This is a genomic window from Proteiniclasticum ruminis (genome assembly GCF_900115135.1).
GTDB classification, from domain to species: domain Bacteria; phylum Bacillota; class Clostridia; order Clostridiales; family Clostridiaceae; genus Proteiniclasticum; species Proteiniclasticum ruminis_A.
The window spans coordinates 115,344-230,686 of sequence record NZ_FOVK01000001.1; the positions used below are offsets into that span (position 1 = coordinate 115,344).

103 protein-coding genes, 1 tRNA gene, 1 pseudogene and 1 riboswitch (2 of these 106 cut by a window edge) are annotated in these 115,343 nt (G+C 44.3%); of the genes and pseudogenes, 75 read left to right on the forward strand and 30 right to left on the reverse strand.

Features of this window, described 5'->3' with window-relative positions; genetic code table 11:
* The 3 genes from BM243_RS00550 to BM243_RS00560 form a co-directional block, all read left to right on the forward strand.
* Positions 1–2,170 carry the 3' portion of a heavy metal translocating P-type ATPase gene (locus BM243_RS00550; protein WP_074908926.1) on the forward strand. 110 nt of this gene lie to the left of the window's left edge, so the window shows 2,170 of its 2,280 coding nt (coding positions 111–2,280); its start codon lies beyond the left edge, outside the window; it ends in the stop codon at positions 2,168–2,170.
* Positions 2,171–2,237: 67 nt separating this feature from the next.
* Positions 2,238–2,468, forward strand: coding sequence for a heavy-metal-associated domain-containing protein (locus tag BM243_RS15525; RefSeq protein WP_074908929.1), 231 nt, complete (start codon positions 2,238–2,240; stop codon positions 2,466–2,468).
* Between the two features lie 13 nt (positions 2,469–2,481).
* A complete protein-coding gene (locus tag BM243_RS00560; protein WP_074908932.1) occupies positions 2,482–2,745 on the forward strand; it encodes a metal-sensing transcriptional repressor in 264 nt (87 codons plus the stop codon).
* Between the two features lie 80 nt (positions 2,746–2,825).
* On the opposite strand, the gene BM243_RS00565 is transcribed toward BM243_RS00560, so the two are convergent.
* Positions 2,826–4,058: an aminopeptidase gene (locus tag BM243_RS00565; protein WP_074908935.1), complete on the reverse strand. Its 1,233-nt coding sequence runs from the start codon at positions 4,056–4,058 to the stop codon at positions 2,826–2,828.
* Between the two features lie 239 nt (positions 4,059–4,297).
* Here BM243_RS00565 and BM243_RS00570 point away from each other — a divergent pair, with 239 nt between their 5' ends.
* The 30 genes from BM243_RS00570 to BM243_RS00715 all read left to right on the forward strand — a co-directional run bounded on the left by BM243_RS00570 (position 4,298) and on the right by BM243_RS00715 (position 34,875).
* Positions 4,298–4,864 (forward strand): HDIG domain-containing metalloprotein, encoded by a 567-nt coding sequence (locus tag BM243_RS00570; protein ID WP_074908938.1) that lies wholly within the window; start codon positions 4,298–4,300, stop codon positions 4,862–4,864.
* Between the two features lie 41 nt (positions 4,865–4,905).
* Positions 4,906–5,388, forward strand: coding sequence for a flavodoxin family protein (locus tag BM243_RS00575; protein WP_074908941.1), 483 nt, complete (start codon positions 4,906–4,908; stop codon positions 5,386–5,388).
* A gap of 414 nt (positions 5,389–5,802) precedes the next feature.
* The gene (locus BM243_RS00580) at positions 5,803–7,521 is read left to right on the forward strand and encodes an AMP-binding protein (RefSeq protein ID WP_074908943.1); all 1,719 of its coding nucleotides are present in this window, start codon (positions 5,803–5,805) and stop codon (positions 7,519–7,521) included.
* Positions 7,502–7,732, forward strand: coding sequence for an acyl carrier protein (locus BM243_RS00585; protein WP_074908946.1), 231 nt, complete (start codon positions 7,502–7,504; stop codon positions 7,730–7,732). Before BM243_RS00580 ends, BM243_RS00585 begins: the two co-directional genes overlap by 20 nt.
* Positions 7,729–8,301 (forward strand): 4'-phosphopantetheinyl transferase family protein, encoded by a 573-nt coding sequence (locus BM243_RS00590; protein ID WP_074908949.1) that lies wholly within the window; start codon positions 7,729–7,731, stop codon positions 8,299–8,301. Before BM243_RS00585 ends, BM243_RS00590 begins: the two co-directional genes overlap by 4 nt.
* 14 nt (positions 8,302–8,315) lie before the next feature.
* Positions 8,316–9,020: an ABC transporter ATP-binding protein gene (locus tag BM243_RS00595; RefSeq protein ID WP_074908952.1), complete on the forward strand. Its 705-nt coding sequence runs from the start codon at positions 8,316–8,318 to the stop codon at positions 9,018–9,020.
* A gap of 2 nt (positions 9,021–9,022) precedes the next feature.
* Positions 9,023–12,253: an ABC transporter permease gene (locus BM243_RS00600; protein WP_083422520.1), complete on the forward strand. Its 3,231-nt coding sequence runs from the start codon at positions 9,023–9,025 to the stop codon at positions 12,251–12,253.
* Positions 12,254–12,270: 17 nt separating this feature from the next.
* The gene (locus tag BM243_RS00605; RefSeq protein WP_074908958.1) at positions 12,271–13,644 is read left to right on the forward strand and encodes a condensation domain-containing protein; all 1,374 of its coding nucleotides are present in this window, start codon (positions 12,271–12,273) and stop codon (positions 13,642–13,644) included.
* Positions 13,645–13,841: 197 nt separating this feature from the next.
* Positions 13,842–15,476 carry a hydroxylamine reductase gene (gene hcp, locus BM243_RS00610; protein WP_074908961.1) on the forward strand — a complete coding sequence of 545 codons (1,635 nt, stop codon included), beginning with the start codon at positions 13,842–13,844 and terminating at the stop codon, positions 15,474–15,476.
* Between the two features lie 198 nt (positions 15,477–15,674).
* Entirely contained in the window at positions 15,675–16,571 is an 897-nt protein-coding gene (locus BM243_RS00615; protein WP_074908964.1) for a phosphotransferase family protein, read from the forward strand.
* Positions 16,572–16,599: 28 nt separating this feature from the next.
* Positions 16,600–18,624, forward strand: a complete 2,025-nt coding sequence (locus BM243_RS00620) for a penicillin-binding transpeptidase domain-containing protein (protein ID WP_177213427.1) — start codon at positions 16,600–16,602, stop codon at positions 18,622–18,624.
* Between the two features lie 668 nt (positions 18,625–19,292).
* Positions 19,293–20,069: a CAP domain-containing protein gene (locus BM243_RS00625; protein ID WP_177213428.1), complete on the forward strand. Its 777-nt coding sequence runs from the start codon at positions 19,293–19,295 to the stop codon at positions 20,067–20,069.
* A gap of 138 nt (positions 20,070–20,207) precedes the next feature.
* The gene (locus tag BM243_RS00630) at positions 20,208–20,912 is read left to right on the forward strand and encodes a hypothetical protein (RefSeq protein WP_074908973.1); all 705 of its coding nucleotides are present in this window, start codon (positions 20,208–20,210) and stop codon (positions 20,910–20,912) included.
* Positions 20,913–21,030: 118 nt separating this feature from the next.
* Positions 21,031–21,792: a MerR family transcriptional regulator gene (locus tag BM243_RS00635; RefSeq protein WP_074908976.1), complete on the forward strand. Its 762-nt coding sequence runs from the start codon at positions 21,031–21,033 to the stop codon at positions 21,790–21,792.
* An 88-nt stretch (positions 21,793–21,880) separates the two neighbouring features.
* Positions 21,881–22,150 carry a hypothetical protein gene (locus BM243_RS00640; protein ID WP_074908979.1) on the forward strand — a complete coding sequence of 90 codons (270 nt, stop codon included), beginning with the start codon at positions 21,881–21,883 and terminating at the stop codon, positions 22,148–22,150.
* A gap of 194 nt (positions 22,151–22,344) precedes the next feature.
* Complete coding sequence (locus BM243_RS00645; RefSeq protein WP_074908982.1) at positions 22,345–22,734, forward strand: YbaN family protein; 390 nt, start codon at positions 22,345–22,347, stop codon at positions 22,732–22,734.
* A gap of 99 nt (positions 22,735–22,833) precedes the next feature.
* Entirely contained in the window at positions 22,834–24,129 is a 1,296-nt protein-coding gene (locus tag BM243_RS00650) for an O-antigen ligase family protein (protein WP_074908984.1), read from the forward strand.
* Positions 24,130–24,420: 291 nt separating this feature from the next.
* Positions 24,421–25,392: a beta-ketoacyl-ACP synthase III gene (locus BM243_RS00655; RefSeq protein WP_074908987.1), complete on the forward strand. Its 972-nt coding sequence runs from the start codon at positions 24,421–24,423 to the stop codon at positions 25,390–25,392.
* A gap of 43 nt (positions 25,393–25,435) precedes the next feature.
* Positions 25,436–25,660 (forward strand): acyl carrier protein, encoded by a 225-nt coding sequence (gene acpP / locus BM243_RS00660; RefSeq protein WP_031575663.1) that lies wholly within the window; start codon positions 25,436–25,438, stop codon positions 25,658–25,660.
* 12 nt (positions 25,661–25,672) lie between these two features.
* Positions 25,673–26,596 carry an enoyl-[acyl-carrier-protein] reductase FabK gene (fabK, locus tag BM243_RS00665; protein WP_074908990.1) on the forward strand — a complete coding sequence of 308 codons (924 nt, stop codon included), beginning with the start codon at positions 25,673–25,675 and terminating at the stop codon, positions 26,594–26,596.
* A 16-nt stretch (positions 26,597–26,612) separates the two neighbouring features.
* Positions 26,613–27,533 carry an ACP S-malonyltransferase gene (locus BM243_RS00670; protein ID WP_074908992.1) on the forward strand — a complete coding sequence of 307 codons (921 nt, stop codon included), beginning with the start codon at positions 26,613–26,615 and terminating at the stop codon, positions 27,531–27,533.
* Entirely contained in the window at positions 27,533–28,267 is a 735-nt protein-coding gene (fabG, locus tag BM243_RS00675; protein ID WP_431602431.1) for a 3-oxoacyl-[acyl-carrier-protein] reductase, read from the forward strand. The genes BM243_RS00670 and fabG overlap by 1 nt, the downstream gene beginning before the upstream one ends.
* 13 nt (positions 28,268–28,280) lie before the next feature.
* Positions 28,281–29,507 carry a beta-ketoacyl-ACP synthase II gene (gene fabF / locus BM243_RS00680; protein WP_074908999.1) on the forward strand — a complete coding sequence of 409 codons (1,227 nt, stop codon included), beginning with the start codon at positions 28,281–28,283 and terminating at the stop codon, positions 29,505–29,507.
* Entirely contained in the window at positions 29,508–29,981 is a 474-nt protein-coding gene (gene accB / locus BM243_RS00685; protein WP_074909002.1) for an acetyl-CoA carboxylase biotin carboxyl carrier protein, read from the forward strand.
* Positions 29,982–29,988: 7 nt separating this feature from the next.
* The gene (gene fabZ, locus BM243_RS00690; protein ID WP_074910864.1) at positions 29,989–30,408 is read left to right on the forward strand and encodes a 3-hydroxyacyl-ACP dehydratase FabZ; all 420 of its coding nucleotides are present in this window, start codon (positions 29,989–29,991) and stop codon (positions 30,406–30,408) included.
* A gap of 9 nt (positions 30,409–30,417) precedes the next feature.
* Positions 30,418–31,773, forward strand: coding sequence for an acetyl-CoA carboxylase biotin carboxylase subunit (gene accC / locus BM243_RS00695; RefSeq protein WP_431602427.1), 1,356 nt, complete (start codon positions 30,418–30,420; stop codon positions 31,771–31,773).
* The gene (gene accD, locus BM243_RS00700) at positions 31,760–32,641 is read left to right on the forward strand and encodes an acetyl-CoA carboxylase, carboxyltransferase subunit beta (RefSeq protein WP_074909008.1); all 882 of its coding nucleotides are present in this window, start codon (positions 31,760–31,762) and stop codon (positions 32,639–32,641) included. Before accC ends, accD begins: the two co-directional genes overlap by 14 nt.
* Complete coding sequence (accA, locus tag BM243_RS00705) at positions 32,638–33,435, forward strand: carboxyltransferase subunit alpha (protein ID WP_074909011.1); 798 nt, start codon at positions 32,638–32,640, stop codon at positions 33,433–33,435. Before accD ends, accA begins: the two co-directional genes overlap by 4 nt.
* A gap of 125 nt (positions 33,436–33,560) precedes the next feature.
* Positions 33,561–33,890 (forward strand): PadR family transcriptional regulator, encoded by a 330-nt coding sequence (locus BM243_RS00710; RefSeq protein WP_083422521.1) that lies wholly within the window; start codon positions 33,561–33,563, stop codon positions 33,888–33,890.
* Position 33,891: 1 nt separating this feature from the next.
* On the forward strand, positions 33,892–34,875 hold the full coding sequence (locus tag BM243_RS00715) for a permease prefix domain 1-containing protein (RefSeq protein WP_074909014.1): 984 nt from the start codon (positions 33,892–33,894) through the stop codon (positions 34,873–34,875).
* Between the two features lie 70 nt (positions 34,876–34,945).
* Here the strand turns inward: BM243_RS00715 and BM243_RS00720 are convergent, their stop codons facing one another.
* Together BM243_RS00720 and BM243_RS00725 are read right to left on the reverse strand one after the other, a co-directional pair.
* Positions 34,946–36,583, reverse strand: a complete 1,638-nt coding sequence (locus tag BM243_RS00720) for a M20/M25/M40 family metallo-hydrolase (protein WP_074909017.1) — start codon at positions 36,581–36,583, stop codon at positions 34,946–34,948.
* Between the two features lie 184 nt (positions 36,584–36,767).
* The gene (locus tag BM243_RS00725; protein WP_074909019.1) at positions 36,768–37,703 is read right to left on the reverse strand and encodes a DUF4349 domain-containing protein; all 936 of its coding nucleotides are present in this window, start codon (positions 37,701–37,703) and stop codon (positions 36,768–36,770) included.
* Between the two features lie 161 nt (positions 37,704–37,864).
* Between BM243_RS00725 and BM243_RS00730 the strand changes: the two genes are divergently transcribed.
* Positions 37,865–43,573, forward strand: a complete 5,709-nt coding sequence (locus BM243_RS00730) for a DUF4011 domain-containing protein (RefSeq protein ID WP_074909022.1) — start codon at positions 37,865–37,867, stop codon at positions 43,571–43,573.
* Positions 43,574–43,606: 33 nt separating this feature from the next.
* Here BM243_RS00730 and BM243_RS00735 read toward each other — a convergent pair whose 3' ends face one another.
* The 3 genes from BM243_RS00735 to scfA all read right to left on the reverse strand — a co-directional run bounded on the left by BM243_RS00735 (position 43,607) and on the right by scfA (position 46,684).
* The gene (locus tag BM243_RS00735; RefSeq protein ID WP_074909025.1) at positions 43,607–45,034 is read right to left on the reverse strand and encodes an aminotransferase class I/II-fold pyridoxal phosphate-dependent enzyme; all 1,428 of its coding nucleotides are present in this window, start codon (positions 45,032–45,034) and stop codon (positions 43,607–43,609) included.
* A complete protein-coding gene (gene scfB / locus BM243_RS00740) occupies positions 45,035–46,444 on the reverse strand; it encodes a thioether cross-link-forming SCIFF peptide maturase (protein WP_074909028.1) in 1,410 nt (469 codons plus the stop codon).
* A gap of 90 nt (positions 46,445–46,534) precedes the next feature.
* Positions 46,535–46,684, reverse strand: a complete 150-nt coding sequence (gene scfA, locus BM243_RS00745) for a six-cysteine ranthipeptide SCIFF (RefSeq protein WP_074909031.1) — start codon at positions 46,682–46,684, stop codon at positions 46,535–46,537.
* A 240-nt stretch (positions 46,685–46,924) separates the two neighbouring features.
* Between scfA and BM243_RS00750 the strand changes: the two genes are divergently transcribed.
* From BM243_RS00750 to BM243_RS00775, 6 genes are all read left to right on the forward strand, one after another.
* Complete coding sequence (locus BM243_RS00750) at positions 46,925–47,575, forward strand: GDSL-type esterase/lipase family protein (protein ID WP_074909036.1); 651 nt, start codon at positions 46,925–46,927, stop codon at positions 47,573–47,575.
* A 4-nt stretch (positions 47,576–47,579) separates the two neighbouring features.
* Positions 47,580–48,347 carry an IclR family transcriptional regulator gene (locus BM243_RS00755; protein ID WP_074909040.1) on the forward strand — a complete coding sequence of 256 codons (768 nt, stop codon included), beginning with the start codon at positions 47,580–47,582 and terminating at the stop codon, positions 48,345–48,347.
* Positions 48,348–48,458: 111 nt separating this feature from the next.
* Positions 48,459–49,103 (forward strand): bifunctional 2-keto-4-hydroxyglutarate aldolase/2-keto-3-deoxy-6-phosphogluconate aldolase, encoded by a 645-nt coding sequence (locus tag BM243_RS00760; RefSeq protein ID WP_074909044.1) that lies wholly within the window; start codon positions 48,459–48,461, stop codon positions 49,101–49,103.
* Between the two features lie 20 nt (positions 49,104–49,123).
* A complete protein-coding gene (locus tag BM243_RS00765; protein ID WP_074909048.1) occupies positions 49,124–50,146 on the forward strand; it encodes a sugar kinase in 1,023 nt (340 codons plus the stop codon).
* Between the two features lie 3 nt (positions 50,147–50,149).
* Positions 50,150–51,097, forward strand: a complete 948-nt coding sequence (locus tag BM243_RS00770) for a sugar kinase (protein WP_074909051.1) — start codon at positions 50,150–50,152, stop codon at positions 51,095–51,097.
* A 162-nt stretch (positions 51,098–51,259) separates the two neighbouring features.
* Positions 51,260–52,114 (forward strand): GNAT family N-acetyltransferase, encoded by an 855-nt coding sequence (locus BM243_RS00775; protein WP_074909054.1) that lies wholly within the window; start codon positions 51,260–51,262, stop codon positions 52,112–52,114.
* A 34-nt stretch (positions 52,115–52,148) separates the two neighbouring features.
* Here the strand turns inward: BM243_RS00775 and BM243_RS00780 are convergent, their stop codons facing one another.
* Positions 52,149–52,667, reverse strand: a complete 519-nt coding sequence (locus BM243_RS00780; protein WP_074910868.1) for a GNAT family N-acetyltransferase — start codon at positions 52,665–52,667, stop codon at positions 52,149–52,151.
* Positions 52,668–52,856: 189 nt separating this feature from the next.
* Between BM243_RS00780 and BM243_RS00785 the strand changes: the two genes are divergently transcribed.
* From BM243_RS00785 to nifJ, 3 genes are all read left to right on the forward strand, one after another.
* Positions 52,857–53,918, forward strand: a complete 1,062-nt coding sequence (locus BM243_RS00785) for an undecaprenyldiphospho-muramoylpentapeptide beta-N-acetylglucosaminyltransferase (protein WP_074909057.1) — start codon at positions 52,857–52,859, stop codon at positions 53,916–53,918.
* A gap of 198 nt (positions 53,919–54,116) precedes the next feature.
* Positions 54,117–55,688, forward strand: coding sequence for an MBL fold metallo-hydrolase RNA specificity domain-containing protein (locus tag BM243_RS00790; protein WP_074909060.1), 1,572 nt, complete (start codon positions 54,117–54,119; stop codon positions 55,686–55,688).
* A 208-nt stretch (positions 55,689–55,896) separates the two neighbouring features.
* On the forward strand, positions 55,897–59,433 hold the full coding sequence (gene nifJ / locus BM243_RS00795) for a pyruvate:ferredoxin (flavodoxin) oxidoreductase (protein ID WP_074909063.1): 3,537 nt from the start codon (positions 55,897–55,899) through the stop codon (positions 59,431–59,433).
* 65 nt (positions 59,434–59,498) lie between these two features.
* On the opposite strand, the gene BM243_RS00800 is transcribed toward nifJ, so the two are convergent.
* From BM243_RS00800 to BM243_RS00810, 3 genes are all read right to left on the reverse strand, one after another.
* Positions 59,499–59,762 carry a hypothetical protein gene (locus BM243_RS00800; protein WP_031575728.1) on the reverse strand — a complete coding sequence of 88 codons (264 nt, stop codon included), beginning with the start codon at positions 59,760–59,762 and terminating at the stop codon, positions 59,499–59,501.
* A 31-nt stretch (positions 59,763–59,793) separates the two neighbouring features.
* Positions 59,794–61,038 (reverse strand): Y-family DNA polymerase, encoded by a 1,245-nt coding sequence (locus BM243_RS00805; protein WP_074909066.1) that lies wholly within the window; start codon positions 61,036–61,038, stop codon positions 59,794–59,796.
* 160 nt (positions 61,039–61,198) lie between these two features.
* Positions 61,199–62,155: an alpha/beta hydrolase gene (locus BM243_RS00810; protein ID WP_074909069.1), complete on the reverse strand. Its 957-nt coding sequence runs from the start codon at positions 62,153–62,155 to the stop codon at positions 61,199–61,201.
* A gap of 252 nt (positions 62,156–62,407) precedes the next feature.
* On the opposite strand from BM243_RS00810, the gene BM243_RS00815 reads away from it, so the two are divergent.
* The gene (locus BM243_RS00815) at positions 62,408–63,940 is read left to right on the forward strand and encodes a DUF4352 domain-containing protein (protein ID WP_074909072.1); all 1,533 of its coding nucleotides are present in this window, start codon (positions 62,408–62,410) and stop codon (positions 63,938–63,940) included.
* A gap of 70 nt (positions 63,941–64,010) precedes the next feature.
* Here the strand turns inward: BM243_RS00815 and BM243_RS00820 are convergent, their stop codons facing one another.
* Positions 64,011–64,589, reverse strand: coding sequence for an ECF transporter S component (locus BM243_RS00820; protein ID WP_074909075.1), 579 nt, complete (start codon positions 64,587–64,589; stop codon positions 64,011–64,013).
* Positions 64,590–64,938: 349 nt separating this feature from the next.
* Between BM243_RS00820 and BM243_RS00825 the strand changes: the two genes are divergently transcribed.
* From BM243_RS00825 to BM243_RS00835, 3 genes are all read left to right on the forward strand, one after another.
* Positions 64,939–66,306, forward strand: a complete 1,368-nt coding sequence (locus BM243_RS00825) for an FAD-dependent oxidoreductase (protein ID WP_177213429.1) — start codon at positions 64,939–64,941, stop codon at positions 66,304–66,306.
* Positions 66,307–67,716 (forward strand): aldehyde dehydrogenase family protein, encoded by a 1,410-nt coding sequence (locus tag BM243_RS00830; protein ID WP_074909080.1) that lies wholly within the window; start codon positions 66,307–66,309, stop codon positions 67,714–67,716. It abuts the gene before it with no gap.
* Between the two features lie 95 nt (positions 67,717–67,811).
* A complete protein-coding gene (locus BM243_RS00835) occupies positions 67,812–69,902 on the forward strand; it encodes a RecQ family ATP-dependent DNA helicase (protein ID WP_278335432.1) in 2,091 nt (696 codons plus the stop codon).
* A gap of 32 nt (positions 69,903–69,934) precedes the next feature.
* On the opposite strand, the gene BM243_RS00840 is transcribed toward BM243_RS00835, so the two are convergent.
* Positions 69,935–70,609 (reverse strand): winged helix-turn-helix domain-containing protein, encoded by a 675-nt coding sequence (locus BM243_RS00840; protein WP_074909085.1) that lies wholly within the window; start codon positions 70,607–70,609, stop codon positions 69,935–69,937.
* A gap of 192 nt (positions 70,610–70,801) precedes the next feature.
* Here BM243_RS00840 and BM243_RS15160 point away from each other — a divergent pair, with 192 nt between their 5' ends.
* A complete protein-coding gene (locus BM243_RS15160) occupies positions 70,802–70,969 on the forward strand; it encodes a hypothetical protein (protein ID WP_155953252.1) in 168 nt (55 codons plus the stop codon).
* A 110-nt stretch (positions 70,970–71,079) separates the two neighbouring features.
* On the opposite strand, the gene BM243_RS00845 is transcribed toward BM243_RS15160, so the two are convergent.
* The 5 genes from BM243_RS00845 to BM243_RS00865 form a co-directional block, all read right to left on the reverse strand.
* Complete coding sequence (locus BM243_RS00845; protein WP_074909088.1) at positions 71,080–71,895, reverse strand: aminotransferase class IV; 816 nt, start codon at positions 71,893–71,895, stop codon at positions 71,080–71,082.
* A gap of 3 nt (positions 71,896–71,898) precedes the next feature.
* The gene (locus BM243_RS00850; RefSeq protein WP_074909091.1) at positions 71,899–72,531 is read right to left on the reverse strand and encodes an HAD-IB family hydrolase; all 633 of its coding nucleotides are present in this window, start codon (positions 72,529–72,531) and stop codon (positions 71,899–71,901) included.
* Positions 72,532–72,599: 68 nt separating this feature from the next.
* Positions 72,600–72,983 (reverse strand): DUF1292 domain-containing protein, encoded by a 384-nt coding sequence (locus BM243_RS00855; protein ID WP_074909094.1) that lies wholly within the window; start codon positions 72,981–72,983, stop codon positions 72,600–72,602.
* Between the two features lie 67 nt (positions 72,984–73,050).
* Positions 73,051–74,688 (reverse strand): putative manganese-dependent inorganic diphosphatase, encoded by a 1,638-nt coding sequence (locus BM243_RS00860; protein ID WP_074909098.1) that lies wholly within the window; start codon positions 74,686–74,688, stop codon positions 73,051–73,053.
* Positions 74,689–74,787: 99 nt separating this feature from the next.
* Positions 74,788–75,192, reverse strand: a complete 405-nt coding sequence (locus BM243_RS00865) for a hypothetical protein (protein WP_074909101.1) — start codon at positions 75,190–75,192, stop codon at positions 74,788–74,790.
* Positions 75,193–75,472: 280 nt separating this feature from the next.
* Here BM243_RS00865 and deoC point away from each other — a divergent pair, with 280 nt between their 5' ends.
* A complete protein-coding gene (gene deoC, locus BM243_RS00870) occupies positions 75,473–76,126 on the forward strand; it encodes a deoxyribose-phosphate aldolase (protein WP_074909105.1) in 654 nt (217 codons plus the stop codon).
* A 42-nt stretch (positions 76,127–76,168) separates the two neighbouring features.
* Positions 76,169–76,501: a hypothetical protein gene (locus BM243_RS00875; RefSeq protein WP_074909108.1), complete on the forward strand. Its 333-nt coding sequence runs from the start codon at positions 76,169–76,171 to the stop codon at positions 76,499–76,501.
* 50 nt (positions 76,502–76,551) lie between these two features.
* Here BM243_RS00875 and BM243_RS00880 read toward each other — a convergent pair whose 3' ends face one another.
* Positions 76,552–76,848, reverse strand: a complete 297-nt coding sequence (locus tag BM243_RS00880) for a hypothetical protein (RefSeq protein WP_074909112.1) — start codon at positions 76,846–76,848, stop codon at positions 76,552–76,554.
* Between the two features lie 165 nt (positions 76,849–77,013).
* On the opposite strand from BM243_RS00880, the gene BM243_RS00885 reads away from it, so the two are divergent.
* From BM243_RS00885 to BM243_RS00905, 5 genes are all read left to right on the forward strand, one after another.
* Positions 77,014–77,475 (forward strand): hypothetical protein, encoded by a 462-nt coding sequence (locus BM243_RS00885; protein ID WP_074909115.1) that lies wholly within the window; start codon positions 77,014–77,016, stop codon positions 77,473–77,475.
* Between the two features lie 130 nt (positions 77,476–77,605).
* Positions 77,606–78,142, forward strand: coding sequence for a ribosome hibernation-promoting factor, HPF/YfiA family (gene hpf / locus BM243_RS00890; RefSeq protein ID WP_074909118.1), 537 nt, complete (start codon positions 77,606–77,608; stop codon positions 78,140–78,142).
* Positions 78,143–78,412: 270 nt separating this feature from the next.
* Positions 78,413–80,914: a preprotein translocase subunit SecA gene (gene secA, locus BM243_RS00895; RefSeq protein ID WP_074909120.1), complete on the forward strand. Its 2,502-nt coding sequence runs from the start codon at positions 78,413–78,415 to the stop codon at positions 80,912–80,914.
* Positions 80,915–80,986: 72 nt separating this feature from the next.
* Positions 80,987–82,106, forward strand: a protein-coding gene (prfB, locus tag BM243_RS00900) for a peptide chain release factor 2 (RefSeq protein WP_242943490.1) whose coding sequence is annotated in 2 segments (ribosomal slippage) — positions 80,987–81,064 and positions 81,066–82,106 — 1,119 coding nt in all. Because the reading frame shifts where the segments join, the coding sequence is not laid out codon by codon here.
* Between the two features lie 10 nt (positions 82,107–82,116).
* Positions 82,117–84,285 carry a Tex family protein gene (locus tag BM243_RS00905; protein WP_074909125.1) on the forward strand — a complete coding sequence of 723 codons (2,169 nt, stop codon included), beginning with the start codon at positions 82,117–82,119 and terminating at the stop codon, positions 84,283–84,285.
* 44 nt (positions 84,286–84,329) lie between these two features.
* Here BM243_RS00905 and BM243_RS00910 read toward each other — a convergent pair whose 3' ends face one another.
* Positions 84,330–84,623 (reverse strand): hypothetical protein, encoded by a 294-nt coding sequence (locus BM243_RS00910; protein WP_074909128.1) that lies wholly within the window; start codon positions 84,621–84,623, stop codon positions 84,330–84,332.
* Between the two features lie 136 nt (positions 84,624–84,759).
* Positions 84,760–84,874, forward strand: a riboswitch (FMN riboswitch).
* 104 nt (positions 84,875–84,978) lie between these two features.
* Between BM243_RS00910 and BM243_RS00915 the strand changes: the two genes are divergently transcribed.
* On the forward strand, positions 84,979–85,575 hold the full coding sequence (locus BM243_RS00915) for an ECF transporter S component (RefSeq protein WP_074909131.1): 597 nt from the start codon (positions 84,979–84,981) through the stop codon (positions 85,573–85,575).
* Positions 85,576–85,650: 75 nt separating this feature from the next.
* On the opposite strand, the gene rimI is transcribed toward BM243_RS00915, so the two are convergent.
* From rimI to BM243_RS00940, 5 genes are all read right to left on the reverse strand, one after another.
* A complete protein-coding gene (gene rimI / locus BM243_RS00920; protein WP_074909134.1) occupies positions 85,651–86,091 on the reverse strand; it encodes a ribosomal protein S18-alanine N-acetyltransferase in 441 nt (146 codons plus the stop codon).
* The gene (gene tsaB, locus BM243_RS00925; protein WP_074909137.1) at positions 86,091–86,798 is read right to left on the reverse strand and encodes a tRNA (adenosine(37)-N6)-threonylcarbamoyltransferase complex dimerization subunit type 1 TsaB; all 708 of its coding nucleotides are present in this window, start codon (positions 86,796–86,798) and stop codon (positions 86,091–86,093) included. Before tsaB ends, rimI begins: the two co-directional genes overlap by 1 nt.
* Positions 86,795–87,256 carry a tRNA (adenosine(37)-N6)-threonylcarbamoyltransferase complex ATPase subunit type 1 TsaE gene (gene tsaE / locus BM243_RS00930; protein ID WP_074909140.1) on the reverse strand — a complete coding sequence of 154 codons (462 nt, stop codon included), beginning with the start codon at positions 87,254–87,256 and terminating at the stop codon, positions 86,795–86,797. Before tsaE ends, tsaB begins: the two co-directional genes overlap by 4 nt.
* Positions 87,257–87,377: 121 nt before the next feature.
* Positions 87,378–87,872, reverse strand: a complete 495-nt coding sequence (locus tag BM243_RS00935; protein ID WP_074909142.1) for a GNAT family N-acetyltransferase — start codon at positions 87,870–87,872, stop codon at positions 87,378–87,380.
* Positions 87,873–88,235: 363 nt separating this feature from the next.
* Positions 88,236–88,309 (reverse strand) — tRNA-Trp (locus BM243_RS00940).
* 393 nt (positions 88,310–88,702) lie between these two features.
* Here BM243_RS00940 and yqeC point away from each other — a divergent pair.
* The 3 genes from yqeC (at position 88,703) to BM243_RS00955 (ending at position 90,726) form a co-directional block, all read left to right on the forward strand.
* The gene (gene yqeC, locus BM243_RS00945; RefSeq protein ID WP_074909145.1) at positions 88,703–89,437 is read left to right on the forward strand and encodes a selenium cofactor biosynthesis protein YqeC; all 735 of its coding nucleotides are present in this window, start codon (positions 88,703–88,705) and stop codon (positions 89,435–89,437) included.
* Positions 89,438–89,452: 15 nt separating this feature from the next.
* The gene (locus BM243_RS00950) at positions 89,453–90,196 is read left to right on the forward strand and encodes a metallophosphoesterase family protein (protein WP_074909147.1); all 744 of its coding nucleotides are present in this window, start codon (positions 89,453–89,455) and stop codon (positions 90,194–90,196) included.
* A gap of 77 nt (positions 90,197–90,273) precedes the next feature.
* The gene (locus tag BM243_RS00955; RefSeq protein WP_074909151.1) at positions 90,274–90,726 is read left to right on the forward strand and encodes a MarR family winged helix-turn-helix transcriptional regulator; all 453 of its coding nucleotides are present in this window, start codon (positions 90,274–90,276) and stop codon (positions 90,724–90,726) included.
* A 48-nt stretch (positions 90,727–90,774) separates the two neighbouring features.
* Here the strand turns inward: BM243_RS00955 and BM243_RS00960 are convergent, their stop codons facing one another.
* Together BM243_RS00960 and BM243_RS00965 are read right to left on the reverse strand one after the other, a co-directional pair.
* The gene (locus tag BM243_RS00960; RefSeq protein ID WP_074909154.1) at positions 90,775–92,211 is read right to left on the reverse strand and encodes a sensor histidine kinase; all 1,437 of its coding nucleotides are present in this window, start codon (positions 92,209–92,211) and stop codon (positions 90,775–90,777) included.
* The gene (locus tag BM243_RS00965; protein WP_074909157.1) at positions 92,212–92,901 is read right to left on the reverse strand and encodes a response regulator transcription factor; all 690 of its coding nucleotides are present in this window, start codon (positions 92,899–92,901) and stop codon (positions 92,212–92,214) included. It abuts the gene before it with no gap.
* Positions 92,902–93,195: 294 nt separating this feature from the next.
* Between BM243_RS00965 and BM243_RS00970 the strand changes: the two genes are divergently transcribed.
* From BM243_RS00970 to BM243_RS15165, 3 genes are all read left to right on the forward strand, one after another.
* A complete protein-coding gene (locus BM243_RS00970; RefSeq protein ID WP_074909160.1) occupies positions 93,196–94,536 on the forward strand; it encodes a C40 family peptidase in 1,341 nt (446 codons plus the stop codon).
* Positions 94,537–94,613: 77 nt separating this feature from the next.
* Entirely contained in the window at positions 94,614–95,744 is a 1,131-nt protein-coding gene (locus tag BM243_RS00975) for a YcjF family protein (protein WP_074909164.1), read from the forward strand.
* Between the two features lie 60 nt (positions 95,745–95,804).
* A complete protein-coding gene (locus BM243_RS15165; RefSeq protein WP_177213430.1) occupies positions 95,805–95,966 on the forward strand; it encodes a hypothetical protein in 162 nt (53 codons plus the stop codon).
* 35 nt (positions 95,967–96,001) lie between these two features.
* Here BM243_RS15165 and BM243_RS00980 read toward each other — a convergent pair whose 3' ends face one another.
* Together BM243_RS00980 and BM243_RS00985 are read right to left on the reverse strand one after the other, a co-directional pair.
* Positions 96,002–96,493: a deoxycytidylate deaminase gene (locus BM243_RS00980; RefSeq protein WP_074909167.1), complete on the reverse strand. Its 492-nt coding sequence runs from the start codon at positions 96,491–96,493 to the stop codon at positions 96,002–96,004.
* Complete coding sequence (locus BM243_RS00985) at positions 96,486–96,944, reverse strand: GNAT family N-acetyltransferase (RefSeq protein ID WP_074909170.1); 459 nt, start codon at positions 96,942–96,944, stop codon at positions 96,486–96,488. The genes BM243_RS00980 and BM243_RS00985 overlap by 8 nt, the downstream gene beginning before the upstream one ends.
* Positions 96,945–97,152: 208 nt before the next feature.
* On the opposite strand from BM243_RS00985, the gene BM243_RS00990 reads away from it, so the two are divergent.
* The gene (locus BM243_RS00990) at positions 97,153–98,607 is read left to right on the forward strand and encodes a hypothetical protein (protein ID WP_074909172.1); all 1,455 of its coding nucleotides are present in this window, start codon (positions 97,153–97,155) and stop codon (positions 98,605–98,607) included.
* 327 nt (positions 98,608–98,934) lie between these two features.
* Complete coding sequence (locus tag BM243_RS00995; RefSeq protein ID WP_074909175.1) at positions 98,935–100,287, forward strand: sodium-dependent transporter; 1,353 nt, start codon at positions 98,935–98,937, stop codon at positions 100,285–100,287.
* Positions 100,288–100,355: 68 nt separating this feature from the next.
* Here BM243_RS00995 and BM243_RS01000 read toward each other — a convergent pair whose 3' ends face one another.
* Positions 100,356–101,855 carry a Ppx/GppA family phosphatase gene (locus BM243_RS01000; protein ID WP_074909178.1) on the reverse strand — a complete coding sequence of 500 codons (1,500 nt, stop codon included), beginning with the start codon at positions 101,853–101,855 and terminating at the stop codon, positions 100,356–100,358.
* A gap of 214 nt (positions 101,856–102,069) precedes the next feature.
* On the opposite strand from BM243_RS01000, the pseudogene ppk1 reads away from it, so the two are divergent.
* A pseudogene (ppk1, locus tag BM243_RS01005) lies at positions 102,070–104,190 on the forward strand (polyphosphate kinase 1); the annotation flags it as partial.
* Between the two features lie 14 nt (positions 104,191–104,204).
* On the forward strand, positions 104,205–104,870 hold the full coding sequence (locus BM243_RS01010; RefSeq protein WP_074909184.1) for a hypothetical protein: 666 nt from the start codon (positions 104,205–104,207) through the stop codon (positions 104,868–104,870).
* Positions 104,871–104,912: 42 nt separating this feature from the next.
* On the opposite strand, the gene BM243_RS01015 is transcribed toward BM243_RS01010, so the two are convergent.
* Entirely contained in the window at positions 104,913–105,647 is a 735-nt protein-coding gene (locus tag BM243_RS01015; RefSeq protein WP_074909187.1) for a glycerophosphodiester phosphodiesterase family protein, read from the reverse strand.
* Positions 105,648–105,772: 125 nt separating this feature from the next.
* On the opposite strand from BM243_RS01015, the gene BM243_RS01020 reads away from it, so the two are divergent.
* The 9 genes from BM243_RS01020 to radC form a co-directional block, all read left to right on the forward strand.
* Entirely contained in the window at positions 105,773–106,861 is a 1,089-nt protein-coding gene (locus BM243_RS01020) for a metallophosphoesterase family protein (RefSeq protein WP_074909190.1), read from the forward strand.
* Positions 106,858–109,371 (forward strand): ATP-binding protein, encoded by a 2,514-nt coding sequence (locus tag BM243_RS01025; protein ID WP_074909193.1) that lies wholly within the window; start codon positions 106,858–106,860, stop codon positions 109,369–109,371. The genes BM243_RS01020 and BM243_RS01025 overlap by 4 nt, the downstream gene beginning before the upstream one ends.
* Positions 109,372–109,474: 103 nt before the next feature.
* Positions 109,475–109,894, forward strand: a complete 420-nt coding sequence (locus BM243_RS01030; RefSeq protein WP_074909196.1) for a CBS domain-containing protein — start codon at positions 109,475–109,477, stop codon at positions 109,892–109,894.
* Positions 109,895–110,023: 129 nt separating this feature from the next.
* Positions 110,024–111,172: a 30S ribosomal protein S1 gene (rpsA, locus tag BM243_RS01035; RefSeq protein WP_074910869.1), complete on the forward strand. Its 1,149-nt coding sequence runs from the start codon at positions 110,024–110,026 to the stop codon at positions 111,170–111,172.
* Positions 111,173–112,615 (forward strand): aminoacyl-histidine dipeptidase, encoded by a 1,443-nt coding sequence (locus BM243_RS01040; RefSeq protein WP_074909199.1) that lies wholly within the window; start codon positions 111,173–111,175, stop codon positions 112,613–112,615.
* Between the two features lie 21 nt (positions 112,616–112,636).
* Positions 112,637–113,458: a sulfurtransferase gene (locus BM243_RS01045; protein WP_074909202.1), complete on the forward strand. Its 822-nt coding sequence runs from the start codon at positions 112,637–112,639 to the stop codon at positions 113,456–113,458.
* 1 nt (position 113,459) lies between these two features.
* Complete coding sequence (locus tag BM243_RS01050) at positions 113,460–114,374, forward strand: FUSC family protein (protein WP_074909205.1); 915 nt, start codon at positions 113,460–113,462, stop codon at positions 114,372–114,374.
* Positions 114,375–114,606: 232 nt separating this feature from the next.
* Complete coding sequence (locus BM243_RS01055) at positions 114,607–115,182, forward strand: Maf family protein (RefSeq protein ID WP_074909208.1); 576 nt, start codon at positions 114,607–114,609, stop codon at positions 115,180–115,182.
* Positions 115,183–115,210: 28 nt separating this feature from the next.
* Positions 115,211–115,343, forward strand: partial view of a RadC family protein gene (gene radC, locus BM243_RS01060; RefSeq protein ID WP_074909210.1) — the start only. The gene runs 548 nt beyond the window's last position; 133 of the gene's 681 nt are visible here — the first part of the coding sequence; the start codon lies at positions 115,211–115,213; its stop codon lies off the right edge, out of view.

Genomic DNA, 115,343 nt, shown 5'->3' on the forward strand with positions numbered 1-115,343 from the left:
GACCAATACCATGAGTGTGCTGCTGGATGAAGGTGTTCAGGAGACAGAAGTCATTGAGGCGGTAAAAAAAGCAGGATATGGTGCGGCCGTACACACCAAGCGGGGAGAGAAAACCGCTGTATCATCGGCAAATCCCATTGAAGACGAACTGAAGGAAATGAAAATGAGGGTCATTGTGTCCTTTATTTTCCTCATTCCTCTTTTATATGTGGCTATGGGTGAGATGATCGGCATGCCTATGCCTTCCTGGCTCACCGGCGTGGAGAATGCCATTACCTTCGCTTTCCTGCAGATGCTTCTTTCTCTTCCAATCATCTATGTGAACAGAAAATACTACATCGTAGGGTTTAAAGCACTGAAGCTGAAAGCACCCAACATGGACTCTCTCATTGCCATCGGTTCAGCTGCTGCGTTTATCTATGGCATCTATGCCATCTTCAGAACAGGGTATGGACTGGGACATGGGGAAACCCACATTGTCCATCAGTTCCTGCATGAACTGTACTTTGAAAGCGGTGCTACCATCCTCGCGCTGATCACCTTAGGAAAGTTCCTGGAAGCAAGATCCAAAGGAAAGACCTCAGAAGCCATCAGCAAGCTCATGGATCTGGCCCCAAAGACAGCGCTTCTTTTCCGGGACGGAATGGAAGTGGAAGTGCCCATTGATCAAGTGTCCATTGGAGATGTTGTCATCGTAAAACCCGGAAACAGCATCCCTGTGGATGGGGTCATTCTGGAGGGTGCCTCTTCTGTAGACCAGAGCGCACTGACAGGAGAGAGCATTCCTGTAGAGAAGAACGTGGGAGACAAAGTCATCGCTGCCACCATCAACAAGACCGGATATTTCAGGTTCAGAGCGGAAAAGGTAGGGGATGACACCACGTTGGCACAGATCATTCAGCTGGTGGAAGACGCCAATGCCACCAAGGCTCCCATTGCAAAGCTTGCTGACAAAATCAGTGGAGTCTTTGTGCCTACGGTCATCGGTATCTCCATCATTACTTTCCTGGTCTGGTATTTCCTGGGATATGGATTTGAATTTTCCTTATCTCTCGCCATCACGGTTCTTGTAATCTCCTGTCCATGCGCCCTGGGTCTTGCGACTCCTGTGGCCATCATGGTGGGAACAGGACAAGGGGCTCAGAACGGAATTCTTGTGAAATCCGCAGAAGCTCTGGAGACCATGCACTCCATCAACACGGTGGTGCTGGATAAGACCGGTACCATCACGGAAGGAAAACCAGTGGTCACGGACATCATCACCAAAGGAGACATCGGGGAAGAGGAGCTTCTTCTCATCGCTGCCTCCATCGAAAAGCCGTCAGAACATCCACTGGCTGAAGCCATCGTCGAGAAAGCCAAAGAAAAATCCATGACACTGAAGCAAGTGGACAAGTTTAGTTCTGTTTCCGGTATGGGCATCGCCGCCTTTGTCGACGGACTTCCTTATATTGCAGGAAACCTGGCACTGATGAAGGAAGAGGATATCTACGTAGGCGCTTTCCAGGAAGATGCAGACAGATTGGCCAGCGAAGGAAAGACCCCGCTCTTTTTCGGAAACCGCGAAAAGGTCCTTGGCATCATTGCTGTAGCCGATGTGGTGAAGAAAAACAGTAAACAGGCCATCGACCTCTTCAAGAAAATGGGCATTGACGTGGTAATGCTCACTGGAGACAATAAGAGAACCGCCGAAGCCATCAGAAATCAGCTGGGCATTGATAAGGTCATTGCTGAAGTGCTGCCCCAGGATAAGGAGCGGGAAGTGCGCCTCATTCAGGAAAGCGGTCATAGAGTTGCCATGATCGGGGACGGCATCAATGATGCGCCAGCCCTGTCAAGAGCAGATGTGGGCGTCGCCATCGGCGCGGGAACAGACATCGCCATTGAGTCCGCTGATATTGTGCTCATCAAGAACGATCTTCTGGATGCAGTGACCGCAGTGCAGCTCAGCAGATCCACCATCAAGAACATCAAGGAAAATCTCTTCTGGGCATTCTTCTATAATGTGCTGGGGATTCCGCTGGCTGCGGGCGTGTTCTACTTGTCCCTTGGCTGGAAGCTGACCCCGATGTTTGCAGCTGCCGCCATGAGTTTAAGCTCTGTGTTTGTCGTAAGTAACGCGCTCAGGCTGAAGTTCTTTAAACCGGTTCATGCGGATGCTGTGAAGTAACACTACACACGATCCGTTCAGAATATATGAAAACAACAATACTAGTGATAAAAAAGGAGAAAAGCAAATGAAAAGAGTACTGGAAATCGAAGGAATGCACTGCATGGGATGCGTAAGACGAGCAACGGAGGCTCTAGAAGGTCTGGATGGAATCAACACAGCAAGAGTGGACCTCAACGAAAAGAGCGCTGTGGTGGATATGGAGACTGAAGTGTCAGAAGATCTCTTGAGAGCTGCCCTGAAGAATGTAGCACTGGAACTGGTGGCAGTAAAAGAAAAGAAGAGTATCTTTGGATAGGAGGGGAGAGTAGATGCAGTCAGATAAAGAGCGGATTACACGGCTTCTCAAAACAGCCAAGGGTCAGCTGGAAGGCCTTCTGAAAATGGTGGAAGAAGACAGGTATTGCATCGACATTTCAAACCAGCTCATGGCGACCCAGGCCATCTTAAAAAAGGTCAATGCCGAGATTCTTCATGACCATATCCATCACTGTGTTCACGGGGCTTTTGGCACCGAAGAACAGGAAGAGAAGATCAGTGAGATCATGCTGATCATGGACAAGCTCACCAAATAAAAAGCCGAAAGAAAAGACTGGACCTTCAGGCAGTAACGCCTGATAGGGACCAGTCTTTTTTTGTCTCATTTTTCTTCTGTCTAGATGACCCAGTTTCCGTTTCTGAAGAGCGCAACGGCTTCTCCATTTTTTCTGTAGGCGGTGATGTCCAGTTCAGGACCACCCACCATGAAATCCACATGGATCAGACTGAAGTTCGCACCTTTTTTGTCCAGTTCTTCCTGGCTCATGGAAGTGCCGTTTTTGATGGCGTACCCATAGGCTCTGCCTAGCGCAAAATGCACGGAAGCATTCTCATCAAAGAGGGTATTGTTGAAGAGAATTTTTGTGTTGGAGATGGGGGAGTCATCCTGCACCAGAGCGATTTCACCAAGTCTCACAGCGCCTTCATCATTCTTCATGAGATTGTCCAGGGTTTCATATCCTTTTTCTGCATAAAAGTCCACCACTTTACCGTCTTTAAAGGTGAATCCGAATCCATCCACCAGATTTCCGTTGACACTAAGAGGCTTTGTGGCCTTCAGTGTTCCATTGACCTTGTACGCGTGGGGTGTAGTGAAGACTTCTTCCGTTGGGATGTTGGCCATGTAGGGCACCCCTTCATTGGAATCGTTGCTTCCACCGATCCAGTTGTGGTCCTCGGCCAGGTACACTTCCAGATCTGTTCCTGGACCCACAAGGTGAACCCTCTCAAAATCTGCCTCATTGAGGAAGTTTTCGTATTTCTTCAGATTGCTGTTGTGGATTTCCCAGGACTTTACTGGATCTTCATGATCCAGACGCGTTGCTTTGATGATGTAGTCCCAAAGCTTTTCTACTGCTGCATCCTCTGTATCCTCCGGGAATACGGTCTTTGCCCATCCTGCAGAAGGAACCGCCACAATGACCCACTTGGTGATGCCTGTCATTCTGTACTTCATCACAGGAGCCACGGCCTGGCTGGCGATCTTCTGGCTGGTCTTCACCTTTTCAGGATCCGCATCTTTCAGAAGCTCTGGATTGGGTGAAATCACAAAGACGTGATGATAGTTGTCCTCATAGATGTCTCTTGTGTTTGTGACCTTCCAGGAAGGATACTCCTCAAAGACATAATCCTTTCCGTACTGATACCGCATAAGAGCGAACTCATCATCGTTCAGCACCAGCTCCACGTGCTTTGCGCCAGAAAGATAGGCTTCCTTGGCGATGAGTCTTGACAGTGGGAGACCGTCGGTGGATGTGGTGATGATGAGGCCTTCTTTTTCTTTCAGGTTGATGCCCACCTCTACAGCGAGTTTGGCGTATTTTTCCAAATAAGGGGTAAGATCTTTCATAATATCCTCCTTGAATCATGAATCTATTGTTTCCAATGGTTAGATTTTAACATATTGAAACGTTCTTTCAAAGATTCAAATGAGAAGTTCAAAAATAACATGAAATAATTGAAAATATGCTGAATACACCATCACATTGTAAATGTTTACAACGGAATACTGTGAAAATTCACAAAGATGACTTATACTAAACCTAAGGGTACGTTATGATAATAACAAAAAGTGTAAATTGAAAGGGAATGAACATGAAAAAAACGAGAGAAGAAGCACTCCTTTTGCTGGAGTCCTATAATGAAAGCCCTACCCTCAGAAGGCATGCCTTTGCGGTGGAGGCGGTGATGCGCCACTTCGCGGAGATGATGGAGGAGGATCCGGAGTATTGGGCTCTGGTGGGTCTTCTGCATGATCTGGACTATGAGAAGTATCCGGAAAAGCACTGTGTCATGACCCGGGAGATCCTTCAGAAGGAAGGCTTCGAGGAATCTTTTATCCGGGCCATCGAAAGTCATGGGTATGGCATCTGCACTGAAGTGCCACCAGTTCTGACGATGGAAAAGGTGCTCTACACCATAGATGAACTCACTGGGCTCATCTATGCCACTGTACTCATGAGGCCGGACAAATCTATTTCAGTGCTGGAGCTGAAAAGTGTGAAGAAGAAGTTCAAGACCGCCAGTTTCGCACAAGGGGTCAACCGGGAGGTCATCGCCTCCGGTGCAAAGATGCTTGGTATGGACCTGGATCATATCATCATTGAAACCATTGAAGGAATGAAAAAAGCCAAGGATCTTTTGGAACTGAACTAAACAGAGAAGAGTTAGACAAAAGGAGAGAAAGGGGTACCAAGATGAAAACGGTCATAGTATATTATTCCTTATCCAACAACACAAAGGCGGCAGCGGAGCTTCTTTCAGAAAAGCTTCATGCGGATCTTGTTGAACTGAAAGAGGAGAAGGTGGGAAATGTCTTTCAGGCGTTCTTCAGAAAGAAATCCACTCTTGTAGGGTCTCCTTGGGAAGCGGCAGAAGATGCGGATCGACTTTATCTCATGTTTCCCATCTGGGCCAGTAAGTCAGTTCCTGCCATGAATGCCTTTGTGAGAGATCCGAAAGCGGATTTTCACAAGAAAGAAGTGTACATCATCACATTTCAGGCCTCGCCTGATTTTAAGAACAGCGTGAAGGTGCATGACTACATCGGCAATTTCGTTCGTAAAGGTGGAGGTATTGTCAAGGAAACCTATGCCATGCAGGGTGGAAATATGAATGTCTTCATCGGAGATGACAAGATCCGGGAACGTATGGACAAAGTCCGTTGGGATGAACTGTAGAAACAATTTACAATAGTAGCAGAATCAAGGCTTTTGCCTTGATTTTTTTTGCCTGTTTTTTGATGAGAGGTGAATGAAACGGGGTTTCTGAAAAATTATACAGATGTGTTTAATTTTTACAGAAAACTTTGAAAGTCAAATATTTTTATATGCCATACCTCGATCATCTACCGTGTATAGGTATGAATTGTCTTATATTCAAACTATCTATTATTTTTTTAACAATACTTTATGATTTCAGATATTGTCAAATTTTATCAATAAATTTGTTTAATCATTTGTCGAACTATGTAAATTATTAATAAATATTCAAAAAAATATAGAATTATTTAATGAAAATTTATATAATGTAACTGAATTGAAGACAGATATCATCCGTTGGCGAACAATAGTTGCACCCTGGGAGGAGATCTTATGCTGAGAAACTATTACGAAACAGACTATATCCATACCATGCGGGATCTTCTGGAGAGATCCGAGAAAAAATACGGTCTGGACTATGCCTACAAAGAACTGGATCCGGAAAGAAATCTGCACAGCTATACTTTTGTGCAGCTGAGAGAAGATGTGGATGCACTGGGAACCAGTCTTCTTGAAAGAGCACTGCAGGGAAAGCACTTTGCCATCGTCGGTGAGAGTTCTTACAGCTATGTGGTCAGTTATATGGCGGTCTCCATGGGTCTTGGCGTCATTGTTCCTCTGGATAAGGAGCTTTCAAAGGAAGAGCTGCATAAACTCATCTGCAAGAGTGATGCTGAGGTGCTGCTCTATTCAGATCTTCTTTCAGATGATGTGGAAGAAATGAGAGGAATCTGCCCCGAAGTGCACACGTTCATCAACATCAGCATGTATGGCACGAAGAAGGAAAGTTTATCAATTCTTGACCTCTTTCAGGAAGGCAGAAGCCTCATCAACAGCGGGAATCTCCGGTATAAAACTCTGCCCATTGACCGCAACGCCCTGTCTGCCATTTTGTTCACCTCAGGCACCACCGGCGTCAATAAAGGGGTCATGCTCAGCCATAAAAATATTTTAACGGTGATTCACTCTGCATTCTCCATGTTCAGATTTTCGGACGTGTCTTTCTCCGTACTTCCCATCAATCATACCTATGAGTTCAATCTTCATGTCCTTGGCTGTCTTTATGGGGGCATCACCTTATGCTTCAACGACAGCATCAAACATGTGAAGGATAATCTGAAGATCTTCCAGCCAGGGATGAGTCTCATGGTCCCCATGATTGTGGAGTCTCTATATAAGAACATCTGGAAAGAGGCGGAGAAGAACAATCTCACAAAGCATCTCCAGTATGGGATCTGGTTCAGCAACCTCATCCGGAAAGTCGGAATAGACCGCAGAAAACTCTTTTTCAAGCCCATCGCGGAAAGTCTGGGAGGAAATCTTCAAACCATAGTCTGTGGCGGTGCCCCATTGCGGCCAGATATTGTGAAGGGCTTTGAGGACATCGGCATTTCGGTCTACAACGGCTATGGCATCACAGAATGTGCACCACTCATCGCCACAAACTGCACCATGAAAAACATCGCGGGGTCTGTGGGGTTTGTCATTCCGGACAACCTGGTCCGTATTGCGGACACCGATGAGGATGGCATCGGGGAGATTCAGGTCCAAGGGGATAATGTCATGATGGGATACTATAAGGATCCGGTCTCCACCCGAAAAACCTTCACGGCGGACGGCTGGTTCAAGACTGGCGATTTGGGGTATCTGGACCGAAAAGGAGCTCTTTATATCACTGGCAGAGAGAAAAATCTCATCATTCTTGCCAATGGCAAGAATGTGCATCCGGAAGAGCTGGAAGAATATATTCTGGATCATCTGGCTTATGTGAAAGAAGTAGTGGTTTATGCACCGCTGTCTCCAGAAGGTCATGAGGTCATGATCATGGCGGAGGCTTATGTGGAAGATCAGTTTCTTATTGAGAAAGGAGTGGATGAAGTTAAGAAAATCCTGAAAGAGGACATCTCCAAGCTGAATCACAAACTGTCTGTTTACAAGCGTATTCATGATGTGGAGCTCCGTGAATGTGAGTTTGAAAAAACCTCCACCAAAAAAATCAAACGATATTGTATAGAAAGAGAGGCGTTAAGTCATGTTAAGTATCATCACTAATCTCGTTATGGAATATGTGGAGGTGGAGGAGAAAGACCTCACAGAAGAGACCAATCCTGTACGCGATCTGCACCTGAACTCCTATGATTTCATCAGCATCATCGGAAGACTGGAATCAGAACTGGGGATCGACATCAATGAACGCGAACTGAAAAACCTGGAAACCCTTGGAGAACTGGATGCGTACATCAAGTCCAAGATGATCCATTGATTTATCTAATTAGGCTGCTGGATCAAGAAAAGAGGAGCCCGGAGGATCTCAAGGGACTGAAAAAGAGGCTGATTTCCTACGGACTTCAAAGAGAATACGGTCTTTCTTTAAAGGAGGTCGAAGCTTCCTCAAGCGGTGCTCTGTATCTCAGGAAGTATCCAGAGATCCACCTCAGCACCACCTGCACCAAAGGACTTTTAGGCATTGCGCTGTCAGCATGCCCCGTGGGTCTGGATGCAGAGTACCGAAGACCCGGGGATCCCTATGTGGAAAAGAAGATCCTAGGGGAGAAGGAGGCATTTTTTTACCAGAAAGCCCAGAATCAGAATGAAGCACTGCTGAAGTACTTCACTTTAAAGGAAGCCTATGGGAAAGCCCTTGGTACAGGTCTATCCTATGACTTCAGAAACACAGGCTTCTATTTTGATCAGAAAAGCATAAAAAGCGATCTGATGGAAGCTCAATTTTATTTTTTAGATTTTTGTGAAGAATTTATCATTTCACTCTGCTTTCTGGACAGAAGACGGGAACTGAACTCTGGAGAGACCGTGAGATTTATTCTACCGTAGGAAGGATGAGAAATATGGAAGACACCATCAGATTCGAACAGGTCAAGAAAGTGTACAGAATGGGAGAATACGATATTGAAGCCTTGGCTGGGGTGGATTTTACCATAAAGAAAGGACAGTTCGTCATCATCGCTGGTGCTTCAGGCGCGGGGAAGAGCACCATTTTGAATATTCTTGGCGGGATGGATACACTGACCTCGGGGAAAGTTGTGGTTTACGGGAAGGATCTCAGCACCTTCAGCCAGAAAGAAATGGTTGCTTACAGACGGTATGATGTGGGATTTGTGTTCCAGTTCTATAATCTTGTGCAGAATCTCACAGCAAAAGAAAACATTGAACTGGCTTCCCAGATTGGCCATAATCCCCTCAATGTGGATGAAGTCATCGAAGGGGTTGGACTCTCAGACCGCAAGAAAAATTTTCCTTCACAGCTGTCCGGCGGAGAGCAGCAAAGAGTGGCCATCGCAAGAGCTCTGGCCAAGAATCCGAAGCTTCTTCTTTGTGATGAGCCCACAGGCGCACTAGATTATGAAACAGGACGCTCCATCTTGAAACTTCTGCAGGAAACCTGTAAAGAAAGAGAGATCACAGTGGTGGTCATTACGCACAACCTGGCCCTGATTCCCATGGGCGATCAGGTGATCAAAGTGAAGAGCGGCCTTGTGGACAGCATCATGGAGAATGAGCATCCTGTGGGGATCGAAAGGATAGAGTGGTAATCATGAAAAAATCACTCCTGAAAGATGCCATCAGACAGATTGTCAAATATCCCGGGCGCTTTTTATCCATTTTCACCATCGTCGCCATTGGTGCGGCCTTTTTCGCTGGCATTAAAACCGCAGCCCCCAACATGAAATATACCGCTGACCAGTATTATGATAAGTACAATATGATGGATCTCAGACTCCTTTCCACCATGGGTTTTGTGGAAGAGGATCTCACTGCGGTGGAAGAGGTGGAAGGGGTAAAAAAAGCCCAGACATCCTACTTTCAGGATGTGGTGGCCACCATCGGATCCAATGAGATGGTGTTCCGTATCCATTCTCTGCCCAAAGACACCGGTGGTGCCTATCTCAATGAGCCGAAGCTCTTGTCAGGAAGGCTCCCTCAGGGGACGGGAGAGTGCATCATAGAAGAAAACAAGAATCTGCCCTTGGGTTTAGAAATTGGTGATGTCATTGAAGTGTCTTCCGGAAAAAAAGAGGACCTTTCAGATAAACTGAAATCCACTGCTTTCACCGTGGTGGGGAAAGCGGAGTCCCCCTATTACCTGACCTTTGACAAAGATGCCACGGATATCGGCAGCGGCAAGGTGAACTTTTTCATGATGATTTCGGAAGAAGAGTTTCTTTATCCTGTCTATCTGGAGATCCTGGTGGAGGTGGAAGGCGCAAAAGAGCTGAATTCCTATTCCGGTGCCTATGAGCGCAAAGTGGAACTTGTGAAAAACAAACTGGAAAATCTGGGCGCTGACCGAGCCATTCTGAGACTGGACGACATCAAGAAGGAAGCGGAGAAAAAGCTTGCCGAAGCCAGAGATACCCTGGCCAAAGAAGAAGAGAAATACAACACAGAGATTGCAGCGGCGGAGAAAAAGCTTACCGATGCCAGGGATCAGCTGGTGGAAGGGGAAGCCACCCTGGAGACGGAGCGAAAGAACTATGCAGACCGTGTAGCCGATGCGGAATCCCAGATCAGGGACGGAGAACGGGCCCTGGCCAGTGCACAGAGTGAATACAATCAAGGGTTACGTGACTACAATCAGGCAAAGGAGGAGTATGGGGACGATCTTGCTCAGCTGAATGATGCCTCCAATTCCCTGAAGAATGTTCAGGCAGACGCCATCACTCAGCGCCAGGCTGTGACAGAAATGATGCAGAACGCGTCAAGCCCGGAAGAGCTGGAATCCTTAAGCAATCAGCTGGCAACTCTTAATGAGCTCATCAGCACTGCAGATGAAGGCATCAACACCATCACAGGGCTCAATGACTACGCCCAGAGCCAGATGGCCAGTGCAGAAAATCAGCTGGCCAGCGCGAAAAAACAGCTGGATACGGCAGAGAGGGATCTGGCCAATGCCAAAAGTCAGCTGGCCACAGAAAAAAGAAATGCTGAAATCCAGTTTGCAGCCGCAGAGGCTGACCTGGCAGAGGGCAGAAAAGAATATGAGGCCGGCAGACAGGAGTTTGAGGAAAAGAAAAAAGAAGGGGAAGAGGCACTTCGGGATGGACGGGAGAAGATCATCCGTGCAGAAAATGAGATTGAGAAGCTGCTGAAGCCCAGCTGGTATGTGCTGGACCGTATGAAGCTCTACAGCTATGCGGATTACGCCGCCACTGCGGACAGGATGGATGCCATCGCTTCTTTGTTTCCTGTATTCTTCTTTGGTGTAGCCTCACTTGTATGCCTGACGACCATGACCCGAATGGTGGATGAGCAAAGAGCCACCATAGGGGCATATAAAGCTCTGGGATACAGCAACAACGCCATCGCCTTCAAATATGTGAACTACGCAGCCATCGCAAGTATTGCAGGAGGTCTTTTAGGATCTTTTCTGGGCATCAAGATCTTTCCAAAGATCATCTTTGATTCCTGGGCCATGATGTACACCCTGCCGCCCATGCTGGAGACCCGGCAGACTCTTCTCATTGCGTTCACCGTGCTGCTCGGGTTCTTCGTCATCACCCTGACAGCATACTTTGTCACAAGAACCTCCCTGAAGGAAGTGCCTTCCATGCTTCTGCGTCCTAAGGTGCAGTATTTCGGGAAACCCATTCTGCTGGAAAGGATCACAGGTTTATGGAGAAAGCTATCTTTCTCCCAGAAAGTGACCATGAGAAACATCTTCCGCTACAAAAAGAGATTCATTATGACCGTCACAGGAATCGCCGGATGCGCAGCGCTTCTTGTGGCTGGATTTGGACTCTCCAGTTCCATCGGAAAAGTGGTGGTGAGGCAGTATCAGGAGATCTTCACCTATAATCTCAATATGAAATACACGGCAGTGGCGACTCTTCAGGAAAAAGAAGAGGTGGAGAAAAAACTTCAAGAGGAGAAGAATCTTTCCTCTTACCTGAAAGCGGCACAGCTCAATGCCACAGTGAAAGGCGAAGAAGACATTGCTGTGACCATGATTTCACCGCTGGACCCCGAGGTCTTCACAGAGTTTGTGACCCTGAGGCATCGAACCAGCCAGGAAAGCTTCGACCTCCCTACAGATGGAGTAGTCATCAACGAGAAGCTGGCCAAAGAGCTTCAGGTCAAAGAAGGAGACTCCATTTCGGTAGACAATGGAGATGGTGCAATGAAAAAGGTGCTGGTACGGGAGATCACCGAAAACTATGTCTTCCATTATCTCTACATCCATCCGGACTACTACAAGGAAATCTACCGCCTGGAGCCAGAGAATAATGCGCTTCTCATCAAACTCAGTGACAACAAAAAGGAGTCGGAAAGTCTTCTTGGCAAAGCCCTCATAGACCTTCCTCAAGTGGCTTCTGTGGCCTATTACCGTGATGCCTCCGAGAAGTTTGAAGACTCGGTGGTCAGCCTCAACGCTGTGGTCTATGCCATCATTCTCTGCGCTGCTCTACTGGCCTTTGTGGTCCTTTATAACCTGACCAACATCAATCTCAGTGAGAGGCTTCGGGAAATCGCCACCATCAAGGTGCTGGGTTTCTACAACAGAGAAGTGTCCATGTATGTGTATCGGGAGAACATGATCCTTACGGTTCTTGGTGGGGGCATTGGTCTTCTCCTAGGCATCTTCCTGCACCGGGTCATCATGACCTCCATTGAGCAGGCAGGTGTCATGTTCGGCAACTATATCTCACTTGAAAGCTTTCTTTATTCCTTCTTTATCACCTTGGTATTTGGCATCCTGGTGAATCTGTTCATGTACAGAAAACTCGTGAACATCAAGATGGTAGAGTCTTTGAAATCTGTAGAATAATAAAAGGAGAATCAGTCATGGATGAACGAATTTACTATCCTTTAACCCCAAGCCAGCTCTCCATCTTTCTGTCCAGAAAGTATGCCATCCATAAGTCTGTGGTCAATGTGCCCACTTCCATCATCCTGAAAGAAGCCCTTGATCCGGATGTCTTGGAAGAATCTCTGAAAGAAGCCATCAGCAGATGGGACTCTTTTGGCATCCGCATTGTAAAAGACAAGGATCAGGCGAAACAGTATTTTGATGCCCCTACAGTAGAATCCATTGACCGTCTGGACTTCCAAAGAAAATCAAGACAGGACATGGAACGGACGTTCCTGAAACTTGCCTCCAAAAAGCTGGAGATCTATGATGCGCCCATGGCCAGATTTTATGTGGTCACAACCCCGGAAGGTTATGGTGGCATCTTTTCAGTGATCAGTCATCTCATTATGGACTCCTGGGCCATCAGTATGTTCTATAAAGATCTGTTCCAGATCTACTATGCCCATAAAGATGGAAAACCATATCCCAGACCAGTGAAGCCCTATGAGGAAGTGCTGAAGAAAGAAATTGCCTACAGACAGACGGAGCAGTATCAGAAGGCGCTGGAGTACTGGAAAAATGAATTCAGTCGAGAAGAGCCTATCTTTACCCATGTCAACGGCAGAGAAATCCTCGAAAAGTTCAGAAAGAAAAAGGGGGATGACAGCATCCGCTATGCGGGAGCATTCTATCTGAGAAGCACAGCAGGGCATGATCTCTACTGGGTCTATAAGGATGACATTGATGTGATGACAGAGTTCATCAAAGAATACGGCTTTCCAAGTCTTCAGGTTCTCTTTCATATGGGGCTTCGTACGTACCTGGCGTACATCAATGACTATGAGAGCGATGTGTCTTTCTATAACATTGTAGCCAGAAGAGGTACGTTGGAAGAGAAGATGACCGGAGGCACCCGAGTGCATTTTATGCACTTTAGGACCATCATGGATCCGGACACCACTTTCCTGGAAGGACTCCATATGCTCCTGGACAAGCAAAATGAGCTCTACCGTCATGCGGACTTCAGTCCCATGGAAATGTTCGAGGTGGAGCATGCCCTCACGAAGGTCAGTCCGGGGGTCTCCTACAGATCCGCCTCTCTGACATTCCAGCCAGTGCCCATGAAGATTGAAGGTGTACCGGAGATTGAAACCAGATGGTACAGCAATGGGGCTGTGTCTCAGCCGCTGTATCTCACCATCATGGATGGGGATGGAACAGGAGGCCTGAAAATCTATTATGAGTATATGTCCAACACCATCTCCAAAGAAAAGATTGCGGATCTTCACCGCTATATGACCTATGTGATGGTAGAAGGAGCTAAAAATCCGAACATCCGTCTGAGAGATCTTTACGAGGGATATTGAGTGATGAACTGAAGAAGTGCATGCAAGGTTTGGCGAAAAATGCCAAACCTTGTTATTTTTTTTATAATAAATTGAAATATTGTTATTATTCTGTAAATTTACGGTGCAAGTCTTTCTTCTCCAAGGACGCTTCTGTATGATGGGGGTATCAAAACCAAAGGGAGGGTATTATTTTGGACGAACGCGCTACAACAAAAATGTTCTGTTTTCAGTGTGAACAAACGGCCAAAGGAACAGGATGCACCATCCAGGGAGTTTGCGGCAAGACCGCCGAGGTGGCGAATCTTCAGGCTCTTCTCCTCTACCAGGTGAAAGGCATCGCAGGGTACCAGAAGCACCTGAAGGATCTGGGGGAGAAGATGGAGGAAGAAACCATAGAATTTGTGGAAGACAGTCTTTTCATGACCTTAACCAATGTGAATTTTGATCCGGAAGAGCACTACCTGCAGCTGAAAAAATCCCAGGAGCTGAAAGACCGTCTGGAGAAAAAACTCGGTAGAGTCCTGCCCACACCGGAGGCTTCCTATCGATTAGGATCAACCAGGGAAGAAATCCTGAAGGATACCACACGGGCTAGAATTTTCTTTGATGACACTGTGGATGAGGACATCAGAAGTCTTCGGGAAACCATCAAGCTGGGTTTAAAAGGAGTATCCGCCTATGCCCATCAGGCCAGATTTTTAGGATACGAGAATGAAGAAGTGTCCCAAAATGTCATCGAACTGCTGGAGGCGCTCACGGACAATAGCCTGACCTTGGAAGACTATGTGGCTCAAATGCTGAAGGCAGGAGAAACTTCCTATAAGATTATGGAAACCCTGGACCGGGCGAACAATGAGACCTATGAAGCACCGACTCCTCATAAAGTCAATGTCCAGGTGAAAAAAGGTCCCTTCATCGTCATTTCAGGCCACGATCTGCGAGACCTGGAAATGCTACTTCAGCAGACAGAAGGAAAAGGCGTCAACATCTATACCCATGGGGAGATGATTCCCTCCCATGGCTATGGCGGCCTCAAAAAGTATCCGCATCTTGTCGGAAACTATGGAGGCGCCTGGCAGAATCAGCAAAAAGAGTTCTCTGATCTCCCGGGATGCATCCTCATGACCACCAACTGTCTCATGAGACCGATGAAGAGCTATGAAGACCGGATTTATACCACCAATGTGGTGGGGTTCGAAGGCATCCGTCATGTGAAGAAGAATTCCGATGGCACCAAAGATTTCAGTGAGATCATTGAAAAAGCCATCGAGCATGGCGGTTTTACGGAAGATGAGCCTGTGAAGGAGATCTTAGTGGGCTTTGGCCATAAGACCACTTTAAGCTATGCAGACAAGATCCTGGAGGCTGTGAAAAAGGGGGAGATATCCCATTTCTTTGTCATTGGCGGCTGTGATGGGGCAAAACCTGACAGAGACTACTATACGAAGTTCGCTTTGGGGGTCCCAAAAGACGCCATCATTCTCACCCTAGCCTGCGGCAAGTACCGGTTCAACAAACTGGATTTTGGAGAAGTGGCTGGACTTCCAAGGCTACTTGATGTGGGACAGTGCAATGACAGCTATTCGGCCATCCGCATTGCAGCGGGTCTTGCAGAGAAGCTGTCTGTCACAGTGAATGATCTGCCCCTTTCTCTCATCATCACCTGGTATGAGCAAAAAGCAGTGGCGGACCTTCTGGCCCTTCTTTATGTCGGTGTCCAGGGCATCAGGCTCGGACCTACGCTGCCTGCTTTTGTCACCCCGAATATCCTTTCATTTCTCTCGAAGGAGTACCGCTTGCAACCCATTACAACACCAGAAAAGGATCTTCAGGACATTCTAGGTAGTTGAGAAAACCAATTGCGAACTACTCCTCACAGTAATAAGGAGGGTTCTTTCACAATTTCCTAAAACAGAGTTTTCCCATTGGGACCCATGAGATTTTCATGGGTTCTGTTTTGTCTGCAAGAAACGAGGCGGAGTCAAAGGACCTTAGAAGGCCAATTTTTGACAGAATGATGCTATAATTTAAGGAAGGGAGGTGTTTGAATGAAGAACGACATTATGAACGAAATTTTCCAAGGGTGGTCCCAGGAACCGCTGAAAAAAGGGTGGTCTGAAGACGAGAAATACCTTCTTCGAAAGAACGGTACCACGAGAACTTTACGAGTCAGCAGAAAAAAATCACTGGAAGACCAGAAAGCGGAGTATGAGGCCATCTCTTTAATTCCGCCGGAAAAAGGCATCATCAGGCCGCTGTCCTATGGGGAACTGAAGAAAGGCATGACCTATATTCTCTATACCTACGAAACCGGGGAAGATCTAAGACCGGTTCTTTCTAAAAAGCCAGAGGAAGTGCAGTATGATCTGGGACTTCAGGCTGGCATGAAACTGTCTGCCATTCACTCGGTACAAGATCCTTTTTCTGGATCCACAGAAAGAGCTGAAGCCTACAGCAGAAAGATTGACGTGAAAATTGAAAAATTCCATAAACATCAGGTGACATTTCCAGGACTTTTGGAAGCAGCCCGATATATCGACAGGCATCGAAGCCTTCTTCATGGAAGACCTTCGGTTCTCCTTCATGGAGATTATCACATCGGAAACATGGCGGTGGAAGGGGAAGAACTGAAGATTCTGGATTTCAACCGGTACAGCTTCGGGGACCCCTATGAAGAGTTTGACCGTATGACCATGAACATCCATTCCAGCAGAACCTTTTCCAAAGGTCTGCTGCATGCCTACTTTAAGGGAACTCCACCCTTGGAGTTCTTCGCTTTGTGGAAGCTGTATGCCCTGACCAACGCGGTGGGGTCCATACCCTGGGCGCTGGAGAACTCTCCTGAGAGCCTTTCCTTCGTCCAGGAAATGGTGGCAAACACACTGGAAGAATTTCTGGTAGATGAGATTCCTGTGCCCAGATGGTACAGAGCCATAGGGGAATAAAATGACTACGAACATCGGAGGTAAACACATGAAAAAACTGCTGCTGTTACTGATGGGGGTATCACTCATTACTTTTTCCGGATGCTCAAAGGAAGAGCCCCACGATCCCATGGAGACTTTTTACGCATACCAGAGTGCCTTTGAGAATCAGGATTTTGAAACCATGTATGAACTGCTTGATGAAGAAAGCAGACGCAATCTGAACAAAGAAGAGTATGTGGAGCGCTATGAGAGCTTATATGAATCGGTTCCGCTGACGGACACGAAACTGGAACCACGTATGGAAATCTTTGATATAGAAAAGAAATTGAAGACAGAGGATTCCATGAAAGTTCCCGTGAACCTGTCTATGAAGAAAGAGGACGAGAACATTACCTACAGTTTTGATGCCACGCTGGTGAAAGAGGTAAATGAAGAAGAGAAGGCCTACTACAGAATAGCCTTCGATCCGCTACTTGTTTACCGGAACTATCAGCTCACCGACACCATTGAAGTAGAGGAGAAGCTGCCAGAGAGGGGAGAGATCTTTGACCGCAACGGAAAAGGTCTTGCTGTAAATGGAGAACTGCTCTGGGTGGGTATGGTTCCTGGAAGAATCATCGATCATGAAGCCGCAGTATCAGCCCTCAGTGAAGCCCTGGGGCTTTCAGTGGAGCACATTGACAAAAGGCTGTCCCTGGATTGGGTGAAAGAAGACACCTTCGTGGACATGAAAAGAGTGTCTTATGAAGAGCTTGAGAAGTTCGAGTCCCTTCGTCTTCAGTATCCCGGCATCACTTATCGGGTCATCAAAGGACGCGTCTATCCTTATAAGGAGGCGGCAGCCCACCTGGTAGGGTATGTGGGTCTTGTAAGTCAGGAGGAATACGAACAGCTCAAACCAGAAGGATTCCCCATAGATACAAGAGTGGGGCGTTCAGGCCTGGAATCCCTTTACGAGGAAGAACTGAGAGGGGAAGTCTCCAGAAGCGTGCATATACTTGATGCCGCAGGGAAAGTGAAAGAAACACTGAAAGTCATGGGAGAAGCCAAAGGAAAGGATCTTCATCTTCATATCGATATCGATGCCCAGAGGGCTCTTTTGAACGAACTGGGGGAAGACAGAGGAACGGCCAGCCTTGTAAACTACAAAACCGGAGAAGTTCTGGCCCTGGTGAACGCACCAAGCTACGACCCTAATGCCTTTGTGCTGGGACTCAGTCAGGAGGAATACAGCGCACTGCAGGAAGATCCGGACAAGCCACTGCTGAACCGATACACAAGACTGTATGTGCCCGGTTCAGTGGTGAAGCCTCTTACAGCAGCCATTGCTCTGGAAACCCAAGGCTTTGACCCGGATGACACCATTTCAGGCACTGGAGACACCTGGCAGAAGGACAGTTCCTGGGGCAGTTACAGCGTCCGACGGATCCAGTCTCCTGGAATTCCCATTGATCTTAGAAAAGCCATGATTTACTCAGACAACATCTATTTTGCACAGACCGCGCTGAAGATTGGTGAAGAAAATCTCATCAAGGGTCTTGAACGCTTCGGCATTGGAGATGAAGACTCCACAGGTCTTGGGTTCATGACGTCCCAGATTTCCAATGACGGCACTCTTTCATCGGAAATCAGACTGGCGGATACCGGATACGGGCAAGGGCAAATGCTCTTTCATGCCCTGACGCTTCCAAGAGCGTACACCGCCATTGCCGACGGGGGACTTTTGAAAGAGCTGATGATTGTCAACGAAGAAAGAAGACCCAAAGAAACCACGGTCATCACGGAAGCTACTGCAGATACCGTACGGTCTTATATGCGGGATGTCATTGTGCAGCCAGAGGGTTCAGGCCATCAGGCGAATTTACCAGGAAGAGTTCTTTCTGGTAAGACAGGAACAGCAGAAGTGGGCAGTGGAGACACCTATCTCACCTTAGGCTGGTTCTCTGTCATAGAAGAGTCGGAGAGCAGCCCCTATATCACCACCATGATGGTGGAAGATATGAAAGACCGCGGACTCAGCGGTTATGTGGTGGAAAAGGTGAAGCGTTTCATCACAACCTACGGACAATAGAGGAGTATTACGTACTTCGGAAAACAGCATAGAAAAGAACGGATGCGAACCCTTTGGGCTCTATGCATCCGTTCTTCTTTTAAGGAGTTTTGCGAGGCAAATTCATTTTTTCAAGACAGTGCTAGGATGGCATTCACTACTCAATCTGCTTTATAAACCGTAAAGCCATTGATTAGAGAAGAGGCCATCCTAGCGGAGTCTGGTTGGTTGGTGTACTTATGATGGTACACTCCTTTCTTTTTTGGTATAACTTAACTGTTTCTTGTCTAACCACGATACCTTTCACGTATCTTCTTATAGACTCGAGACTCTGCAATTAAGCTACCCAGCGAATCCTTCGATGCTTGATCTTTTGAAATAAAGTTCTTTACGCTTTATCTCTTCAAGAGGTGGAATGGAAAGATTCTCGAAGCTGATTCTCTTAGATGGACTATGGTCTGTATAAAAGGGGAATCCTCTTCGTACTCTTATTCTATCTGCAGAAGCTCAATTTCTCAAACCCGAAATTGAACCGTGAAAGACGATTATGGGTCAATTTCGTTCTCCTCTTTCAAATTACCTTAATTTTCTCACAATTTCATTTTGCTGGTGGAGCCACTGAAAATATCTGGTTCTTCATGGATTTTTCAGAATTGTGGTTTATACTGAAAAAAAGTGGAGGTGGTACCATGGGCAAGAACCGCAAAAAACTCAGCCTGCTCTCACTGCTCTTTATGAGCCTCTTTCTGATGTCCTGCGGCACCACACTGGAAGAACCCCTGGAGAAATTCGAGGAGTTTGTGGATGAGGCAGAAAGTAAGGTGGAGGAGTTCTTTAAGGATCTCAGTGAGGATGTGAGAAACTGGACAGAAACTTTACCAGATTCCATCCGAAAATATCTGCCTGAACCCATGAGAGAGGAAGAAGATTCAGAAAATCAGGGGACTTCTTCTCCCTTGGACAGCTATGCAAGCCGAAGGATTGAAGAAGCTTTCCTAAGTCTTCCAGACACCTATGAGTATTCTTTTGATGCAGGTGCTGAAATGGAGATTTTTGCTCTGCTCAATGCCTACAGAAAAGAAAAGGGCTTATATGAAATGGCCTATCGGGAAGATCTTCATCAGACGGCACGATACAAATCCCTGGCCATGCTCCAGCATGATTATTTCAGCCACGACAATCCCAATTTCGGTGGGAAGCCCTTTGATGATCTTCTTTGGAATCAGTTGGGACTGAAGTACAACAGCATAGCAGAAAACCTTGCTTTCATCTCCACCTCCTCAGGCTTCGCCTCTTTGGAAGCGGTGGAACTGTTCACCGGGTGGCAGAACTCGGAAGCGCACAACCGTCAGATGCTCACAACGCTTCATAATTATGTGGGGATCGGTGTAGTGAGAACCCGAAGAGGGGGGCCCTATTATAAAGGCTATCAGGTTCTCTTAGGCACCCAGCATTTTGGACACTGACCTAAAGTTGGCAGTAATAGCGATTCTCATTTCATAATGGTTTTCTTTATTGAGTCCCATCAGAAAACAAGTATTTTCCTTCTGATGGAAAATATGATATACTAATTGAGTTGTAAAGAAGTTATGAAGGAATGAATTATGAAACTAGCAGACAAAAGCATAAAACAAGTTCGGTATCTACTGATTCCGATTTTTATCCTATTAAGTATTTTCCTCTATTTCTATATGGATTATTTCTTTGAGACCGGTGTGGACTATTATGGTCATTATCTCAGTGAGATGGAAAAACCAACCGGGGAGAAAGAACAGAGCTTTGAAGGGAAAGTAGAAAACGAGAATATGACATTGAAACTGATTCCGCTGTCAGGAGATGATACCTTTATTGAACTCACAGGAGAGGAGTTCACTTCTGAGTATCTCCTGGAGGGCGCCCATACGGACGAGTCCTTCAGGCTTTTCGATGGGAGCAACCATCTTCTTTTAAGTGGGATCCTTGAAAATGACGGGATCATCACAGAAAAAGGTGAAACCATCAATGCGTTCACTTATATGCCCTTGGCTGTGGAACCTTATGGTATAGAGAAACCAGACCCTGTTCTTATGGTGCTCATTGCTTCCGGCTTACGGGAAAGAAGTCGAGGTACTGTACCTGTTCTCTTCCTTGGTGGCCTTATACTGCTCTCCCTTTTCATCGACATCGCTTTTCCGGATTTTTTCTTCCGGCTGAAGAACCTCAAGTGGAGAGGAGCAATTGAAGTTCCACCGCTTTATAGATCCATGCAGAAACTGTCCTGGATTTTAGGTCCGTTTTTGCTCATGGCTTTTCTTTACTTTTCCATCTAGACCCGAATAAGGGTCTTTTTTTGTACCTTGAAGCTGGTTATTTTGTAAAAAGAAAGAAAAAAAGGGATTGACATTCACGTTGCGTAAAGGTTTATGATACAGATAAGGAGGATACACTATGGAATACAGCATCAATGAAGTGGCCAGAATGTCTGGCATCAGTACACGTACGCTGCGCTATTATGACGAGATCGGTCTGCTTCTGCCGCTGAAAGTCAGATCCAATGGATATCGGATTTATGGAAAAAATGAAATCAATACCCTGCAGCAGATTCTCTTTTACAGAGAACTGGAACTCCCTTTGGAGGAAATCCGAAAACTTCTTGTGGATGAAGGGTTTGACCGGCAGGAGGCACTTCGTAGCCATTATGAGAAACTGCTTCAGAAAAGGCATCAGATCGATCTGCTGCTGGAGAATCTCAGACTAAGTTTAGAAGAAGAGAAAGGAAGGATCAGAATGAAAGACAAAGATAAGTTTCAAGGGTTCAAAGAAAAAAAGCTAAAGGAAAATGAGGAAAAATATGGCAAGGAAATCCGTGAAAAATACGGAGAAGACATGGTGGAAAAGTCCAATGCCAAATATATGGGACAATCAAAAGAGCAGTACGAAAAAGCAGAAAGCCTGTCTTTAGAAATTCTTGAGAAACTGAAGACCTTAACTGGAACGGTCCCTGCGGATTCAGTAGAAGGCAAAAATCTGGCAGAGCTTCATAAAGAATGGCTCATGCTGTACTGGCCGGTGTATGACAAAGAAGCCCATCGTGGCCTGGGGGATATGTATGTGGAAGATGAGCGGTTCAAAGCCTTTTACGATACTTCAGTAGAAGGGGCTGCGGCATTTCTTCGGGACTGTATCTATGCCTATACTAAAAAAGATTAAAAAACCGTTTACATAAATTTCAGTATGAGTCCTTTCCTCTGTGCTACAGTATAGGCAATACAATATAATCTGGAAAGGAGATGCCAACATGGATGAAAAACTGAAAGATCAGGAAGTGCTGGGAGAACGTTGGGAAGACTTGAAGAACAGAGATCCGAAGAACACAAGCCAGGAGATAAAGCTTCTGAAGAAAAAAATCAAATATCTGAAAGAAAAAGTTCAGTCCTATGAGGATGAGCTGGCGGTTCTGGAAGGCGGATATGCTGTAAAAGAAAGATACACCGTTCGAGAAGAAGGTATGGACCATTTGGCGGAACTCTCCAATACCGTTGGAGATGACCATACAAGAAAGTTCTAGCTTCATAAAGATCAAAAGCAGAGAATCTTCCTAAAAGAAGGTCCGTCTGCTTTTTGCTTTGTTTGGTGCATGTTTATGGATCCTATGATCAAAAGGGATAGACGCTCATCAGGAGTTCATTGACAAGAAGTGTCAATTATGGCATACTTTTTTTCAGTAATTATTGTTTTAATCTGCATGAAGGAGGATACTTTTTGAAAATACTCTATATTGTTTTAGGGTTCCTGTTTTTTGGTCTGGGTGCCATTGGTGCTCTTGTGCCGGTTTTACCCACAACACCGTTTCTTCTTCTGGCCTCCTTTTTCTTTGCCAAAGGATCAGATCGTTTCAACCGCTGGTTCATGAATACCAGCCTATATAAGAATCATCTGGAGTCTTTTTATGAAAGCCGCTCCATGACACGAAAAACAAAGGTTTCACTGTTAACCTTCGCCACGTCTATGATGCTTTTGTCTCTTTACTTTATGCCAAGCATCTACGGTAAAATTTTTATGATCTGTATGATTCTGTTTCTTCATTACTATTTTCACTTCAGAATCAGGACCATCAGAGAAACCTCATCCGAACCATCAGGACGCCTGTAACCGAGGCGTCTTTTTTTTGGCCTGGATTCCTGTATAATAGGTACAATAGACCTCCATAAGACTAGACCGGAAACTTGGAAAATAAGGGGAGATACAACTGTGATTCAAAAAACAAATCCATATAAAATCATGAACATTCTCATTCTATCTGTACTTTGTCTGGTGCCGCTCTGTACGGTACCGGTGAATGGAAAATTAGAGACCATGTGGCCAAAGCTGATTCTACTGGCCTTTTTATCTGTTTTCTTTCTATACCTCTATATCAGAAACAGAGAGGAACTGCATCTCATAGAATGGGAAAGGGAAAACTTCTATCTTGCAGCCTATGTCCTGCTGGCGGGTATTGCAACCCTTTTGTCCATCAGTCCTTACATTTCATTTTGGGGATCTTCCTATCGCCATGACGGATTCCTGGCATTGATTCTTTATGTGTTTGCCTATCTCATGGCACGAAATGCCAAGGGCATCCAGCGGTATTTTTTTCAGGCGCTCACTGTGACTTCAGTACTCGTCTCAATCTTTGCAATCCTTCAGTTTTATGAGATGGATCCAGTGCCCCGCAATCTGTATCACATGGACTGGGTGGGGCTCGCATTTTCTACCATGGGAAATCCGAACTTTCTTGGATCTTACCTGACGCTGTCTTTACCAGTACCACTTTATCTTTACTTCTATAAAGAGAAGAAAATTGGGCTTTTGGCCTATATGATCATTTTTCTGGCTCTACTTGCCACAAGAACCCGGGGTGCCTGGATCGGCAGCTTCATCGGACTTCTGTCCTTTCTCTTCTATCATTGGCGGGCCTATGGGTTTCAGAAAAAAGAGATCCGAAGAGTCCTCACGGTTATTGCGGCTTCCTTCGGAGTCCTTGGATTTTTTATGCTCACTTCTGGAGACACCTTTCTCACCCGTTTTCTCTCCATCTTTCTGGACTTCTCCAAGATTGTGCGTCAGGAAGAAGGGGCTGAACTGGGCGGTTCTTTCCGAGTATATCTATGGGGGAAATCCATCGAACTGATCCGCATGAAACCGATCATCGGTCATGGCCTTGACACCATGTATCTAGCCATGAATGAAAATTTCAGACCACAGATCATTTATGATTTCGGCCATTATAAGAACTGGGATAAAGCCCACAATGAGTATCTCAATATTGCCGTTTCCTCCGGAATTCCATCTCTACTCTTTTACCTGGCTTTCTTGAGAAGGACCCTTAAGAAAGGCTATGGAAAACTGAAGACCCATCCTGCCTATGTTCCAGTCATGGCCTCAGTCACCGGATATCTGGTCCAGGCTCTCTTCAACATTCAAGTGGTGATGGTATATTATGTTTTCCTGGCATTTATCGGGCTCTTGTCCGCGAAAGAAGCTTTCAAAGAAGAATACAAAGCGTAGATCCTTCATGAGAATCCACGCATTTCAAAACACCCTCGGGTGTTTTTTTTTGCTTCCTTCGGAAAACTTATGGGAATCAGCTGATCAGGCCATGAAAACCTCCTCTGTAATTCTTATAAAATCTTTAAAATCTGAATTTATATAAATTGCAGCAAATAATAGATATATAGAGATAATTGAAGAAAAAGAGTGATAAATTCACTATAAATGGGTTCGATTGGTGGGTTGAAATAGGTATATAGTTTGAAAGTCAAATATTTTTCTAATCAAAGGAAACAGGAGGCGGAGCGCGTGGCGAGAATCATCGGAACAGGAAGTTACCTTCCAGAAACGGCATACAGCAATGAAGACATGGAAAAGATCGTAGAAACCAGTGATGAGTGGATCTATACAAGAACGGGGATCAGAAGCCGTCATTTTTCTAACGCATCTGAAAATACAGGAGATATGGGATACTTTGCCGCCATGAGAGCATTGGAGAATGCTGGCATGGATGCGTCCGAGATTGACTGTATCCTTGTGGCGACAACGACTCCCGAAAGTCTTGTGCCCAACACCAGCAGCTACATCCAAGCAAAGCTTGGTGTACCCGGTGCATCATGTCTTGATCTCAATGCAGCATGTTCTGGATTCATTTACGGGCTGGAACTGGCTGGAGCTCTTCTTCAAATGGGACAGAAAAAGAAAATTCTTCTCATCGGTACAGAGGTGCTCTCTAAAATAACAGACTTTACGGACAGAAAGAGCTGTGTGCTCTTTGGAGATGGAGCAGGGGCAGTGGTTCTTGACAGTGGAGATAATGCATTCCATGTAGTCACTGGTGCAGATGGTTCAAAAGGGGAATGTCTTTCCACGGGAACCTTTAAAGTAGAGAATATACTTGAAAAAAGTGAACCTTATTCCCAGTATATCGCCATGGATGGGAAGGAAGTCTATAAATTTGCGGTAAATATTCTGCCGGAAGTGCTCAGTGAAGCTGTGGAGAAGGGTGGAGACAGTGTTTCCTCATTGGATCATGTGATTCCCCATCAGGCGAACTTTAGAATCATTCAGGCAGCAGCAAAAAAGCTTCAGCTTCCCTTGGAGAAGTTCTATATGAACATCGATCATGTGGGGAACACATCTGCAGCATCCATTGCCATTGCGCTGGATGAGATGAACCGAAAGAAACTTCTTAAAAAAGGTCAAAAGATCGGTATGGTTGGTTTTGGTGGTGGTCTCACTTATGGGGCATGTTATCTGACATGGACCATGGAGTCCTAGATCCCATCTTACATAAAAAAATAAAATTTTGGAGGAATTATCAATGATTTTTGAAAAAGTAAAGGAAATACTCATGAAGGAACTGAACCTGTCTGGAGAAGAAGTGACCATGGAGGCATCCTTTGAAGCCCTAGGCATCGATTCTTTGGATCTTGTGGAACTTGTGATGCAGCTGGAAGAAGAGTTTGACATCAGTATGGAAGAAACCGAAGAAATGAAGACAGTTGAGGATGTTGTACGTTACATCGAAAAAGCAAAAGAAGCATAATAGAGGTGCACTATGAAGAATCGTATATGTGAACTGCTGGGAATACAGTATCCTGTGTTCCAGGGAGCCATGGCCTGGCTCTCCGATGGCACTCTAGCTGCTGCAGTCTCCAACGCTGGAGGCCTTGGCATCATTGCTGGCGGCAATGCGGAAGGCCATATCATCCGGGAAGAGATCCGCAAAGCAAAATCCTTAACAGACAAACCCTTTGGCGTCAACATCATGCTGCTCAGTCCTTACAAAGATGAGGTCATTGATGTCGTACTGGAGGAGAAAGTGGCCATGGTGACAACTGGTGCCGGAAATCCTGGAAAATACATCGAGAGATTTCACCAAGCTGGAATCAAGGTGTTTCCTGTGGTTCCTTCTGTAGCTTTGGCGAAGAAAATGGAAAAACTTGGCGCGGATGGCGTCATCGCCGAAGGAAATGAAGCAGGAGGGCACATTGGAAAACTTTCTTCCATGGTGCTGACCCCTCAGGTTTGTGATGCTCTATCCATTCCTGTGGTCATGGCCGGAGGCATCGGGGACCATAGAGGTGTCGATGCTGCGTTCATTCTGGGGGCGGAAGGTGTTCAGCTTGGCACCTACTTTATTCTGGCTGATGAATGCAGAGCCCATGAGAACTACAAGACCATGGTGGAAAAAGCAGGAGATCTTGATACCACCGTCACAGGACGGTTCACAGGGCATCCTGTTCAGGTATTAAGAAATAAGCTCACGAGAAGATTTGAAGAACTGGAAAAAAACGGTGGTTCGTTGGAAGATTATGAAGCTCTGGGAAGAGGGTCACTCTACCAGTCAGTCATACTAGGAGATCTGGAGAAAGGATCCTTCATGGCTGGTCAGATTGCTGGGCTAGTATCAAAGCGCGGCACCTGCAGCGAACTGATGGCGCATCTTCTGAAAGATGTGAAAAGCATACAGCAGCGATAAAAGGAGACATAGAAAGATGGCAATACGCTTTTACTTCCCCGGTCAGGGGGCACAATATGAGAATATGGGCTTGGATTTTTACGAGTCCTTTGATTCCTATAAGAAACTTCTGGAGGAAGTGGCTCTGGTAGGAGATGTACCCCTCATGGAGATTCTGAAGGATCCGGATGCGCTCTCTGAAACGGAGAATGCCCAGCTGGCCATCTTTTCCATGAGTTTTGGCATCGCAAAACTTCTTTCAGAGGAAGGGATTTATGCGGATGAAGTCATGGGCATCAGTCTGGGGGAATATGCGGCCCTTGCCTACAGTGGCGCAGTTCGGCAGCTGGATACAGTGAAAATGCTGAAAAAACGTTCTTATTTCATGTCTTTGGCCGCCAAAGAAAAAGAAGGATTTCTAGCCGCAGTCTCCTTCCTGGAAGAACATCTGGTGGAAGAAGCGGTTTCCACCACAGAAGATGTCTATGTCTCAAACTACAATGCGCCCAACCAGCTGGTTGTGGGGGGAGACGCAAAGAAGAAAGAGGAGATTCTTTCGAAGCTGAAGGAAAAGGGCGCGAAGAAAGTTACTTTTCTTTCTGTCTCCGGCGCGTTCCACACAAGATATATGGAAAAAGCAGCCCTTTATTATGGGGAATATCTGAAAAACATCAAATTCTTCCCACCGGAAATCCCAGTCTATGCCAATGTCAAAGGAAGCCTCTATGAAAGAGGGGATGACTTCAGAAAACTTCTTTCGGACCATGTGGATCACCCCGTGAGACTTTCCGGCATTCTTTCTTCTATGGAGAAGAATGAGGAGGATCTGCATGTGGTCATCGGCCCTGGCAAAGCCATGGCTTCCATTCTCAAGCAGAACAAGGTACCAGGAGAAGTGCTCCTTGTAAGCAGTGTGGAACAGTTCAAAGAAGCAGTCAGAAGAGTGAAGGAGAGGTAATTATGTCAAAGAAGACTTGTATCATCACAGGAAGCGGCAGAGGCATCGGAAAAGCCTGTGCGACTCATTTTGCAAGAAACGGCTACAATGTGGTGGTGAATTATGTGCACCGAGAGCCTTCAGCCCTTGTAGCGGAACTGGAGGAAATGAATGCTTCTTATCTGGTTGTCCAAGGGGATGTTTCAAAATCAGAAGATGCCAAAAACTTGGTGCAGAAAACAGTGGAAGCCTTCGGCCAGATTGATGTTCTCATCAACAACGCAGGAATCACAAAAGATGGACTGCTCATGAGAATGAAAGAGGAAGACTTCATGTCCGTTCTGGAGGTGAATCTTCTGGGGGCATTCCAGATGACCAAAGAAGTGACACCCTATATGATGAAAAAGCGTCAGGGAAGAATCATCAACATTTCATCCGTGGTGGGGATTCATGGAAATGCAGGGCAAAGCAATTACGCAGCCTCCAAAGCGGGACTCATCGGATTTACCCTGTCCATGGCCAAAGAGCTGGGAAAAAGAAACATCACCTGCAACGCCATCGCACCAGGTTTCATTGAGACAGAGATGACCGATGTCCTCAGCGACAAAGTCAAAGAGTCCCTCTATGAAAGAATTTCACTGGGACATCTGGGAAAGACAGAAGATGTGGCAAACCTTGCTTATTTCCTGGCTGGAGAAGAGAGTACCTACATCACCGGTCAGGTCATCAAAGTGGATGGCGGTATGAGCCTTTAGGAGGAAAACAGACATGAGAAGAGTAGTCATAACAGGAATGGGGACTGTAAACCCCATCGGAAACAGTGTGGAAGAGCTGAAGGAGAGCCTTAGAAATGGCACCTCCGGCGTAGGGAAAATCACACATTTTGACACAGAAGGATTCAAAGCAACCCTGGCCTGTGAAGTGAAATTTGAAGAACTGGATGATCTCATCGGGAAAAAAGAAGCAAGACGTATGGACCGGTTCACAAAACTTGCTGTGGCTGCCTGTGAGGAGGCTGTGAAAGATGCGAATCTTATGGATGCTTATGATCCATTTGACGTGAGCATCTACGTGACCTCTGGCATCGGAGGCCTTACCACCATGGAAGAGAACGTGAAGAAGTATATGGAAAAAGGTCCTGGCAGAGTATCTCCTTTCTTTATCCCCATGAACATCCTCAATATGGCAGCAGGAGAGATTTCTATGCGCTATAAAGCCATGGGCATTTCCTATGCACCGGTCAGCGCCTGCGCATCTGGCACCCATTCCATCGGAGAAGGCTTCCGGGCCATCAAACATGGCTATACCAAGGCAGCCATCGTCGGGGGATCTGAAGGATCCATCACTCCCATGGCTGTGGCAGGGTTTTCCAACATGAAAGCGTTGAACGAAACTACTGATGTTTTGAAAGCCTCCATTCCCTTTGACAAAGACCGTGCAGGATTTGTCATGGGAGAAGGCGCAGGTGCTCTAATCCTTGAGGATCTGGAAGAAGCGCTGAAAAGAGGTGCGAAGATTTATGGAGAAGTGGTGGGCTATGGAGCCACCACCGACGCCTATCATATGACACAGCCTCATCCTGAGGCACTGGGCGCTTATATGGCCATGAAAAAAGCACTGGAGGAAGCTTCCGTTGACCCTTCTGAAGTATCCTACATCAATGCCCATGGCACCAGCACCCCCATGAATGACCGTCTGGAATCCATGGCCGTGGTGAACCTATTTGGAGACCAAACACCGGTATCCAGCACCAAATCCATGACAGGGCACCTTCTTGGTGCAGCAGGGGCTGTAGAGTCCATCATCTCCATCATCGCAATCCAGGAAGGATTCATTCCAGCAACGGTGAACACAAAGGAGATGGATGAGGATGTGAAAGCGAATGTCATCATCGGAAAAAATCTCGAGAAGGATCTTCAGTATGTGCTCTCCAACTCTCTAGGGTTTGGTGGACATAATGCGTCTCTTCTCTTCAAGAAATGGGAGGGCAAGTAAATGGATCTGAAAGAAATACTGCTGCTACTTGAAAAGTTTCAGGATTCAGACCTGACTCAGCTGAAAGTGCAGCTCTCTGGAGATCTCTTCGAGGCCAAGAGAGGACAGGACCAGCCGGATGCAGTCCATATGAAGCAGGAGGCTGCCCCTAAAAAACCGTTTGTCCGGGTCCAGCCTGAGACAAAAGTGGAAAAGGAAGACCCTTCCATTTTACCGGAAGAAAGCCTGGAAGGGCTCATCCAAGTGAATGCACCACTTGTGGGTACCTTCTACGCAAGACCTGGAGAAGATGAGGATCCTTTTGTGCAGGTAGGGGATACAGTGAAGAAGGGACAGGTGCTCTGCATTCTGGAAGCCATGAAAGTCATGAATGAGATCAAAAGTCCTTGTGACGGTACCGTCAGAAAGATACTTATGAAGGATGGAGAAGCAGTGGATTTCGGAAAAACCATGTTTCTTCTGGAGGAGGCCTAAAATGGAGATGGACATCAGAGAAATCATGAAAGTGCTGCCTCATAGACCCCCTTTTCTTCTCATCGACAGAATCCTCTCCTGCGTTCCAGGAGAAAAGGTGGTGGCGCTGAAAAACGTCACCTACAACGAAGAATTCTTCCGAGGACACTATCCGGAGTATCCGGTGATGCCAGGTGTCCTCATTGTGGAAGCTCTGGCTCAGACAGGTGGATATGGCATCTTATGTATGCCTGAGAACAAAGACAAGACCCCATTTTTTGGTGGCATGAACAATGTGAAATTCAGAAAACAGGTGGTTCCTGGAGATACCTTGAGACTGGAAGTCACCATAGAAAAGCTCAAGCGTTCCTTCGGCAAAGGAAAAGGCATGGCATATGTGGGAGAGGATCTTGTCTGTGAGGCAGAACTTACTTTTATGTTAGGATAGGTGGTTATTTTGAAAATACTCATTGCCAATCGTGGAGAAATCGCAGTCCGGATCATTCGGGCTGCCCATGAGATGAATATAGAGACGGTGGCGGTTTATGCGAAAGCGGAAGAAGACGCCCTCCATGTGAAGCTGGCGGATGAGGCCTACTGCATCGGAGAGAAGCATTCCTCCGAAAGCTACCTGAACATGGAGAATATCCTCATGAGTGCGGTACACTCCGGTGCAAATCTGGTGCATCCTGGATATGGGTTTCTCTCTGAGAATCCTACCTTCCGAAAACTCCTCCGGGAATGCAGCATCGGTTTTATTGGACCCAGTGAAGAAACGATGCTTCAAATGGGAGACAAGTCCATGGCTAAATCCCTGGCAAAGAAGGCAGAGGTCCCCGTGGTTCCAGGATCAGATGGGGAAGTGCATTCTTTAGAGGAGGCAAAGACCGCTGCAGAAACCATCGGTTATCCTCTGCTCATTAAAGCTTCCAGTGGTGGCGGCGGCAAGGGGATCCGCATTGTGGAAAAAGAAGAGGACCTGAAGGGGGCGTATCTGGGGGCAAAGAAAGAAGCTCTGGCGAACTTTGGGGAAGATGGCGTCTATATGGAACGGTACCTGAAAAATCCAAGGCATATAGAGTTCCAGATTCTAAGGGATCAGCATGGAAACACCATCCATCTTTTTGAAAGAGACTGCTCCCTGCAAAGAAGAAAGCAAAAAGTGCTGGAGGAAGCCCCTTCGCCAAAGCTTTCTGAGACCCTCCGGAAGAACATGGGCGAAGCCGCAGTGCGTCTTGCCGAAGCCTCGGATTACCTCGGAGCGGGCACCATTGAGTTCCTAGTGGACCATGAGGAAAATTTCTACTTCATGGAAATGAACACCAGAATCCAGGTGGAGCATCCAGTGACAGAAATGATCACTGGCGTGGATCTCATCAAAGAGCAGATTCGCATAGCCTTAGGGCATCCACTGTCTGTGACCCAGGAAGAGCTGAAGCTCACAGGCCATGCCATCGAGTGCAGAATCAATGCAGAAGATCCGGACAATGGATTTATGCCTTCACCAGGTCTCATCACCTTCCTGCACTTTCCTTCGGGAAAAGACATTCGGGTGGACAGCGGATGCTATCAGGGACTACGGATTTTGCCCTACTATGACGCCATGGTAGCAAAGCTCATCGTCCATGGGAAAAACAGAGAAGAGGCCATCTTGAAAATGCAGAGCGCCCTCTATGAACTGAGTATTGAAGGCATTGTGACCAACCAGAGCTACCAGGAGGATCTTCTCCGGGAGAGCTTTTTCCAGAGCGGAGAGTATCATACACTGAGCCTGGATTCTTTCCAAAGGGGGACTGTAGATGGCGCTGTTTAAAAAAGAACGGAAATACTTCGCCCTGCATACCCATGGAGTGGAAACCCCATCTCCTGAAGCGGCGGAGGTTCTCACTCCGTCTATCCCTGAAGGGCTCTATCATAAATGCAGACACTGCGAGAAGCTGGTGCTTCGGGAAGACTTGGAGAAGAACCTGAAGATCTGCCCCAAGTGTGGGGGATATGAGCGTATGGGAGCCTGGGAACGCATTGACATGATTTTGGATCCATCCACCTTCCGGGAAATCAATGACCGGATTGTGGGGAAAAATCCATTGGATTTTCCAGATTACGAGAAGAAGATTGAACAGGTGCAGAAACACTCCGGTCTTACAGAAGCCATGGTCACAGGTTATGGGAGAATTGACGGGGTGAAGGTGGCGGTAGGTGTCATGGACCCCAATTTTATCATGGGGAGCATGGGTTCTGCAGTAGGAGAGAAAGCAGCCTCTTTGGTGGAGTTTGCCACCTTCTACAAGCTGCCCCTGATTTTATTCTCCGCCTCGGGTGGTGCCAGAATGCAGGAGGGCATCATGTCTCTGATGCAGATGACAAAGGTATCCTATGCCCTGAAAAAGCACCATGAGGAAGGCCTTCTTTATATCTCTGTACCGACAGATCCCACCACAGGCGGGGTGACGGCTTCCTTTGCGATGCTGGGAGATTTCATCATCGCAGAACCCAAGACCCTCATCGGATTTGCCGGAAGAAGAGTCATAGAAGGCACCATCAAAAAGAAACTGCCCGAGGACTTTCAAAGTGCTGAGTTTCTTCTGCAGAAAGGATTTCTCGATGCAGTGGTGAAAAGAGAAGAGCTACGAAAATATCTTGGCAGGATTTTAAGGATTCATGAAGGAGGGGTTGTATGAACGCCTGGGAACATGTGCTGAAAGCCAGAGACAAAAAAAGGCCTCTGCCCCATGATTTTATGAACCATCTGTTTCAGGAGTTTGTGGAACAGAAAGGGGACCGGCTTTATGGAGAGGATGGTGCCGTCTATGGCGGCATCGCTTTTTATAAAGGCACTCCCGTGACGGTAATCTCCATCACCAAAGGAAAAGACATGGAGGAGAACATACGCCGAAACTTCGGCAGTCCCAATCCGGAAGGCTACAGAAAGGCATTACGGCTTATGAAGCAAGCTGAAAAATTCAATCGGCCGGTATTTATGCTCGTGGATACCAAAGGAGCCGGGTGCGCTGTGGAAGCTGAAGAACGTGGGCAAGGGGAAGCCATTGCCAGATGCCTTTTTGAAAGCGCATCCCTCCGGGTGCCCATCCTTTCCATCATCACAGGGGAAGGTGGAAGTGGCGGTGCCTTGGCTCTCGCCTCTGGAGATGAGGTGTATATGCTGGAGCACGCCATTTATTCCATCTTATCCCCGGAAGGTTTTTCATCCATCTTGTACAAAGATGCAAAACGAGCAAAAGAAGCCAGTGATATTATGAAAATCACTGCAGAAGATCTATATGCTCTCAACATCATTGAAGGAATCATTCCTGAGGGAGAGACCATTTCAGAGAATCTCTCTGATGTTCTCCTGAGAATGGAAGAGATCCTCGACGGATTCCTCAGCAAAATGAAAGAAACTCCTGTGGAGACAATGCTTCAGGACCGATATGAGCGGTTCAGGAAATTTGGCGAAGTCTACTGGAAACCCTAATAAAACATCCCATGGTTCTAAAGAACTGTGGGATGCTTTTTTAAAAATAAAGTACTTGACCAGATGTACTACATCTGATAGAGTAAAAGTACTACATCAGATGAAATAGTAAAGGGGATGAGCATTTGATCAGTTCGGATGTCCTGCGGGGATATAATGATACCATGGTCCTTTACCTGCTGCTTCAGGAGCCTTCCTACGGCTATGAGCTGGCAAAGAAAATCAAAGAAACCAGCAGCGGGATCTATACCATGAAAGAAACCACGCTGTATGCAGTGTTCCAGAGACTGGAGAAAAATGGTCTGGTCACTTCTTTTTATGGAGATGAAACCGGCGGTAAAAGGAGAACCTATTATAAGATTACAGAAGAAGGAAGAGCGTATTACGAGGAAAAATGCGCGGAATGGTCACTGACAAAAAAAGTCATTGAACGCTTTATCGAAAGGGGAGTATAGAATGGACACCATCAGAACTTATCTTGAAAACATGTTTTTGCATCTGCCGAAAAATCCAGAAGTAAGACGTGCTAAGGAAGAACTTCTCAGCATGATGGAAGATAAATACCAGGAGTTGAAACGCGAAGGCAGAAGTGAGAATGAAGCCATCGGTATTGTCATATCTGAATTTGGAAATCTGGAGGAAATAGCCGAGGAGCTGGGGCTTACAAACTTCATGCATCAGGAGAATACAAGGAAAAATCTCAGAGTGATTTCCCGGGAAGATGCTTCACATTTCATGGAGAATCGCGAGAAAGCCTCCTATAAGGTTGCCTTGGGGGTTGTGCTCGCCATCTGGTCTCCGATACTGCTCATCATACTTTCGTCCATGGAGGAAGAGTTCCTGGGTGTACAAAATGGTGGCATGGCTTTGGGGCTTTTTGTGCTCATCGTCATGGTGGCAGCCGCCGTTGGACTTTTCATTCTGAGCGGCGTCGAATACGGCAGGTATGATTTGGATCAGAATGCTGATTTTACTTTGGATTTCCAGGCTGAAACCTATGTCAGAAATGAAGAGGAGAGAAACCGTCTGCCCATGGCGATCAAAATCACCATAGGCGTGGTCCTTTGTATTGTCAGTGTGCTTCCCCTGATTCTTCTTGGAATCCTGGATGTACGGGACGAAATGCTCATCATGGCAGTGGCGCTGCTTCTCTTTCTGGTGGGGTCTGCGGTGTTCCTTTTTGTCCTTACAGGCTCACAGCAGTCCAGCATGGATATTCTTCTGAAAAAGGGTGAGTACTCCATGGAAGCGAGGAAGAGATCCAAAAAAGCAGAAACCATCGGCAGCATATATTGGCCGCTCATTGTCCTTGTCTATCTGTACTGGAGCTTCACCTCAGGACTTTGGGGATTCACTTGGATCATCTGGCCTCTGGCTGGACTTCTCTTTGCAGCCATAGTCGGCGCAGCGGGACTTATCTCAAAAAAAGAAGAAGAGTAAATAGGTCAAAAAATAAGAGCAGTGTAAGATTTATGTCTTACTCTGCTCCTTTTTGATGTCTCAGATGGACTTATTTTTCTAGAAGACCCAGCACTGTATCAAGGAAAATCGGTGGAAGCTTCTCGAAAGAGTACTCTATTTCAATACGCTCTGTATACTGGTGCGCGTCAAACCCATAAGGTCCGATGTTCGCTACAGGAAGGCTAAGGTTTCGGATCTCCTCCAAGGGAAGCTTATAGGAGATGGAAAAGCCTGGCATGTTCTTTTTGAGCGCATCTACAGCTTCTTGCTCTGGAAGGGAGAAATAACTGAGATCGGAGATATAGGGATAAAACTTCCGGAATACCACAGGATGGGGACCACTTTCTTCTGTGAATCCTTCCAAAAGGTTCAGAAGTTTCTTCTCCACTTCTGTTTCTCCCGTCACGGCCATATGCGGATAGTAAGGAGGGGAGAAGTAAAGAAGCATCAGGGGATCTTTTCGGCCGGAGATCTTTGTGAGCTCCTTGGCCATGTGCATGGAGACTTCACGCTCATCTGTGATTCCTTGGGATAGAAGCTTCTCTGCATAGGCATTCATGTGTCCTGAAAGATCCTTGAATGTTCTCTCCACTTCCAGAAAGAGTTCTTCATAGGTCATGACCAGGACTTTCCAGGGTAATGTGCCCTTTGGAAGATGCATCCTTTCTGTAAAGACATCGTACTGCGACTGAAGCTTTGTGATAACGCTCTGGAAGGATTCCTCTGCTTCTTTTTTCAGCTGAGCCAGCACTTTTTCAGGCGTGATGCCGTGGGTGGCGTAGTTGAAGTAAACTTCAGCATCCCGGTTCGTCTGCACCGAGTACTCGGGTTTCAAATCTCTTTGCCTGAGGGTCACAGGCGGTACCGTCACTTCCCCCATAGATTCATCAGAAAGTGCCACATTGAGATTGATCTTCCGTACAAGCTCAGAGGCAAGTTCGTTGGCGTCCAGACCGCCGAATGGGTCCCCCACATGGGTTTCTTTTCCGACAATATAGAAACTGGGCATCAGCTTTCCTACGGTTCCCGCATAAAGATATCGGTTCCTATCGTGGAGGGTTCTGGTGGAAGTATAGTCGGTGTCCAGCGCCACAGTGTAGTGGAAGTTTTCTTTGTTTTTCAATTCCACTAGTTTTGGCACGCAGGACAGCATTCCTCTGGAGTTTCCTTCCTCATCTGAAACAAAGCAGGCTACAAGGTTTCCGGAGAAATCAGAAAGACTTTCTGAAGCCGTCTCCAAAAGATGCGCAATCATTGATACACCGGACTTCATATCAAGGACACCACGTCCAAAGAGATAAGCTCCGCTTTCAAGGTCTTTCTGCACGGCTTCAGGAAGATCCAGTTCTTTCAGTTTGTCCGGGAGAAAATCCGGCTCAGTAGCATAAGGCGATAAAGCGCCATAATCGGAAATACCCACGGTATCGATATGACCGATGAGCACCACCGCATTTCTGTTTTCTTCTTTTTGTCCTTGCAGGACCGCCATGAGGGACTTTCTATGATGAGGATCCTCCAGGTTCTCTACAAAAAACAGGTCTTCCGGATGTTCTTTATAATAGGGCAGTGCTGAAAGCACTTCATAGAGCTTTTCGCTTACGCGGTTTTCCTCTTCCGTGCCTACCACACTTTTTATTCTTACCAGCTCTTTGGTCAGTTCGATAATTCTACGGCTTGATAGCTTCATTTCATGACGCCTCCCATCTGTTCTTCCACTCTATTTTAGATGATTTTCTCTCAATAATCTAGGATTCACTGCAAAAGAAAGAGACGCTTCTTTCCTCAGTAAAGATCGAAACGTCTCTTGAATGGTTCATGAGTCAAAGATAGCATGCCATACTGTTCTCAGAGAAATACAGGATGAAATATCCTTATTCCTTACTGGAAGGTCCGGGGGCTTCTTTACCTTTCACATGGATTTTCTTCTTTCGGACCTTCACCGCGATGAAGACCATGACAGAAAGAACAGCCAGGAAGGGAAGTATATAGATCACGGCGATGGCAAAGGTCACAAGAGATTCCTCAAAGAAATCCAAAGAATCCTTGAGCGCTTTACCCAATCTTTCTGATAGAGTTGCCTGAATGCTCTCACCCGTCGTAAGCTTCGCCACTTCCTGAACATACACCGTCACTGTGCTGTAGCTTACGGCCTCGTTCAGGTAGTTGAGTTCACCTTTCAGGCTTTCAATCTGGTACATGATGTCCTGGAGCCTGGATTCAATGTTTATGATATCCTCCATGCGGTCGGCTTCCTCATAAAGTTCATTGAGCCTTTTTCTCTGGGCTTCCAGAGACTCTAATCTTGCGGTGGTGTCATTGTAGTATCTTGTGACATTCTGAAGGTTCGAGTTTTCTGAAATGATGTGCGCCGTATTTTTCAGTGCTGTGTTGAATGCTGCTACGTCATTCTTTGGGATTCTGATGGTATATCGGGCGTATTTGAAGATCTTTCCTTCCATAGAAGGCTGGTTGTATACTTCAGAATACTCAATATATCCCTTGAATTGAGCCACCAGCTCATCTACAGCTTTAATGGTCTCCGGAAAAGTCAGTGTTTCAAAATTCAGGGAATAGGTGCCGATGATCTTGTCTCCAGCGCCACCGGTGGGACGTCCTGAGTAGTCCGGGGTTCCTTCTCCATAGGAAGGTTCTTCCGCTGGTGCCTCTGGCATCCCGGGAGCAACACTTGAACCGTCTTCAGATTTTTCATTGAGGCTTCCCCCAAAGAAACTGGATACAAAAACACCAATGAAGAGGATGACAACAACTGAACTGATGCCGATGATGAGTTTATTTCTTCTTTTCATGGGAAATCCTCCTTAAAATACTCTTTCTTTAGCTCTATTGTAAAAGTTTTGATAACAGAAGTAATGACAAAATGATGCCAATTTTTACAAGGTGCAGAATTATCTTCAAAATATTTTGATAATGTACTAAAATGAAAGAAGAACGGCCCAGGGAGGAAATTATGGAAGTGAAGAACCTTATCGGACTTGACCTTGTTTACGGAGAAACGCTGCACTATGCCATGACAGTGCAAAACGTGCCTTTCATCAGAAAATGTGTGCTGAGAAATCTATCAGAAGAACCACTATCTGAGATGACCCTGCGCTTTACCTTTTCTGAAGACTTAGCAGAAGAGGTAGTCGTTGCTGTCAGCATACTGCCCCCTCTTGGAGAGATTGATCTGGGCGCTGTCCACATCAATCTGCGCAAAGAAATGCTGTTTCTACTCACAGAAATGGTTCATCTGTCCATGAAGGTCCAGGTGGTCCAGAATGAGGAGATCTTATATGAACATCAGTACCCCGTGGAGTTGCTTTCCTACAATCAGTGGCAGGGTATGGAAACCATGCCTGAGCTTCTGGCAGCGTTTGTGACCCCCAATCATCCATCCATTGATGGGATCCTTTTAGAAGCTTCAGAACTGCTGAAAGCCTCGGGCAAAGACCCCTCCTTTGAAGGATATCAGAGCCGAAATCCCAATCGGGTGCTGGAGGAAGTCCATGCAATCTATCAGGCCATTTCAAATCGGGGCATCCGATATATCGGTCCACCCGCTTCCTTTCATGAAACAGGGCAGCGCATCAGACTTTCCAGTGAGGTCCTCGAAAAGTCCATGGGCACCTGCCTGGATCTCACACTGCTGCTCTGTTCCTGCCTGGAAGCCATATCCCTAAATCCTCTGATTCTGCTCATGGAAGGACACAGCTATCTCGGTTACTGGCTGGAAGAAGAGTTTTTTCAGGATCCGGTCCTCTATGATGTGACAAATCTTCGAAAACGGACCGCCGAAGGAATGAGTTATATCGGCGTACTGGAAACCACAAGTCTTCGGGAAGGACTGCGTCTTTCTTTTGAAGAGGCTGTGGCAGAGGGATTGAAGCATCTGGAAAGAGAGGGCGTATTTCTTCTCGGAGTGGATGTGAAAAGAGCGAGGGCAGGGAGGATCCTTCCTCTGCCAGAAAGAGTGGAAAAGGATGGAAAGATGGTACTCCTGGAAGAAGCAGAGAGAAAAGACCGCGCAGATATAATACCAGAGCTGAAAGAAGTAGTCCGGGTTCTTTATGAAGAAAAAGAAGGGGTCCTTGACAAAAAATCCAGGTGGGAGCGAAAACTGCTGGACTTAAGCCTTCGAAACCAGCTTCTCAGCTACCAGGAAAAAAGAAAAGGCCTCCGGCTTCTTGCTCCGGACATCAAACTTCTAGAAGACTCTCTTTATGATGGCAAAGAATATACAATCCTCCCAGGATTGAAGGATCTGGACCGGATGGAAGACCGTGATTCCCTGTCTCCAAGGGAGATCGAAGAGCGTTTCCATGAACTCCTGGAAGGAGAGTTTCAGCAAGGGAAGCTTCGGACACTTCTTAGAGAAGAGGATCTGGAGAAAAAGATTACAAAAATTTACCGGGACGCAAGAACGCAGATGGAAGAATCTGTAGCAAACCAGCTGTTTCTGACGGTGGGGATGCTGAAATGGTATGAAACAGACAGCAGCCAAAAGACCAGATTTGCACCGATCCTTCTCATTCCGGTGGAGCTGAAGAAGAAACTTGGGAAATTCACTTATTCTCTTTCCGCAAGAGACGAAGACACTTTGATGAATGTCACTCTGCTTGAGAAGCTGAAGATGGACTTCAATCTGGATGTGAACGGACTGGAGGATCTTCCAATGGACGAACGCGGGGTTCATGTACTGGAGGTGCTTTCCAGGATCCGAGGGATCATCCTTGGCAAGAAGAGATGGGATGTGCTGGAAGAGACGCATGTAGGTCTCTTTTCCTTCAGTAAGTTTGTGCTGTGGCACGATCTCAAAACTCAGGGAGAGGCTATGAGAAGAAACGAAATCATTGCCTCCCTCCTGGAAGGAAAGAGGACTTTTCCTCTGGAAGAGGAAGACATTCTGGATTCCCCAGAAACAGACCCTGCAAAGATCCTTCTTCCAGTCAGCACCGATGCCTCCCAGCTGAAGGCCGTGAAAGAAGCCTTGAAAGGAAAATCCTTTGTACTGCACGGTCCTCCGGGAACAGGAAAGTCCCAGACCATCACCACCATCATCGCCAATGCCCTTTATCAGGGAAAGAAGGTTCTTTTTGTGGCAGAAAAAATGGCGGCGTTGTCGGTGGTTCAAAAAAGACTGGACAGTCTGGGGCTGGGTGATTTTTCACTGGAAGTGCACAGCAACAAGAGCAAAAAAACAGCAATTCTGAAAAAACTGGAAGAGACCACAAAAATATCTAAAAATGGAACGGGACATTTTGAAGCTGAAGCAGCAAAGCTCCAAGGAATCCGGGATGATCTGGGCACCTACGTGGAAAAGCTCTATCAGGAGGATTCCCTTGGTTTTTCTGCCTATGACTACATCGGAGGACTTGAGCATCTGAAAGAGGTGCCCTACATGAAAGATTTCACCCTTCCAGTGGACAGCATGAAAAAAGAGGATCTGGATAAACTTAGCCGCATGGCAGAGGAGTTCGCCGCGGCAGTAAAATCCGCTGGCCCCTTTGAAGATGCGCCACTGAAAGGAATCGGTCTCACAGACTATCGGCTGCATCTGAAAGAGCGTCTTCAAGGGCCTCTGGAAGCACTCACAAACTCTGCCAGAGACCTTCAGACAGCCTTAGATGAGGCTGGGGAACTGGATGATCTTCTGATCACCAAAATGAAACTGGATGGGTATATGGAGTTTCTTGCGTTCATCCAGGAGAAAACCATGGATGATTCTCTTCTTCTTGATTTTTGCATCGATGAGGTTCTGCCTCCACTACTGAACAACTGGAAAAAACTGGAAGATCTCCGGAACACTTTAGATGCGGCTTATATGAAAGAACTCTATGAGCTGCCCTGGATGAAGCTCGAAGAAGACTATGCCAAGGGGATCACCCAAGGAAAAGTGCTGGGCTTTCTACAAAGAAGAAAAGCTCTGAAAGTACTGTCCTCTGTGAAAAAATCCGGTTCTATCCTGGAAGAGGAGGTTCTGCCTCTGTTTGATGCCCTTCGTGAAATTCAGCGGATCAAAGACGAGATCCACGCACAATCCAGCGGCAGTCCTCTTTTTTTAGAAATTCCATCTGATACACCCATGACTCGGATGCTAGAAGCGCTCCTTAGAGAGAAGAAGAGACTCCATGAGATTCTTTCTGTTTTTGACCAAGAGGAGAAAAACCGGGTTCTTTCCATGAAAGCAAACGCCCATGGGGAGTCCGGGAAAAGAATCCTTGAAGCTTATAGCGCCTTCAGTAGTGCCTTCGCCACCTTGGACTCTATGCTGCAGCTTCATATCGACACGTTGGAGGGTCTGGAAGGCAGCTATCTGGTAAGGCTTCAAGACCGTTTGCTCACATACAGGAACAATCTGGATCAGCTGCGCACCTGGACAAGATATAATGAGATCCAGGCACTCCTTGAGGAAAAGGGGCTGAACACGTTGGTGGAGTCTTATAAAACCAGCAGCATTCCACCGGAACAGATGAAAGATGCACTGGTAAAATCCATATACTTCTTGGGATTCCAGGCAGTTCTTGAGAAAGAGCCCCTGCTTATGAAGGTTTCCGGGGAATCCTATGAAGAGAAAATCCGTTACTTCAAAGAGGTGACAGCGCAATATGAAGAAGCAGCAAGAAAGGAAATCATTTCGGTTCTCTCCAGCCGTGTGCCGGATCTTCTGAAAGAAGCCAGCAGCTCATCAGAGGTGGGCATTCTTCAGCGGGCCATCCGGAGTGGAGGAAGAGGCGTGACCTTACGGTCTCTTTTTGAGAAGCTGCCTCATCTGCTGCCAAGAATCACGCCCTGCATGCTCATGAGCCCTCTTTCGGTAGCCCAGTATCTGAGTCCTGCCAAAGCCTATTTTGATCTGGTAATTTTCGATGAGGCGTCTCAAATGCCAACCGCTGAAGCTGTAGGGGCCATGTCCAGAGGAGAACATGTGGTCATCGTAGGGGATCCGAAGCAGCTGCCACCCACTGCTTTTTTCCAGGCGGAAAGAGAACTGGAGGAGGATGGAGTGCTGGAAGACCTGGACAACATACTGGAGGATGCTCTGGCCCTTTCACTGCCTGAAACCTCTCTTCTTTGGCATTACAGAAGCAGGCATGAAAGCCTCATCGCCTTCAGCAATAAAACCTATTACGAGAACCAGCTCTATACGTATCCCTCACCTAGAGAAAGAATCTCCAAAGTCTCCTATGAGTATGTGTCCTCCGTCTATGGAAGAGGCGGAAGCCGGGCCAACAAAATAGAAGCGGAAAAAGTAGTGGAGGAAATCCTGAAACGTGCTGAGGGGAAGGAAGGGATGGAGTCCATCGGTGTGGTGACTTTTTCCACTGCGCAGAAAGACATGATTGAAGACCTGCTGGGAGAGGCTTTCCGGGACAGACCTGAACTGGAAGAAAAGCTTCTGACTCCTGAAGAACCACTTTTCGTAAAAAATCTTGAAAATGTCCAAGGGGATGAACGGGACGTGATCCTTTTCAGCATAGGCTACGGGCCGGATGAAAACGGAAAAATCACCTTGAACTTTGGCCCTTTAAACCGTGAAAACGGATGGAAAAGACTCAATGTGGCCATCACCCGGGCCAAGAAGGAGATGAAAATCTTCACGAGTATTCAGCCTGAGCAGATGGACATCACCAGAACCTCTGCAAGAGGGGTGGAGAATCTCAAGGAGTTTCTGGAATATGCCAGACGGGGCAGGAGTCTTCTAACATTGGATACGCTCAAACGAGAAGAGAAAGAAGAAGCCTTTCTTTATAGTGTCAAAAGAGCTCTGGAAGAAAAAGGACTGCAGGTGGATGCACTGGTGGGTTCCTCCAAGTATCGTGTGGACCTTGGTATCGTTGATGAAACCGACAACAGCTACAGACTGGGCCTTCAGTGTTTCGGGGAATCCTATCAGCATGCGGAAACGGTTAGGGACAGGGATGTGCTTCAGGAATCTGTTCTGAAAGGACTGGGATGGCACATCCATAAAGTGCATCCTTTGGATTGGACAGAGAATAGGGAAAAGGAGATTGAAAAGATCTTTACCATTTTAAATGGGCAGGAGAACCACATTTCAGAGAAGGAGCCTCCACGTTCTATCAGAAGCTTTGAGCCTGTATCGACCACTGCACCATCTTTACCCCAAGAAGAGGGCACACCATACCAAGAGGCTTTCTTTACACTGAAAACTTACAGTTCAGAAGAGTTCAGGATGCCTAAAAACACCAGACAGCTAAAAGACGTGATTTTACGTATCATAGAGATCGAAGCGCCCATCAGTCTGCCCGTTCTTTATCGGCAGGTGCTGAAAGCTTTTTCTGTCCGGTACACGGAAAAAAATGTGGAAACCGTTGATGCGGTGCTCTCCAGTCTTGGTTTTGATCTCCGGGAGGAGAATGGGGTTCTATTTCTTTACAGCGGTACGGAGGATTCCTTAAAAACCTTCCGGACCCCCATAAAGGCCTTAAAACGAGAGGTGCTTGATCTGCCGGAAACTGAGCTTCTCCATGGGGCCAGGTTCCTCTTGAAAACGCAGATTTCCCTGCCGGAAGAAGCGCTGAAGGAAGAGCTTTTAAAAACATTCGGGCTGAAAAAACATACCGAGGAAGAATCGGCGAAACTATCGGACGTTCTTCACAAACTGTCAACGGAGCCTCAGGTTACGGTAACAGACGGAATCTATGTTTATAAAGAGTAAAAAGGAAGGCCTCATTTCATTGAGGTCTTCCTCTTATTTTAGTACGGTGATGCCCATTTTGCTCTTGCTGGCAGATTTCAATATGCCACTGCCCTGAAACAGGTCACATAGAAGCCTGACTTCTTTTTCTCCAATCCGCTCTCCTGGAAGAAGCACCGGAATGCCTGGGGGGTATGGCGTGATGGTTTCAGCAGATATTCTGCCAAAAGCATCTTTTACAGGGATCTCTTCCTTCTCCAGAAACAGTATTTCTTCCATATCATAAAGAAGCTCCAGATCTTCACTGTAGTGCAGAATGAATGGTGAAACCGGGCTGGCCCATAGTTTTTCATTCTCCATCTTTATGGCAGCCAGCGCTTCTGGAAGCCTTTCCAGATCGTCTTTTCCGTCAAAGGGAGAGAGGATAAAGACTATGCTACTTCCAAGGGTCATTTCCGCTTGGATCCTATGTTTTTTTCTCAGCTCTCCCATGAGAAATTCACCGGGTAAGGGTGTTTTTATCACAAGTCGTGTGGCATCGGCGAAGGCATCCTCTTTACCATACACATCCACCTGAGGGATGCGGGTAAGTTTTTCCCGAAGAAGTCCTACTTCTCTGAAAAGCTCATCATAGAGTGCTTTGCCTTCTTCTTCCATAATCGCCCGGGCGTTTTCCATAGACGCCAGCATGGTATAGGAAGGACTGCTGGTCTGAAACACCCGCAGATAGTGACGGATTCTTGATCGTTCGCTTTCCTGAAGATCCTCAGATAAGTTCAGCACTGCCCCTTGGGTCAGCACTGGAAGGGTTTTATGAAAACTCACAGAGGAAACATGGGCTCCCATGAACATGGCCGTGGGAGGCAGCTGATCTGAAAATGCGAAATGAGCACCGTGGGCTTCATCCACAATGAGGTAAAGACTGCGCCTTTTTAGGAATTGGGAAATTTCCTTCAGTGGTGCCACCTTTCCATAATAATTGGGGGAGGTGAGTATCACAGCTTTTAACAAGGGATACTTCTCACAGGCTTCTTTGATATCCGTCAAATCAGGCGGCAATGGCAACGCCCATTCCGGATCTTGCTTCGGTTTTATGAACCTGGGTTTCAGGCCTCTTAATCCCAACGCCTGGAACACACTCTGATGGCAGCTTCTTTCAAGAAGCACCTCATCTCCTGGCCGAAGAAGACCAAAAATCATGGCATAGTTCGCTGCGGTGGAGCCGTTGACACAATAGCAGCTCTCTTTGGACCCCATGGCCTTTGCAAGCAGAATCTGGGATGCCTTGATGCTCTCCTCCGGATAATGCAGATGGTCTGTCCCGTCGATTTCCGTCACATCAAAGTCATAAAGATGCTCTTGAAGAAACGCAAGAGAAGGGATCCTTTTCCCGTTTCTGTGTCCAGGCATGTGAAACCGTGAGGTTTCTTCGTTCGTATAAGCTTCAAGTGCTTTGATCAGAGGCCGCTTTTCCATGTCCATTTAGAGGAACAGCACCTTTTCTTCGGGCGCTTCCTCCTCTTCACTGAGCATTCTTTTTGCCTCTACCATGATGGCACATTCCAGTCTTTTTCTCTGCATCTCGCAACCGATTCTATAAGGCTTCAGAATGTCGCCATTAAAGCTGAGGGCATTGGCGTGACATCCTCCAGAGCAGTAGAACTTGGAGAAACAGGTTTTACAGTCTTCTTTGTGATAGATATGCGCTTCTTTAAACATAGATTGCATTTCTTTGGGAAGTGTCAGATCCTCTTCATAAAGATTTCCCATCTTGTAGGCTTCATTTCCCACAAACTGATGGCATGGATAAAGATCGCCTTCTGGGGTGATGCAAAGATACTCTGTTCCTGCACCGCACCCGGAAATCCTTTTGATGACACAAGGACCTTGAGTCAGATCCACCATGAAGTGGAAGAAGCTGAACGGATCCTTTTTCTCCTTGAGATCTGCATAGTACACTGCAAGTTTTTCATACTCTTCCAGAATTTTGGGCAGATCCTCTTCCCGGATGGCATAGGGATTCTCCTCCGAAGAAACCACAGGCTCCATGGAGGTATGGACAAATCCAAGTTCTTTAAAATGCTTCACATCTTCTGAAAAATCCAGGCTGTCCCGGGTAAAGGTGCCTCGGATATAATAGCTTTTATTGCCTCTTTTCTCAATGAGCTTCTGGTACTTTGGCACAATCACATCATAGCTTCCTTTTCCAGTGAGGGTCAGTCTCATATCATCATTGATCTGTTTTCTTCCATCCAGAGAAAGCACTGCATTGTCCATATGGGTATTGATGAACTCGATGGCTTCCTCATTGAGAAGCACACCATTGGTGGTGATGGTGAAACGGAAATTCTTATGATATTCTTTTTCCAGCTCTCTGCCGTAGTGCACCAGGTCCTTCACCACCTGGAAATTCATGAGCGGTTCGCCGCCAAAGAAATCCACCTCAAGGTTTCTTCTGCTACCGGAATTTTTCACTAGATACTCCAGCGCTTTTTTCCCAGTCTCAAGAGGCATCAGACATTTCTTTCCGCCAAAATCCCCTTGTTTTGCAAAGCAGTATTTACACATAAGATTGCAGTCATGAGCAATATTAAGGCAGAGGGCTTTAACCACAGGTTTTCTGTTTTTCATAAAGTCCATGGTCTCATACGCATCTTCTGTATATAAAAGGCCATCCTCTTCGAGGGTTCTGATTTCATCATAGGCAGAAGCCAGCTCTTCCTGAGGATATCTGGAAAGCTTCTCCATAACCTCCTGAAGAGATCTTTTTCCATCCCGAATTTCTTCATAAAAGTCCAGCATGTCATAGGTGATTTCATCCAGGACATGCACAGAGCCACCATTGATGTCCATGGCAATGTGTACGCCGTTCATCGTAAATTTATGTATCATTTTTATCTGTTGCCTCCTTCAGGGCTTGTTGATTCAAGAGAAAAGGGAAGGGTCTATACCATAAACCTTCCCTTTAGGGTCTTTGCGTTCCTATCTGTCCAGATTTTCACATTCCTGATTCGCTACGGTACAGGATGTTTTGCAGGCAGACTGGCAGGATGTCTGGCATTCGCCGCATCCGCCCTTGGCAACGCTCTTCTTTAGAGTGCTTTTGGTCAAGGTCTTAATGTGCTTTTTCATATTCATTCCTCCTCTAAATTAGCGTTACAATTATATCATATACAGGCATCATTGACCATAAAATGACAAATTTTATCAAGTTCCGAAACTTGAGAAATCTACTTCCATTGGTGCGCAACGTTTCTATCGGTTCTCTTCAGGACATCTCCTCTGGTGTAATTGTTTTCCTTTCTTGAAATCCATCCACAATTGCATCATAATAAAAATGATAACAATTGAAAGACCGAAAAGGAGACACCTATGCAGCGAAGAATTTTATGTTTTGGAGACTCAAACACATGGGGATATAATGCGGAAGATGAAAGCAGGTTTGAAAAAGGAGTCCGTTGGACCTCACTGCTTCAGGATAATCTAGGAGAAGAGTATGACATCATCGAGGAAGGACTCAGCGGAAGAACCGCATCCTGTGATGATCCGCTTTTTGAAGGTCTCAACGGATACAGCTACATCTATCCTTGCATTATGAGCCACAGACCCCTGGATCTGATCATCATCACTTTGGGCACCAATGATGCCAAAGAACGTTTTGCTCTGACACCACTGAACATTGCCATGGGAATCATCCGACTGGCGGGAAGAGTAAAGAACACCATGACCGGCAGGGACGGGAAGGACCCGGAGATTCTCATTGTAGCACCTGCACCCATCGGCCCTCTATATAAGGAAAAGAATGCGTTCCATTCCATGGGCAGGGAGTCCGATCTGAAAACAAAGGAGATGATTCCATTTTTGCACACCATGGCGAAAGAAGCGGGATATCATTTCATCTCTGCTGGAAACCATCTTTCCATGGGAGAAGTGGATCATATGCATCTGAACGCAGAAGGTCATAAAAAAATGGCGGAGCTTTTGGAAAAGAAAGTCCGCGAGATCTTAAAGGTCAGGGGGTGAGATTGTGGCAGATACCGTTCAGTCTATAGACAGAGCGCTCTCTCTTTTAGAGATTCTGTCCTCCTCCAAGGAGGGGATGGGTCTTCTGGAGCTGGGAGAGGCTTCCGGTCTTTCCAAAGGTACGGTGCACAGACTTTTATATACCCTCATGGAAAACGGATATGTGAAGCAGCAGGAAAAAACAGGGAAATACCAGCTGACCATGAAGATGTTTGTCTTAGGAGCCAAACCTGTGGAGAAAATGGATGTGCTGAGAGTAGCACGTCCATACCTTGAGAAGCTCCGGGACCTTTCTCAGGAAGTGGTCCATCTGGTGCTTCCCGATGGATATGAGATCCTTTATGTGGATAAAGTGGAGACCGAAAACACCATCCGCATGTACTCCAACATCGGAAAGCGGGGCACTCTATATGCCACCTCCGTTGGCAAGGCAATGCTCTCGTATTATCCGGAAGAAGAAGTACAAAAACTCTGGCCCCATATGGCTGTTCATAAGCTGACGGAGTATACCATCACAGAGCTTCCAGATTTTCTTCAGGAGCTGAAGAATATCCGTAAAAATGGGTTTGCACTAGACCGGGAAGAGAATGAGCTGGGGGTTCAATGCATGGGGGCGGCGATTCTTGATTATACGGATACTCCCGTGGCCGCATTCAGTATTTCCGGACCCGTTCAGCGTATGACAGAAGAAAAGATCTCCTCATTAAAAGAAGCGATGTTGGAAACCAAACGTAAAATTTCAGAAGAATTGGGTCACTACAAAAATATCTGAAAATCTTCCATAAACCGATTGCATGTAAACGGGTTATGGAGTAAAATAAACTTGCATTCAAATTATGGAACCATGTTCCACTATGTGGAACTGAAATAAAGGAGGCCTATTATGATCCCAAAAATTGAAACCCTCACCAGAATCATGAACGCAGGAATTGTTGCGGTGGTTCGTGCAGACAGCGAGGAACAGGCAGAAAAAATAAGCAAAGCGTGTATTGAAGGTGGTGTCCCTGCCATCGAAGTGACTTTTACCGTTCCTGGTGCACAGTATGTGATTTCTTCCTTGAAGAAGAAGTTCCCCAAAGAGGCGCTCATTGTTGGGGCAGGCACAGTGCTTGACTCAGAAACTGCTAGAATTGCCATTCTTGCCGGTGCAGAATATATTGTTAGTCCTGGATTTGATCCAGAAACCGCAAGACTCTGCAACAGATACCAGATTCCTTATATGGCCGGATGTATGACACTGACCGAAATCATCACTGCCATGGAAGCGGGTGTGGATGTCATAAAAGTATTCCCAGGCAGTGCATTTGGACCAGACTTCATCAAAGCCATCAAAGGACCTCTGCCACAGACAGTGCTGATGCCCACAGGTGGTGTGAGCCTTGACAATGTGGACCAGTGGATCAAGAACGGCTGCGTTGCTGTAGGGGTAGGCGGAGAGCTTACTGGCCCAGCAAAGAAAGGCGAATATGAAAAAATCACAGAAATCGCCAAAGAGTTCGTTGAAAAAATCAAAGAAGCCAGAAAATAAAGAGTAGAAGGAGCAGGAATATGAAAAGAGTAGTTACCCTTGGAGAGATCATGTTAAGACTCTCTACCCCAGGATTTGAAAGATTTGTCCAGGCGGACAGTTTTGATGTCTGTTATGGAGGAGGAGAAGCCAACTGCTGTGTTTCCTTATCCAACTATGGTCTGGAAACCAGATTTGTCACAAAAGTGCCAGACAATGAGATCGGACAAAGCGCAGTCAATTCTTTGAGAAGATATGGTGTGGATACCAGTTTCATCCCAAGAGGCGGAGACCGACTTGGCATTTATTTCCTGGAATCCGGTGCTTCCCAGAGACCTTCCAAGGTTATTTATGACAGAGCTCACGCAGCCATTGCAGAAGCAAAAAGTGATGAATTTGATTGGGATGGTATCTTTGAAGGTGCTGACTGGTTCCATTTCACAGGCATCACCCCAGCACTGAGCGATGCAGCAGCAGAGCTGACTCTGGCCGCGCTGAAAGCAGCCAAGGCAAAGGGCATCACTGTTTCTGTAGATCTTAATTACAGAAAGAAACTCTGGAGTCAGGCTAAGGCACAGGAAGTCATGACTAAGCTTATGGAGTACGTGGATGTATGCATCGGTAACGAAGAGGATGCAGAAAAAGTCTTCGGCATCAAAGCGCAAGGCACCGATATCCATAAGGGGGAGATCAATCACGTTGCCTATGAGGAAGTTGCAAAGCAGATCATTGAAAAGTTCAATGTGAAGCTTGTGGCGTCCACCTTAAGAGAAAGCTATTCCGCCAGCGACAACGGCTGGTCTGCCATTTTGTTTGATGGAGAAAAGTCCTACCTTTCCAAGAAGTATGACCTTAGAATCGTAGACCGTGTAGGTGGAGGGGATTCCTTTGCATCCGGACTCATCTATGGTCTGGTGACTGAGCTGCCTTATCAGGAAGCTCTGGAATTTGCTGTGGCAGCCTCTGCGCTGAAGCATACCATCCCTGGAGACACCAATCACGTGTCTAAAGAAGAAGTGCTGACCCTGATGGGCGGAGACGGCTCAGGCAGAGTACAGAGGTAGAAGATGGATGTAGTGACTTTTGGAGAGACCATGGTGCTCTTCAATCCAGAAACACAAGGTCCACTGAGATATGTGGGCACTTTCACCAAATCCATCGGTGGCGCGGAGTCCAATGTGGCCATTGCCTTGGCACGACTTGGACACAAAGCTGGATGGTTCTCCAAACTGGGAGATGATGAGTTTGGAAGATACATCAAATCTACCGTCATGGGAGAAGAAGTGGATGTGTCCAGGGTGAAAAAAGATCCCAAACGCACCACTGGAATTCTCTTCAAAGAGCGTTTTTCCACGGTAAACCCTAACGTGTATTACTACAGAAAAGGTTCGGCCGCCAGTCATCTGATGATGGAAGACCTGGATATGGATTACATCGCCAGCGCAAAGATCCTCCATGTCACAGGGATTTCACTTGCTCTTTCTGAAGAGATGCGTGAGGCTGTATTTTATGCTGTAAGAGAAGCGAAGAAACGTGGTGTGCTGATTTCCTTTGATCCCAACATCCGATTGAAATTATGGTCCAAAGAGGAAGCCAGAGAGACCATCCTTGAGATGGTGAAGCTCACAGATCTTCTCTTCCCTGGAAAAGAAGAAGCAGAACTTCTTCTGGGTCTTACAGAACCAGAAGAAATTGCGGATTCTTTCCTCAATCTAGGTGTTCAGACCGTTGCGCTGAAGCTTGGAAAAAGTGGATGTTATGTGAAAAACAAAGAAACAGAAGCCTTCGTACATGGCTACACCGTGGACCATCCAGTGGATACGGTGGGGGCAGGGGATGGATATGCCGCAGGATTTCTTTCCGGCTATCTGGAAAATCTCAGCCTGACAGAATGCGCCCAAAGAGCCAATGCAGTAGGTGCCATGGCAACCCTCGTAAAAGGGGATATGGAAGGCTTTCCCTATAAAGATCAGGTTGAGATCTTTATGGGACTTAAAGACAGCATCGACAGATAAACCCGAATCTGTTTATGTATATAGATTTACCCGATCAAAGAACCCTCATAAATTTCCTTTTCAGGAGATTCTTGGGGGTTCTTTGAGTGCCGCTTCTTTTCAAAGGAGACAACTCAGGATAAAATAGAAGAAACTGTTTATTTTTTGGGGGGGAGAGAATAGATGATGCTTTTTAGTCGAAATGTAAGAGAAAACCCGCAGCTGAAGGAATCCTTCTTTGAACTTGCGAAAGAGGTGTTTGGGATACGGTTTGATTTGTGGGAAAAAACTGGTGGCTGGACGAGTGCTTACATCCCATACTGCTTTCATGAAGATGGACAAGTTGTTGCCAATGCCTCTGTAAATCTCATGAAGCTGACGGTGGAGGGCAAAATTTATGATGCAGTCCAGATCGGCACGGTCATGACCAGGAAAGAACATCGCGGACAGGGTCTTTCAGAGAAGCTTCTACGGAAGATCCTAGGGGATTATGAAGGAAAGACAGATCTCATCTATCTCCTTGCCGATGAGGACGCAATGCCCCTTTATCAAAGGGTTGGTTTTGAAAGGATAAACACTGTGCGTTGCTTCCTGCCGATAGAGACTTGCGTCAATGAAGGAAACCCGTTGCCTGTGAAAAAGAATATAGAAGATCTCATGGCTCTGAAAAAGTCTTCTTTCGCCATGACAGACCGGCTTTGGAGCAAAGAGGACAGGCATATTCTTCCTTTTTATTATGTCCACGGATTTCAAGATATGATTCTAGAACCATTATTAGATGTGACCATCCTGGTCGAAATGGAAGGGGATACCTTTCATCTCTACGATGTGTTGTCACCCGTTAAAGTTTCACTGTCTGAGGTGATCAACAGTATTGTCCCTCAAAGTGCCCTTCGGGTAGAACTTCACTTTACACCTCAAGAGATGCTTCCTGGACTCTATACAGAACCTGACCCGGATAGTGGTTTCATGGTTCACAAATCCAGCAGCGCAGTAATACCAAATAACCTCACCTACCCGACAATCATCACCGCTTGAAAAAGAACGCTGGATTGAAACCAATCCAGCGTTTTTATAATGCGATCCAGTACCGGTCTATGACCTGCCCATTTTCCTCATAGGCATTTTCCAGTGTTCCGCCAATCTTTTTTATTGTGTTTTTTGCTGCTTTATTGCTTCTTTTCACCGTAACCAGCGCTTTCAGGATTCCATTCATCCGAAGCCGGTTCAGTGCCAATTTCACGATGATGAACCCATATCCCTTTTCTCGCTCTTCCGGACGGATGCCGAAACTTATGTGACCACCATAGCGCAAAAGATCTTCTGTCATGGCATATCTGAGATTTACCGCACCAAGAATATACCCATTGTCCTCCACCAGAAACAGAGTTTCAGCCCGGACAAATCCATGGGGGAGTGTGGCTTCATTTTGCAGCGACAGTTCTCGTTTTTGCCACTCAGAAAAATTCAGTGCTGCCATATCACAGGAGGAAGGACATAACGGTTCCTTCCTGTCTTTCCATGTGGAAATATAGGTGATATAGCTTTGTTCATCCAGTTCTTTGATTTCTACAAGTTTGATTATTCTCACCCTGCTTTCCATTTTTTATCATTATATCAAAGATTGCGACCCCTGCTAAGTGGCTGTTTCCTGTGAATACATTTACATAAAAAACTTTTCAATTTTTCTTCAGAACTCTGGTATAATGGATTTGTTTGAACTGATGTGGTTGCAAACATCGAAGTATATCCAATGAGAATAAATGAGTGAGTGAGTAAAATGAAAAAAATTATTATGACCGGTGGAGGAACCGCTGGACATGTGGTGCCGAATCTGGCCATTATGCCTCATCTGAAAAAACTGGGGTATGAGATCAAGTACATAGGATCCCAAAATGGAATTGAACGTGAGATCATCGAAGGAAAGAAGATCCCTTACTTTCCGATTTCTTCTGGAAAACTAAGAAGGTATTTCGATTGGAAGAATTTTACAGACCCTTTCCGGGTGGGTGCAGGTTACTTTCAGGCGTTGGGCATTCTAAAAAGGGAAAAACCCCATCTCGTATTTTCCAAAGGTGGATTTGTAAGTGTACCAGTGGTGGCAGCAGCAAGAACATTGAAAATTCCTGTCCTTGCCCATGAATCAGATCTGACCCCAGGTCTTGCCAACAAGCTGGCGCTGAGATTTGTGGATCATCTTCTGGTGACCTTCCCAGATACGATGTCCAAGGTTTCCGGAAAAGGTATCCTGGTGGGCAGTCCCATAAGAGAAGAACTTTTTCAGGGAGATCGGAAGAGAGCTCTCGATCTTTGCGGCTTCACGGAGGATAAACCTGTACTTCTTTTCATGGGAGGGAGCATTGGCTCCATGAAAATCAATGAAACCGTCTGGAGTGCTCTTTATGAGCTTCTAACGGATTATCAGATCATCCATCTTTGCGGTAAGAACAACATCAATCCTCAGTATAAAGACCTGAAAGGATACAGACAGTTTGAGTATGTCGGGGAAGAGATGAAGGATTTGCTTAGCGCTGCAGATTTTATTGTGGCAAGAGCGGGCTCTAATTCCATCTTTGAATTTCTCGCGCTCCGAAAACCTCATCTTCTCATTCCGCTTTCTGCAGCATCCAGCAGAGGGGACCAGATTGAAAATGCGGAGAGCTTTGAAAAAGAAGGGTACTCCATGGTCTTAAGAGAAGAGAGCCTCACAAAAGACACACTGCTGATGAGTCTGAAGTCGCTCTCTGAAAACAAGAACTCCTATGTGGAAGCAATGAACCGTTCTTCCCTAGGAAATACCACAGGAAAGATCATGGAACTCATTGAGAAATACGCAAAATAACTACAGAAAATAGTACAGTTGATACGCAGAGAAGTCTCACTTAGGTGTGCTTCTCTGTTTTTTTAGTAAAAAACAGGATTTCCTGTACTGTTATAAAGTCATTTATATCACAAACTAAATGAATGTAGTAAGAATGTTAACACAAAAGTCTGATAATTATTGATATAATTAAAGTATCAAAAGCAAGGAGGATCAGCTATGCGCATTGAATTTTCAGGAGCAGCAGGTACTGTAACTGGTTCCAGTCATCTACTACGGGTTAAGGACAAGAGAATTCTTCTGGATTGCGGACTGTATCAGGGAAAGGATGAAAAAGACAAAGGAAATGATGTGTTTGCGTTCATTCCATCCACCATTGATTATCTGATTCTTTCTCATGCCCACATTGACCACAGCGGCCGTATTCCACTGCTTTACAAACGTGGATTCCGAGGCAAAGTTTTCGCCACGCCTCCCGCAAAAGCTCTTGCAGAGATTCTTCTCATGGATTCCGCCTACATCCACGAACAGGATGCGGAATGGGAGAATAAAAAACGGCAGCGAAAAGGTCTGGATCCTGTGGAGCCGCTTTATACAGCCAAAGATGCAGAAGGGGCTCTGACCCTCTTTGAAGCCATAGATTTCAATCAGAGAACCGTCCTTTTTCCTGGTTTTGAGATGCAGTTTCTGGAAGCGGGGCACATGCTGGGCGCTGCCATTACAGAACTTTTCATTCAGGAAGAAGAGCGGAAGGTGAAGCTTGTCTATACAGGTGATCTGGGAAATCAGGGTATTCCACTCATGAAAGAACCTGTAGAAGTGGATGAAGCGGATTTTCTCATCATGGAATCCACCTACGGCAACAGACTGCATCCTGATAATAAAACAGAGCACGAAGAACTCATCAGCATCATCAATGAGACCTACCGGAAAGGAGGAAATGTCATTATTCCTTCTTTTGCTGTAGGCCGAACCCAGGAGCTCTTATATATACTCAATGAGTTCCAGGAAGCGGGCAGACTGGAACGTGGTGTCAAAGTATATGTGGATTCACCCCTTGCATCAAAGTCCACTCAGATTTTCAAAGAGTACTCCCGTTATTTTGATGAAGAAAGTCAGGAAAGAATGAGACGGGGAGACCACGTGCTGGAATTCAGGAATCTTTTTTTCACAGAATCTGTAGAAGATTCCATGGAGCTGAACCGCACCAAGAAAGGATGCGTCATCATCAGTGCTTCCGGGATGGCGACGGCAGGAAGAATCAGACATCACCTCAAGCATAATCTGTGGAGATCGGAATGCAGCGTGGTTTTTGTAGGGTATCAGGCAGAAGGGTCCTTAGGCAGAATCATTCAGGATGGTGCCAAAACAGTGAATCTCTTTGGAGAAGATATTGCTGTTCATGCAAAGGTATACAGCTTTTCCGGACTATCAGGCCATGCGGACAGGAGAGGCCTCTACAATTGGGTCAAAGCCATACGAAAAGGTCCTAAAGAAATCTTTCTGACTCATGGAGATCTCTCTGCGGCTACAGCACTCAAAGAGCTTCTGTCAGGTGATGGATATAATGTTCGTATTGCCAAAGATGGAGATATCGTACCAATCAGAGATTATGTAAAGCTTGTACCAAAAATCGAGGAAACTGATTTAGAAAAGACCGCTGTAGCTACTGCTCTTTCCAGATTGCGAAAGAAGGAAGATCTCATCAAATATATTGAAACGGTTGATTTTACAAAGGTTGACACAGATGAGATCCTGAAGGATATCAGCAATATCTTGAAAAAACAGTGAAAACAGAGAAAAGCGAAAGAAGTGCCAAAATCCATTGGTAAAAGCCATTCAAATATTGTATAATAATGTTGTGTCTTTTGAGTATAGCTAATGATAAATCATTAACTATACTCAAATTCATGTGTTTATAACCTACGGAAACGTAGTTATAGTTTAGAAATCTTTAGGCCGGATTTCTAAGAAATATATATTAAGGAGAGGTATAGACATGAGAAAAACTAAAACCATGGATGGAAATATGGCTGCATCCTACATCTCGTATGCATTTACAGATGTATCCGCCATCTATCCAATTACCCCATCCAGTACAATGGGTGAGAATGTCGACGAGTGGTCTTCCAAAGGAATGAAGAACATTTTCGGCCAGCCTGTAAAGGTTGTTGAAATGCAATCTGAAGCAGGAGCAGCTGGAGCAGTTCACGGTTCCCTTCAGGGTGGAGCACTGACTACCACTTATACAGCATCACAGGGACTTCTGCTCATGCTTCCAAATATGTACAAAATCGCAGGAGAACTTCTTCCTGGCGTATTCCACGTAAGTGCCAGAGCTATTGCAGCACATGCACTTTCAATTTTCGGTGACCATCAGGACGTTATGGCTGCTAGACAGACAGGATTCGCTATGCTTGCTGAATCCAATGTACAGCAGATCATGGACCTTTCTGGTGTTGCTCACTTGGCTTCCATCAAGAGCAGAGTGCCATTCCTGAACTTCTTTGACGGTTTCAGAACCTCCTCAGAAGTACAGAAGGTAGAAGTCATTGAGTATGATGAACTGGAAAAACTTCTGGACAAGGAAGCTGTTGCTGAATTCAGAAGCAGATCCCTGAACTCAGAAAGACCAGTGACAAGAGGTACCGCACAGAACCCTGACATCTATTTCCAGGGAAGAGAAGCGGCCAACAGATACTATCTTGCAGTTCCTGAAATTGTTGAAGGATACATGGAAGAAATCAACAAGATCACAGGAAGAAACTACGGACTGTTCAACTATCATGGAGCACCAGATGCTGAGCATATCATCATCGCTATGGGATCTGTTTGTGACACTGCTGAAGAAGTTGTAGACTACCTCACCAAGAAGGGTGAAAAGGTTGGTCTTGTAAACGTACACCTTTACAGACCTTTCTCCACAAAACATTTCATGAATGCAATTCCAAAGACTGTAAAGAAGATTGCTGTTCTTGACAGAACAAAAGAACCAGGTTCTGCTGGAGAGCCACTTTACCAGGATGTCAGAAATGCTTTCTACGAAGCTGATGTAAGACCTGTCATCGTTGGTGGAAGATACGGACTTGGTTCCAAGGACGTTACACCAGGACAGATTCTTGCAGTTTATGAAAACCTTAGCTATGGCGAAGTGAAGAACGGATTCACCATCGGAATCGAAGATGATGTGACTTATACTTCTCTGCCAAAGCATGCAGAAATTGATACTACCGCTGAAGGTACTGTACAGTGTCAGTTCTGGGGACTTGGTTCCGACGGTACTGTTGGCGCCAACAAGGCATCCATCAAGATCATCGGAGACCATACCGATATGTACGCACAGGGATACTTCTCCTATGACTCCAAGAAATCCGGTGGAATCACTGTATCCCACTTAAGATTTGGTAAGAATAAGATCAGAAGCCCATATCTCATCCTGAATCCTGATTTTGTGGCTTGTCATAATCCATCTTATGTAAATAAGTATGACATGACAAAGAACCTGAAGGACAATGGAACCTTCCTGCTGAACTGCGCATGGACCGCAGAAGACTTAGATGCACATCTTCCAGCGAAGATGAAGCAGGATATCGCTAAGAAGAACATCAATCTCTACATCGTAGACGCACAGTCTATCGCAACTGAGATTGGTCTTGGCACCAGAATCAACATGATCATGCAGTCCGCGTTCTTCAAGCTTGCAAACATCATCCCAGTTGAAGATGCTATGAAGTATCTGAAGCAGTCTGTGGTTGATTCCTATGGCAATAAGGGCGAAAAGGTCGTCAACATGAACTACGAAGCCATCGATAGAGGCGTTAACGCTCTTGTGAAGGTTACTGTTCCTGCTGAATGGGCCAACGCTGTAGAAACCAAAACAGATGAAAGAAATGTTCCTGATTTCATCAAGAACATCCTTGAGCCAATGAATGCACAAGAAGGAGACAGACTTCCAGTATCCGCATTCCTTGGCAGAGAAGACGGAACCTTCCCAATGGGAACCTCCGCTTATGAAAAGAGAGGAATCGCTGTCAATGTTCCTGAATGGAATATTGAAAACTGTATCCAGTGTAACCAGTGTTCCTATGTATGTCCTCACGCTGTCATCAGACCATTCCTTGTGAATGAAGAAGAAATGGCCAATGCTCCAGAAGGATTTGAAGCTAAGAAGGCTATGGGCGGAAAGGCATTCGGAGACCTTCAGTACAAGATTCAGGTATCCGTACTTGACTGTACAGGTTGCGGAAACTGTGCTCAGGTTTGTCCAGCACCTAAGAAGGCGCTTGTGATGAAGCCAATTGAAACACAGATGCATGAAACAAATAACTGGGAATATGCACTGTCACTTTCCCATAAGATCAACCCAATGAATAAGAACACCCTGAAGGGCAGCCAGTTCGAGCAGCCACTTCTTGAGTTCTCAGGTGCATGTGCAGGCTGTGGAGAAACACCATATGCGAAGCTCATCACACAGCTCTTCGGTGACAGAATGATGATTGCGAACGCTACCGGATGTTCATCCATCTGGGGTGGATCTGCACCAGCAACTGTTTACACCACAAATCATCTTGGACAGGGTCCAGCTTGGGCGAACTCCCTGTTCGAGGACAACGCTGAGTTTGGTCTTGGTATCTACCTTGGACACAAAGCTCATAGAGCGAAGCTTCTGCCAATAGCAGAAAAGCTCGTTCAGAATCCAATGGCTTCAGAAGAACTGAAGGCTGCAACACAGAACTGGATTGAAAACTTCGACAAGGGTGACGAATCCAAGGCTGCAAGAGCTGCACTTCTACCACTTCTTAAGACTTCCGAACTGGAAGAAGCCAAGGAACTTTATGCAGAAAGAGACTTCCTCACCAAGAAGAGCCAGTGGATCTTCGGTGGAGACGGTTGGGCTTATGACATCGGATTCGGTGGACTGGACCACGTACTTGCCACAGGTGAAAACATCAATGTTCTTGTTATGGATACAGAAGTGTACTCCAATACTGGAGGACAGTCTTCCAAGTCCACACCTACAGCTGCAATCGCTAAGTTTGCTTCTGCCGGTAAGAGAACAAAGAAGAAAGATCTCGGCATGATGGCCATGAGCTATGGTTATGTATATGTTGCTCAGATTGGTATGGGTGCTGACAAGAACCAGGCCATCAAGGCAATCGTTGAAGCAGAAGCTTACGACGGACCATCCCTCATCATCGCATACGCTCCATGTATCAACCAGGGACTTAAGCTTGGAATGGGCTTCAGCCAGGAACAGACAAAGAGAGCAGTTGAGTCAGGTTACTGGCAGCTGTACAGATTCAATCCACTTCTGAAGGAAGAAGGAAAGAATCCATTCTCACTGGATTCCAAGGAACCAACCAGAAGCTTCAGAGAGTTCATTGATAGTGAAGTTCGTTATGCTTCTCTTGCTAAGGCTTTCCCAGATGAAGCAGAAGCTCTCTTCGCTAAGACAGAGAAGGATGCTATGGAAAGACTGGATAGCTACAAGAGACTGGCTTCCTATGACTACTCTGCAAAGGGTACTGAAGAATAATCATCCAATGATTTTAAAGAACTGTCATTAAGTTGACAGTTCTTTTTTATGCAAAAAAATAGACCCTACATTTTAAAGAGGGTCCATTGATCCGTATCTTTCTCATATTTCAGCTCAAAGAGCACCTCTTTGTCTTGAACATTTCCCCGGCACAAAAATACCTGCATCAGATTTCCAGCCAGCTTTTCTTTTTTCCTTTCCTGAATGCTCTTGATAGAAATTACCTGGTACTTACCGTCTTCATCAATGAGACGGAATCGAATGGGATGGATACGTCCTTTAAAGTCAAACCAAGCAATCATTTCAATTGGCTTTGCAAGGACCTTCAAGAAAATCAACTCCTTGTCATATACTCTTCTTTTATAAGTGGCTGTTCATGAAAATATAGTCCTTCTCTACAACACCTCCTGAAAAAGCACGGACAGGAGAATGGAGAAATGTGGCACGGATGAGCGCCTCTTCCCCAAAGTTCTTTCGGATCAAATCCATGACCTGGTCCATCTTTTTCATTTTTTCACTCTTATGATCTGGAAAAAGAGAGAGCTGTTCCCGAAACCGGTCTTCCAGCTGAGCAAAAGAAATTCCCAGGTGTCTTACAGGCTCACCATTCCACATATCGTCAAAGAGCGCGCAAGCCTCTTCCATGAGAAGACTCGTGGAGTCCGAAGAGAAGGGAAGTGTATTCTGCATGCTGATGGATGTAAAATCACTGTAGCGAATGTGCACAGATAGTGTTTTGGCTTTTTTTCCCGCTCTTCTCAGTCTAGGGACAAGAGTCTCTCCAATGGAAAGCAGAACATTATGGCAGGAGATTCTATCCGTGAAATCAAAGGGGAGAGTGGTGGAGTTTCCCATACCTTTCATCTCTACAGTTCCTTCGTTTTTGACGGTGGAGGATTCAATCCCCCTTGCGTAGCAGGATATCATGTGCCCATACTTTTTGAACCGCTCATGGAGAAAAGATGGATCTGTATTTGCCAGCTGTCCTATGGTATGAATGTTCATTTTTCTCAGTTTCTCTGCCGTTCTAGGACCTACCATAAAAAGATCTTCGATGGGAAGAGGCCACATTTTCTGAGCCATTTCCTCTTTGTAAAGGGTATGCACTTTGTTGGGCTTTTGAAGATCTGAAGCCATCTTGGCCAGGAGTTTTCCTGTGGAAATTCCCACATTGACTGTAAAGCCCAGCTCTTTCAGAATCCGATCTTTGAGTCCTGTGGCCACAGAAACCGCATCTTCTTTCCTGATATGGCACATGTCCATAAAGCATTCATCAATGGAATACCGCTCAATGACAGGGGAATATTCTCTGAGGATCTCCACCATGGCATCACTGGCTTTCAGATACATGCTGTATCTGGGGGGAACAATCTTTAGATCCGGACATTTCATCAATGCGGAAAATAAAGTCTCTCCGGTTTTAATGCCGTACTTTTTGCTGGGTGAGGATTTTGCAAGGACAATACCGTGTCTGCTTTCAGGATCTCCTCCAACAATAGCAGGAATGGTCCGAAGATCCAGAGAGGATCCATGCTGCAGATCCCATACTGCATTCCAGGAAAGATATGCGGAGTTCACATCCACATGAAAAATTATGCGTTCCATGATTCATCACCTTACTCACTTATTCATAAACATATGTTCTTATTTCATTATATCAGAACATCAGTTCATAATAAATACCCCAGTGGTCTAATCCTCCTCAAAAAAGCTCAAAAAAAAAAGCTCTTCCCCTGAAGGGAGAGCTTTTTGCCTGTATCATCAATCAGTGTCCCAAGGGGTACTGCTTCTCCTTGTTGATCTCATTTAAAAAACTTGTGATTTCCTCATCATAGCGCTGAGGATCTGAAGCCATTGATGTCCCATGAACTGCACCATCCGCAATATAAATGAATTTTTTATCCATCTTGAAAGCGTACATCGCTTTGGACATCATTGGGGGAATATAGGTATCATCGGATCCGTGTATAAACAGCAGCGGCTGTTTTATGGTTGGCAGCTCTTTCAAAGGTGAAACATCCTCGATGGAGAATCCTGCCCTCATCTTGATGAGTACATTGACAAATCCAATCATCTTCTTGCTTTTGATTTTACTGTCCTGCTGCAGTTTCAGCAAAAGAAGTTCAGCAAGATCTGAGAAAGCACAATCAATGATGCCAAAGGAAATCCTTTGATCCATGGCCATATTGAGCATTGCAATGGTCCCACCCATGGATTCTCCGTGAAGTCCAATCTGAATATCCTGTCCAAACTCTCTGTAAAGATAGTCTGTAACGGTACTTAAATCCCATTTTTCAAAGTATCCGTATGAAGTATTTTCTCCACCGGTTTCTCCATGATTTCGAAGATCAAAGACGACCACATTGAATCCCTTCTTGTAGAAAAACGGCAAATATTTAAGGCTTCCATAAACATTCATGGTAATCCCATGGACAAGAACGGCAAACTCCTTGGATGGTTCCGTACCTTCCTCATGAGTCTGGAGATACACACGTCCATGAATCATATAGCCATAGGGAGACTTCAGCTGAAATGTCTCATAGGGAAGGCTGTTGATGTAGTCCTCCGGATAGTATCCCTGTTTTTTCACTTTTTCCAGTGCGCTGTCATAGGATTTTGTTTTCGGATATAGAATCTGATTTGTATACCTGAAAGCCAGGTATAGGAGATAGGAGAGAAAGAGAACAAGCGCTCCCAGGAGAGTATATAGTACAATATCCACAGGTAAAACCTCCAATGCATCTTGATAAGATCATTATAATGCAAAAAGTCAGAAAATGATAATGATAAATGTCGAAAAGCAATGCTCCGAACAGAAGACATCGGCGCTTTTACCTGGAAAATCGGATATATTATGATATCCGTGACCGTGGTGTAAAAAGTGTATTAACAATTAATAGGATTACTGAATATTTAGAGTATTGTAGGTATAATTATCTCAAGACTTGAAAATCAAGAGATTGGAGGAACTGGTATGAAATTCGAAATGGATAAAGTGGTAAAAAAGAGTGAGGAACTGATGAAAAAAGGAGAAGACATTGCAAAGGATGTACTTCCAAAGGTAAAAGAAGCTACATCAGAGTGGAAAGAATCTCTAAGCAGTATGATGGATAAAGGTGTTCAGAGCGCCCAAACTATTTTTGACAAGAAGGAGGATCTCAAAGCTGAAACCGTTGATTTGATTTCCGACAAAAAGAAAGAGGTGAACTCCATGATCAGTTCAAAAACAGACAAGAAAAACACAGGTAAAATCGTGGCTGGAGTAGCTGTTGCAGCAGCGGCGGCAGCGGCTTATGCACTATACAAAAAGAATAAGATCCGCAACGAGAATCTGAAAGAAGAGTATTCAGAAAAACTCACAAGATGGGCTGAACTGGATCTTTCGCAGCTGGATACAGAAACAGATGATGTGAGTACACCAGTAAAGCTTCTTCCGGACAAAATCTATAAAATGGGGACCAATGCAACTGTAGGAAATCTTGTGGTCAATGTCTCCGCACCATCTGCAGGTGAAACCTTCCATCCGGATGAACCAGGAGAACCCCTGGCTGATCTGGGACTTAAAAAGGCATTCTTTGATAAAACCGCTGCAGTGAAAGATAAAATCAAAGCAAAGATTGAAGAGGGAAGACTGCAGACAAAGCTTGGCAGCATGGAAGCCAAGGATAAATATGTGGAGATTAAAGATCTGGCTGAAGATAAAATTGATGCCATGAAATCCAAAGTGGATTATACCATAACACCGAATGTGAAAGAAAAAGCGGAGGAACTGAAATTAGAGGCAGAAATCAAAGCTGAAGAGCTGAAGGAAGAGTTCTCCGAAAAGAAAGAAGAGGCCAAAAAGAAATTCGAACATCTAAAAACTCAGATGGCCAAAGGTGCAGCCGAACTGGAAGAAAAAGCAGAAGAAACTTTGGAGCAGACCGACGGCTTTATGAAAAATGACCTAGCAGCAGGCGAAGAAGATGACTTCATTCCTACAGAAGATGAATTTGTAGACGCTCCTTTTGGTGTCCAGGAAGTGTTGGAGGATCCGAAAGAAGAAGGGGAGGGCTTGAAAGAGAAAGCCAAACACCTGGCAGAAGCTGCAAAAGAAAAGCTGAGAGCTGAAAAGCCTCCAGTGGATTTGAAAGATCTGGTGGAGTATAAAGTAACCATCCATAATAAAGGGGACGAAGACTATACCTTCAATCCTATGCAGCTTCAGCTCTATGATCTGATGAAGAGATCCGTCTATCTTGTGCCAAAACATGCAGAAGGAACCACCATCGGAAGAGTCGTGGTAAAGCCAGGAGAAACCTATACCGGAAAACTTTTTGTGAAGAAAAACATGGGCAAAAAGCAGGGCATTCTCTTCTTTGAGGACCTTAGCCTTTCTCATTCTGTGCTCTTCCTTGGTGAGGGTGAAGAAGCTGTGGAAGTGGATACAGATCTGGTTCTGGATGAGGATTACCTCTATGCAGATGAAGAAGTGCTGGAAGAGCATGTGGAGTACAAGAGGCTCTAGACTTCCCATCTAAACTACACTGAAAAGGAAAGGAGATGGTACTTAATCCATCTCCTTTTAAACGCTCATATTATTTTTTTATTTTATGATAGGCCGCTACCACTGGTACTACGATCATAGCCGATACAATCGCCTCCGGAATCCCATTTGTTCCTGCAATACCCAGCAGGGCTGCTGTTGCAGCTGATTCAGAAATACCAAGGGCTGATGCATACCTGGACAGATAAATCAGATAAGCCAGACCTAAAACACCAACCGTATTGGTCAAAGTCCCCAGCAGAGCTGATATGGCAACACCACTTTTTTTGTTCTTCAGCATTCTGTATACATAACCGGATACAACGCCAATCATAATTCTGACACCCACTGAAATAATTGGGTTCCAAAAAATGAAATTTGTTGGGGTCGGGGTCATAAATGCACGTATCATACTGGATACACCGAAGATCCCTCCAACAAATGCTCCAACCAGAGGGCCTTCAATGATGGCACCTATGATTACCGGGATATGCATGATCGTTGGATTGATGGGGGGAATTGGGATAAATCCCAAAGGGGTCACTGACAGGAAAATCGATATTCCTGAAAGCAAACCGATGATGGCAAGCTGTCTCGCCTGAAATCGTGTGGCTGATCTTTGTTTTTGCATGTTGTTTCCTCCGTTCTTATTCCTATGATGGGATATAATTCGGAACCGTTGTGGTTTTTGAATTAAGTTCAGTTCTCAAAATGAAATACTGACTAAGAGTATTTTAACATGTTCTCCCTAAAAGTAAACAGAGAACTTCAGCTAACCAGCTTATGAGAATAATTGTTAAAATAATGTTCAACCAAATTGAGTCAGAATGTACTAATATAGAAGAAAGGGTATCGAAAGATTTCACAAAAACATAGGTGGCTAACCCTCTGCGAAATGAAGCCCGAAAATAATGACTATACGAAAGGTGGTGCAAAGAGTATTCTTCCTCTCTATAAGAAGGAAGATGTCTCTCTATTCTATGAACATCGTAATTATAGGCGGGGTGGCCACAGGGCTTACCGCAGCTTACAGTATCAGAAAAAACCTGCCTTCCTCTAAGATCACAATCCTGGAGAGGGGCGAAGATATTTCCTACGGCGCTTGTGGATTTCCGTACTATATTGAAGGACTCATTGAAAAAGAAGAAAAGCTCATTGCCAAAAATGCAGCTGAAGTGCTTCATGATGGGTTCGATTTGAAACTCCGACATGAAGCCATAGATGTGGATTTTGAGCGGAAAGAGGTTACTGTAAGGAATCTTTCTCTACAAGAGAACCTGACACTTTCCTATGACAAGCTCGTGATTGCGACGGGAGCAAGCGCCAAACGGCTGCCATTTTTCCGTGGGATGAAAGGTGTCTTCCCATTGAACACCTTAGAAGATGCCAACCATATCAAAAAGTACATCGAGGAAGCTAAACCAGAAAAAGCAGTGATCATCGGCGGGGGGAATAAAGGTATTGAGCTTTTGGAGACACTGACCTTACTTGCTGTAGATACCCAGGTAGTAGAATTTCTGCCAAGAATTCTGAACCGGTATGATGAGGAGTTCTCGGATCTACTTTTGAAAGAGCTGAGGGGAGAGGGACATAAGATTCATACGCGTGAAGAAGTTACAGGGGCAGAAGCAAGTGAGAAAGGATTTATGAAAACCGTCGTCACGGATCAGAGAACCTATGAGGCAGAACTAGTCATTGAAAGCATCGGTCTTACTCCTAATACAGATTTTCTTCAGGGGAAAGGTCTTCAAATGGAAAAAGGCGCAATTGTTACAGACCGCTACGGAAGAACCTCCATCGGAGATGTCTACGCAGGCGGAGACTGTGCGCTGATTTACGACCATATGAGTGGACAGAACACGTATCTTCCATTGGGAACCAACGCAAATAAAATGGGCCGTCTCATTGGTCTTTCTATTGCCGGAAAAGAACCCGATTTTAAAGGTGTCCAAGGAAGTGCGATGCTGAAAGTCTTTGAATTTGAAATGGCCATGACCGGACTTACCGATCAGCGGGCTGCAGAACTCGGGCTTCCCTTTGACAGTGTAATGGTCAGAACAAGAAATAAATCTGGATATTACCCAGGAGGCACGGAATTCTTCGTAAAGATCACTTTTGATCGCAATACAGGTAAAATACTGGGGGGACAGGTCTTTGGCAGAGAGGGCAGCGCACTGAGGATCCAGGCTCTTGTAGCCTCTGTATATGCAGGTCTGACCGTACACGATCTGGAATATATGGACTTTGGATATATCCCTCCGCTGAACAGCGTTTGGGACTCATTGAATATCGCAGGCAGAAAAGCTTCGGAAAAGATAGAAAACAGTAGAAGAGGAGCAACACGTTAAATGAAATCAGATGGATTCAAGGAATGGACAAAACCAGAAGTGGAGACACTTCTGGCGGAAATGAAACATATTTATGATCAGGGTGTTTTGAAAAATCTGACCTATCGGAAAAGACTCCTGCAAAGACTGAAACATGTCATCAGAAAATACGAAAAAGAGATTGAGACAGCTCTTTATAGCGACCTGGGAAAATCCTCCACAGAAGCTTTTCTCACTGAAATTGGAATACTATATTCCAGTATCGATCATATGATAAAAAATCTGGAGTCCTATGCGACACCCAGAAAGGCAAAAAAACATGTGGCCACCATTTTTTCAGACGGATATATCTATCGGGAGCCCTATGGAGTTGTGCTGATCATCTCTGCCTTTAATTATCCATTTCAGCTGCTGATGGAACCTCTCATTGGAGCCATCGCCGCTGGAAATGTAGCTGTGGTAAAACCATCTGAACAGGCTGTTTACACAGAAGAACTACTGGAAAGAATCATCCGGGAAGCATTCCCTAGTGGGATCGTCCGACTCGTAAAAGGCTCCAAGGAAACAGTAACGAACCTTACCACATCAGATTTTGACTATATTTTCTTTACAGGCAGCACTTCAACAGGAAAAGCCATCATGGAAAATGCGGCCAAGAATCTGACCCCGGTGACTTTAGAGCTGGGGGGCAAGAGTCCCGCTCTTGTCATGAAACGCGCTGACGTCAAAAACGCAGCCAAGAAAATTGTATTCGGAAAATTCATCAATGCAGGCCAGACCTGTATCGCGCCGGACTATGTTCTGGTGCACAAAGAGGTGCTGAAACCTTTCCTCTTGGAAATCAGGAAGACCCTTTTGAAGTTTTATGGGGAGGATCCCCAAAAGTCACAGGACTATTCCCGGATCATCAATAAGCATGCTTTAAAGCGCCTTCAGGAGATTCTGACAAAAGATCAGGACTATATCATTCTGGGAGGAAAAATCGATCCACTGGAAAACTATATGGAACCCACAGTCCTTCTTCATGACAGTCTGGCCATGGAGGCCATGAAAGAAGAAATCTTTGGGCCAATACTGCCCATCATCGTCTACGAGGATATCAATGAGGCATTAAAGAATATAAAACCTCTGGGTAAGCCACTGGCTTTCTATCTTTTCACAGAGGATAAGCCACTGGCTGAAAAGATCCTGGAACGCATGTCCTTTGGTGGAGGATGCATCAATGATGTTTTATTCCACATCGCCACTCCTCATCTTCCCTTTGGTGGTGTTGGTCCCTCCGGTATGGGGAACTATCACGGAAAATACTCTTTCTATACGTTCACACATAAAAAGGCTGTGCTGAAATCCAGCAGCCGCCTCAGTATGAGTATCAATGAGCCCCCCATGACCGGCTACAAAGAAAAAATCATCAGAATACTCCTGAAATAGTCTGAAAAGCTGTGTGGCTCCACACAGCTTTTGCTATAATGGAGAATGAATAACTTTTCGAAGGAGGTGCGATTTCCATTACACCACAAGAAGCACTGAATAAATACTTTGCATTGCCCTCATATAAAAAAGAACAGCTGATACTGATTCAAAAGATTTTATCCGGCAAGGATGTGCTGGGGGTGCTTCCCACGGGATACGGGAAATCTCTCTGCTATCAGATTCCGGCTCTTCTATTCAAACGGCCCACTGTAGTGGTTTCTCCTTTAATCTCTCTTATGAAGGATCAGGTGGATGCTCTGGAGGATCGGGGCATTGCTGCAACCTATATCAACTCCTCCTTATCCTTGGAAGAGTCCAATGAAAGAAAACGGAACATCCGAAAAGGAAAGTACAAACTGATTTATGTCTCTCCAGAGTCTTTAAAGTTAAAAAGATTTACCGATCTCTTACGGGATATCCAACCAGCTCAGGTGGCGGTGGATGAAGCCCACTGTATCAGTGTCTGGGGACATGATTTCAGACCTTCCTACCTGGATATTCATGAGTTTATTGATACATTGCACCCCCGACCTGTACTGACGGCATTCACTGCCACAGCCACAGCGATGGTTCAAAATGACATTCTGCACCTGCTGAAGTTACAAGATCCAGTCACAGTGATGGGTGACCTCAATCGGGAGAATCTTTACTTTGAAGTCATCTCCACGGAACATGAACAGCAGGATCTTCTTCGGGAGATTGAGAAAAGACCTCTAGAACAGGGGATCATTTACTGCCAGAGAAGAAAAGAAACAGAAGCTGTAGAATCGTATCTTCGTCTTCAGGGCTATAAAACAGGTCTTTATCATGGAGGTATGGAGGATGAAGACCGCAAATCTGTACAAGAGGCTTTTTCCTATGACAGAATTCAGATTGTTGTAGCAACCAATGCCTTTGGCATGGGTATTGATAAATCCAATGTCCGTTATGTCATTCATCTTGGTATCCCCAAAAATATTGAATCTTATTACCAGGAAGCCGGCCGTGCGGGAAGAGACCAAGGGTTCAGCGAGTGCATTCTTCTGTACCGCCCAAAGGATTATTACCGTCAGTCGCAGCTGATTGCCTTCTCCGCAAAATCAGAAGAACGGAAGACCATTGAACTAGAAAAACTTAAATGGATGAATGAGTACGGAAAAACCACCCAATGTCTTCGAAGTTTTATTCTGAATTACTTTAAAGGAATTGGGACAGCTTCGATAACAACTTACTGCGGCAACTGCTCCTCCTGTGTAAAGCTGGGTAAAATTGATCTTTCAGATTTCAACAGGAAAATCATGCTGGCAATCCATAATTTAGACTATGATATGAATCCGGATTCCATCCGGCAGTTTCTTCTTGGCGAATCAAACCCACTGATGAAAGATGATGTATCACAGCTGTCTCATTATGGTATATTGAGACACTTCAGATCCGACGATTATTCTATATACTGGAATCTGTTCCTAAAAGAAGGCTATCTGTTGAAGGGATCGCTCACAGATAGGGGACAGGAGCTCATGAAAGAACTGGAGCTTTATCCTCTAGAATCAGCCAGACAGGATCGTATAGGGTACCAGGAAGATCTGTTTAAAAGGCTGAAAGATCTGAGAAAAGAGCTGTCCAGAAACATCGGCATTGCACCTTATATTATTTTTCATGATGAGAATCTGAAAGATATCGTACGGAAAATGCCAATGAATCTTGAGGAATTCTCCGAAGTTCGAGGTGTCGGGAGAGTAAAAACAGCGAAATATGGACACTTCTTTTTGGGAGAAATCCATACGTTCGTCAGAGAGCATGCGCTGACCACGGAGCTTCTGAAATCTCCAGAGGAATCTGAAGGAGAACAGCTTTTTAAAGAATACGATACGTTCTATCTCTATGAGAAGGGTACTTCCATTGAGGAGATTGCAAATCTTTTATCCGTCGTACCCGGAACCGTAGTAGACAGGCTTCTCAAAGAACATAAGGCAGGGAAAGAAGTAAGGCTGGAGGACCTCTTTAAAAAGGAGCTGGAGGAAGAGATCCTTTCCACCATCAACGACTTGAAGACCGATAAACTTCGTCCAATCCGTGATGCACTGCTTCAAAAAGGTCATCTGGTAGAATACACAGATTTGAAAGTTGTTTTCTACAAACACTTTGGAATTTATAAAAAATAAGAAGGAGTGTGCAGTTTTGCTGCACACTCCTTCTAAAAGGATAAGAAAGAAGAGATTCCGTTCAGGTCCATCTGGTAGCCTTTGCCCCATATGGTTTTAATAAGACACCTGTATTTACCGAGTTTTCTTCGGAGTGATTTGATATGGGTATCAATGGTTCTGGAATCTCCCAGAAAATTATACCCCCACACAGCTTTTATCAGCTCATCCCTGGTCAGCGTCGTCATCTCATGAAGCCTTAAAAATAGAAATAAATCAAACTCCAATGGCGTCAGAGGCAGAACCTCATGCTGAACACTGATGGTTCTTTCCCTATAATTCAAGACCAAGTCCTCACAGATACAGCCGTTATCCATTTCTTCCGCGAAATTCAGTATTCTGTCCACGAGATTTCTGTCCATGGATTTCACTTTCATCGGAAAGTACTTCTTCAGCAGCAAATCCTTATGATGAAAATCCATAGGTGTCAATTTACTAAGTAATAAAAAAAACTTTATGCTATGCTGCTTTTCAATCAGCAAATCAATTTCCTTCTGATACCTCTTGTATACTGAAGAGGGGAGTATCATCAAATCTATTGGTTTGTTCCATACTTCTATGAAGTCTTCGTGCGACTCTGGAAGAATCACATGAAGCTGCTGATTCGCGGATGCCACCTCATGTAACATAGCTCTGTCTTCCATTCCTGCAATGAGTATAGTATGCATCTGTTTCACCTCACAGGGAATCTTACCATGAAGTTTTGAAGTAGATTTAAAGAAATTAAACTAAAAGAGCGAATTAAGATTTTTTTAAAGACTCGCGACCTCGCCAGTTCAAAAGCTTTTCTTCATGTTATATTCAAATTGTGGTATACTATAAAGGAAATATGCGAACAACAAGAAGGAGGTTGAGCAACAATGAAAGTATGCAAAGCGCTTGTGATTTCAGTTCTTTCCATGGCAGCAGGAGCATTGATCTACAAGACCGTAACCGACCATAAAAATGAGATTGACTCATTTGTCAATGAGTATGGGGAGTTCATCGAAGACGATTTGTTGGAACCTGAACTGCTGGTAGAAGAATAAAAATGTAAAACGACGGATTTTAGATCCGTCGTTTTTTATTTTGATTTTCTGAATAATTCTATAGAAACATTAAATATATTAAACTTAATTCAGAATATGTAAGGAGTAGACTACAGATGGCTTGTAATATAATCCTGTATTCTGTCATTATAAGCATTCAGAAGTTTTAGGACCATAGGGTGTGAGGTAGAGGAGAGTTCCTTTTCATCTATTTTTGAAATAGGCAGTATTTTGGGGGATGTTCCACTGATAAAAGCTGCCTCGATCCGATAAAGATCTGACAGTTTTACAGGTTTCTCTTTTACAGGGAAAGAGAGTTCCTCTGCAATCTGAAGAATTCTTTTCCTAGTGACTCCACCCAAAACATCCTTGAGAGGCGGGGTATAAAGTGTCTCATCCAGGACAAAGAACACATTGGATTTGGATCCTTCCGTGATTTCTCCATCTCTATTCACAAGGAGTGCTTCATAAATCTGGTGCTCCTCGATGAAGGAAGTGACTTTTTCTTTATATGACAGTCTCACAACCTTGGCATTGGGATTGCTTCTTTCAAGAAAAATCGTCTTTGTTCGGATGCCTTCCGCATAAAGGAATGCATCCGGATAGCTGTGGGGAATGAAATACAGATAAAGGGCAGGTATTTTTTCACCATTCACCACCAGCTTGATGTTGCCTTTTATAAACCCATTCTTCTGACAAAGCTTTTCTATGAGGTCTTTGAGTTCTTCCGCTCTGAAGGTATAGGGCATTTTTAAAAGCTTCAAAGATGCTTCCATTCTTTCCATATGTTCTTCCAGAAACAAAGGAATCCCTCGTATGATCCGAATTACCTCATATACATTATCTTTTTCAAGTACAAAGTGAAATTCATCAGCTTCTATAAATTCATGATTTTTCAATGCAAAAGCGCCACGTATTTTCTCCATATCTTACCTCCAATAAAGCACAGGATATTTGGGGTTTTTCTTTTTATAGTTGATGAGATAGGGTTTCCCTACAAGCTTCAAAAGGGGATCATCACTCATGGAATCAGAGAACATATAAGATTCTTTCCATTCAATCTGATGCTCAGGGATCATTTCATAAAGTCTTCTCACTTTTTCTATCCCTTTATTATTTTCTCCTATCATTTTCCCAGTGAAATATCCATTTTTCACTTCAAATCTTGTGCCCATCACATAGTCTGCATCAAATATATCCTTCAAATTCAAAATATAGAACTCAGGTGATGCAGAGGTCAATATGATGGTATAGCCCTTTTCTTTCAGCTCCTGAACTTTACGCAGTCCATCCTCATAGAGGAAGCTCCTTAGTGAGTCCTTAAGATAACCCTCCACCTGTGTTTCCAGTTCTTCCTTAGAGGTATTCTTTAAGAAAGTCAGAAACATTTCTTTCGTTGCTTTTTCTTTCTGAATCCCCGCCTTGAACAGTACACCACTGAGAAGAGCCTTTGGAAGGTGCAGAAGAAGAGCAGGTTTTTTCTTCGTCAGATAGGCATAAAAAGCGATAAGTGTCTCTTTGCCCGTCAGTGTAAAATCCACATCAAAAAGTGCCAGTTTCATAGAATTCCTCCTAACAGTAAAACCTTGAGAATCGCTTCCCAAGGTTTTCTTCAGTTTGTTCAGTTATCTTACTGAAGCGGCTCTTCATCCTCTTCAGCTTCCACCATTTCTGCGTAAGCTTCTGATACCTTGTTGAACTCTTCTTCATCTAGGAATACCAGTTCGCCTTCTTCACCTTCAACGCGAAGAGGAGTTACAGTTTCATCCTGATTCATAACAAGCACATAGACATTGCCATCCAGTTCGAACTCATCCACGATTGGATGGTCTTCTGTGGTGCCGTCTTCATTTTCAAAGGTAACTACTGGGGTGTGATGGTGTTCGTGGTCATGGTCATGACCTCCACAGCAAGATCCTTGATCATGATTGTGATCATGGCCTCCACAGCACTCCTTGTCTTCTTGGTCATGTCCGCCGCAGCAGCTTCCGTGTTCATTGTGTATATGTGTCATAAATTTCCTCCAAAAAATTAATAATCAGCTTATTCTATCATAAAAACTTAAAAATACCTATAGGGAACTACCGGTTGATGACAGAAGAAATAGGTGGAATAACCTGCTTCTTCCTGGACAGGATCCCTGGGATATATACAGAGTTTTCTTTCATGGTAACCCCAAATGCTTTGTTTATGATATCCTTTTGTTTTCCAACAACAATCAGTTCAGAACCTTCCTTATAGATATCTGTGACAATCAGCACTTGAAGACTGAATCCGAAATCACTGGTCATTTCTTCCATGGCTTCAATGATGTCACCTTTGAGATCATTCAGTGACTCCGCATCCATGGTATATACCTGAGAGACGCCAATCCGGCTGCTGTCATAGGTGAAGATTTTAAAGTCCTGCTTCAGAATCTCTTCAGGGGTCTTTCCAGCCAAGGAAGTACCATATTTAAACATCTCCAGTGCAAATTCCTCTACATCAATGTCTGCAATCTGAGCCAATCTTTCCAAGGTCAGCCTATCCACATTGGTGGAAGTAGGGGACTTGAAAAGCAGCGTGTCAGAGATGATTGCTCCAGCTAGAAGGCCTGCTGTCTTCTTAGAAGGTCTGATGCCATTTTCAAAAAAGATATTGGCTACGATGGTTGAGGTGCTTCCCACAGGCTCATTCCTGAAAAAAATAGGAGAGGTGGTCGCAACATCTGCAACGCGGTGATGATCGATGATTTCAAGGATTTCTGCTTCATTGAGACCTTCAACGGACTGACCTTTTTCATTGTGGTCCACCAAAATCACTTTCTTCTTCTTGCCAGAAATAAGATGATATCTGCTGATGGTTCCAATGACCTTACTTTCTTCATTCACCACAGGATAACTTCTGAATCTGGTCTCTGCCATGGTGTTTCTGATATCTCCGATATAATCATCAGAAGAGAAATAAATGATATCCTCTCGGCTCATCACATAGCTTACGGGAACTGCCTGGGTGATGAGTCTTGAAGTAGTGTATGTGTCATAAGGTGTGGATAAAATGGTTACTCTATTCTCATTGGCTTGTTCGATAAGAGATTCTTCCACTTCACCGGAACCTGTGACAATGATCAGTGACACTCTTTTTTGTATGGCGACTTCCAAAGATTCTCTGCGGTTTCCTGTAATGACGATGTCGCCTTCTTCCAGAGTTCTCTGCACATCTTCAGGGGAAGCCGATAAAGCGAATATTTTACCATAATAATGCTTTCTGTCTTTATCCAGATGAATGATCTGTCCGGTGAGGGTATCCAGAAGATTGTTTACGGTGACCTTGGATTTTCCAAGAATCATATTATCCCAAACATCCATATAGCTTTCGGTGACATTGGAGACAGAAACTACGCCATTTAGCGTCTCATTCTCATCTACCACTGGAAGACTTTTGATATTGTTCATCCGCATAATATTCCATGCCATCTTCAACGTAATGTCCGATGAAATGGGCGCAATTTTATCAATATTCAGGTCACTGACCTGAAGTCTTACATTTTCAATGAATTGAGGTGGTTCTACGCCAAAATAGGCTAGAATAAAATAGGTCTCTCTGTTGATGTCTCCAAGTCGTACAGGAACATACTGGAAATTGCCAGTTTTATTTTTAAATTCCGCATACGCAAGTGCCGCACAGATGGAATCAGAATCTGGATTTCTGTGACCTGTGATATAAACGATATCTTTCATGGTAACCTCCTGATGGATTGTATTTGAAGTAAAAAAGATGCTCTACAGCACAGAGTAGAAAAGAAGTCTGCAACAGCGATTGTAGCAGACTTTAAAACCTTATTTTCTTTTATACTGTACCTGTTTCTTGGGCATTGGCGCATCAATCTTGAAAAGATCCTTTCTGGTTGTCACGTTACGGATGTTTTTAATTTCCAGAACCTCACTGTTCTCAGATCCTTTTTTACCCTTCAGGGCTTGAATCAGAATCACATGGCCTTGTGACACGTTGATAAAGTCCGGCTTCTTGAACCATCTTTTTGCTTTGTAAACACTTCTCACAACATTCTTAGAACCGTCTGGCTTGATGATGATGGTTGCAGTCAAGACATTAAACAGCCAAAGGTATTTTTTCTCTTCCACTTTCACAGACAGAACACTTCCATAGGCCTGTGTAATTCTGTCTCCATATTTCTTCATATAATTGTCCGCATAGTACTTTTGTAATTTATCTCTAAACCCCATTGTTAAACTCCTTTATCCTATGATTGCTACACTATATTATAACATAAACCCTAAAAAAGTATACGGGAAATTCCTTGTGTTTTCAAGGAATTGTCCAAATGTTCCTGAGTTTGAGAAGTTATCTGTGTTTGCGAACTATATACACTTAATGATCTGTCTTCAAACCTTCAGTTCTTTGTCCGGTTCATAGATCTCCCATTTATTTTTGTACAAGGAGACTAGGAGGAAGAAGGGGTTCTGTGATAAAATAAGTGTGATTAGAACTAGGAGGTAATTTACTATGGATAAACTGACATTGGCAAAGCATATTGACCATACATTATTGAAACCGGAAGGTACTGAAGCAGAGCTCATCAAGCTTTGTGAGGAAGCCAAAGAATACAAGTTTTTCAGTGTGTGTGTCAATCCATGCAACATTGAAAAAGCGAAGGAACTGTTGAAAGACTCTGACACAAAAATTTGCACAGTGGTTGGATTCCCCCTGGGTCAGATGACTACGGAAGCCAAAAGCTTTGAGACAAAAGAAGCAGTGTTTTTAGGTGCCGAAGAAGTGGATATGGTCATCAATATTGGAAAATTGAAGGATAAGGATTATGACTATGTTCTCGAAGACATCCGTGCAGTGGTCCTTGCTGCTGGTGGAGTACTGACCAAAGTAATCATCGAAAGCTGTCTGCTTACCGATGAGGAAAAAGTGAAAGCATGCGAACTTGCCAAGGCAGCCGGTGCGGATTACGTAAAAACCTCTACAGGATTCTCAAAATCAGGTGCCACTAAGGAAGATATCGCGCTGATGAGAAAGACTGTAGGTCCAGAAATGGGCGTGAAAGCATCAGGAGGCATCAGAACCCTGGAAGATGCACTGGCCATGATCGAAAATGGAGCTTCCAGATTGGGCCTTTCAGCAAGTGTTTCTATTGTAAATTCTCTATAAGCATACTTTTCACTTCTGAAGTCTTGGAGAAGGAGAATGCATATGTATCGTGACATAATAGATGGAGACCAATTAAAAAAACTTCTGCCAGATCTTCCAGAAGACTTATCAAATGGGAAATTGGAAATTTTTATAAGGTCCTATTCTGATGACAGCAAGAAATTAGAAGAGGTTCTGCAAAAAATCAAAAAGCAGGTAAATCGTTCTGCGTTTCTGGGTAAAGAAAAAGAAGTTTTCTTTTTTGAAGCAGATGATGTTCCGGAGGATCTCCGAAAACCGCTGACATCAAAACTCAAAGAGCTTGGATACAGCGCAGATATCAAAGAGGGAGCTCGTGGCACAGTCATTCTGACCATCCGCTGGAAGAACACATAAAAAACCAGAGTTTTGGCTTCATCATCAGCCTGAACTCTGGTTTTTTCATCTTATGATCTAGTTCGTTTATCTGGAAGTTTTCTAAAAATAAGATTCCCCACAAGGTTACCGAAAACTACTGCAGCCAACATAAAGACAAACAGCAGATAGGCTAGTGGCATAAAGCCTTCCAAGTTTCCAAAATACGTCTGATATAAAAGATAGGGAATCAGAAGAAGACTGAGGAGCGTTGGAAGAAACCGAACCCATTTGTTTTTTGTGAAAAGAGAACTGATAAAGCTGTAGATTCCTCCGGCAAGAAACAGGAGAATAAGTAAAAATAAAAGTCTTAGGGTTCCTGTATCCATAATAAAGGCTCCTTTCATGATTGATTTGAATGATTCTAATTATAACAAAATGTAGTTTGATACGCAAAATAATGGTAAACTATTAATACATTATTCAGATATTGTCTAAATCCTCGTTGTCTTTATCCGCTACAATAATAAAAAGGATGGAAGGAGTTTTTGCCGATGATAGACCGAGAAATGCAAAAAATGGAAGGACGCTGGTTCCTCCAGTATTCCGGGTGTCCTTTGTGGAAAAAGGGAAGCATTGATACCATCTCTTTTGACTTTGAACTGATGCACAAAGGCGAGGATCTGGTTCTGAAGGAACAGGTCGAATACCGAAAAAACGCTAAAATGAAAGTAAAAAAAGGGTTTGAGATTCCTGACGAAAAAAACGGAACCTTCCGCTGGCGTGGTGTGGGCATGAACAGACTGTTCAGAAACACTTCCAAAGTCCTCTACAACGCAGAAGGGATTCTCGTTATGTGGTTTGAAAAAACAGTCTCTACACCAGAGTCCATAGACATTCTTACCCGGAAAAAGCATCTGACTGCTCACGAAAGCGGGTATATTTTCCGAATTCTGGAAACCATCGAAGATGCCCGTAAGTTTATCCCTAATCTAGAATCTGTGAATATCTTGTAATTTTGTTGGATTATTCACAATTGCAATTGATTGAAAATTTCGTCAAAGAGCGTAAAAAGCTTGATAAAATGCGGTTTTTCAATTAAAATATAAGTAACATCAAACAGTAATCAACAAGGGGGCCAAATGTATGAAGACTTACATTTATGCAAGAAACATCACATTAACAGATGGATTAAAGGAGGCCGTAGAAAACAAACTGAACAGGCTAGACAAGTACTTCAATCAGCCTGTGGAGGCTAGAGCTACTCTTAGTGTCACTAAGATGGATCAAACCTTTGAAGTTACCATCCCCTTCGGAAATGTACTGCTGAGAGCTGAAGAATCAAGTGATGACATGTACAAATCCATTGATCTGGTTCAGGATAAGCTGGAAAGACAGATCAGAAAATATAAGACAAAAATCGAGAGAAAGGCTGGAGACACTTCCGTCAGATTCAATGAAACTGCCTTTACCAGAGCAGAAGAAAAAGAGGAAGAGGATGCACCAAAGATTGTAAGAACAAAAAAAATATCCATGAAGCCTATGTCTAAAGAAGAAGCTGTGCTTCAAATGGAACTTCTTGGCCACAACTTCTATGTATTTGAAGATGAAGACGGAGAAACCAGTGTGGTCTACAAGAGAAAGGATGGAAATTACGGGCTTCTTGAAAGAGAAGAGGAATAAAACAATATAGAACCTTGGAATGGAGCACGGAAGTGCTCCATTTTTATGTGCCTTTGAATGAAAAATAGTTCATTCCGTGTTAATGTATGTTTAATGTTTGCGTTGTAAACTAAACAGGATGAAAATTAGGCCGATCCTAATATATTGATATATTTTGTGGATAAGTGCTATAATATTATTTGTGCCATTCTATCTTTTCAGTAAATTGAAAAGTTCAGGTCTGGTGAAGCATTAATCGAGTCATTGAAATATGAATGTGGAGTTGAAAAAATGGGATTATTTGATAAGGTTTTTGGAACCTATAGCGAAAGGGAAGTAAAACGGATCCTGCCAATTGTGGATCAGGTGGAAGCCCTGGATGAAGAGTTTCAAAAACTCACCGACGAAGAATTAAGAGGAAAAACAGAGGAATTCAAAAAAAGACTGGCCAGTGGAGAAACACTGGATGACATTCTTCCTGAAGCTTTTGCTACCGTACGTGAGGCTTCTTACAGAGTGCTCAACATGAAACATTTCCGTGTCCAGATCATTGGTGGACTTATTCTGCACCAAGGACGAATCGCAGAGATGAAAACTGGTGAAGGTAAGACTCTGGTGGCAACACTGCCTTCCTATCTCAATGCATTATCCGGAAACGGTGTCCACGTGGTTACCGTCAACGATTATCTAGCCTCCAGAGATAGAGACTGGATGGGACAGGTCTATGAGTTTCTCGGACTCACCTGTGGTGTGATCCTCCATGGCCTGACCAACGAGCAGCGAAAAGAAGCCTATGCTTCGGACATCACCTACGGAACCAACAATGAGTTTGGTTTTGATTACCTGAGAGACAACATGGTGGTCTATAAAGAAAGACGCGTCCAGCGTGAACTGAATTTTGCCATCGTCGACGAAGTGGACTCCATTCTCATCGACGAAGCAAGAACACCTCTGATCATATCTGGGCAGGGGGATAAATCTACAGAATTTTATAAAGTTGCAGATTTCTTTGTGAAGCGTCTCAAAAAAGAAGAACACTTTACCGTAGATGAGAAAGCAAAGTCCGTCGTACTCTCTGAGGAAGGGATTAAGGAAGCTGAGTCTGTTTTCCATCTGGAAAACTACGCAGAGCCTAAAAACATGGAGCTTCAGCATCATGTGACTCAGGCTTTGAAAGCCAATTATCTTTTTAAAGTAGATAAAGACTACATGGTGAAGGACGGAGAAGTTGTTATCGTAGATGAATTCACTGGCCGTCTTATGGAAGGGCGAAGATATTCTGATGGTCTCCATCAGGCCATTGAAGCAAAAGAAGGCGTGAAGGTAGAAAGAGAGTCCAAAACTCTAGCTACCATCACCTACCAGAACTACTTCAGAATGTATAAGAAGCTTTCCGGTATGACCGGTACAGCACAAACAGAGGAGAATGAGTTCAGACATACCTATGGTCTTGACGTAGTAGTCATTCCAACCAATAAGGAAATCCGCAGAATGGATCAGCCTGACCTAATTTATAGAACTGTCCAGGCAAAATATAAAGCCGTCGTTCAGGAAATCAAAGAAGCTTACAGCCGTAGACAACCTGTTCTCGTTGGAACAACCTCCATCGAGAAGTCAGAATATCTCTCTGCGCTTCTTAAGAAGAACGGTGTACCTCATGAAGTGCTGAATGCAAAGTATCATGAGAAGGAAGCTGAAATCGTGGCCCGTGCAGGTGAGCCTGGCTCCATCACCATTGCCACCAACATGGCCGGTAGAGGAACAGACATCAAACTGGGCGAAGGTGTGGTGGATCTAGGGGGTCTGAAGATCATCGGTACAGAGCGGCACGAGTCCAGACGTATCGACAATCAGCTTAGAGGACGTTCCGGACGTCAGGGAGATCCTGGTGAGTCCAGATTCTACCTGTCCCTGGAAGATGACCTCATGAGAATCTTCGGATCAGAAAAACTCTTCGGTATGATTGACAATATCGGTCTTGGTGAAGATGCTATTGAATCTAAGATGGTGACAAAATCCATCGAAAACGCACAGAAGAAAGTGGAAGGAAATAACTTCGACACTAGAAAAACTCTTCTTGGCTACGACGATGTCATGAATATGCAAAGAGAAGTCATCTACGGTCAGCGTCAGATGGTGCTGGAGGGCAAGGATCTTAAAGAGAATGTCCGTGCAATGCTACAGAATGTGGTTTCCACAGCAGTAGATCTTCACCTATCCAACGGTATGGACAAGGAAGAGGCGCTGAAGAACCTCATCACCTATATGGAAGATGCCTTTGTTCCACACAACAGCATCACTGTGGATCAGCTGCGTGAGATGAAAAACAATGAGATCGAAGAAATGCTCTTTGATATCGGCGTTTCCATCCATGAGTCAAAAGAATCTGAAATCGGCGAGCAGATCCGTGAGATTGAACGTGTGATTCTCCTGAAGGTGGTAGACACCAAGTGGATGGAACATATCAACAATATGGATCATCTGAAACGCGGTATCGGATTAAGAGCATACAAGCAGCAGGATCCGGTTCAGGCATATCAGTTTGAAGGGTCAGAGATGTTTGATGAAATGATCCGGTCCATCAATTTTGACACCATCAAGTACATCTTAAAAATCACTGTTCGTAAGGAAGAGCCCATCGAGCGTGAGCAGGTAGCGAAGGAAACTTCCACCAATCAGGATAATACATTGAAGAAACAGCCTGTTAAAAAGGATACACGAGTAGGAAGAAATTCCCCTTGTCCTTGTGGAAGCGGTAAAAAATACAAGAACTGTCATGGTCTTGGCCAATAAAAGCTGTAAATAGACTTGGGCAACCAAGTCTATTTTAAAGTCAAAAATAAAAGATGCGAAGGAGTGAGATCTATGTTGCCAAAAATACAGGAAGCGGTAACGGAACTGAAGAGTTTCAAAGAATCACTGGAAGAAATCCGGGTGTCTCTTTGACATCGATGCACTGTCCAGACGTCGAGAAGAACTGATTTTTAAAATGCAGGAAGGTTCTTTCTGGAACAATCTGGAAGAAGCCAAACAAGTGACACAAGAAGAAAAAGCCATAGAATCTACGATTAAAGAGTATTCAGAGCTTCGTGCCAGAGTGGAGGATGCTCTGGATATGGTGGAGCTCACCGATGATGACGAAGAAATGCAGACACTCCTCCTGGGAGAAGTAAAAGATTTGAAAAAAGGCGTAGAAGCCATGCATCTGAAAGTACTTCTATCCGGTGAATATGACAACAACGATGTGATTCTCACCTTGAAAAGCGGCGTGGGCGGTACCGACGCACAGGATTGGACTTCCATGCTGCTTCGGATGTATACCCGATGGGCAGAAAAGAAAGGATTTTCGGTGGAACTTCTGTCTCTCCAGGACGGTGATGAAGCGGGCATCAGAGATGCTTCTCTCAAGATTACCGGTCCCTATGCCTATGGCTATCTGAAAGCGGAAAAAGGCATCCACAGACTGGTTCGAATTTCTCCATTCAACGCTTCCGGCAAAAGGCAGACAAGTTTTGCCTCTGTAGAAGCAGTGCCTCTTCTCAAAGACGACAGCGAAGTGGTGATTAAAGATGATGAACTTAGAATTGACACCTACAGAAGTACCGGTGCTGGTGGACAGCATGTAAACACCACCGATTCTGCAGTTCGAATCACGCACCTCCCCACAGGAATTGTCGTCACCTGCCAGAATGAAAGAAGCCAGATTCAGAATAAAGAAACAGCCATGAAAATGCTGAAGGCAAAGCTGGTGGAACTGAAGGAAAGATTCCATAAAGAAAAAATAGAAGATATTACAGGTGAAATGAAAGATATGGGCTGGGGAAGCCAGATTCGAAGCTATGTTTTCAATCCCTATAATCTGGTGAAGGACCACAGAACACTGGAAGAGGACGCCAATGTGGATGCTGTGATGGACGGGGACCTGGACAGGTTCATCAGTGCCTATCTCAAGAGCATGAGTAACGGAAGCCTTCGGGCAGAGTAGGAGTAGTAGAATGGATATAATAGAAAAAATTGCACGAGAACTGAGCATCCGAAAGGATCAGGTGGAGGGGACTGTAAAACTTCTCGATGAAGGCGCAACCGTTCCCTTTATCGCAAGATACAGAAAAGAAGCCACAGGTTCCTTGGAGGACCATATGATCCGTTCTGTTTCAGAACGACTGGAATACTTGAGAGGGCTTCTTCAGAAGAAAGAAGATATCAAGAGGCTTCTGACAGAGCAGGAACAGCTCACAGAAGAGCTGGAAAAAGAAATCGAAAGGGCAGAAACAGTCACAAGACTTGATGACATTTACCTGCCGTTCCGCCCAAAGAAGAGAACAAGAGGCACCATCGCCCGTGAAAAGGGGCTCTCCCCATTGGCCGACTATATCCGTTCCGGCGGGGAAAACCCAAAGAATAGAGCAGCTGAATTTGTCACAGAAGACGTAGAAACAGCCGAAGAGGCACTGAAGTATGCCCTGGATATTCTTGCTGAAGAGTTTTCTGAGGATGCGGATCTGAAAGGACAGCTGCGCAGCATCGTTGTGAGATCCGCCGAAATTAAAACCAGCGGAGATCAGGAAAATACACCCTATGAGATGTATTATGACCATAAGGAGCCTGCGCTTCGTATGCCCAGTCACCGGACACTTGCGATTAACCGTGGCGAAAAAGAAGGTATTCTAAAAGTCAGTATCACTGTAGATGAAGTCCGAGCCCTGCAGGCGATGACTGCCCGCTATATCACGAAGAATCCTGACTGCAACGTACTGCTGAAGGATGCTTCTGAAGACTCCTTCAAAAGACTGATCTTGCCTTCACTGGAAAGGGAGCTCCGAAATACCCTGACCGAAAGAGCAGAAGATTCCTCAATCATCGTCTTTAAAGAAAATCTGAAATCCCTTCTGCTTCAGCCACCAGTTAAAGGATACAGTGTCATGGGATTTGACCCTGGCTTCCGAACCGGCTGTAAAGTAGCCGTTCTGGATGATACCGGAAAGTATGTGGACCATGCGACGGTATACCCCACAGTACCCAGAAAGGATATTGAAGGCACAAAAACAGTGCTGAAAAAGCTCATCCGTAAATATGATGTTAAAATCATTTCCTTAGGAAACGGAACAGCCTCACGGGAATCTGAGCTGGTTTTAATGGAACTGATAGAAGAGCTGAAAAAGGAGAATATCGATGTATCCTATGTCATCACCAATGAAGCTGGTGCATCTGTGTACAGTGCATCCAAGCTGGCAGGGGATGAGTATCCAGACCTTGATGTCACCATCAGAGGTGCCATCTCCATCGCAAGAAGGCTTCAGGATCCTTTAGCAGAACTGGTGAAGATTGACCCAAAATCCATTGGTGTGGGTCAGTACCAACACGATATTGGAAAGAAAAAGCTGGATTCTTCACTCATGGGTGTTGTGGAAGATACGGTAAATGCTGTCGGTGTAGACCTCAACGTGGCAACACCATCTCTTCTGTCCTATGTGGCAGGCATTAACAAAACCATCGCAGAGAACATTGTTGCCTATCGGGATGAAACCGGGAAATTCACTTCCCGGAAAGAGCTGAAAAAAGTAAAAAGACTGGGAGATAAAGCCTTTGAGCAATGCGCAGGATTCCTAAGAATCCGAGAAGGCAAGGATTTCCTGGATAATACGGGTGTGCATCCTGAGTCTTACAGCGCAGCATACACGATTTTAGAAGCTCTTGGATACAACAAGAAAAAGCTTAATGAAGAAGGCCTTCTGGATATCGAAGAAAGGGCCAATGATTTTGGACTTTCCAAGCTTTGCGAGATCTCCTCCTTGGGAGAACCTACTGTAAAAGATATTCTGAAAGAGCTTAAAAAGCCAGGCAGAGATCCTAGAGAAGATTTACCAAAACCAGTCTTCAGAAAAGGGGTCATGGACCTGAAAGATCTGGAAGAAGGCATGATCCTAACTGGTGTCGTTCGAAATGTGGCTGAATTTGGGGCTTTCATCGACATCGGTGTTCATCAGGATGGATTGGTCCATAAAAGTGAACTATCCGACCGGTATGTGAGAAACCCCTTGGAATTCGTACGATCCGGAGATGTCGTAGAGGTGAAGGTTCTTTCAGTGGATAAGAAAAGAAACAGAATCAGTCTGACCATGAAGGGCCTCAATAAAGATCACGCAAGCATGAAGCAGCAATAAAACAAAATGGACACAGCGATGCTGTGTCCATTTTGCTTCTCTATCTAGTTATGAAGAAAATACTGTTCCAGGACGGACAATATTTTTTTGAATTCATGCTGATCAATGTTTCCAAGCTTTCCTCGGAAGCTGTTGAGATAGTGGTATAACGATAGAGACTCATACTCCATATGATGATTTTTCAGATAGGAAATGGTTTTTCGGAGCCATTTTGTCAGCTCATCATATGTGGTAGAATAAAGGGAATCCTTATAAATCCCAAAGGGATAGGAGAGGGTAAAAGTCTTTTCGAGTTCATACGCTTCCTGTAAAAGTTCATGGGTTACTTGGACATTCATTTCATATACCACCTTTGATCGAAAAAATTGACAGATGAATTGATGATTTATTGCTAAATTACCATTTCATTATACCACAGGTTCGTTCCTATTGACACTTTTCTAACAACGTGGTATTCTCATATTGTAAATTAAATAGCATCTTCAGGGCGGGGTGTAAGTCCCCACCGGTGGTATAGCCCACGAACCGCAAGGTTGATTCGGTGTAACTCCGAAGCCGACAGTTAAAGTCTGGATGGAAGAAGAATGATTGTTTTTGCGTTCACGCCTTGATTTCTATATTTATATGGAATCAAGGCTTTTTTACGTAAACAATCTTCTGGAGGTTGCAAATAATCTTTAGGAGGGTTTACACATGGTAAACGTATCAAAAAAAACCAACATCGTTGTCAAAGCTGCACTTCTTATGACGCTGGGATTCATCCTCACTTATTTCGAGTTTCCTGTACTTCCTGCTTTTCCTTGGCTTAAAGTAGACTTATCTGCTGTTCCTGTACTTTTGGCAGGATTCGCCTTTGGTCCTCTGGTGGGTGTTGGTGTCGAAATACTGAAAAATGTCCTTGTTATCGTCATTCAGGGAAGCACCACCGGTGGTGTAGGACAGCTGGCTAACATCATTGTTGTTGGTTCTTATGTATTCTTCGCATCCTTAGTTTTCAAGAAGATGAAGACAAGAAAAGGAGCAATCCTTGGCGCTTTCTTAGGATCTGTCCTTATGATTCCTTTGGCCATGCTTGCGAATTACTTTATCCTCATTCCAATGTTTTTCCCAGGTGGTATGGAACCTGAAGCATTCCGTTCCTATATGTTTTATGGAATCCCAGCATTCAACTTCATTAAGGGAGCCATCATCTCTGGTGTAGGTATTCTCTTCTATGATAGGGTAGCTTCTCTGATCAACCGTGAAGCAATCTTCCAGGAAAGGTACAAGAAGCTTCATAAAGCAAGTTAGTACAATATATAAGCCTCTCTGCAGTTTGCAGAGAGGCTCTCACTTTTTATATAATACTATTCTTGTGATCCGCCATCAGATTTGAAGATTCATCACAAGAGCGTCTTCTCCATTGATGTAATAACGTTCTCTTTTTGTGAGCGTAATAAAGCCAAAGGATTTATACAGTTTCTGAGCTGGAAGATTCGACACCCGCACTTCGAGAAACACATTCTGTATGCCCTTCGCTTTCAGCTGCAGGATCAGTTCACTCAGCACTGTTTTTCCGATGCCAAGCCTCTGATGCTTGTTTTTCACAGCGATATTTATAATATCCGCATCTTCGAATGTATACCAGCACTGAACGTATCCCACAACCTCATCCCCAAGCAGCGCAACAAGATTCAGTGCATGGGGATTCACAATCTCTCTTATCAGTTCTTCTTTCGCCCAAGGGAGGGGGAATGCTTCTTTCGAAATCTCATAGACCTCATCCACATGGCTGGGCTCAAATTCTTTGATGATAACTCTTTCCATTAAAGGAGCCTTCCTTGTTTTTTCTCATACTCATATTCAGCTTGGCTTTTTCTCATATAAAGAGGCACCAAAGAGTAGATGTCCTCTTTCTCCTCATTTTCAATTCTATCACGAAGAAGATAGGGGAGCGTGGACGCTTTGGGAATGTTCAGGTTCTGAGGTGCAAGGATTATATTGCTTCTTGATTGAAGCTCCTCAGCGGGTATTTTTGATAGAATATCTCCCATAATCATAATTTCTCTTGATTCATTGGAAACTTTATCCATGACTTCATCCAACGTTAAAATTGTAGGCTCCATTAGGGTCACAAGCTTACCTTGGATAAACGTATAGATTCCAGTATAGTAGCCATTTCTCAATGCATCAACCATAGGGATAATGAGACCCTGATACCCAAACGCTCCATACGCTAACACCGCCAGAGCATCTGCTGCATAGATAGGAATATCTAAAGCCAAGGCCATGCCCTTCGCAGCCGCTAGGCCGATTCTAAGCCCGGTAAAGGAACCTGGACCTATAGATACTGTTATGGCAGAAAGCTCAGCAGGAGACATGCTGAGCTTCTCTAAAAGCTCTTCCACCAGCGGCATAAGAAGAACCGAATGCTGCAAATTGAAATTAATGCTGATTTCTCCTAACGTTTCGTAATCTCTTACCACTGCTGCTGTACAGTTGCTGGAAGATGTATCTATACTTAAAATATTCATACAAGCACCTCCAAAAACGGATAGACTTTACCTACTTCATGAAAGGTGATCTTTCTTTCATCCTCCACATCAGTTTTCTCAATCTTCACCTGAAGAAACTGATCCGGCAATATGGATTCAATGAGATCTGCCCATTCAATAAGTGCAACGCCATTTCCGTATATATATTCCTCAAACCCTACCTGGAGTACTTCATCCGGATCATGCACACGATACACATCAAAATGATACAGTGGCACTCTTCCAGAATGATACTCATTGACAATGGTGAAAGTGGGGGAGGTGATGTTTTCTTTGACTCCTAAGCCTTCTGCCAAGCCTTTGGCAAAATGTGTTTTCCCAGTTCCTAAATCTCCTGTCAGACAAACCGTGGTTCCTTTTTCTAAACTCTCTCCCAGCTTTCGTCCCAGTTCCATGGTTTCTTTCACGGAGGATGATTTTTTGATAAATGTACTCATCTTCTCACCTTGTTTCCTATTCTCATTTACATCTCTACATTATAACGCAGGAAAAGAATCTTGAAAAGAAAAACAGCCTACCAGTAAGATCTTACGGATCTCACCGGTAAGCTAAACCTCTTTAAGCCGCTTTCTTCAAAAAAGTATCAAAATCCATACTGAGCAGATACAGATCTTGTTTTACCATATCTCCTTGAAAACCGAAATGTTCAAAGAGAGATAAAGAGCGCTTATTGAGATGTTTGATCTTTGCATTTACAGTTTTTGTGCGAAGGGAAAAGAATGCTTCGCAGAGCGCTTTCTTTAATGCTGATTTTCCATAACCTTTACCCCAGAGTTCTTTTTCCCCGATGGTTATAACAATTTCATGACCATTGGGTTTGGGGATGAACGTCACATATCCAATGGATTCATCTTGTAGACAAATCAGGTAAAAAAGACCTTTCTGGTTAAAAACCTGGTTATACAGAGGCATTCTTGATGTTTCCACCAATGAGCGAATCTGCCTGCTCATTTGGTTATCCTCATTGAGGTGTGCGATGATTTCCTGATCTTCCAACCAATCAGCGATTTTCAAAGCATCCTCCATAAAAATATCCTGTCTTAAGCTAATCATAGAAAACTCCTTTAATTCTCAATCATTTTAGTGCCGCGTCCCGGCACAGAACCCATCTATGTATTCTAGTATGAGTCACAGCCAAATTCAAAGCCGTATTCCATGTCTTTTTGAAAATACTGGAGTTTACCTATGTTTTCCTGTGTTTATCTCAATTTATATGAACTTTTCTACGCGTTATGATATGTAACTAACATAAACATAAATAAACCAGAATATATTAAGATTTTCATAGAATAACCTCAATATATTCTGTATTCCTCAATATTACAGGTGATTTTTTCAGGAAAACAAAAACGGAGATTCTAAAGAATCTCCGAAAAAAGAAAACAGCCTAGTACATCGTACTAGACCGATTCATCATGGCAGGGGTACTAGGATTCGAACCTAGATTTACGGTTTTGGAGACCGTTGCTCTGCCATTGAACTATACCCCTAAACCTTATAGCGCCTCAAACAGGCTACATTGGTTATTCTAACACCCTTAGAATAAGATGTCAACAACTTGTTCACACTTTCTTGAATCATTTTCGATACCCTTAATTTTAAAACTAACTTCCGGTTGGAAAAACTTAAAACATAGAAGTGGAAGTTCGTCTTGTTACCAGTTCTTCTTCTTATTCGGTCATTCGTTCTTGTGATAAAGCAGCATAAAGATTATAAGACGAAACAGCTGATTTATACCGATTAATGCTGTGTTTAAAAATAATATTTCTGGATGCAGAACCCTTTACATATGCTACAATGTTGGTAATAACTAAAACCTTACAAGGCACAGTTCAACTAAGAATCAGAGATAAAAAGAAGATTTACTTTGAGGAGGTGTTCTTATGCTGGCAGAATTATTGCGTCTTCATAAATACCATGATGTGGCACTGGTCGGTGCTGGTGGTAAAACTACCCTCATTAACCGGCTTACCGAATCATTGCGCAAAAAAAAGAAAATCCTGATATCCAGCACCACAACCTTCATCAAACCAGCAGAAACGATGTTTGATTTTATCGACGTCGCCTACAGCGAGGATTATGATCTTTCCAGCTATGAGAAACCAGGAATTTATCTCATAGGCCGCGGAAAAAACTTAAAAGATCTGGTCATGGGTCTGGAGGTTTCTGATATTGAACGAATCTCTGCTCACTTCGATCAGACCATCATTGAATGCGATTTTTCAAACGGTCGCCCGCTGAAGGGCTTTAGAGAATATGAACCTGAGATTCCAGAGACCACCGATGTCACCATCGGAATCGTCGATATACAAGCGCTGGGCTTGCAGGTCAACAGCAAAAACATCCATCATCTGGACAAGTATTTGGAACTGACTGGTGCTTCCATAGGATCATTAGTGACCATACAGGATCTTGTGAAGATCGTAGAGAACTCCAAGGCCTTATTCAAGAATGCAAAAGGGAAGAAAGTCCTTTATATCAATAAAGTAGAGAAAGCAGTGGATCAGGCTCTTGCTACCACTTTACTGGAAGCACTCAACGTTCATAATCTGGATCTGATCCTGGAAGGCAGTCTTGTTGAGAATCGCTACGATATACTATATGAAGGCAACTATTAGAGGAGACGAAGAAAGATGAAGTATTTGATTCTGAGTGATATCCACTCAAATTATCAAGCATTCACTAAAATATTGAATACAGAAAAATTCGATGAAGTCCTTTTCGTCGGAGACATCATCGGTTATGGCGCAGATCCATACTTCTGTTATAAAAAGTTCCTGGAGCTTGGTGGTACAGGAGTCCTTGGAAACCATGAACAGGGTGTCATTTTACCAGAAACCCTAGCAAAATTCAGTGAGAACGCTCGAAAGGGTATCTTATACACCATGAAACACATTCCTAAGGAATACATCGATCATATGAGAATCCTGCCTCCTGTCCTTGAAATGGAGGACTTTATACTGTGCCATGCGATGCTCGGAGATCCTTTAAGTTTTCAATACGTATTTCCTGAGAATAAAGACTCTGCGTTTCTTTTGGAAAGTTTTGAGGTGCTAAAAAAACTGGGTAAAAAGATCCATTTTACCGGTCATACGCACAGACCCTGCATTTTTAAAAAGAGAGAGGATGAACAGATTGAGGTTTATCCAATCCACCATGGTGACATTTATCTGGACGATGCATATTATGTCGTAAACGTGGGCAGTGTGGGGCAGTCAAGAAACGGGATTCCTAAAGCCCATTATATTGTCTATGATTCCGTGAAAAGAAGAATCCGGTTCAGAGCATTGGATTATGATATAAAAGAAGCTGCAGATCGTATTCTGAAAGCAGATCTTCCTGAGTTTCTCGGTCAAAGACTCTATCTAGGTACATAGGAAGGGAAGTTTATTGACAACAGCTCCGGTTTTATGATACAATTTAATTGAATACAATAAAACATGAGGTAATACGTATGATAGATGAATTAAAACTCGAAAATCAATTGTGCTTTGCAGTCTATGCTTTTTCTAGAGAAATCACAAAAATATACAGACCTTTACTGGAGCCGTTGGGACTGACTTATACGCAGTACCTGGTGATGATTGTCCTATGGGAAAAAGATGGAATATCCCTGAAGGAGCTTGGAAGCAAGCTGCGATTGGATTCAGGAACACTTACACCTCTATTGAAGAAACTAGAGAATGATGGGAACATCGAACGAACCAGAGACAAGAGGGATGAACGTAATCTGATCATCTATCTGAGCGACAAAGGCAAGGAACTGATGAAAGAAGCAGAGAAGGTGCCAAACAATATCGCGTGCAGTTTGCCCATGGATTTGGATGGTATCGTAGGTTTGAGAGAACAGCTGAAACTTATCCTTGACCAATTGGAAAATCAGTCCAAAGACAATTTTTTGAAATAATAGAAAGCCTCTGATATCCCATTGTCGGTATCAGAGGCTTTTTTTGTGTCATATATTCTCTTCATCCATCAGTTCCGATGACCTGCCCGTGATTTCCATGGATGGGCCACCCACTTCGTACAGTCTGAACTTGATCGTGAACGTAGATCCTTTCCCGACAGTAGAGGTGACATCTATGGTCCCTCCATTCAGTTTCACAAAGTTCTTGACGATGGTGAGCCCAATGCCACTGCCTTCAACTAGCTCTCTCGACTTATCGACTCTATAAAATCTCTCGAATACATTAGGCAGGTCTTCTTTTGGAATACCAATGCCCGTATCCTTAATTCTGATATAGCAGAATTTATCATCCCTGGACAGCTTGATGGTAATCATTCCGTTTCTAGGGGTGAATTTGATGGCGTTATGCAGCAGGTTGTTGATGATCTGATAAATAGAGTGCTTATCCGCCAGAATCAGAAATTCACCCGATCTTTGCGGGATGAACTTCAGCTTGATGGATTTTTCTTTGGTGATTCCTTGGAAGTTATGATAAATATCTTGAAGAATCTGCCGGATGTCCAAAACAGCGATTTTTGACACCATACTTTCTGCTTCAAACTGTTTTAAGATATTGAGATTGTCCAAGAGTTTACCGAAACGAACCACTTCTGAATTCAGTGCCTGAAGTCTTTCTGGCGTAGCTGGTAGAATTCCGTCTATGATGGCTTCCAGATTTGTCTGGAGAACGTTCAGAGGATTTCTCAGTTCATGAGATACATCGGTGATCAGCCGCTTACGGAGCATATCCTGACGATCCAGCTTTTCTCCAAGGGAGTTGATGCTGTTTCGCAGTGTCTCAATCTCCACCACATCGCCTTCCTGAAGCTCTCTTGCAGTGAGCTCACCCATGGATAAGCTGTAGGCCGTATGGGAGATTCTTTCAATGGGATCTGAGAGCTGCCTTGCAACAAAAAGTGCAATCAGAACAATGATGAACACTGCGAGAAATGCGCTGATCAGAATACTCATCGTTATGGAGTTAAGAAAGTTCTTGTCCTCTGTGGAAATCACAAGGGGAGAGAACTGACCAATCACGACATAGCCAAGAATCTGATTCTCACTTTTTATCGGATACTCATAGGGAACATACTGTTCCATGGTGAAAGCCCCATCCGGATTGATCTCTTTTTCCTTCTCAACAAGTTTCAGCGGATCCATCGCCCATAGGACCGATTTGTCCCAATTCAGGAGGGACAAAGTGAAATTTGCAGACTCCGCCTCACGCTCCAGACTTTTTCCTGAAACATTTGTCCATCGTTTGTCCCTTAAATAGGCATCCCGGAATGTGGCGATAATTCGTTCGTCTCTTTTGGTCTGGTTCACTTGGAGATAATCATTGAACCTTGCATTCAGCGTCAGGTTAATGACAATATAAGCAATAAGCAGAGACAATAGGGCACTGATCGAGATGGCCACAGTGAGCTTGTATTTAATGCTCCTCAATTATTGACCACCACCAAACTTATACCCCAGTTTGAATACAGTAATGATGTAAGAGGGGTTCTTTGTATCCAGTTCAATCTTCTTTCGGATATTCTTGATATGCACATCAATGGTTCTGTCCACACCTTCGAAATCAGGACCTAGAACACGGTCGATGAGTGTTTCTCTGGACAACACAATGCCAGGATTCTCCGACAACAGAGTAAGGATATCAAATTCAATGGGTGTAAGGGCAACTTCATCCCCCCGGAGCCTCACTTCACGTTTGTCGTGGTCTATGACCAGTTCTCCGCCGTTGAAGGCCACTACATTCTTATTCTCTGGGATGTCTTTGATCCTTCTAAAAAGCGCATTGACTCGAGCAACAATCTCTCTAGGAGAGAATGGTTTCACCAAATACTCGTCCGCTCCTAAATCCAAGCCGCGTATTCTCTCTTCAAGGCTGGACTTCGCCGTGAGCATGAAAATATAAGTGTTTGATTTCGCGCGAATCCTCTTGCATATTTCTTCCCCTGATATGTCAGGCAGCATGAGATCAAGAATAATCAGATCAAAAGCAATATCTTCAGTGTATTCAAGTCCTTTGTACCCACGCTCTGCTGTATAGACTTCATAACCTTCTTTTCTTAAGTAGGCGGATATTGCTTCCAATACGGAAGGTTCATCTTCAATAATCAGTATTTTATTCAAATTAACACCTCATTTCTTTGATGTGATTATAACACCTGGATTCTTGTGTTGGCAAAGAATCTTGACAAAAAGACGAAAGATTTCAGTAAATGGTTTTCAGTATTTCTACTTCTCCATACAACATTTTTCGCAACGATTGGAGTATTACCAAAAATGGTAATAAAACAGTGAAAAAAATGATGCGATTATTTTAACAAAATGAGCAAACTTTATACGTTCTTCATAAGTTAAAATTATAATTCAATCTGTAATAAGTTTGTAATCATTATGAATTTTTCCTTTTTGGAGGTAGAAATGAGAAATATTAAATATAAAGTAGCTGCAGCCTTAGTCGCAATAAGTATTGTTTATGGCGGATCCATCCCTGTTAAAGCGGAACCGCTGACCGATGTTCAGCAGCAGGAACTGGATGCGGTACGGACTGAGTATGAGAGTATTTTAGCAAAAATGGCTGAAATCGACGGAAAGATTGCAGAAATTTCTGACACAATCACTGATATTACTATTCAAATCGAAGAAAATGATGCCAATATCAACAGATTGGATGAGGAAATCTCCCAAAAATCAGAAGAAATCAAAAACACTGAAATAGAACTACTCCAAAAAGAAACAGAATATGGCGAGCGTTTAAGAGCCATGTATAAACAGGGCAACAACGGCATGATCGAAACCATTCTCGGGGCTGACAGCATCGCCGATTTTATCGCCCGCGCTGATGCCATCATCAAATTCGCAAAGATTGACAAACAGCTTTTAGATGAGATTCAGGCAATCAAAGACCTGCTCGTTGCACAGAAGGAAGAGCTGGATGCAGCAAAACGTGAAGTTGAAGTGCTGAAAGCGGAAAACGTTGTAAGACTGGAACAGCAGAAAGTCAAAATGGCTGAGGCCGAAGATCTTCTGGAAGAAATGGAAAAAGAAGAGAAGAAAATTCTTGGAAACCTGGCATTGGCTGAACTGTATTTTATCGGAAACAATGACGACATCATCGCAGACTCCAGCAGCAGCGATGAGATGATTCAGGGCGCCATCGACCAGCTACGCGCTGTCCGCAGCAGCATCGTGACAGACAGTACCGATGCTAAAGTAGTGGCTCTCATTGAGCAGGGGAAAACAATCCTCAACCAGAGAGCTGCCGCCAGAAGAGAAGCGGAAAGACGGGCAGAAGCTGCAAGACTTGAAGCGGAAAGACAAGCTCAACAAGCTCAAAACAATAACAGCAGCAACACACAACAGCCAGCACCTTCAAAGCCAAGCACTCCATCTGTCAGTGCACCAGCCAGCGCATCTGCACAGGCAGTACTGAACTATGCATACAAGTTCATTGGCACACCGTATGTATGGGGAGGAAGCACACCAAGCGGATTTGACTGTTCTGGATTCACTTCTTATGTGTTCAGAAACTTTGGTATTAATCTTCCCAGAGTATCAAGATCACAGGCAACCGTAGGCACAAAAGTAGCTTACGCTGATCTTCAGCCTGGAGATCTGGTGTTCTTTGGTAGTGGAAGCATCTCCCATGTAGGAATCTATATCGGAAATGGCAACATGGTCCATTCCCCAAGACCTGGCAAGAGTGTGGAAATCACCACCATGAGATATCACAAATTTATCACAGCAAGACGTGTACTTTAATTGAACAATTCAGGAGTCTGGTGAAAACCAGACTCTTTTTTGGTACACTGAAAGAAAAGCTGAAATGGGGATTATGAATGGATGTTATACATATAGTTCAGGACATATTACAGAAAACAGAAGAAGAAGTAAAATCCATGTCGCCTGTCAATATCCTAGTGGCAGGAAAGACAGGTGTAGGGAAAAGCACCCTCATCAATGCGGTATTCCGGGAAAATCTCACACAGACAGGAATCGGAAAACCAGTGACCAAACATCTGGAACGGATCACAAAAGAAGGGATTCCATTGGTTCTTTTCGATACAAAAGGGTTCGAGCTGAACGAGCAGGTACAGAAAGAAGTACGCAAAGAAGTGCTGGAAGAAATACAGAGAGCTCACGCCATGGGAGACAAATCCAAAGAAATACATGCGGTCTGGTATTGCATCAGTGCGGCCAGTCACCGTTTGGAGTCTTTTGAGGAGGGTTTTCTACGGGAGCTTTCAGAAAAACTGCCGGTGATTCTTGTGCTCACGCAGAGCATCCTGGAGGAAGAGACTTCCATGCTCATGGACTACATCTACTCACTCAAGCTGAAGCTGGAGCGGGTTATTCCAGTGGTGGCCAAACCTTATAGAATCGGTTCACAAGAGCTTCCTGTCACCGGTCTCAAGGCTCTGGTCCATGAAACCTTAAGGCTGCTGCCTGAGGAGGTAGAGCCAGCTTTTATCAACGCCCAGAAAGTCGATGTGATGAAAAAGGCGGAGCTTGCCCGTAAATGGTCCAGAGGATTTATCACTGAAACTTTCATGGTGGGCTTCACACCTATTCCATTTGCGGATGCACCCATCCTTGCATCCAGCCAAGTGGCTATGATCGCAAAAATCACGAGCATCTTCGGAGTATCGATGAATAAAGCTCTTGTCACCAGTATTGTTTCATCGGTCACAGGAGTTTCAGGCGCTGTCTATACGGGAAGGGCTCTGGTGAGCAATCTTCTGAAACTGATTCCTGGTGCAGGAACAGTCGTTGGCGGAATCATTTCCGGCAGCACAGCAGCGCTGATCACTACAGCACTGGCTTATGCTTATATCAACCTCATGGTCCTTGTGGCAACAGCAGAGTATAAAAATGCCACCATGAAGCAAAGTGAGATCATGGACTTCATGCAGAAGGAATTGAAGAAGCAGATGAAATTAGTCAAGAAAGAAAAGCCTTACGAGAAATAACCGCTTTTCTTTAGCTCCTTCATAGGATATACTGAAAAGCGGATCAGAAAGGGGATAAATATGGCACTGAGTAATACAGCAAGAGAAAAAATGCTTCAGATCATTGAATCAAAGAAGCAAGGAAGCGGAAAAAATGGGAAGACAGACAGACCGGAAAAGAGTATCCAAGGAACTTCCAAACCTAAAAAAATGAAGAAGAACGGCGGTTTATTCGACAAGTAAAAAAATCCTCATCCGAACTGGATGAGGATTTTTTATTATAATGCTTCATCTTCCATAGTTAGCTTAATTGTCTCAATCTGATTGATTCTCATAAGTTCCAGCGCGTAATCATCCAGTCTGTAGTCATCCAGATAATAAATCGTCCGAATACCAGATTGGATCAGCGCTTTGGTGCAGTTGAGACACGGAAAGTGTGTGACATAAATTTTGGAATCTTTAAGAGATATTCCTTCTCTAGCGCAATAGGCGATACAGTTGATTTCTGCATGTAGTGTTGCAATACAGTGTCCATCTCGCATCACATGCCCAATATCATCACATTGTGGTGTTTTACTGCCTACGCTGCCATTGTATCCAGTGGCGATGATCCGATTGTCCTTATTGACGATGACAGCACCCACATAAGCTCTGTCACAGGAAGATCTCATGGCCAGAACTTTGGCAATACTCATAAAATATTCGTTCCAGCTCTGCCGCTTCCGTTTTGGTTTCGTGCTTTTGACAATTTCGTAGCTTTTCTCACTCATGTTCCAACTCTCCTTTAAACTCCATTTCCACATGGGGGATGTCATCTTCCAGATAGGGTTCTTTTCCAGTCCTTTTGAATCCCAGCTTTTCATAAAACTTTTCTGCGTAAGCTTGAGAAGATAGCACAATATGAGGCTCTCCCATTCTTTGCAGCGCCTCTATAGATGCCTTCATTACCTTTGCACCATATCCTTTGCCACGATGAAGAGGACTGGTAACAACACGCCCTATGGACGCTTCAGGATACTTGATCCCACTTTTGAAAATACGGGTATAGGCAGCCAATTGCTCTTCATCATACAAAAACACATGAAGCGCTTTCTGGTCTGTATCATCGAGATCCTGGTAGGGACAGTTCTGTTCTACAATAAAAACCATTTCTCTCATTCGGAGCATGGCATATAGTTCTGAGACGGTCAGTTCGTGAAAAGATTTGATTTCAAATCGCATAGGGCCTCCTGTATCCACTTTTTATCTGATTATGGGTAAACTGTGAAAAAAATAATAACATTCAAAAAAAGAAGTCATTCTTGCTCTAAATATAGGATAATAGAATTATAGATGCTTGTAAAACATTTTTACCCATTCTCCTCTCTTATCAAGAAGAGAACGACGGCCCTGCAGATTTTTTCAGGGTAAAGTGAAGTGGAGGTGCCTCATGGAAGAAAAAGAACAGAAAAAATATCTCAAAGAAAAAGAGAAACTCGTGACCAAAGTCGGATATCTCCAGCGTGTGCTGAAGGAGTATAAAGTACCTGTGATGATTGTGTTTGAAGGGGTGCACGCTTCAGGCAAAGGCAGGTTGTCCAATGAGCTGCTCCTTGCTCTGGATTCGAGATACACCAAATTCTACGCAACCCATGCTCCAACAGAGACAGAGCGAAGAAAACCCTTCTTATGGCAGTATTTTGTGAACTCACCAAGCCATCAGGAAATATATATCTATTACCGAAGCTGGTACTCTTTATACATTGCCATGAAAAATAATATCATCAAAGACAGCTTATATGATGGAAGCAAGCTTCTTCTTCAGGAGATCAGAAACTTTGAAAAGACCCTTCGTAATGATGGCACAGAACTGATCAAATTCTATGTGGACATTGAGGAAGATAAACAGAAGGAACATATCAGGCGGATGTATGATAACCCCAGAACTATGTGGAAAGCTCAGGAATATGACCGTGATAATGATGAAGACTATAAAAGAGAGATGGAGAAGATCGTTCTGGAGGATCAAAACTCCTGGCATCGCATCAAGTATGAAACCAGCTTTGTATCCGTCAACGAAGTACTAGAAACCATCGTGAACCGTTTGGAAAAACGACTGAAGAAGGAAAAGAAAAGAGCCGAGGAGGAACCAGAAAAAAGAGATGGTTTCTTCAATGGAAAGTATCCTGATATCCTGAAGAAATATGAAGGAAATCACGATCTGAGCAAAGAAGACTATAAGGATAGACTGGATCGGCTTCAGAAAGAGATGCGGGACATTCAGTATACACTCTATGAGAGGAAAATCCCCCTCATTCTTGTGTTTGAGGGCTGGGATGCGGCAGGAAAAGGTGGCAACATCAAGCGGATCATCCAGCAGCTGGATCCTACTGGATACGAGATCAGCACCACCGCTGCGCCAACAGACATAGAGCTTCGGCATCATTATCTGTGGCGCTTCTGGAAACAGGTACCCAAGACAGGCCATATATCCATCTATGACCGCTCCTGGTACGGCAGGGTCATGGTGGAAAGGGTAGAAGGATTCGCCTCCAATAAAGATGTGGAGAGAGCGTATGAAGAGATCAATGATTTTGAGACATCCCTGACAAATTTTGGCGCAATCGTATTGAAGTTCTTCATCCACATCTCTAAAGAAGAGCAGCTGAAGAGATTTGAGGCACGCCAAGCTGATGAGAACAAAGTCTGGAAGATCACAGATGAAGACTGGCGAAATCGTGAAAAATGGGATCTTTATGAAGAGGCCATCAATGATATGCTGGACAAAACAAATATCAAAAAAGCGCCTTGGCTGGTGATCAATGGAAACAACAAACGGTATGCCAGGATCACGGTCCTTGAAACAGTCATCACCGCCTGCACTGAACGATTCCTTGATAAGTAGTTCACAAAAACCATGCCAAGAAACCCAATCAAATATTGAATTCTATAATAATTTCAAGCTGTAATAACGAAAAAGACATTTGTAAAGGATTGCAAGTGTCTTTTTCTCATAAACTTATGGAAAAGAATATAATAAATCATCATAAAAACGAAGTTCAATTTACGGATATGAGAATCTTGAGTGGGATAAGCATATTTTTATTGCCAATGTTTTTCTATTGCACTTATAATATAACCTATAATTTTTAGCGGATGTGTGAAGCTTCTCAAAAGATGTAAATCCTGGAGAAAAAATCACAAACTCTAAAAATAAAAAGGGGGAATAATTATGGAAAATAACAGAGGATCCTGGTCCTCACGATTCGGATTCCTGATGGCTGCCGTTGGTTCTGCTGTTGGATTAGGTAATCTTTGGAAGTTCCCGTATCTTGCGGGCGAGAACGGCGGAGGCGCTTTTGTGCTTGTGTACATCGGTCTTGTAGTTCTATTAGGCTTTACACTGATGCTGGCTGAAATGACCATAGGAAGACATGCGAACTCTGATGCTTATGGTTCCTACAACAAAATCAAGAAGGGTTGGGGATTTGTTGGCGGTATCGGTATACTAGCAGGATTTTTGATCCTGTCCTACTACTCTGTTGTTGGCGGTTGGGTTATGAAATACATCGTCGCCTCCTTCACAGGCACCGGTACAGATAAATCTGTATTTTTCGGAAATTTTATTTCTTCACCAGTTGAACCACTTGTTTATCACTTGATTTTTATGGGACTCACTGCAATCATTGTTATTCGTGGAATTTCAGGTGGTATTGAGAAGGCATCCAAGTTCCTGATGCCTGCACTGTTTGTGCTTCTTCTGGTTACGGTGCTGCGTTCAGTGACGCTGGATGGAGCTATGGAAGGTATCAAGTACTTCATAACACCGAATTTCAGTGAAATTACACTGAAGGTTGTCATCGCCGCACTTGGCCAGGTCTTTTTTTCTCTCTCCCTTGGCATGGGCATCATGGTCACCTATGGAAGCTATCTGAGAAAAGACGAGGACATGGAAAAAGACGCCTTCATCATTCCTTCTCTGGACTCTCTGGTGGCCATCCTTGCAGGATTCGCAATACTTCCAGCTGTGTTTGCCTTAGGTTTTAAGCCTGGTGAAGGTCCTGGACTCATGTTCATCACGCTTCCAGCTGTATTTGAGAACATGCCTCTGGGTTCCATTTTCGGAGCACTCTTCTTTGTACTTGTATTCTTTGCAGCCTTATCTTCTTCCATCTCACTGATGGAAGTTACAGTAGCCTTTGGTATCGATAAGCTCAAGTGGAGCAGAAAGACATCCGTAATCATATTCACCACCCTGATGTTTATCATCGGTATCGGCGCATCTTTATCCATGGGCGAATGGAGCGATTTCCTTATTCCTTGGATCGACGGAAAAAGCTATGGAATCTTTGATTTCCTGGATGTTGTAACATCTTACTATCTGCTGCCGTTGGGCGGACTCTTGGGGGCTCTCTTCATCGGATTTGTCTGGGGCGTGCCAAATGCAGTGAAGGAAATCAAAATCGGAAGCAAGTTTGTTACAGAAAAGCTTTGGTCTATTCTGATTAAATATGTAGTACCAATTCTTGTATTCCTCATCCTGTTGTCCACCACAGGCCTGCTGAACAAATTGTTCGGACTGTAAAAATAGATCCATACCTCACAAAAAGCTCTGGCTGTTTCTAGCCAGAGCTTTTCATTACACCGATATGATTACCCACGGTACTGGAACTGTACCCTTAAATGTCTTTTATAAAGATATCTGAATTTTGTCAGATAAGGTTTCAGCTCTTCTTCTTTAAATATCGGATCCTCTTTGGTATGGACCTCAATGACGAGGGCATCATCCGTGACTTCCACCTTCTTCACCTGTGCCTCTTTCGAAACGCCGAAGTTGATGGCTTCTGCAATTTTAATGAGTATTCCAAGCATTTCGATGGTCCTCATATCTCTCTGGGATAGAATCTTCTTGTTGAAGAACTCCTTCAGAAGATCATTGGCAGAAAAAACAGAAGCGCAGGAGGCTGCCATTAAGATCTGTTTCTGACTGAGCCCGTTTATAGGTGCATTGAGGATGCTGTAGAACGTATTCCGGTCCCGTTGGAAGTAATTGATACTGGTGCCCAGATCATATAGATAGGTGGCGGTTTTCAGTACTTTTCCATTGCCCAGAAGATACGGATATTTTTTAGTCAGCGCTCCGTAGAGGGGGCTGACGATCTTGAACAGATCTTTTCCTTCATAGCCGGGAGACATATGATTCTGAATGATGTTCTCCAGAGAAAACTCCAGCACATCACGAACCCGTTTATTTCTCCCGAGTATGTGCTCAAAAAGTAAGCCATCACGAATGCCCGCATTGGACACAAAGATTTTTTTGGCATTCTGCACCTGCATAAGCACGTTTAGAGTTGCTAAAGAACCAATGAAGATGTCTTCCCGGTCTTTGCTGAGTCCATAAACCTTCTTAACTTTCCCGCCCAAATAGCCTCTGATCAGCTCATAGATTTCCTCCACATCTTTCTGCTCCATGCTGTAGTTGTGGGATATGAACATGGCGTTGTCTTTTCTGAACCTGTCGATTTTCCCAAGCGTCCTGATGGACCCGCCAATTCCAACAATGGGATATCCCTTGGCATTCTTCAGCCAAGGCACATCACGAAATGTATTTCTCAGGTACTGGTGAAGCTGATTCTCAGCTTTGGGATTGCGTTTGAGATCAAAAAGCTCTGTGAGCACAATGCTTCCAAATGGTATGGAAATAGATTCCTGAAGCCTGTTGTCATGGATGAGTGCAATCTCTGTGCTGCTGCCGCCGATATCCACCATGAGGCATCGGTCCAGATCCAAAGTGTTCACTGTGGCATAATAGTCATAAAAAGCTTCTTCTTCCCCTGAAAGGATCCGGATGTCTTTCCCAAGAGCTTTTTTAGCTTTTCCTAGAAATTCCTCCTTGTTGCTGGCCTTTCTTATTGCCTCTGTTGCCACCGCAATGACCTCAGTTACATTTTTCGAGTCCATGTAGGATTTGAAATGTTTGAGGACACGGATTCCATAATCGATGCGGTGGGGATGGAGATGATTCTCCACCATATCCTGACCGAGTCGTGCTGAGTGCCTGACTTGACCCACCACGGTGTAATAGGTTTTCTGCACGTCATAAACGACCAGTCTCATGGAGTTAGAGCCTATGTCGATGATACCGATTCTCATAGCTCCTCCTTTCAAATCTTTCGTATTTTATACTATTATATCAGGGTTTCTTTATCTTTCCTAACACTGTATCAGTTAGACGCAGGGAGAAGGGAGTGTTGTCCATAAAACCAGGAGCCTTGGACCTTAAACATGTAATTCTTATGAATTTATCGCAATTTTTGTATAATTCAACGGGTGAAATGGATATAATAGAACTAAACAAACGAAGGATAGGAGGAATTTCATGGATTCATATTTATCATCACCCCAAGATTTCATCAACAGGGAACTGAGTTTTCTGGAGTTCAACCACCGGGTTCTGGAAGAGGTGAAGGATCAGAATAATCCACTTTTCGAACGATTGAAATTTGCCGCCATTGTTATATCAAATCTGGATGAGTTCTACATGATTCGATACGGGACTTTATCCGATCAGATACACGCAAAAATCTATAAAAGAGATTCTTCTGGAATGACCCCAAAAGAACAGACCACTGCCATCAACAGACGGACAAGAATCCTCTTAGATGATCTGTATCATCTGGTCAACGGAAAAATCAAAAAGGATCTGAAGAACATCGGTATTGAGTTTCTAGACCACAAAAGCCTCACAGAGGAGCAGCTTTCCTATGTGGATTCTATTTACGAACACAGCATCTATCCGGTGCTGACCCCCATGGTGGTGGATTCTTCCAGGCCATTTCCGCTGATCACTTCAGAAACGCTCAATATCGCTGTTCTTCTGGAGGACAAGGCTTCCCTGGAAAAGCATCACATCGGAACCATTCAAGTACCGAATGTGCTGGATCGGTTCTACTATATTCCCGGGAGTTCAGACACTGAAAAGCAGTATATCCTTCTGGAGGAGATTCTGAAGCTGAAGCTGAAAGATTTATTCAATGCTTTTGATATCCTTGGCTATTCCTGTTACAGAATCAGCCGTAATGCCGATCTGGAATATAACGAGGAAGAGGCCGATGATCTTTTGGAAGTGATCAAAGAAACCATTAAGCTGAGAAAATGGGGGAATGTCATTAAACTGGAAGTGGAAAAACACATATCTTCTGAACTGTTGGAGTATCTCATGGATGAATTCGAGTTGACGAAGGAAAACGTATTTCAGATTGACGGACCTTTGGACCTTCGCTTTCTTCATAAAGTCAGTAGACTCCATGTGGATGAATCTTTGAAATTTAAAGAAATCATTCCACTGCCAGTTCCAGAGCTTCTTTCTCATGACGATCTGTTTCAGTCCATCACCCATAAAGATGCGCTGCTGCACCATCCCTACGACAGTTTTTCCACCATTGTGAAACTGGTGAAACAGGCCGCCTCTGACCCGGATGTGCTGGCCATAAAGCAAACGCTTTACCGAGTTTCTGGAAACAGCCCCATCGTGAAAGCTTTGGCTGAAGCAGCAGAGAATGGAAAACAGGTGACCGTACTGGTGGAGCTGAAGGCACGCTTTGATGAGGAAAACAACATCAACTGGGCGCTGAGGCTCGAAAAAGCAGGCTGTCATGTCATCTACGGGGTCACGGGTCTGAAAACCCACTGTAAGGCACTGCTCATTATACGAAGGGAAAACAGCGAGATAAAACGGTATTTCCATGTGGGCACCGGAAACTACAATGACATCACAGCCAAGCTCTATACCGATGTGTCCCTCGTCAGCTGCAACGGAGAACTTGCAGAGGACATCTCCGATCTGTTCAACAGACTTTCCGGACATTATAAGTATGGGAAGATGCGGCAGGCCATTCTGGCTCCTGAAGATATGCGGAACTATTTTACGCAGCTCATCGAACGGGAGAGAAAAGCGGCAAAAGAGGGCCACAAGGCCTATATGATTGCTAAAATGAACTCTCTGGTGGACAAAGACATCATTGAAAAGCTCTATGCAGCATCCAAGGATGGCGTGGAGATTGATCTCATCATCCGTGGCATCTGCTGTCTGCGCCCTGGCATCAAAGGGCTCAGCGAGAACATCAAGGTCCGTTCTATTGTTGGCAGGTTCTTGGAGCACTCCCGTATATTCTATTTTTATAACCGTGGAAACGAGGAGCTTTACATCTCCAGCGCGGACTGGATGGAAAGAAACCTCAACAAACGTATAGAACTGATGATTCCCGTGACCAACGATGATGCAAAACATAAGCTGAAAACCATTCTGGACCTGAACTTGAAAGATACAGCAAAAGCTCGAGTTCTTACTTCCACTGGCGAATATAAAAGAATGCAGACAAAAGATGATCCTTATAACTGTCAGGAGGATCTCATAATACGGACAGAAAGAAAATTCAACAAATACAGAAAAAGACTGGCAAAACTTCAAAGAGAAGGGCGCCTGTAAAGGAGAGAATCAAAATGAAAATCAAACTGAACTCATCAAATCCCAGACACGTGGACATAGTCAAAGCCTTAGTAGAGGAGTTTCCAGAAATCACTCTGCTCTCAAAGGACCGGAAGTGGGGGAGCGAACAGCCGTCTTTCAAATATAAAGACCAGCTGTACGAGTTTAAAACCATAGAGGAGCTCATCCATCAGGTGAACAAAATCATGGGGCTGAAAAATAAGGATTATCATAAAAAAGGAAAGAAGATTGCCGAGGATCATCCAGTGGAAGAAGAGCTGCTCCTTGAAATTCCCATCGAAAAATATAATCTGAGTGATCTCAATATAAAGCTGCGGCTTGGCAGTCATGGTGAGAAAAGCAGCACCTATGAATCCGAGAACCAGACACTCCATTATGAAGTGGAAGAAGCTCTGGAAGAAGAGATGGAGAATCTTCCCATGGAGGAACCAGAAATTTCTATGACCTCCGTCAATAATGATATCGTTCTGGACATCCCAGCTGAGAAGTTTACCCTTCACGACTTGAAACTCAACATCAAGTTCACACAGTATGGAGAACCCGTGTCCTCCTATGAAGTGAAAAAAGAAGAGAAGAAAGAAGAAATGATCCAGACAGAGGAAGAACCAGCTGATCTTTCCAAAGAAGTGGGTCCATTTGGTGGAGAAGAACAGCAGTAACTAAAAAACCTGATCATCCAGTTGCCATAAGCAGCTCGATGATCAGGTTTTCCTTTTTCTCCCCAGTACTTTCTTCAATCTGTCAGGCCTGTCTGTGATCATGCCATACAGATTGGGGATGTGGAGAAGATACCACATGAATAAAGGATGGTTTACGGTCCATGGGGATATTCTCACCCCCAGTTTTTTCAGTTTGGCTATATTCCAGGGCCAGAGACTGGTGAATTTTGGATGAATAAATTCCAGCTGCGCAGATTCTATCCAAGACAGATCCTCTTCTTTTCTCAGTTTCGTAATATAGGCACAGGGAACAAGAGGAGCAAGAGCCTTCAGCTTTAGTACACTTTCTTTTTGAAATGAGGAGAAAATCACCCGGTGTTCCAGGTTAAACTTTTTCGTAAGAGAAACAAGCTTTTCCTCCATGCCTTCATGGGGGCGCAGATTGTTTTTCAGCTCAATGACTGTAATGATATCCAGGTCCTGAACCCAGTTGAAATAGGATTCCAGGGATAGGATCGGTGCATAGACTGTTCTGTTGAACAGCCTTTTCCTGATCTGAAACTGTTCAAGATCAGGAAAAGTATGATCCAGTAAAAATCCTTCGGTCTGAATGAGGCGTCTAAAGGTATCGTCATGAAAAAGAACCAGTGTTCCGTCTTTTGTGAGCTGCACATCCAGCTCAATGGCATCCGAAGATGCTTTCACTGCTTTTTCAAAAGCAAGCAGGGTGTTCTCTGGATATTTCCCGCTGAATCCTCTATGGGCAATGATTTTCATAGTGATTACCTCCATTGAACTCATTATTGCAATTATAGCATACCGTACCCCCAAGAAAACAGAACATCTATTCTAAACACCTCAAACATGCTATACTGAATAGAACTAGAGTTCGAGGTGATACGATGAAAACAGTAAAAATAGTTCAAAGTGGTGATTTTCATCTGGATTCCCCACTGACCCTTCATAATATAAATTTTAGATCCCAGCGGAAAGAAGAACTTTTGAACACCGTGGAAAGAATTATTTCACTGGCAGTGAAAGAGAAAGCAGATTTGATCCTTCTGACGGGGGATCTTTTCGATTCCATGAGAGTATCCAGAAAAACCCTTCTTTATCTCCAAAAGGAGTTTATCCGATTTCCAGGAAGAATCTTCATTGCTCCTGGAAATCACGACCCCTTTATACCAGAAAGTCCCTACATCACCTTTTCCTTCCCGGAAAATGTGCACATCTTCTCCTCCTATGAGGAAGTATATCTGGAGGAGCTGGATTGTGTTGTCTGTGGAGCTGGGTTCCAATCTGGGTATGTCAAAGAAAGCCTTCTTCAAGACAGAAGCTGCGCCACTCAGGCTGAGATCCGAATTCTCCTTATGCATGGAGACGTTACAGAGGGGAGTTCTCTTTATAATCCACTGTCAAGCGAGAGCATCCGCCAAAGCGGATTCAGCTACATTGCTTTGGGCCATAGGCATTCTTTTTCCGGAGTCTTGTCAGAAGGCAGCACACAGTATGCATATGCAGGGATTCCGGAGGGTCGGGGATTTGATGAAACAGGGGAGAAGGGCGTTCTTTTGGGATCCATTTACAGCAACGGCAGCGCGCTTCAGTTTAAACCGCTGAATAGAAGAACCTACGAAATCCTGGAGGTAGAGATCACATCCCTATTGACTACCCAGGAAGTCTTCTCAAAAATCCGATCTACTCTTCATAGCGACACCAGTATTTACAAAATACTGCTCCGTGGACAGGTATCCCCTTATCTTTCCATCGATTTTGAGCATCTTTCATTGATGCTCTATGAAAAGCTGCCCGATTTTGAATTGAGGGACGAAACAACTCTGGCGGAAAACACTCTCGCCTTTCCACCACACTCCCTTCGTGGTATTTTCATGGAAATTCTCAATGAGAACCGAGAATCATCCGATACAGAATTCTGGAATGAAGTGGAGAAGACAGGACTTGCTGCGCTCTTGCCCGGAGGAATGAGATGAGGATACATAAACTATACATCAAACAGTTCGGGAAACTGAAAGAACTGGAGCTGTCCTTCACCAAAGAGATACAGCTCATCGAAGGTGAAAATGAAGCCGGCAAAAGCACCCTTCAGAGATTTTTTTTATGGATGTTCTACGGAGCCGTTCCCATAAAAGAGTTCAATCTGAATCTACGTGAACTTGCAGTTCCTCAAGGAGAAACCTATGCTTTTGGAAGTCTTGAAGTATTCTTTGACTCTTCTCAACTGATCATCGAAAGAAGAAGCGGTTTAAATCGAAGAGATGACTTCCTGCGCATCTATGAGAAAAACTCTAAGGAACAACGCTATTATCAGGAGCCCCTCGGAAAAAGCATCTTTGGACTGACTGTTCATGAGTTCATTAAGACATTATTCATGGGATCAGAGACAACGTCTGCTTTCAACGATAAAAATGACGGTCTTTTTATGAAGCTCTCCAATCTTTTGGATTCTGGAGAAGAAGAGGTTTCCTACAAAAAGGCGGCTGAAGACATCGACAGGCAGATAAAAGTACTGAAGAACGGAAAAAACGCGGGGTCAATTCCTCAGCTGCAAGGAGAAATCAGGTCTCTATTTGCAGAGTTGGAGGCATCCAAAAGGATGTTTCTGGAAAAAGAAAAGATCCAGAATGAACTGGAAGTGCTGGATACTGAACTGATTTCGCTCAAAAGGCAGCAGGACCTTCTATCGGAGCTCCAAACAAAAGCGCGCTTATTTCATAAGAAGTCCGATATCCTGAAGCTGAAAGGTGCCTTGGATGAGCTGAATGAACTCATCGCTGAAAAAGAGAAGAACTGGATCTCTCTATCGGAAGTAGACGCTAAAATGATCCGAGAAAAAATAGAGCAGCTCCATCTTGCTCAAGAGGACCTTCTAAAAATGAACGAGGAGCATCAGAGAACGGTTCGTGATCTGGAACTCTATCTTACTTATGAGGAAGACCTGAAACTCATGGACGAAATTAAAGCTGAGACATGGATGCAACTGATAGAAGAGGAGCAAGAAGAGCATAGACTGCAACGTGAACTCCTGAAGAATCGAGAGCATCAGGGATACGATCATTCATTTGGCTCTAGAAAAGAAGAAGTGCTTCTTCTTTTGAAAAAATACGAAAGACAATTGAAGTGGCTGAAAAGCACACAAAGAAGCGGACGATTCCCATTGATTTTGATGCTTTTCATTGCCGCTGCAGTCTTCTCTCTGCTGAGACCTTCAGGGCTGATCTTCAGTACTCACTTTCTCCTGGTTCCAAGTCTCATCATCTATGCGCCTCCGGTTCAGAGGAAACTGAGGTCTCATGCTCTCACAAAAATCAGGCACTCTGAAAATCAGATTGATCAAATCAGTCTGGAGCTTGGCCTCGACCCCGGGGAAGTACTAAGATCCAAGAAAATTCTCTTGATGACAGAAGATACAGAGCATCTGAGGATTCTCTCCCAAAAGATCGAAGACATCCAGAAAAACAGGGAATACTACTACAGAATATCAGGCACCTCTACACTGAAAGCATTGGCCTCAGTGATGGAAACCTGCCGGAAGAACATCGGACTGCATCAGGAAAGGCAAGCAAAAGAGACCATTCTAAGAGAACGCATCAGGCCCCAGCAAGATAAAATCACCCTCCTTGAAAGAGATCTTATTTACCATCTTAGTCCCTTAGGATATGATCCAGATAAAGCCAGCCTGGATGATTTCTGGGAAGGTTATGAACTGAACAAAGTCAGAAGGTCCCTTCTTGAGGAGAAAGAAAACCAGCTTCATCTTTCCATCAAAGGACTCATCGGAGAGGAGCCCCTGGAACGAGTCCTGGAAGAGCTGTCTGCCTTTGAAGAGCTTTCTCTTCAAGAGGATATCAGTGAAGAGCTTCTATCAGAGAAAAATCAGCACTTATCGCTGCAGCTGGAAAAAATGACAACTGCTAAAACGGAGCTTAGTGAAAAGTACGAAAGACTCCAGTTCAGGGATCCTTATTATCTGGAAGACTATCTGAACACAAAACATATTGAGGAGCAGAGCCTTCATCGGAGACTGTCTGTACTTCTGAAAACCAAAGAGCTCTTAATGAATGCGGAAGATCTCCTGAAAAAACAATATGTACAGATCCTGGGTGATGAAGTCTCCAGAAGATTTGAACAGATCACTGGTATGAAGAGAACTGTTTTCGTGGAAGATCTTAACAGCATGTCGTTTCAAGAAGGAATCCATAGAAAAGACGATAAAAAACTTTCCAGCGGCGCTCTTTCGCAGCTTTATCTATCTTTGCGGCTGACCATGATCAATAGAATCTTTTCTGAGAACTCTGTTCCAATACTTATGGATGAAGTCTTCAACAGCTTTGACGATCTTCGTATGGAGAATGCACTGAAGCTGCTTATAACAGAGTTCTCCTCCTACCAGATTTTTATTTTTACAAGCCATAAAAGAGAACGTGTATTTCTTGAAAACAGCGCAGAGATTCTTGTGCTGCCAAAGAAGGACAACATGTGAAGCAGTTGTAAATAAGTCCTTAATATCTTCTGAATACGATTACTTGCTTCCTTGTTGTGGTATAATGAAAGTGTAAATAAATCATGAAAGAGGTACTTTGCATATGAATATTGCTTTTTTCCTTACACCGAAATCAGAGCTGATTTACGAACTGGTTGATTCAACCATGCGACAGGTGCTTGAAAGAATGGAACATCATGGCTATTCGGCCATCCCGATTCTGGATCGTGAAGGAAAATACGTGGGAACCTTAACAGAAGGTGATTTGCTTTGGAAGATCAAAAATACTCCAGGACTTTCCTTTCGCAACACCAACAAGGTAAAAGTCTCTGACATAGAGCGACGTAAGAAACACGAGGTTGTCACCATCAGTGCAGAAATCAACGACATCATTGTACTGGCAAGAACACAGAATTTTGTCCCGGTTGTAGATGATGAAGGTGTATTTATCGGTATCATCAAGAGAAGTGACATCATTGACTATTGCTATAACCTCATATCCGACAAAAAGATGATTGTATAGTTATTTTCCTTGGAAAAGCTGAAGATTCTTCAGCTTTTTTATGTTAGAATTCTTTATATAATGCGCTATTGCAAAGAATAGAAAGGGGGAGGCAGTGATAAAACTGCCTGCAGGTTTATGGATGAACAAATGAATCATGAAATGTCTATGGCTGAAGCCATGGAGGGCTTTACGCTCAATAAAGTAAAAGATGGGGATATCCTCGAAGGTACGATTCTGAAAGTCAATGCTGATGAAGTCATCGTCAATATCAATTATTTCGCAGATGGTGTTGTGCCAAGGGATGAGCTCACCAAAGACCATAATGAGAGTCTTAGTGCTCTTTATCAGGTGGGGGATTCCATTAAGGTCATTGTGCTGAAATCAGATGATGGGGAGGGCAATGTTCTCTTATCAAAAATACAAGCGGATGCCATTGTCTCCATTGAAGAAGTGGAAGCTGCGTTTAATGACAAGACTCCTTTAAAAGTGAAAGTAATGGATGAAGTGAAAGGCGGACTGAGAATCTTTTACAAGGGTCTCACTGGATTTATGCCAGCCTCACTTGTCTCCGATAGCTATGTGGAGAATCTGAAAGATTATGCAGGAAAAACTTTGGATGCACTCGTTGAAGAATTCGATGATACTCAGAAAAAACTCATCTTCTCAAGAAAAGCCTATCTGAAACTCCAGGGAGAGAAAAACAAGAAAAAGCTTCTTCAGTCTTTAAAACCAGGAGATACAGTGGAAGGAACCGTAGCAAACATTGCGTCCTATGGAGCGTTCATTGATCTCGGCGGCCTAACGGGTCTATGTCATATCAGTGACCTATCTCACAGAAGAATCGACCATCCGGGTGAAGTGGTCTCCATCGGAGATACGGTAAAAGTGCATGTAATTCGGGTCGATCTGAAAAACGAAAAAATCTCCCTGTCTTTGAAGAACAAAGAGGAAGATCCTTGGATCAAATCTGGAAGCCTTAAAGTGGGACAGTTTTACACCGGCACCGTACGTAAACTTCTGGATATTGGCGCGATAGTTGAGCTGGAAAATGGTCTGGATGGACTCGTCCACATCTCAGAAATCAGTCAGGAACATATTTCTCATCCAAGAGATGTATTGTCTGAAGGGCAGGAAGTCACCGTTAAAATCCTTGAGATTGATGAGGAAAAGAAAAGAATCAGCTTCTCTCTGCGCGAAGGAACCGGTACAGATGAAAGCTACTATGAAGAAGAAGAATCAGTCACACTAGGAGATCTTTTCAAGAATCTTCTGGACCAGCTGAAGGAGGATGAATAAATGAGCGTACTACAGACCTATGAACCAAAGAAAGTGATGCATTATTTTGAAGAGCTGACCAAAATCCCAAGAGGATCCGGTAATGAAAAGGCGGTTTCAGATTATCTGAAAAAATTTGCTGAGGACAGGAATCTTTTTGTGGTGCAGGATGCCGTGATGAACATCCTCATTAAGAAACCAGGTGCTCCAGGTTATGAAAACAGCGTACCTGTGATCATCCAGGGCCACATGGATATGGTGGATGAAAAGAACAATGATACAGTACATGACTTCACGAAAGATCCACTTAAACTCAGAATAGAAGGGGAGCATCTTTATGCCACCGGAACCACATTAGGTGCTGATAATGGTATCGCTGTAGCCTATGCCCTGGCAATCCTCGATCAGGAAGACCTTCCCCATCCTCCTCTGGAAGTGCTCATTACCGTAGAAGAAGAAACCGGTATGCTTGGCGCAGCTTCTGTGGACGGTACTCTTTTTGAAGGAAAAATGCTGATCAACATTGACTCCGAAGAAGAAGGAACATTCCTTGTGAGCTGTGCGGGCGGCGCTAGACAGACCGTGAAGCTTCCATTAGGATACGAAGAGGCCACAGGTTCTGTATACAAGCTTTCAATTTCTGGTCTTCGTGGTGGTCATTCAGGAATCGACATTCCAAAAGAACGTGGAAACTCTAACGTGCTTCTTGGAAGAGCGCTTTACCTGCTCTCCCAGAAATATGATTTTGTTCTTTCAAATCTCCATGGCGGATCCAAGAACAACGCCATCCCCAGAGAGGCAGAAGCGCTGCTTCTTGTGAAAGGCAATGAGGAAAATCTGACGGTTGCTGTATCAGAAATTGAATCCCTCCTAGGGAAAGAGATCGAGACGCAGGACAGTGGCTTCAAGCTGCAGATCGAAAAATCCGACGCTTCCGGTCCTTTCTATACTCCTGAAACAACAGCCAAAGCCATAGGCCTTCTGTTCACACTGCCAAATGGTGTCATCAGCATGAGCCAGGACATCAAAGGTCTTGTGGAAACATCCCTGAACCTAGGTGTGCTTCATGAGAAGGACAACCATCTTTATTTTGATTTTGCAGTTAGAAGCAGTGTTGGATCTCGAAAAGAAATGGTGCTTCAGAAAGTGGATGCCATCGGAAAGGTTTTTGGTGCGGTATCCGAGATCACTTCTTCCTATCCGGAGTGGCAATACGCGAAAGAATCTAGCCTTAGGGATGCATTCATAAGAGTTTATGAGGAAAAATACGGCAAAAAACCTCAGATCGAAGCCATTCATGCAGGTTTAGAGTGCGGTATTCTGGCTGGAAGAATACCTGGTCTAGATATGATCAGCCTGGGACCAAATCTTTACGATGTGCATACACCTGATGAGCATATGGATCTAGTTTCTGTAAAGAATGTGTATGAATTCCTATTGGATGTATTGAAAGAACTTAAATAAAAGCGAAGTGGAGTGCGATCGATGAAAAACTTTAAAGACCGTGACTTTCTCATAGAGAACCCAGATCTTATTGTCCTTGATGTGCGGTACAGTATGAACGATGCCGAGTATGGAAAAAAATCCTATGCAGCTTCTCATTACAATGGAGCTCACTTTCTTGATATGGATCAGGACCTGGCGGATGTAGCAGGAACACACGGTGGCAGACACCCTCTTCCAGATATGAAACTTTTCGAGGAAAAGTTAAGGTCCATCGGTTTGGAGAACCACAGCCGTGTGCTGATCTATGATGATGGAGACAATTCATCCGCCGGAAGACTCTGGTGGATGCTGAAGTACTATGGTTTGTCTCAGGTGTATGTTCTTCAAGGAGGATTCAAAATGCTTCTTCCTGAAGACCTGACATCAGACAGATCCGAGAGAAAGCAGGGGAATATCACTTTAACAGCGCATCCGGATATGACTGCTCCCATAGAGGAAATCACAGATTATGCGAAAAATGGCTCTACCTCTGGAAAGCTTCTCATAGACTCCAGAAGCAAGGAGCGTTACCAAGGTTTGGTTGAACCTGTGGACCACAAAAAAGGCCATATTCCCCATGCACTGAATATCTTTTTTAAAGATCATTTCAAGGAAGATCAGACCTTCGATCTGGAGAAAGCAAAGAAAAACTTCCATGAAATCCTCCATGTGGATGATGTGATTTTCCATTGCGGGTCCGGCGTGACCGCCTGTACCAATATCATGGCCCTTGATGAACTGGGGAAGAAGTCAAGACTCTATGTCGGCAGCTTCAGTGATTATATCAGCTATGAGGATAACGTGGTGGAAAGGGACGTCTAAGATGAAAAACAGACTCATCGGTATGAGAACAATTAAAACTGCACTCGTTGTGGTACTGTCTTATATTGTTTCTTCCATCATCAATGATGAACTGTCCTTTGCGCTGATATACGCTGCAGTTATCTGTGTGGAGACTTCTGTGGTATCCAGTTTTAAGATTGGATATAACCGAGTTCTTGGAACCGTGGTGGGAGGAATCATCGGACTGTTCATGTCTTATATACCACTGTATGGTGCCATAACCATGGCAGCAGGTGTAGTCATCACCATCCTTTTTTGTAATCTCCTGGACATTAAAAAGGCTACAGGGATTGCCATCACTCTTGTCATTATCATCGTCACAGGTTCTTCAGAAAGCTCTCCTGCCATCTATGCCATGCAGAGAACGCTGGATACGGTGATTGGAATTGTCATCGCGACTATTGTCAACATGCTGATTTATCCACCGGATCAGATGATCCGTGTCCGTGACAGCTTCCAGAAATTCAGAGACACTGCAAGGCATGTGGTTGGAGACCTGATATTATACGGAATATCCGATGGATTGGACACCCTTGGCACTCAGCTGGATGGGTTCAAAGACACCTTCAATGAACTGAACAAAGAGCTGTTTATCCTGAAGAAATATGACAAAGAGGAATACGATTATTATGCGCTTATGGTGGAAGCATCCGAGAAGGTCTTTATCTATGCAGAGGCAACTTCTCTAAGCGAAACCAATGTGAAAATGACTAAGGATAACCATCAGAAACTATACAAACTCCTCTCCCTTGAAATCTTCCAGACAGAGTTTGTCACCATGGAAAGTTCCACCAGAGAGGACATGATTTATAACTATAACCTGGCAAAGCTGATATCTGCTTTGGAGAAGATTCTAAAGGAGAGAACATTTCAGGTGGATAACAGTAAATACTGATCAAAAATACTTCCGATGAACCGGAAGTATTTTTGATTGCATAAGTTTAAAAGGATTTCGCATACTATTCTTGTTCCCATATTCTTGCGTCCAATAAACCACCCCTGATGTTTCTCTTAAACTAACTTTAAATCATATTTACCACCTTGTTTAAAAAATTCTATGATGGTAAACTATTAAGTAGGAATTTTTTGGGTAAAATTCTGTAACAGTCTGGAATGGAGGGATATTTGTGCGTTTTGTATTGGCATCTGCTTCGCTGAGAAGACAAGAACTGCTTCAAAGAATGAACATACCGTATGAAATCATCGTATCTGATTTCGACGAAGACTCCGTTTCTTTTGCGGGCAATCCTAGTGACTATGTGAAACAACTTGCTGTGGAGAAGGCTAGCAGTGTCTCAGAAACACTTTCTGGCGACACTGTCGTCATAGGTGCTGACACTATTGTTTTTGCAAATGGCCAAATTCTCGGAAAACCCAAGAATCGGCAAGATGCGAAGCGAATGATGAAGCTGCTTCAGGGCACAGACCACTATGTTTATTCAGGCGTTGCACTCATTCATCCGGCTAGAAATCTGAAAACTGCTTTTTCCGTGGTCACTACCGTCTCCTTTTCCAAAATGGATGACAATGAGATTGAATTCTATCTCACCAGGGATGAGTGGCAGGATAAGGCTGGCGCGTATGGTATCCAAGGCGCTGCGGGTATTTATATCCGGGAGATTCATGGAGACTATTATAACGTGATGGGTTTGCCTTTACAGGAACTTTATACCCGTCTGAGAGAATATTCCTATATCATGTAAATGGGTTGGGCAATCTTTGGAGGATTTTATGGAAAATCGCATCATGGATATGGCCCTTAACGAAAGACCACAGGAAAGACTGCTCCGGTATGGCGCTGAAAGTCTTTCCAACAGTGAGCTCCTTGCAGTCATTCTGCGTGCTGGCACCAGAGAAGAGAATA

Excerpts from the sequence above, each read along its gene's own strand:
- BM243_RS00605 (WP_074908958.1), top strand. The coding sequence starts at position 12,271 with ATGGATGAACGAATTTACTATCCTTTAACCCCAAGCCAGCTCTCCATC.
- BM243_RS00955 (WP_074909151.1), top strand. The coding sequence starts at position 90,274 with ATGATAGATGAATTAAAACTCGAAAATCAATTGTGCTTTGCAGTCTAT.
- accA (WP_074909011.1), top strand. The coding sequence starts at position 32,638 with ATGAACGCCTGGGAACATGTGCTGAAAGCCAGAGACAAAAAAAGGCCT.
- BM243_RS00830 (WP_074909080.1), top strand. The coding sequence starts at position 66,307 with ATGAAATCAGATGGATTCAAGGAATGGACAAAACCAGAAGTGGAGACA.
- BM243_RS00880 (WP_074909112.1), bottom strand. The coding sequence starts at position 76,848 with ATGGATACAGGAACCCTAAGACTTTTATTTTTACTTATTCTCCTGTTT.
- BM243_RS15160 (WP_155953252.1), top strand. The coding sequence starts at position 70,802 with ATGAAAGTATGCAAAGCGCTTGTGATTTCAGTTCTTTCCATGGCAGCA.
- accB (WP_074909002.1), top strand. The coding sequence starts at position 29,508 with ATGGATCTGAAAGAAATACTGCTGCTACTTGAAAAGTTTCAGGATTCA.
- scfA (WP_074909031.1), bottom strand. The coding sequence starts at position 46,684 with ATGAAAAAGCACATTAAGACCTTGACCAAAAGCACTCTAAAGAAGAGC.
- BM243_RS00630 (WP_074908973.1), top strand. The coding sequence starts at position 20,208 with ATGAAACTAGCAGACAAAAGCATAAAACAAGTTCGGTATCTACTGATT.
- BM243_RS01025 (WP_074909193.1), top strand. The coding sequence starts at position 106,858 with ATGAGGATACATAAACTATACATCAAACAGTTCGGGAAACTGAAAGAA.
- BM243_RS00760 (WP_074909044.1), top strand. The coding sequence starts at position 48,459 with ATGATCCCAAAAATTGAAACCCTCACCAGAATCATGAACGCAGGAATT.
- BM243_RS00790 (WP_074909060.1), top strand. The coding sequence starts at position 54,117 with ATGCGCATTGAATTTTCAGGAGCAGCAGGTACTGTAACTGGTTCCAGT.
- BM243_RS01020 (WP_074909190.1), top strand. The coding sequence starts at position 105,773 with ATGAAAACAGTAAAAATAGTTCAAAGTGGTGATTTTCATCTGGATTCC.
- BM243_RS00775 (WP_074909054.1), top strand. The coding sequence starts at position 51,260 with ATGATGCTTTTTAGTCGAAATGTAAGAGAAAACCCGCAGCTGAAGGAA.
- BM243_RS00815 (WP_074909072.1), top strand. The coding sequence starts at position 62,408 with ATGAAATTCGAAATGGATAAAGTGGTAAAAAAGAGTGAGGAACTGATG.
- BM243_RS00970 (WP_074909160.1), top strand. The coding sequence starts at position 93,196 with ATGAGAAATATTAAATATAAAGTAGCTGCAGCCTTAGTCGCAATAAGT.
- BM243_RS00715 (WP_074909014.1), top strand. The coding sequence starts at position 33,892 with ATGGACACCATCAGAACTTATCTTGAAAACATGTTTTTGCATCTGCCG.
- BM243_RS00640 (WP_074908979.1), top strand. The coding sequence starts at position 21,881 with ATGGATGAAAAACTGAAAGATCAGGAAGTGCTGGGAGAACGTTGGGAA.
- BM243_RS00600 (WP_083422520.1), top strand. The coding sequence starts at position 9,023 with ATGAAAAAATCACTCCTGAAAGATGCCATCAGACAGATTGTCAAATAT.
- BM243_RS01010 (WP_074909184.1), top strand. The coding sequence starts at position 104,205 with ATGAAAATCAAACTGAACTCATCAAATCCCAGACACGTGGACATAGTC.
- hpf (WP_074909118.1), top strand. The coding sequence starts at position 77,606 with ATGAAGACTTACATTTATGCAAGAAACATCACATTAACAGATGGATTA.
- BM243_RS01040 (WP_074909199.1), top strand. The coding sequence starts at position 111,173 with ATGAGCGTACTACAGACCTATGAACCAAAGAAAGTGATGCATTATTTT.
- BM243_RS00975 (WP_074909164.1), top strand. The coding sequence starts at position 94,614 with ATGGATGTTATACATATAGTTCAGGACATATTACAGAAAACAGAAGAA.
- BM243_RS00735 (WP_074909025.1), bottom strand. The coding sequence starts at position 45,034 with ATGGACATGGAAAAGCGGCCTCTGATCAAAGCACTTGAAGCTTATACG.
- BM243_RS00905 (WP_074909125.1), top strand. The coding sequence starts at position 82,117 with ATGGATATAATAGAAAAAATTGCACGAGAACTGAGCATCCGAAAGGAT.
- BM243_RS00910 (WP_074909128.1), bottom strand. The coding sequence starts at position 84,623 with ATGAATGTCCAAGTAACCCATGAACTTTTACAGGAAGCGTATGAACTC.
- BM243_RS00720 (WP_074909017.1), bottom strand. The coding sequence starts at position 36,583 with ATGAAGCTATCAAGCCGTAGAATTATCGAACTGACCAAAGAGCTGGTA.
- acpP (WP_031575663.1), top strand. The coding sequence starts at position 25,436 with ATGATTTTTGAAAAAGTAAAGGAAATACTCATGAAGGAACTGAACCTG.
- BM243_RS00560 (WP_074908932.1), top strand. The coding sequence starts at position 2,482 with ATGCAGTCAGATAAAGAGCGGATTACACGGCTTCTCAAAACAGCCAAG.
- BM243_RS00725 (WP_074909019.1), bottom strand. The coding sequence starts at position 37,703 with ATGAAAAGAAGAAATAAACTCATCATCGGCATCAGTTCAGTTGTTGTC.
- BM243_RS00950 (WP_074909147.1), top strand. The coding sequence starts at position 89,453 with ATGAAGTATTTGATTCTGAGTGATATCCACTCAAATTATCAAGCATTC.
- BM243_RS00635 (WP_074908976.1), top strand. The coding sequence starts at position 21,031 with ATGGAATACAGCATCAATGAAGTGGCCAGAATGTCTGGCATCAGTACA.
- BM243_RS00770 (WP_074909051.1), top strand. The coding sequence starts at position 50,150 with ATGGATGTAGTGACTTTTGGAGAGACCATGGTGCTCTTCAATCCAGAA.
- BM243_RS00615 (WP_074908964.1), top strand. The coding sequence starts at position 15,675 with ATGAAGAACGACATTATGAACGAAATTTTCCAAGGGTGGTCCCAGGAA.
- BM243_RS00840 (WP_074909085.1), bottom strand. The coding sequence starts at position 70,609 with ATGCATACTATACTCATTGCAGGAATGGAAGACAGAGCTATGTTACAT.
- BM243_RS00670 (WP_074908992.1), top strand. The coding sequence starts at position 26,613 with ATGGCAATACGCTTTTACTTCCCCGGTCAGGGGGCACAATATGAGAAT.
- BM243_RS00845 (WP_074909088.1), bottom strand. The coding sequence starts at position 71,895 with ATGGAGAAAATACGTGGCGCTTTTGCATTGAAAAATCATGAATTTATA.
- BM243_RS00765 (WP_074909048.1), top strand. The coding sequence starts at position 49,124 with ATGAAAAGAGTAGTTACCCTTGGAGAGATCATGTTAAGACTCTCTACC.
- BM243_RS00625 (WP_177213428.1), top strand. The coding sequence starts at position 19,293 with ATGGGCAAGAACCGCAAAAAACTCAGCCTGCTCTCACTGCTCTTTATG.
- BM243_RS01000 (WP_074909178.1), bottom strand. The coding sequence starts at position 101,855 with ATGAGAATCGGTATCATCGACATAGGCTCTAACTCCATGAGACTGGTC.
- BM243_RS15165 (WP_177213430.1), top strand. The coding sequence starts at position 95,805 with ATGGCACTGAGTAATACAGCAAGAGAAAAAATGCTTCAGATCATTGAA.
- fabF (WP_074908999.1), top strand. The coding sequence starts at position 28,281 with ATGAGAAGAGTAGTCATAACAGGAATGGGGACTGTAAACCCCATCGGA.
- hcp (WP_074908961.1), top strand. The coding sequence starts at position 13,842 with ATGTTCTGTTTTCAGTGTGAACAAACGGCCAAAGGAACAGGATGCACC.
- accD (WP_074909008.1), top strand. The coding sequence starts at position 31,760 with ATGGCGCTGTTTAAAAAAGAACGGAAATACTTCGCCCTGCATACCCAT.
- BM243_RS01015 (WP_074909187.1), bottom strand. The coding sequence starts at position 105,647 with ATGAAAATCATTGCCCATAGAGGATTCAGCGGGAAATATCCAGAGAAC.
- yqeC (WP_074909145.1), top strand. The coding sequence starts at position 88,703 with ATGCTGGCAGAATTATTGCGTCTTCATAAATACCATGATGTGGCACTG.
- BM243_RS00885 (WP_074909115.1), top strand. The coding sequence starts at position 77,014 with ATGATAGACCGAGAAATGCAAAAAATGGAAGGACGCTGGTTCCTCCAG.
- BM243_RS00850 (WP_074909091.1), bottom strand. The coding sequence starts at position 72,531 with ATGAAACTGGCACTTTTTGATGTGGATTTTACACTGACGGGCAAAGAG.
- BM243_RS01030 (WP_074909196.1), top strand. The coding sequence starts at position 109,475 with ATGAATATTGCTTTTTTCCTTACACCGAAATCAGAGCTGATTTACGAA.
- BM243_RS00865 (WP_074909101.1), bottom strand. The coding sequence starts at position 75,192 with ATGGGGTTTAGAGATAAATTACAAAAGTACTATGCGGACAATTATATG.
- BM243_RS00875 (WP_074909108.1), top strand. The coding sequence starts at position 76,169 with ATGTATCGTGACATAATAGATGGAGACCAATTAAAAAAACTTCTGCCA.
- BM243_RS00565 (WP_074908935.1), bottom strand. The coding sequence starts at position 4,058 with ATGAAAGATCTTACCCCTTATTTGGAAAAATACGCCAAACTCGCTGTA.
- tsaB (WP_074909137.1), bottom strand. The coding sequence starts at position 86,798 with ATGAATATTTTAAGTATAGATACATCTTCCAGCAACTGTACAGCAGCA.
- BM243_RS15525 (WP_074908929.1), top strand. The coding sequence starts at position 2,238 with ATGAAAAGAGTACTGGAAATCGAAGGAATGCACTGCATGGGATGCGTA.
- BM243_RS00990 (WP_074909172.1), top strand. The coding sequence starts at position 97,153 with ATGGAAGAAAAAGAACAGAAAAAATATCTCAAAGAAAAAGAGAAACTC.
- BM243_RS00855 (WP_074909094.1), bottom strand. The coding sequence starts at position 72,983 with ATGACACATATACACAATGAACACGGAAGCTGCTGCGGCGGACATGAC.
- BM243_RS01045 (WP_074909202.1), top strand. The coding sequence starts at position 112,637 with ATGAAAAACTTTAAAGACCGTGACTTTCTCATAGAGAACCCAGATCTT.
- rimI (WP_074909134.1), bottom strand. The coding sequence starts at position 86,091 with ATGGAAAGAGTTATCATCAAAGAATTTGAGCCCAGCCATGTGGATGAG.
- rpsA (WP_074910869.1), top strand. The coding sequence starts at position 110,024 with ATGAATCATGAAATGTCTATGGCTGAAGCCATGGAGGGCTTTACGCTC.
- BM243_RS00935 (WP_074909142.1), bottom strand. The coding sequence starts at position 87,872 with ATGATTAGCTTAAGACAGGATATTTTTATGGAGGATGCTTTGAAAATC.
- BM243_RS00730 (WP_074909022.1), top strand. The coding sequence starts at position 37,865 with ATGGAAGTGAAGAACCTTATCGGACTTGACCTTGTTTACGGAGAAACG.
- BM243_RS00580 (WP_074908943.1), top strand. The coding sequence starts at position 5,803 with ATGCTGAGAAACTATTACGAAACAGACTATATCCATACCATGCGGGAT.
- BM243_RS00805 (WP_074909066.1), bottom strand. The coding sequence starts at position 61,038 with ATGGAACGCATAATTTTTCATGTGGATGTGAACTCCGCATATCTTTCC.
- BM243_RS00915 (WP_074909131.1), top strand. The coding sequence starts at position 84,979 with ATGGTAAACGTATCAAAAAAAACCAACATCGTTGTCAAAGCTGCACTT.
- BM243_RS00575 (WP_074908941.1), top strand. The coding sequence starts at position 4,906 with ATGAAAACGGTCATAGTATATTATTCCTTATCCAACAACACAAAGGCG.
- BM243_RS00985 (WP_074909170.1), bottom strand. The coding sequence starts at position 96,944 with ATGCGATTTGAAATCAAATCTTTTCACGAACTGACCGTCTCAGAACTA.
- BM243_RS00785 (WP_074909057.1), top strand. The coding sequence starts at position 52,857 with ATGAAAAAAATTATTATGACCGGTGGAGGAACCGCTGGACATGTGGTG.
- secA (WP_074909120.1), top strand. The coding sequence starts at position 78,413 with ATGGGATTATTTGATAAGGTTTTTGGAACCTATAGCGAAAGGGAAGTA.
- BM243_RS00825 (WP_177213429.1), top strand. The coding sequence starts at position 64,939 with ATGAACATCGTAATTATAGGCGGGGTGGCCACAGGGCTTACCGCAGCT.
- BM243_RS00995 (WP_074909175.1), top strand. The coding sequence starts at position 98,935 with ATGGAAAATAACAGAGGATCCTGGTCCTCACGATTCGGATTCCTGATG.
- fabK (WP_074908990.1), top strand. The coding sequence starts at position 25,673 with ATGAAGAATCGTATATGTGAACTGCTGGGAATACAGTATCCTGTGTTC.
- fabZ (WP_074910864.1), top strand. The coding sequence starts at position 29,989 with ATGGACATCAGAGAAATCATGAAAGTGCTGCCTCATAGACCCCCTTTT.
- BM243_RS00620 (WP_177213427.1), top strand. The coding sequence starts at position 16,600 with ATGAAAAAACTGCTGCTGTTACTGATGGGGGTATCACTCATTACTTTT.
- nifJ (WP_074909063.1), top strand. The coding sequence starts at position 55,897 with ATGAGAAAAACTAAAACCATGGATGGAAATATGGCTGCATCCTACATC.
- BM243_RS00820 (WP_074909075.1), bottom strand. The coding sequence starts at position 64,589 with ATGCAAAAACAAAGATCAGCCACACGATTTCAGGCGAGACAGCTTGCC.
- scfB (WP_074909028.1), bottom strand. The coding sequence starts at position 46,444 with ATGATACATAAATTTACGATGAACGGCGTACACATTGCCATGGACATC.
- tsaE (WP_074909140.1), bottom strand. The coding sequence starts at position 87,256 with ATGAGTACATTTATCAAAAAATCATCCTCCGTGAAAGAAACCATGGAA.
- BM243_RS00570 (WP_074908938.1), top strand. The coding sequence starts at position 4,298 with ATGAACATGAAAAAAACGAGAGAAGAAGCACTCCTTTTGCTGGAGTCC.
- BM243_RS00595 (WP_074908952.1), top strand. The coding sequence starts at position 8,316 with ATGGAAGACACCATCAGATTCGAACAGGTCAAGAAAGTGTACAGAATG.
- BM243_RS01050 (WP_074909205.1), top strand. The coding sequence starts at position 113,460 with ATGAAAAACAGACTCATCGGTATGAGAACAATTAAAACTGCACTCGTT.
- BM243_RS00750 (WP_074909036.1), top strand. The coding sequence starts at position 46,925 with ATGCAGCGAAGAATTTTATGTTTTGGAGACTCAAACACATGGGGATAT.
- BM243_RS00980 (WP_074909167.1), bottom strand. The coding sequence starts at position 96,493 with ATGAGTGAGAAAAGCTACGAAATTGTCAAAAGCACGAAACCAAAACGG.
- BM243_RS00585 (WP_074908946.1), top strand. The coding sequence starts at position 7,502 with ATGTTAAGTATCATCACTAATCTCGTTATGGAATATGTGGAGGTGGAG.
- BM243_RS00860 (WP_074909098.1), bottom strand. The coding sequence starts at position 74,688 with ATGAAAGATATCGTTTATATCACAGGTCACAGAAATCCAGATTCTGAT.
- deoC (WP_074909105.1), top strand. The coding sequence starts at position 75,473 with ATGGATAAACTGACATTGGCAAAGCATATTGACCATACATTATTGAAA.